Source organism: Vibrio sp. 10N.261.51.A4, assembly GCF_041471945.1.
GTDB lineage: Bacteria > Pseudomonadota > Gammaproteobacteria > Enterobacterales > Vibrionaceae > Vibrio > Vibrio crassostreae_C.
This window is the reverse complement of the sequence record NZ_JBFRPJ010000099.1, coordinates 1-94,241: the sequence shown is the minus strand read 5'-3', so window position 1 is coordinate 94,241 and position 94,241 is coordinate 1. Positions and strand designations below refer to the sequence as shown.

Annotated in this window: 81 protein-coding genes and 5 pseudogenes; 46 read left to right on the top strand and 40 right to left on the bottom strand. The window is 45.5% G+C overall.

Annotation, left to right across the window (positions count from 1 at the left end):
* Positions 1–62: 62 nt before the first annotated feature.
* Entirely contained in the window at positions 63–956 is an 894-nt protein-coding gene (locus AB4384_RS20840; protein WP_372105199.1) for a DMT family transporter, read from the bottom strand.
* A gap of 124 nt (positions 957–1,080) precedes the next feature.
* On the opposite strand from AB4384_RS20840, the gene AB4384_RS20835 reads away from it, so the two are divergent.
* The gene (locus AB4384_RS20835) at positions 1,081–1,563 is read left to right on the top strand and encodes a MarR family winged helix-turn-helix transcriptional regulator (RefSeq protein WP_010432677.1); all 483 of its coding nucleotides are present in this window, start codon (positions 1,081–1,083) and stop codon (positions 1,561–1,563) included.
* Positions 1,564–1,662: 99 nt separating this feature from the next.
* Here AB4384_RS20835 and AB4384_RS20830 read toward each other — a convergent pair whose 3' ends face one another.
* Entirely contained in the window at positions 1,663–2,103 is a 441-nt protein-coding gene (locus AB4384_RS20830; protein ID WP_004732837.1) for a heme-binding protein, read from the bottom strand.
* A 101-nt stretch (positions 2,104–2,204) separates the two neighbouring features.
* A complete protein-coding gene (aceB, locus tag AB4384_RS20825; RefSeq protein ID WP_372130059.1) occupies positions 2,205–3,830 on the bottom strand; it encodes a malate synthase A in 1,626 nt (541 codons plus the stop codon).
* Positions 3,831–4,143: 313 nt separating this feature from the next.
* Here aceB and gcl point away from each other — a divergent pair, with 313 nt between their 5' ends.
* The 5 genes from gcl to AB4384_RS20800 all read left to right on the top strand — a co-directional run bounded on the left by gcl (position 4,144) and on the right by AB4384_RS20800 (position 10,084).
* A complete protein-coding gene (gene gcl, locus AB4384_RS20820) occupies positions 4,144–5,916 on the top strand; it encodes a glyoxylate carboligase (protein ID WP_102320836.1) in 1,773 nt (590 codons plus the stop codon).
* Between the two features lie 116 nt (positions 5,917–6,032).
* Positions 6,033–6,809 carry a hydroxypyruvate isomerase gene (hyi, locus tag AB4384_RS20815; protein WP_102320837.1) on the top strand — a complete coding sequence of 259 codons (777 nt, stop codon included), beginning with the start codon at positions 6,033–6,035 and terminating at the stop codon, positions 6,807–6,809.
* A gap of 37 nt (positions 6,810–6,846) precedes the next feature.
* The gene (locus tag AB4384_RS20810; RefSeq protein WP_372130058.1) at positions 6,847–7,743 is read left to right on the top strand and encodes a 2-hydroxy-3-oxopropionate reductase; all 897 of its coding nucleotides are present in this window, start codon (positions 6,847–6,849) and stop codon (positions 7,741–7,743) included.
* 252 nt (positions 7,744–7,995) lie between these two features.
* Entirely contained in the window at positions 7,996–9,306 is a 1,311-nt protein-coding gene (locus AB4384_RS20805) for a glycerate kinase (RefSeq protein ID WP_372130057.1), read from the top strand.
* Between the two features lie 163 nt (positions 9,307–9,469).
* Positions 9,470–10,084 (top strand): TetR/AcrR family transcriptional regulator, encoded by a 615-nt coding sequence (locus AB4384_RS20800; RefSeq protein ID WP_372130056.1) that lies wholly within the window; start codon positions 9,470–9,472, stop codon positions 10,082–10,084.
* A gap of 109 nt (positions 10,085–10,193) precedes the next feature.
* On the opposite strand, the gene AB4384_RS20795 is transcribed toward AB4384_RS20800, so the two are convergent.
* Positions 10,194–11,669: a Na+/H+ antiporter NhaC family protein gene (locus tag AB4384_RS20795; protein ID WP_017067343.1), complete on the bottom strand. Its 1,476-nt coding sequence runs from the start codon at positions 11,667–11,669 to the stop codon at positions 10,194–10,196.
* A gap of 17 nt (positions 11,670–11,686) precedes the next feature.
* Complete coding sequence (locus tag AB4384_RS20790; RefSeq protein WP_102398172.1) at positions 11,687–13,030, bottom strand: glutamine synthetase family protein; 1,344 nt, start codon at positions 13,028–13,030, stop codon at positions 11,687–11,689.
* 342 nt (positions 13,031–13,372) lie between these two features.
* Between AB4384_RS20790 and AB4384_RS20785 the strand changes: the two genes are divergently transcribed.
* The 8 genes from AB4384_RS20785 to gabT all read left to right on the top strand — a co-directional run bounded on the left by AB4384_RS20785 (position 13,373) and on the right by gabT (position 22,312).
* Complete coding sequence (locus tag AB4384_RS20785) at positions 13,373–14,119, top strand: gamma-glutamyl-gamma-aminobutyrate hydrolase family protein (RefSeq protein WP_017065012.1); 747 nt, start codon at positions 13,373–13,375, stop codon at positions 14,117–14,119.
* Positions 14,120–14,135: 16 nt separating this feature from the next.
* The gene (gene puuR / locus AB4384_RS20780) at positions 14,136–14,693 is read left to right on the top strand and encodes an HTH-type transcriptional regulator PuuR (protein WP_017065011.1); all 558 of its coding nucleotides are present in this window, start codon (positions 14,136–14,138) and stop codon (positions 14,691–14,693) included.
* A 36-nt stretch (positions 14,694–14,729) separates the two neighbouring features.
* Entirely contained in the window at positions 14,730–16,214 is a 1,485-nt protein-coding gene (locus AB4384_RS20775) for an aldehyde dehydrogenase (protein WP_017065010.1), read from the top strand.
* A 30-nt stretch (positions 16,215–16,244) separates the two neighbouring features.
* Positions 16,245–17,522, top strand: coding sequence for an FAD-binding oxidoreductase (locus tag AB4384_RS20770; RefSeq protein ID WP_017065009.1), 1,278 nt, complete (start codon positions 16,245–16,247; stop codon positions 17,520–17,522).
* A 21-nt stretch (positions 17,523–17,543) separates the two neighbouring features.
* The gene (aguB, locus tag AB4384_RS20765; RefSeq protein ID WP_017067340.1) at positions 17,544–18,410 is read left to right on the top strand and encodes an N-carbamoylputrescine amidase; all 867 of its coding nucleotides are present in this window, start codon (positions 17,544–17,546) and stop codon (positions 18,408–18,410) included.
* 11 nt (positions 18,411–18,421) lie between these two features.
* Entirely contained in the window at positions 18,422–19,504 is a 1,083-nt protein-coding gene (aguA, locus tag AB4384_RS20760) for an agmatine deiminase (protein ID WP_017065007.1), read from the top strand.
* A 93-nt stretch (positions 19,505–19,597) separates the two neighbouring features.
* Positions 19,598–21,025: an NAD-dependent succinate-semialdehyde dehydrogenase gene (locus AB4384_RS20755; protein ID WP_198594326.1), complete on the top strand. Its 1,428-nt coding sequence runs from the start codon at positions 19,598–19,600 to the stop codon at positions 21,023–21,025.
* A gap of 15 nt (positions 21,026–21,040) precedes the next feature.
* Positions 21,041–22,312, top strand: a complete 1,272-nt coding sequence (gabT, locus tag AB4384_RS20750) for a 4-aminobutyrate--2-oxoglutarate transaminase (protein ID WP_102320842.1) — start codon at positions 21,041–21,043, stop codon at positions 22,310–22,312.
* 169 nt (positions 22,313–22,481) lie between these two features.
* Here gabT and AB4384_RS20745 read toward each other — a convergent pair whose 3' ends face one another.
* The 4 genes from AB4384_RS20745 to uraH form a co-directional block, all read right to left on the bottom strand.
* Complete coding sequence (locus tag AB4384_RS20745) at positions 22,482–23,843, bottom strand: 8-oxoguanine deaminase (protein ID WP_372130055.1); 1,362 nt, start codon at positions 23,841–23,843, stop codon at positions 22,482–22,484.
* A 157-nt stretch (positions 23,844–24,000) separates the two neighbouring features.
* The gene (locus AB4384_RS20740) at positions 24,001–25,452 is read right to left on the bottom strand and encodes a nucleobase:cation symporter-2 family protein (RefSeq protein ID WP_372130054.1); all 1,452 of its coding nucleotides are present in this window, start codon (positions 25,450–25,452) and stop codon (positions 24,001–24,003) included.
* Between the two features lie 224 nt (positions 25,453–25,676).
* Positions 25,677–27,020: an NCS2 family permease gene (locus tag AB4384_RS20735; RefSeq protein WP_017065002.1), complete on the bottom strand. Its 1,344-nt coding sequence runs from the start codon at positions 27,018–27,020 to the stop codon at positions 25,677–25,679.
* Between the two features lie 245 nt (positions 27,021–27,265).
* Entirely contained in the window at positions 27,266–27,619 is a 354-nt protein-coding gene (gene uraH / locus AB4384_RS20730) for a hydroxyisourate hydrolase (RefSeq protein ID WP_372130053.1), read from the bottom strand.
* A 411-nt stretch (positions 27,620–28,030) separates the two neighbouring features.
* On the opposite strand from uraH, the gene puuE reads away from it, so the two are divergent.
* From puuE to AB4384_RS20685, 9 genes and pseudogenes are all read left to right on the top strand, one after another.
* Positions 28,031–28,969 (top strand): allantoinase PuuE, encoded by a 939-nt coding sequence (gene puuE, locus AB4384_RS20725; RefSeq protein ID WP_372130052.1) that lies wholly within the window; start codon positions 28,031–28,033, stop codon positions 28,967–28,969.
* A 22-nt stretch (positions 28,970–28,991) separates the two neighbouring features.
* Entirely contained in the window at positions 28,992–29,507 is a 516-nt protein-coding gene (gene uraD, locus AB4384_RS20720; protein WP_017067791.1) for a 2-oxo-4-hydroxy-4-carboxy-5-ureidoimidazoline decarboxylase, read from the top strand.
* A 123-nt stretch (positions 29,508–29,630) separates the two neighbouring features.
* Positions 29,631–30,617, top strand: a complete 987-nt coding sequence (gene alc / locus AB4384_RS20715; RefSeq protein ID WP_372130051.1) for an allantoicase — start codon at positions 29,631–29,633, stop codon at positions 30,615–30,617.
* Positions 30,618–30,631: 14 nt separating this feature from the next.
* The gene (locus tag AB4384_RS20710) at positions 30,632–31,192 is read left to right on the top strand and encodes an ureidoglycolate lyase (protein WP_004732859.1); all 561 of its coding nucleotides are present in this window, start codon (positions 30,632–30,634) and stop codon (positions 31,190–31,192) included.
* Between the two features lie 14 nt (positions 31,193–31,206).
* A complete protein-coding gene (locus AB4384_RS20705) occupies positions 31,207–32,523 on the top strand; it encodes a urate hydroxylase PuuD (protein ID WP_102571825.1) in 1,317 nt (438 codons plus the stop codon).
* A 253-nt stretch (positions 32,524–32,776) separates the two neighbouring features.
* Positions 32,777–33,658 (top strand): hypothetical protein, encoded by an 882-nt coding sequence (locus AB4384_RS20700; protein ID WP_050647480.1) that lies wholly within the window; start codon positions 32,777–32,779, stop codon positions 33,656–33,658.
* Positions 33,659–33,741: 83 nt separating this feature from the next.
* On the top strand, positions 33,742–34,338 hold the full coding sequence (locus AB4384_RS20695; RefSeq protein WP_372112643.1) for a DJ-1/PfpI family protein: 597 nt from the start codon (positions 33,742–33,744) through the stop codon (positions 34,336–34,338).
* 96 nt (positions 34,339–34,434) lie between these two features.
* Entirely contained in the window at positions 34,435–34,674 is a 240-nt protein-coding gene (locus tag AB4384_RS20690; RefSeq protein WP_136982327.1) for a hypothetical protein, read from the top strand.
* Positions 34,675–34,690: 16 nt separating this feature from the next.
* A pseudogene (locus AB4384_RS20685) lies at positions 34,691–34,873 on the top strand (GrpB family protein); the annotation flags it as partial.
* Positions 34,874–34,982: 109 nt separating this feature from the next.
* Here the strand turns inward: AB4384_RS20685 and AB4384_RS20680 are convergent.
* On the bottom strand, positions 34,983–35,261 hold the full coding sequence (locus tag AB4384_RS20680; protein WP_372130050.1) for a hypothetical protein: 279 nt from the start codon (positions 35,259–35,261) through the stop codon (positions 34,983–34,985).
* Positions 35,262–35,699: 438 nt separating this feature from the next.
* Between AB4384_RS20680 and AB4384_RS20675 the strand changes: the two genes are divergently transcribed.
* The 3 genes from AB4384_RS20675 to AB4384_RS20665 are packed head-to-tail and all read left to right on the top strand — an operon-like array spanning position 35,700 to position 37,050.
* Positions 35,700–36,218, top strand: coding sequence for a hypothetical protein (locus AB4384_RS20675; RefSeq protein ID WP_104215198.1), 519 nt, complete (start codon positions 35,700–35,702; stop codon positions 36,216–36,218).
* Between the two features lie 36 nt (positions 36,219–36,254).
* Entirely contained in the window at positions 36,255–36,611 is a 357-nt protein-coding gene (locus AB4384_RS20670) for a MerR family transcriptional regulator (RefSeq protein ID WP_104215197.1), read from the top strand.
* Positions 36,612–36,669: 58 nt separating this feature from the next.
* Positions 36,670–37,050, top strand: coding sequence for a carboxymuconolactone decarboxylase family protein (locus AB4384_RS20665; protein ID WP_017083073.1), 381 nt, complete (start codon positions 36,670–36,672; stop codon positions 37,048–37,050).
* Between the two features lie 111 nt (positions 37,051–37,161).
* On the opposite strand, the gene AB4384_RS20660 is transcribed toward AB4384_RS20665, so the two are convergent.
* From AB4384_RS20660 to AB4384_RS20615, 10 genes are all read right to left on the bottom strand, one after another.
* Positions 37,162–38,043: an AEC family transporter gene (locus tag AB4384_RS20660; protein ID WP_054541472.1), complete on the bottom strand. Its 882-nt coding sequence runs from the start codon at positions 38,041–38,043 to the stop codon at positions 37,162–37,164.
* A 287-nt stretch (positions 38,044–38,330) separates the two neighbouring features.
* A complete protein-coding gene (gene guaD / locus AB4384_RS20655) occupies positions 38,331–39,665 on the bottom strand; it encodes a guanine deaminase (protein WP_372130049.1) in 1,335 nt (444 codons plus the stop codon).
* Between the two features lie 59 nt (positions 39,666–39,724).
* Positions 39,725–40,606 carry a xanthine dehydrogenase accessory protein XdhC gene (xdhC, locus tag AB4384_RS20650; RefSeq protein WP_136982330.1) on the bottom strand — a complete coding sequence of 294 codons (882 nt, stop codon included), beginning with the start codon at positions 40,604–40,606 and terminating at the stop codon, positions 39,725–39,727.
* A 48-nt stretch (positions 40,607–40,654) separates the two neighbouring features.
* A complete protein-coding gene (gene xdhB / locus AB4384_RS20645; RefSeq protein WP_372130048.1) occupies positions 40,655–43,045 on the bottom strand; it encodes a xanthine dehydrogenase molybdopterin binding subunit in 2,391 nt (796 codons plus the stop codon).
* Positions 43,038–44,483 (bottom strand): xanthine dehydrogenase small subunit, encoded by a 1,446-nt coding sequence (gene xdhA, locus AB4384_RS20640; RefSeq protein ID WP_032549154.1) that lies wholly within the window; start codon positions 44,481–44,483, stop codon positions 43,038–43,040. Before xdhA ends, xdhB begins: the two co-directional genes overlap by 8 nt.
* A gap of 495 nt (positions 44,484–44,978) precedes the next feature.
* Positions 44,979–45,713 (bottom strand): GntR family transcriptional regulator, encoded by a 735-nt coding sequence (locus AB4384_RS20635; RefSeq protein WP_372130047.1) that lies wholly within the window; start codon positions 45,711–45,713, stop codon positions 44,979–44,981.
* 194 nt (positions 45,714–45,907) lie between these two features.
* Positions 45,908–46,594 carry a DNA-3-methyladenine glycosylase I gene (locus tag AB4384_RS20630; RefSeq protein WP_108185318.1) on the bottom strand — a complete coding sequence of 229 codons (687 nt, stop codon included), beginning with the start codon at positions 46,592–46,594 and terminating at the stop codon, positions 45,908–45,910.
* A gap of 83 nt (positions 46,595–46,677) precedes the next feature.
* A complete protein-coding gene (locus tag AB4384_RS20625; RefSeq protein WP_372130046.1) occupies positions 46,678–47,175 on the bottom strand; it encodes a GNAT family N-acetyltransferase in 498 nt (165 codons plus the stop codon).
* Between the two features lie 56 nt (positions 47,176–47,231).
* Positions 47,232–47,858, bottom strand: a complete 627-nt coding sequence (locus AB4384_RS20620) for an HD domain-containing protein (protein ID WP_372130045.1) — start codon at positions 47,856–47,858, stop codon at positions 47,232–47,234.
* A 196-nt stretch (positions 47,859–48,054) separates the two neighbouring features.
* On the bottom strand, positions 48,055–48,714 hold the full coding sequence (locus AB4384_RS20615; protein WP_017069081.1) for an HAD family phosphatase: 660 nt from the start codon (positions 48,712–48,714) through the stop codon (positions 48,055–48,057).
* Positions 48,715–49,125: 411 nt separating this feature from the next.
* Between AB4384_RS20615 and AB4384_RS20610 the strand changes: the two genes are divergently transcribed.
* Positions 49,126–50,454, top strand: a complete 1,329-nt coding sequence (locus tag AB4384_RS20610; protein WP_010432780.1) for an anaerobic C4-dicarboxylate transporter — start codon at positions 49,126–49,128, stop codon at positions 50,452–50,454.
* 107 nt (positions 50,455–50,561) lie between these two features.
* On the opposite strand, the gene AB4384_RS20605 is transcribed toward AB4384_RS20610, so the two are convergent.
* The 5 genes from AB4384_RS20605 to AB4384_RS20585 form a co-directional block, all read right to left on the bottom strand.
* Positions 50,562–50,885: a DUF4144 domain-containing protein gene (locus AB4384_RS20605; protein WP_108194370.1), complete on the bottom strand. Its 324-nt coding sequence runs from the start codon at positions 50,883–50,885 to the stop codon at positions 50,562–50,564.
* A gap of 31 nt (positions 50,886–50,916) precedes the next feature.
* A complete protein-coding gene (locus AB4384_RS20600) occupies positions 50,917–51,183 on the bottom strand; it encodes a Txe/YoeB family addiction module toxin (protein ID WP_017061615.1) in 267 nt (88 codons plus the stop codon).
* Positions 51,173–51,430: a type II toxin-antitoxin system Phd/YefM family antitoxin gene (locus tag AB4384_RS20595; RefSeq protein WP_017061616.1), complete on the bottom strand. Its 258-nt coding sequence runs from the start codon at positions 51,428–51,430 to the stop codon at positions 51,173–51,175. Before AB4384_RS20595 ends, AB4384_RS20600 begins: the two co-directional genes overlap by 11 nt.
* Positions 51,431–51,616: 186 nt before the next feature.
* On the bottom strand, positions 51,617–52,408 hold the full coding sequence (locus tag AB4384_RS20590) for a CLCA_X family protein (protein WP_017061617.1): 792 nt from the start codon (positions 52,406–52,408) through the stop codon (positions 51,617–51,619).
* Between the two features lie 120 nt (positions 52,409–52,528).
* Positions 52,529–53,218 (bottom strand): flavin reductase family protein, encoded by a 690-nt coding sequence (locus AB4384_RS20585; protein WP_372130060.1) that lies wholly within the window; start codon positions 53,216–53,218, stop codon positions 52,529–52,531.
* 242 nt (positions 53,219–53,460) lie between these two features.
* Here AB4384_RS20585 and AB4384_RS20580 point away from each other — a divergent pair, with 242 nt between their 5' ends.
* The 6 genes and pseudogenes from AB4384_RS20580 to AB4384_RS20555 all read left to right on the top strand — a co-directional run bounded on the left by AB4384_RS20580 (position 53,461) and on the right by AB4384_RS20555 (position 61,466).
* Positions 53,461–54,792 carry a ferric reductase-like transmembrane domain-containing protein gene (locus tag AB4384_RS20580; protein WP_017064979.1) on the top strand — a complete coding sequence of 444 codons (1,332 nt, stop codon included), beginning with the start codon at positions 53,461–53,463 and terminating at the stop codon, positions 54,790–54,792.
* Positions 54,793–54,931: 139 nt separating this feature from the next.
* Positions 54,932–55,339 (top strand): hypothetical protein, encoded by a 408-nt coding sequence (locus tag AB4384_RS20575; protein WP_017061620.1) that lies wholly within the window; start codon positions 54,932–54,934, stop codon positions 55,337–55,339.
* Between the two features lie 168 nt (positions 55,340–55,507).
* Entirely contained in the window at positions 55,508–56,446 is a 939-nt protein-coding gene (locus AB4384_RS20570; RefSeq protein ID WP_017071654.1) for a LysR family transcriptional regulator, read from the top strand.
* A 298-nt stretch (positions 56,447–56,744) separates the two neighbouring features.
* Positions 56,745–58,624 (top strand): annotated as a pseudogene (locus tag AB4384_RS20565) (TonB-dependent receptor domain-containing protein).
* A gap of 14 nt (positions 58,625–58,638) precedes the next feature.
* The gene (locus AB4384_RS20560) at positions 58,639–59,541 is read left to right on the top strand and encodes an alpha/beta hydrolase fold domain-containing protein (RefSeq protein ID WP_372130044.1); all 903 of its coding nucleotides are present in this window, start codon (positions 58,639–58,641) and stop codon (positions 59,539–59,541) included.
* Positions 59,542–60,092: 551 nt separating this feature from the next.
* Positions 60,093–61,466, top strand: a complete 1,374-nt coding sequence (locus tag AB4384_RS20555; RefSeq protein WP_372130043.1) for a carbohydrate porin — start codon at positions 60,093–60,095, stop codon at positions 61,464–61,466.
* Positions 61,467–61,600: 134 nt separating this feature from the next.
* On the opposite strand, the gene AB4384_RS20550 is transcribed toward AB4384_RS20555, so the two are convergent.
* The gene (locus tag AB4384_RS20550; protein WP_017067468.1) at positions 61,601–62,587 is read right to left on the bottom strand and encodes a LacI family DNA-binding transcriptional regulator; all 987 of its coding nucleotides are present in this window, start codon (positions 62,585–62,587) and stop codon (positions 61,601–61,603) included.
* Positions 62,588–62,821: 234 nt separating this feature from the next.
* Here AB4384_RS20550 and AB4384_RS20545 point away from each other — a divergent pair, with 234 nt between their 5' ends.
* The 3 genes from AB4384_RS20545 to AB4384_RS20535 all read left to right on the top strand — a co-directional run bounded on the left by AB4384_RS20545 (position 62,822) and on the right by AB4384_RS20535 (position 66,858).
* A complete protein-coding gene (locus AB4384_RS20545) occupies positions 62,822–64,261 on the top strand; it encodes a sucrose-specific PTS transporter subunit IIBC (RefSeq protein WP_017064972.1) in 1,440 nt (479 codons plus the stop codon).
* A gap of 195 nt (positions 64,262–64,456) precedes the next feature.
* Positions 64,457–65,416 carry an aminoimidazole riboside kinase gene (locus tag AB4384_RS20540; RefSeq protein ID WP_104216020.1) on the top strand — a complete coding sequence of 320 codons (960 nt, stop codon included), beginning with the start codon at positions 64,457–64,459 and terminating at the stop codon, positions 65,414–65,416.
* Positions 65,413–66,858: a sucrose-6-phosphate hydrolase gene (locus AB4384_RS20535; RefSeq protein WP_017069759.1), complete on the top strand. Its 1,446-nt coding sequence runs from the start codon at positions 65,413–65,415 to the stop codon at positions 66,856–66,858. Before AB4384_RS20540 ends, AB4384_RS20535 begins: the two co-directional genes overlap by 4 nt.
* 142 nt (positions 66,859–67,000) lie before the next feature.
* On the opposite strand, the gene AB4384_RS20530 is transcribed toward AB4384_RS20535, so the two are convergent.
* Together AB4384_RS20530 and AB4384_RS20525 are read right to left on the bottom strand one after the other, a co-directional pair.
* On the bottom strand, positions 67,001–68,443 hold the full coding sequence (locus tag AB4384_RS20530) for an N-acylglucosamine 2-epimerase (protein ID WP_372130042.1): 1,443 nt from the start codon (positions 68,441–68,443) through the stop codon (positions 67,001–67,003).
* A 143-nt stretch (positions 68,444–68,586) separates the two neighbouring features.
* Entirely contained in the window at positions 68,587–69,234 is a 648-nt protein-coding gene (locus AB4384_RS20525; RefSeq protein WP_017069761.1) for a glutathione S-transferase family protein, read from the bottom strand.
* A gap of 98 nt (positions 69,235–69,332) precedes the next feature.
* Between AB4384_RS20525 and AB4384_RS20520 the strand changes: the two genes are divergently transcribed.
* A complete protein-coding gene (locus AB4384_RS20520) occupies positions 69,333–70,184 on the top strand; it encodes a LysR family transcriptional regulator (protein WP_102398054.1) in 852 nt (283 codons plus the stop codon).
* Between the two features lie 15 nt (positions 70,185–70,199).
* Here the strand turns inward: AB4384_RS20520 and AB4384_RS20515 are convergent, their stop codons facing one another.
* Positions 70,200–71,990: a sigma-54-dependent Fis family transcriptional regulator gene (locus AB4384_RS20515; protein WP_372112656.1), complete on the bottom strand. Its 1,791-nt coding sequence runs from the start codon at positions 71,988–71,990 to the stop codon at positions 70,200–70,202.
* A 320-nt stretch (positions 71,991–72,310) separates the two neighbouring features.
* Between AB4384_RS20515 and AB4384_RS20510 the strand changes: the two genes are divergently transcribed.
* A complete protein-coding gene (locus AB4384_RS20510; RefSeq protein WP_372130041.1) occupies positions 72,311–73,831 on the top strand; it encodes an aldehyde dehydrogenase family protein in 1,521 nt (506 codons plus the stop codon).
* 126 nt (positions 73,832–73,957) lie between these two features.
* Here AB4384_RS20510 and AB4384_RS20505 read toward each other — a convergent pair whose 3' ends face one another.
* Both AB4384_RS20505 and AB4384_RS20500 read right to left on the bottom strand, forming a co-directional pair.
* A complete protein-coding gene (locus tag AB4384_RS20505) occupies positions 73,958–74,695 on the bottom strand; it encodes an NUDIX domain-containing protein (protein ID WP_104216025.1) in 738 nt (245 codons plus the stop codon).
* Positions 74,696–74,919: 224 nt separating this feature from the next.
* A complete protein-coding gene (locus AB4384_RS20500; protein WP_017061631.1) occupies positions 74,920–75,321 on the bottom strand; it encodes a hypothetical protein in 402 nt (133 codons plus the stop codon).
* A gap of 306 nt (positions 75,322–75,627) precedes the next feature.
* Here AB4384_RS20500 and AB4384_RS20495 point away from each other — a divergent pair, with 306 nt between their 5' ends.
* Positions 75,628–76,710, top strand: coding sequence for a pyridoxal phosphate-dependent aminotransferase (locus AB4384_RS20495; protein ID WP_017061632.1), 1,083 nt, complete (start codon positions 75,628–75,630; stop codon positions 76,708–76,710).
* Between the two features lie 77 nt (positions 76,711–76,787).
* Here AB4384_RS20495 and fghA read toward each other — a convergent pair whose 3' ends face one another.
* Both fghA and AB4384_RS20485 read right to left on the bottom strand, forming a co-directional pair.
* The gene (fghA, locus tag AB4384_RS20490) at positions 76,788–77,627 is read right to left on the bottom strand and encodes an S-formylglutathione hydrolase (protein WP_017061633.1); all 840 of its coding nucleotides are present in this window, start codon (positions 77,625–77,627) and stop codon (positions 76,788–76,790) included.
* A gap of 154 nt (positions 77,628–77,781) precedes the next feature.
* Entirely contained in the window at positions 77,782–78,930 is a 1,149-nt protein-coding gene (locus AB4384_RS20485; protein ID WP_017061634.1) for an S-(hydroxymethyl)glutathione dehydrogenase/class III alcohol dehydrogenase, read from the bottom strand.
* Between the two features lie 322 nt (positions 78,931–79,252).
* Here AB4384_RS20485 and AB4384_RS20480 point away from each other — a divergent pair, with 322 nt between their 5' ends.
* Both AB4384_RS20480 and pflB read left to right on the top strand, forming a co-directional pair.
* Positions 79,253–79,597, top strand: a complete 345-nt coding sequence (locus tag AB4384_RS20480) for a multidrug efflux SMR transporter (protein WP_017069768.1) — start codon at positions 79,253–79,255, stop codon at positions 79,595–79,597.
* A gap of 232 nt (positions 79,598–79,829) precedes the next feature.
* Positions 79,830–82,127: a formate C-acetyltransferase gene (gene pflB / locus AB4384_RS20475; RefSeq protein WP_372130040.1), complete on the top strand. Its 2,298-nt coding sequence runs from the start codon at positions 79,830–79,832 to the stop codon at positions 82,125–82,127.
* A 789-nt stretch (positions 82,128–82,916) separates the two neighbouring features.
* Here the strand turns inward: pflB and AB4384_RS20470 are convergent.
* The 6 genes and pseudogenes from AB4384_RS20470 to AB4384_RS20445 all read right to left on the bottom strand — a co-directional run bounded on the left by AB4384_RS20470 (position 82,917) and on the right by AB4384_RS20445 (position 87,567).
* Positions 82,917–83,476, bottom strand: a pseudogene (locus AB4384_RS20470) (zinc-dependent alcohol dehydrogenase family protein).
* 72 nt (positions 83,477–83,548) lie between these two features.
* Positions 83,549–83,911, bottom strand: a pseudogene (locus AB4384_RS20465) (alcohol dehydrogenase catalytic domain-containing protein); the annotation flags it as partial.
* A gap of 328 nt (positions 83,912–84,239) precedes the next feature.
* Positions 84,240–84,641 (bottom strand): nuclear transport factor 2 family protein, encoded by a 402-nt coding sequence (locus tag AB4384_RS20460; RefSeq protein WP_372128219.1) that lies wholly within the window; start codon positions 84,639–84,641, stop codon positions 84,240–84,242.
* Entirely contained in the window at positions 84,641–85,486 is an 846-nt protein-coding gene (locus tag AB4384_RS20455; RefSeq protein WP_372128218.1) for an enoyl-CoA hydratase/isomerase family protein, read from the bottom strand. The genes AB4384_RS20460 and AB4384_RS20455 overlap by 1 nt, the downstream gene beginning before the upstream one ends.
* 218 nt (positions 85,487–85,704) lie before the next feature.
* Positions 85,705–86,580: a radical SAM protein gene (locus AB4384_RS20450; RefSeq protein ID WP_372130039.1), complete on the bottom strand. Its 876-nt coding sequence runs from the start codon at positions 86,578–86,580 to the stop codon at positions 85,705–85,707.
* 171 nt (positions 86,581–86,751) lie between these two features.
* Positions 86,752–87,567, bottom strand: coding sequence for an SDR family NAD(P)-dependent oxidoreductase (locus AB4384_RS20445; protein ID WP_372128216.1), 816 nt, complete (start codon positions 87,565–87,567; stop codon positions 86,752–86,754).
* 170 nt (positions 87,568–87,737) lie between these two features.
* Between AB4384_RS20445 and AB4384_RS20440 the strand changes: the two genes are divergently transcribed.
* From AB4384_RS20440 to AB4384_RS20420, 5 genes are read left to right on the top strand one after another with little or no spacing between them, the layout of a single operon-like run.
* Positions 87,738–88,724, top strand: a complete 987-nt coding sequence (locus AB4384_RS20440) for a zinc-dependent alcohol dehydrogenase family protein (protein ID WP_372128215.1) — start codon at positions 87,738–87,740, stop codon at positions 88,722–88,724.
* A 36-nt stretch (positions 88,725–88,760) separates the two neighbouring features.
* Complete coding sequence (locus tag AB4384_RS20435) at positions 88,761–90,173, top strand: MATE family efflux transporter (protein WP_372130038.1); 1,413 nt, start codon at positions 88,761–88,763, stop codon at positions 90,171–90,173.
* Positions 90,174–90,185: 12 nt separating this feature from the next.
* A complete protein-coding gene (locus AB4384_RS20430; RefSeq protein ID WP_372128213.1) occupies positions 90,186–91,085 on the top strand; it encodes a LysR family transcriptional regulator in 900 nt (299 codons plus the stop codon).
* Positions 91,086–91,118: 33 nt separating this feature from the next.
* Positions 91,119–91,664: a thioredoxin family protein gene (locus AB4384_RS20425; RefSeq protein WP_372130037.1), complete on the top strand. Its 546-nt coding sequence runs from the start codon at positions 91,119–91,121 to the stop codon at positions 91,662–91,664.
* A 21-nt stretch (positions 91,665–91,685) separates the two neighbouring features.
* On the top strand, positions 91,686–92,990 hold the full coding sequence (locus AB4384_RS20420; protein WP_372128211.1) for a replication-associated recombination protein A: 1,305 nt from the start codon (positions 91,686–91,688) through the stop codon (positions 92,988–92,990).
* Positions 92,991–93,606: 616 nt separating this feature from the next.
* Here AB4384_RS20420 and AB4384_RS20415 read toward each other — a convergent pair.
* Positions 93,607–94,131 (bottom strand): annotated as a pseudogene (locus tag AB4384_RS20415) (IS110 family transposase); the annotation flags it as partial.
* Positions 94,132–94,241 lie beyond the last annotated feature (110 nt).

Below are 94,241 nucleotides of genomic sequence, written 5' to 3'. Positions count from 1 at the left end.
TTAAGTGAACGGCATTACCGCACTTGGCGGGTTTTTGTGTAGGTCGTTACTATATGTAAATTCTACTGCGTAACAGGCTTAACTTGTTTGGACTGTCTTACTGCCAGAATAAGTTGCGGTAGTAGTGACATCACGATCATGCCGGTCATTAGTGAGTATTGTACTGCAGTGAATGATTCACCCATCAACACCATACCGGTCACGATGCCAGCTACTGGGTTTGCGATGCCACCGAAGGTGAAATCAACCACCGACATACGCTGTAGCAACCACACATACATGCCGTAACCCAGCGCTGTGTTTAGCCCAATAACCCATACGAGTCCCATAGCATTACGAGTATCGAAATGAGTCACGGCATTAACATAAGGCTGCGGATCGATGAATGCATGAACGCCAGACGCGACAGACAAAATCGTACCGCCCAGAATCAGTTGCCATGTTAATACCTTCCACCAGTGCATGCGGTTACCCAGTGACTTGGTAATGCTGCTGCCGATGACAATACACATGATTGCGGCGAACATGGCACCTAAACCGATTGGATTCAAAGCGATTTGGCTTGGGTTAAACAATATCCACGCTAAGGTGATCAAGCCAATACCAGACAGGGCTTGAATCAAATGCGGGCGCTGCTTTTTCACTACCCAATGGAAGATCATCGCGAACACAGGCACAGAGATCATACCCACGCCAGAAATCGCTGAAGGCAGCGTTAGTGCCATCACGAAGATCAGGCCAAAGAAGGTCGCAATATTGATAAGACCCAATGTGAAAATGATCTGCCACTCGCCGTTTTTAGGCAGTGTCGGCTTTACTGCTAGCAATAACAAACCAGCAGGTAACGCACGCAAAGCACCTAATAATAATGGTGGCCACTCCTGTAGCGTAAATTGCGTCACTGCATAGGTTGTTCCCCAAAAGAACGCGGGGATCATTGCTAATAATATGTTCATTTAAAATATCTTTACGTTAAGATAACTATTGTGTGAACTGTATACTGAGAACTAGTGGTTGTAAAGTATCTTTATGTTAAACTAGTTTGAAGTAAACAAGACTAATCACGGAGCTAGATTGCAAATGGATGCTATCGACCGCGTTGTAGAGCAATGGGCAAAGGAAAAGCCCGAATTAGAAACTGAGCCTATGGCAATGATGGGCCGGATTATGCGTATTGCCAAGTATATGGAGACGCAAGTTGCCGAGCTTCATAAAAAATACGACATGAAGCTGGGTGAGTTTGATGTGCTGGCGACGTTGCGACGTTCTGGAAAGCCTTACCGACTGACTCCGTCAGAATTGATCGGCTCGATGATGCTGACATCAGGCGCGATGACCAATCGCCTTGATAAGCTAGAAGCGAAAGGGCTGATCAGTCGTGAGCACAGTAAAGAAGACAGACGCAGCGTGAGTGTTCAGTTAACAAAAGATGGTCTTATTCTTATTGACCAAATGATGACTGAGCATGTTGAAACGCAGAAGAAGCTTGTGAAATCTCTGTCTGCGAGCCAGAAGAAAAACACTAACCAGCTGCTGAAAACATGGTTGAGTGCGTACGAGTAGTTTTTCTGATCTTCCTTTAGATTCAATAAAAAACCGAAGCTTAATCGCTTCGGTTTTTTTGTGCTTGTTTAAGAACTTCAAGTACAGCGAATTCGCGAGTTAAGCTTGCAGCATCTCGTCACTGAACAGTTCTGCACAACCAATGCCGTTGATGGCGCAACTTTCGTCGATGTCTGAGATGTCACCGCTGACCCCAATCGCACCAAGTACCGTTTTATCCTTATCTCGAATCAGTAGGCCCCCTGGCACTGGCACCATGTTTCCGTGTGCGAGTACGTTTACGGCGGAGATAAATGCTGGTCGATTATCAGCATCTTGGGCGAGTTTTCTAGAGGAACAACCCAGTGCGAGTGCTCCCCACGCTTTAGCAATCGCGATGTCTGGTCGCATCATGCTAGAGCCGTCTTGACGTTGCAGAGAAATCAGCTTGCCACCGCTGTCTAAGACGGCGACCGTCAAAGGTTCTGTGTGGATCTTGTTTCCTGCTTGTAAGGTGCCATCAATGATGGTTAACGCTTGTTGTAGAGTCAAACTTCCCATGTTATCTCCTAGTTTTTCAAGGGGCTGTGTACCAAGCTAAGTCAGCCAATCATTACTCTTGTTGTGAATATCATCGACTGATTCATCTCGGTACAAGAGTCCTAACTGGACTCTTGTAACAGCCCATAGCTGGGTAAAGTTAGGAAGGCGGCGAACTCTTCGGCTGTAGAAAGTTGATAGAAAAGATCAGCTGTCTCTTCAAATCGACCTGCTGAATAGCGCGAGTCTCCGACTTCATGTTTTATCGTGTCTAACTCCTGGTAAAGCCAAGAGTGGAACAGTTGTTTGGTAAAGGTTTGGCCGTCATCAAGCGTGACGCCGTGGTGGATCCATTGCCAAATATTGGCTCTCGAGATCTCAGCGGTCGCCGCATCTTCCATAAGGCCGTAGATAGGTACACAGCCGTAGCCTTGAATCCAAGCTTCGATGTAATAAAGCGCGATGCGTATATTCTTACGCACACCCGCTTCGTCGCGGCTGCCTTCGCAAGGTTTTAGTAACGAATCTGCATTGATCACATGCTCTGGGCTTTGGAAATCCATTTGGTTTACTTTGCCATCAAGGTGCTTATCGAATATCGACATCGCTAAATCAACCAGTGCAGGGTGCGCGACCCAAGTGCCATCGTGTCCGTTCTGAGATTCTCTCTGTTTGTCTTCAATTACTTTGGCAGTCACACGCGCCATTTCTTGCGGATCTTTTGCTGGAATAAAGGCAGACATCCCACCCATTGCCAGTGCACCGCGAGCATGACAAGTGCGCACCAACAATTGGCTATAGGCGTTGAGGAATTCTTGATCCATGCCGATCCCGTGACGATCTGGCAGGATGCGGTCTTTATGGTTCTTCAGCGTTTTGATGTAGCTGAAGATGTAATCCCAGCGACCGCAGTTCATCGCTACGATATGATCGCGCATTGCATACAAGATCTCTTCCATCTGGAACACGGCTGGTAGCGTTTCGATCAAAACCGTCGCACGAATGGTGCCTTTGGGTACGTGGAAATAGTTTTCGGTGAAGCTGAAAATATCGTCCCACCATTGTGCTTCTTCCATGCTCTCAAGCTTGGGAATGTAGTAGTAAACCCCTAAGCCTTGTTTTGCACGTGACTGATAGTTATGGAAAAAGTACAAAGCGAAGTCCATCAAGCAACCGCCGATAGGCTGATTGTTGAATTGAATGGACTGCTCTGGCAAGTGAATGCCTCGTGGGCGTGCGATCAGCAGTGCAGGATCGTCGTTTAATTGGTAACGCTTCTGCTTCTTCTCATCGAAGTAACTAATGGTGCCAAGGTTGGCGTCTCTTAGGTTGATTTGCCCTTCGACCATATTGGCCCAAGTCGGGGAAGACGCATCCTCAAAGCAACACATGAAGACTTTTGCGCCTGAATTTAGCGCGTTGATCACCATCTTTCTTTCGATAGGTCCGGTGATCTCTACGCGGCGATCCAGTAACTCTGGCGGCGGTGTAGCCACTTTCCACTCTTTATTCTGGCGAATGGAAATGGTGTCCTTTCTGAAATTGGGTAACTTACCGTTGTCATATTGAGTTTGTTTTATTTCGCGGTCACTTAGCAGGGTATGACGGCGATCTCCAAACTTATTGACGAGAGCTTCTAAGAATTTTAATGCATCTTTAGACAAGATCTCTTTGTACTCGGAGTTGTCCATCTTCCCAAGTACCTGCATACATTGTACTTCTTCTCTCTCTTTTACGTCATTCACCATTGTTGTCTCCTTTAAACAATACGATGTCATTTTGTATACAAAATGCTCTTTTTAAGGATATTTATATTGTAGAAATTGTAAACAAGCAAACGGTATTTAACATTTATTTATCATTTAATCTTTTTGTAATTTATTTTTACGTAAAGATATTTTATGTAAAGCAATGAATTATAAGCTTTTCAGGATGAGTGCGTACTTAATGTGATGGGTTGATGTAACAAAATTGTTTCATTCTGGGGTTGATAAATAGCTAGGATGGTTCATAGTACACAAAAGTTAGTTTAATTGTATACAATCTGAACTGGAGGTTCGAATGGCAATTATGAAAGCGATTGAAGCAGCGGTAGAAGTGCTTAAACGTGAAGGTGTAGACATCGCATTTGGTGTTCCCGGCGCAGCAATAAACCCTATGTATGCGGCTATGAAAAAGCTCGGAGGAATCGACCACGTCTTAGCTCGTCACGTAGAGGGTGCATCCCATATGGCCGAAGGGTACACGCGTACTAATCAAGGCAATATAGGTGTGTGTATTGGTACCTCTGGCCCTGCGGGAACGGACATGATCACGGGTCTTTATTCTGCGTCTGCAGATTCGATCCCAATTATATGTATCACAGGCCAAGCGCCACGAGCACGTCTTCATAAAGAAGATTTCCAAGCGGTCGACATTGAATCGATCGCTAAACCAGTCACTAAATGGGCAACCACGGTGCTGGAACCTGCACAAGTGCCACGGGCATTCCAAAAAGCCTTTCATTTGATGCGTTCGGGTCGTCCGGGGCCAATCCTGATAGATCTACCGATTGATGTTCAGTTGGCTGAGATTGAGTTTGATATCGATACCTATGAACCGCTAGAACCTTACAAACCGCAAGCAACTCGCGCGCAGGTTGAGAAAGCATTAACCATGATGTCTCAATCAGAAAAACCGCTGATTGTATCGGGTGGTGGCGTGATTAACGCTGGCGCGTCCGAATTGCTACAACAGTTCGCCGAAATCACCGGTGTGCCAGTGATCCCAACCTTGATGGGCTGGGGCTCTATCCCAGATGACCATGACTTAATGGCGGGTATGGTGGGGCTACAGACTTCTCACCGTTACGGTAACGAAACCATGCTCAACTCTGATTTCGTGTTTGGTGTCGGTAACCGTTGGGCCAACCGTCATACCGGCTCTGTCGATGTTTACACCGAAGGTCGTAAGTTTGTTCACGTTGATATTGAACCAACCCAAATCGGCCGCGTGTTCTGTCCGGATTTAGGCATAGTCTCTGATGCGAAAGCTGCGCTAGAGCTAATGGTTGAAGTGGCGCAAGAGTGGCGTGACGCTGGCAAGCTGCCGAACCGAAATGCTTGGGCAAGTGAGTGTCAGGAACGCAAATCGACCATGCTGCGTAAAACCAATTTCGATGAAGCGCCAATGAAGCCTATGCGTGTTTATGAAGAGATGAACAAGGCATTTGGTCGTGACACTTGTTATGTGAGCACCATTGGTTTGTCGCAAATCGCTGCCGCTCAGTTCCTGCATGTTTATAAGCCGCGTAACTGGATCAACTGTGGTCAAGCTGGACCATTGGGTTGGACAACACCAGCCGCATTGGGTGTACGAGCGGCCGATCCAGATCGCGATATTGTTGCTATCTCTGGTGATTATGATTTCCAATTTATGATCGAAGAACTGGCAGTAGGTGCTCAATTCAACCTGCCATACATTCATGTGTTGGTGAACAACTCGTATCTAGGTTTGATTCGCCAAGCACAGCGTCAATTTGATATCGATTATTGTGTACAACTGGCGTTTGATAACCAGAATGCGCCAGAGCTTGAAGGCTACGGTGTTGACCATGTCGCGGTTGTTGAAGGTTTAGGCTGTAAGGCGATTCGAGCTCGTGAACCAGAGCAAATTGCCGCTGCGTTTGAACAAGCCAAAGAGTTGATGAATAAGCATAAAGTACCGGTTGTTGTTGAGCTGATTCTTGAGCGAGTGACCAATATTGCGATGGGCGTAGAGATCAACGCGATCAACGAATTTGAGCCACTTGCCGAAAGCCGCGGCGATGCTCCAACGGCGCTGGCGTACAAGTAATCATTAAGTAATGTGTATCCGTAGAGTTGAGGTTTAGCTCTACGGAAAGTCTCCAATAGAGCGAGGCTTTACTACAAGTAACCAGATTTTTACAGATAAAGAATAAGGACAGAGTCATGGCAAAATTTGCAGCAAACTTGTCAATGTTATTCACGGAAGTTGATTTTATGGATCGCTTTGAAGCTGCCGCAGAAGCGGGCTTTCAAGGTGTGGAATATCTTTTCCCTTACGCCTTTGATGCTCAGGCACTCAAAGCAAAGCTCGACGCTAATAACCTAGAGCAAGTGCTATTCAATTTGCCCGCGGGTGATTGGGACGCTGGCGACCGTGGTATCGCGGTCGACCCAGCACGAGTTGAAGAGTTTCAAGCGGGTGTACCTAAAGCCATCGCTTACGCAAAAGCGCTCGGTTGTACTCAAGTGAATTGCTTAGCCGGGATTGTCCCGCAAGGTGTGACCCAACAAGACGCGCAATCGGCTTTTGTGATTAACCTGCATTACGCGGCGAACGCGCTAGCAGCAGAAGGCATTAGCTTAGTGATTGAAGCGATCAATACCCGTGATATTCCGGGCTTCTTCTTGAACACGACTGAGCAAGCCAAAGCGATCATCAAAGAGGTAGGGAGCGATAACCTTTCTATCCAATACGATATTTATCACATGCAAATTATGGAAGGCGATCTTACGCCGACCATGCAACAAAACATTGGCCAAATCGCACACGTGCAACTGGCGGATAATCCAGGCCGACACGAACCGGGTACCGGAGAAATCAATTACCCATTCGTGCTCAATTATCTTGATGAGCTTGGCTATCAAGGCTGGGTTGGCTGCGAATACAAACCTAAAACGACAACGACAGAAGGCCTTGGTTGGTTGCACCAGTACCGTTAATTACGTCTGGTAACCCTCAAACGTTAAGGAGAACAACATGTCTAAAATTGCATTTATCGGAACTGGCATCATGGGTAAACCTATGGCGAGTAACCTTCAAAAAGCAGGTCACGATTTGATTCTGTCGGATCACTTTAATGCAGCACCTGCCGATCTTGTGGCAGCGGGCGCAGCGGTCTGTCATTCACCAGCGGAAGCGGCTGAAGCAGCAGATATCATTATCTTAATGGTGCCGAATACACCTCAAGTAGAAGACGTCCTGTTTGGGGACAGTGGCGTCGAGCAAGGCCTCACCGCAGGTGGCGCTGCTGGAAAACTGGTTATCGATATGAGTTCAATCTCGCCAATCGCGACCAAAGCAATTGCAGCGCGAATCAATGAAGGTGGTGCTTCATACCTTGATGCACCGGTATCAGGTGGCGAAGTAGGCGCTATTAATGCAGCGCTGACTATCATGGTTGGTGGTGAGCAAGACGCCTTTGACAAAGCACGTCCGCTATTTGAAATCATGGGTAAGAATATTACGCTGGTGGGCGACAACGGTGCGGGTCAAACCTGTAAGGTGGCGAACCAGATCATTGTTGCTCTGAATATCGAAGCCGTGTCTGAGGCGTTAGTCTTTGCTTCGAAAGCAGGCGCTGATCCAGCGCGAGTACGTCAGGCTTTATTAGGTGGCTTTGCTAACTCTAAGATATTGGAAGTGCACGGTGAGCGTATGGTTGAAGGCACATTCGACCCTGGCTTTAGAATCTCACTTCACCAAAAAGACTTAAATCTTGCGCTAACGGGCGCACAGGAGCTAGGGGTTGCGCTACCGAACACGGCAAATGCACAAGAGCTGTTTGGCGAGTGTGCCGAAATGGGCGGTGAAGGTTGGGACCACTCTGCGCTTATTCAAGCGATTGAGAAACGTTCTGATCACTCGATTCGTTAATCTAGTTAACGGTTTGTTCGTTTAGTGGTTAGTCAATCAACCGATTATCCGTTAATTAATTAGGGCTGCTATCGATTCGTAGCCCAACAGTTTCAAACAGTTTGTTTATAAATCGCGTAGTTTCGTCTCCTTTTATACGCGTTCCTGATACGAGGCAGAGGTTGAAGTTGTTCCTTTCCAACTTGATCTTAGCAGGCACCCTTTGGCCTTGTATCGGGGTTCTTTTTTTCTCCGTCAACTAAGGAGTGGCTGATGGACATTGATGCTAAGCAGTTTCTACAAACCCTTTTCTCAAGTGCTGTTAATCAGGCGCTAGCTAAAAATCACATCGAACCTTTTCTTCCTCAAGACATTTTTTATCGCTCTGCTAATCAAGCCGGGCGTACTGTCGTTATAGGAGCAGGTAAAGCAGCCGCGTCGATGGCCGCCGAGCTGGAAGCGGTTTGGCAGGCAAAGAAACAACAAGACCTTGCACTGCGTGACCTTGAAGGCTTGGTGGTGACTCGTTATGAGCACACCGCCCCTTGCGAACATATCGAAGTGATTGAAGCTGCGCACCCCGTGCCAGATGCGATGGGCTTAGAAGTGAGCCAACGTATGCTGCAATTGGTGAGTGGCTTGAGCGCTGACGACACGGTTATTTGCCTACTGTCAGGCGGTGGTTCTGCTTTGCTAAGTCTGCCCGGTGGCGACATCAGCTTGGCAGAGAAGCAACAAATCAATAAAGCGTTGCTCAAATCGGGCGCCGCCATTGATGAGATGAACTGTGTGCGCAAGCATTTATCGTCAATCAAAGGTGGGCGACTAGCAAAGGCTGCTTACCCAGCAAGAGTGGTCTCTTTGGCGATTTCAGATGTGCCGGGCGATGACATCAGTGTGATTGCATCGGGCCCGACCGTGCCAGACACCACCACCCGTTTTGATGCGATGGCGATACTGGAACGCTATCGAATTGAAACACCACCTTCGGCATTCGAATGGTTGAACAACCCAGAGTCAGAAACGGTAAAGCCGGATGATGAGTGCTGGAAAAACGCTGAGCACCATATTATCGCGACTCCGATGTCAGCATTGGAATCTGCTGCTGCGGAGGCAGAAGGCTTGGGCATTCCTGCTTATGTGTTGAGTGATTGCATAGAGGGAGAAGCGCGAGATGTCGCGAAAGTTCACGCTGCGCTGGCTAAGCAAGTGGCCAATCATAAGCACCCATTTGAGACGCCTTGCGTGATACTTTCCGGTGGCGAAACCACAGTAACCGTTAAAGGCAAGGGTCGCGGTGGGCGTAATTGTGAGTTCTTGTTGAGTCTATATAACGAGCTCAAAGGCCAAGACAACATATTTGCATTGGCTGCTGATACCGACGGGATTGATGGCGTGGAAGACAATGCTGGCGCATGGATCACACCTCAAACATGGCAACAAGGTTCGAGCCTGTCGCTTAAAGCGCAAGATTACCTCGATGCGAATAACAGTTACGATTTCTTCGAACAAGTCGATGTGCTTCTTACCACGGGACCGACGCTGACCAATGTGAATGACTTCCGCGCGATATTGATTCTTTAATTTGAACAGTTCAAAAACACAGTATGGAATGGTCGCTTCTTAACAAATAGAGCGGCCATTTTATTGTTATCAATGCGGTGACCTTGAGTTCTGAAATTATCTTCTGGACTAATGAAGCACGTTGATTACTATGATTTCAGTAACGAGCTGTAAAGGATGCAATATGTCTAGGATCAGACAAAAGAATCAAGATTTAATCATCGAAGTCGCGTGTGAACAATTCGCCACTCATGGTTATGCTGCAACAAAAATGGCCGATATTGCGAAAGCGGCCGACATTCCCAAACCTAACGTATTCTACTATTTCAGCTCTAAAGATAAGCTCTACAACGCTGTGCTTGAAACCGTCACTCAGCCCTTACTTGAAGCGTCTCGTCCGATTGAAGAGCTCAGCGATCCTGTTGAAGCCTTGTCTCAATATATTCAAACCAAGCTGATCATTTCTCGCGATCATCCACATGCCTCTAAGGTATTTGCCAATGAAGTGATGTCTGGCGCTAAAGTATTGCCGAACGAGATTGGTGACGAGCTGTATAAGCAATCCCAGATGATTCTTGATAAGTTCTCGACATGGTCGGCGCAGGGCCTAATGGACGATGTTCCCGCTCATTACCTGATGTTTACCATCTGGGCGGCAACTCAAACCTACGCCGATTTTGGCTGGCAGATTTGCAGCGTGATGCAGAAAGAACAGCTCGATGATAAAGACTATGCCGATGCCGCTGAGTTCATCACTCAGCTAGTGATTAAAGGCTGTGGTGTGAAAGGGAGCACTTGAAAGCTGGAGAGTCTTGCTGAGAGTTGCTTTAAGCTTGCTCTTCAGGAAATTGAAATGCCTTATCGTAGAATAAGGCATTTTTTACGCTTGTATTTTAGCTGTATGAGGCTTAGCCAACTAACAAGAAGAAGAGAGCTGTTGCGACAATACCTATCAATGCGTAGGGGAATTGAGTGGTTGCGTGTTGCATTGAGGTACACCCGGAACCTTGAGCTGACAATACCGTTGAGTCACTAAAGAAACATGAGTGACTGCCCGCTGCTGATGCCGAAAGCAGAGCCGCAATAGTTAAATGTAGAGGTACGCCAAGTTGTTCGCCTAGAGGCAATACGATTGGCATAGCAACTGCAAAAGTTCCCCAAGAAGATGCGGTAGCAAACACCAATGCACCGGTGATCATAAAGATAATTGCTGGGAAGTAAGACGCCGATAGATAAGGGCTTACTGTCTCGATGACATATTGTGTCACTCCTAGAGAATCATTCACAGACTTCAGCATGAATCCACCAATCACCGTTGCCAATGGCAGCAGCATAACTTTGATTCCGTCGTAGACAGCTTCAAACATATCATTCATTGAGATTAGACGTTGAACACCATAGAAGCAGATAGTAAAGATAATTGCGACAAATACGCCTGCTAATAGATCAATACCGAAGTACCAGCTTGCACCAACTAACACCACCATAGGCAATAGGAAGTTGATTAATCCCATCGTTGGGTTGGTGTGCGCTGTAATATCTGCGCCAAAGTCGATGTCTGTTGCACCGTCAGGACGTACTTGACCTTTCTTCGCTCGTTCCTCAGCCTGCTTCATTGCGCCTAAATCCGGCATCTTTTCTAACGCAACGAGAAGGACGATTATCAGCGTAACCCAGCCATAAGCCATGTATGGAATCGCTTCAATATATGCTTTGATACCCTCACCAGCTTCAGCCACTCCATTCGCTTCAAGCAGTGAGCTAAAGAAAATAGCCCATGTTGATATTGGCACCAGAATACAAATCGGCGCAGCGGTGGAATCGACTAGATAAGATAGTTTTTCACGGGAGATGTTGTATCCGTCAGTAATCTTCTTCATCGATGATGAGATAGCGATCGCGTTCAGATAGTCATCAATAAAGATCATGATGCCGAGGAAAAAGGTCATCAGCATAGATTGTTTACGGCTCTTAACCTTTGTGACCAACATATCTGAAAAGCTTAAAATACTGCCGCCTTTTTCGAGAATTGCGATTAATCCCCCCATCAGTCCGCAAACTAGAACGATCCATGCAATGGTTTCGTTCATCATTACATCCATCGATATGCCGACAATTTGCTCAACGGCTTGCGCAGGATTGAGTAGTAGTACACCAGCGATGGTACCACTAAAAAGCGCCTCTACGGTGCGGTGTGTAGTTAGGGCGAATACCAAAACAAGTGCGGTAGGGAGAAGGCTCATCCATCCATAGGCCTCTCCTTCTTGGTGGTTCAATCCAATTGATGTGAAGAAAATGAAAGTCGCGACAACCAATAGAGATACCATGATGTGTTGACTGTTGATCTTCAGCGGCGCGTCCAACGCCTTAGTTTGCGTAGTCATACGTGTAGTTCCTTTGTTTATGCTGAGTGCAACATCCAGTCGATTTCTAATGGAGTGATGGCGCGTTCAAACTCCGCCAGTTCACTTCGTTTACAAGCTAAATATAGATCGACAAACTCTTTGGAGATGCACGGGGTCAGCTCACTGCGTTCTAGCTGATCGAGAGCTTCAGACATACGCAGAGGTAAGTCTATTGCATCATCACTGAGGGAGTTAGGACATTGGTCTTTGGTATAGTTTTCACTCGCTAATACTGCGGATAGTACTACTGCAGCGAGAATGTAAGGGTTAACGTCAGCTCCCGCAATGCGGTGTTCAATTCGGCGATTGTTGCTGTCGCTGATAGGAACACGCAGTGCGACACCACGATGGTTCTCGCCCCAGTCTGCTTTCGTTGGCACGTAAGCTCCTGGAACAAAGCGGCGGTAAGAGTTAACGTTAGGGCAAATCAAGGCCATGGAATCGGATGTTTGAGCAAGCATCGCGGCCATGGTTTGATAAAAGAGATTACTGGGTTCACCATCTTGTTGGCTGAAGTGATTATTGTCGTTGGAATCCACCAAGCTAAGGTGGATGTGCATACCGTTACCAGCTTGCTCACTAAATGGCTTAGCCATGAAGGTAGCATCGAAATCATGTTGATTAGCAATTTGACGAATTAGGCGTTTGACGATGATGATTTCATCACACACTCGTAGTACATCTTTAGAGTGGTTGAAGTTAATTTCGAATTGTCCTGGGGCGGATTCAGATAGTGCCCCCGAAGTATTTAACCCTTGTTCTTGAGCGACTTTGTTAAGATCGGCCAAAAAGTCTGCGTAATCATCCAAACCATCTAAGTCATAGACTTCGGTATCTTTTTCTCGTGATTTTTTGTTTGGGTTGATGGCTGTTTGTAGTGCTCCCATCTCACCCCGCTTCCTGTCTATTAAGTAAAACTCTAGCTCTAAGGCAACACATGGATGTTGATCTTTGGTGTGTAACTTTTCGAGAATTTCACTGACGATATTACGAATAAAGAGCGGGTTTGGGGTGTGGGCTGACTCATCCATCATACTCAACATTATTTGGCCCACTTGCTCTTTAGCGGTAGGCATCAATGTATCCGCAATTGGGAAACACATGTTGTCTGGTTCTCCCAATTCTTCACCTAACCCTGCTGTTTCAACCACATTACCTTTGGTATCTAAAGTAATTGTCGAGAGGGGAAGAGCTACTCCTTTATGCAGCTTGTGTAGTGCACTTACTGGGATGCGCTTGCCTCTTGGTGTGGCATTGATGTCGGTAAAAATCAGATCAACAAACTCGATGTTGGGCCATTTTTGTCGAAAATTTTTAACTTCCTGTAGATACGATTCCATTGTGTTCTCCAACTAGCCTCTATTTGGTAAATTAAAAGTAATAAAAAAGAAACAAGTCAATTGTACTAATTAGACTAAAGTCTAGTTTTAAAGGTTATTTCCTTTTAATACATAAGCTTGCGTTGATTACTTTGAAATTTACAATTTTATTGAAAGATGTTTCTGTTAACTATTTTGTAACAGTTGATTGTGTTTTGCTCAATATAATGTCCAAAATTAGTCGTTTTTTTGACCAAAAAGGTGGGTTTGGTCACGCTTTGGTCATAATATCGAACATCGGTGTTGATAATTTTGTACATGATTTGTAGTGTAAGTGTTAAATAAATCGAGCACGGAAGTAACATGTCTAGAACAAGCAAACCCATTATTGGAATTGTTAGTTGCGCTAAAGAATTGGGTGGCTATCAAATACAGGCAGTGAATAATTTTTACCTCACGGCTGTGAAAGACTTTGGTGGATTGCCACTGATATTGGCTCCGGATATGGCAAGTGAAGACGTTGAGCGTCTTCTTAACATCTGCGACGGTTTTTTATTTCCGGGGAGTCACTCAAATGTGGCACCACATCATTACAACGGCACTCATGAAGAGTCTAAGAAAGATGAAGCTCGAGATGAGCTTTCCTTTACTTTGATTCGTCAAGCGATAGACAAAGACATTCCGTGTTTTGGTGTTTGCCGTGGATTTCAAGAGATGAATGTTGCTCTGGGAGGCTCACTGAACCCAGCAGTTCATGATTCAGGTTTCAACGACCATAGAGAGAGTGAGGTCGAAGACTTTGAGGAAAAGTACGCTCCATCACACGCGGTGTTGGTGCAAAAACAAAGTTTGTTTGAGAAATGGCTGACTGAAAATCATTGGGAAAACACTATCTTTTTTGAGGTTAATACTCTTCATAACCAAGGGGTTGACCAATTAGCTCCCCAACTGACTGTGGAAGCTAAAGCACCGGATGGTTTAGTGGAAGCGTTTAGTCTTCCAGGGCAAAAATTCTTTGTTGGCGTGCAGTGGCACCCAGAATGGAAAGCAAAAACGAATCATTTCTCTCAAATTTTGTTTAAAGAATTTATGATGGCGGCCTCTCTATAAGTTAGGAGCCACCTACATGGACAACCAAGAGATTGGTAAAAATATTGTTCGATTAAGAAAAGAACATGGATTGTCACAACGAGAATTAGCCGAACGAGCAGGTATTACACATAGCGCGATCTCTTCGATTGAGAATGCGAAGGTAAGCCCTTCAGTAAGTTCGTTGCAAAAAATAGTGAATGTTTTTTCTTTATCTCTTTCGGAGTTTTTCACACTTGAACAACCCAAAAGCGATGAAGTGAAGGTTGTCGTTGCACCTGAAGAGTTGGTTGAAATGGGCAGTGAGTCGGTTTCAATGAAATTGGTAACCAACGGCAGCAAAGAACAGGTAATTGGATTTTTGATTGAAGAGTATGCCCCCCACGGCACAACGGGTGCGGCGGAAATTAAACATGAAGGCGAAGAGATCGGCACTATTTTAGAGGGCGAAATCACTCTGGAATACAAAGAGCAATCTTTTGTCCTTAAACAAGGTGAATCGTACATTATTGATACGACGCAGCCGCACAAGTTCACAAATCACACAGACAAGGCTTGTCGAATGATAAGCGCGCATACGCCAACCACATTCTAAGTGGGCCTTGCCTTGTTGTGATAACAAGGAGAGCGTATGAAAACCCAAGAACAATGGATTGAACTGAGAAACAATCTAAACATCGAAAATCGTGCCTTTATTAATGGCGAATATAGCGCAGCTATCAGTGGAGAAACTCTAGATGTTGTTAACCCGGCTACCGACGAGACACTGACCCAGATAGCTCGTTGCCAAGAAGAAGATGTTGAGCTTGCGGTAACATGTGCTCGTCAAGCTTTCCTTTCTGGTGAATGGAGCAACAGCGCTCCGTCATATCGCAAAGCGGTACTCAGCCAATTTGCAACGCTGATTGACCAACATCGTGAAGAACTTGCGTTGCTGGAAACCCTAGATACGGGTAAGCCAATCAGCCATAGCTTTTCAACCGATATCCCTGGTGCTGCAAGTGCACTGCGTTGGTATGCAGAAGCCATCGATAAAGTGTATGGGGAAGTCGCGCCAACGGAACAAGATGTACACGCCTTTGTTTCTCATCAAGCTATCGGTGTTGTTGCAGCGGTAGTTCCATGGAACTTTCCATTATGGTTAGCTTGCTGGAAACTTGGCCCTGCATTAGCAGCAGGTAATAGCGTTATTCTTAAACCCTCTGAAAAATCTTCTCTCACTGCTATTTATATTGGTCAACTCGCCAATCAAGCAGGCTTACCACGTGGCGTTTTTCAAGTCGTTACAGGCTTTGGCCATGAAGCCGGTGATGCTTTAGCGAAACACCATGACGTCGACTGTATTGCATTTACGGGTTCCACTCGTATTGCTGGTCAATTAATGGTTCGTTCTGGTGAAACCAATCTTAAGCGTGTGTTTGCTGAGGCTGGTGGTAAGAATGCCAATATCGTATTTGAAGACTGCGAAGACCTCGATCGTGCAGCCGCAGAAACCGCTGGTGGTTGCTTCTATAACCAAGGCGAAGTCTGTGTCGCTGCAACTCGTTTATTAGTGCACGAAAGCATCAAAGATCGCTTTGTTGATAAAGTCATTTCTGCGGCTCAATCCTTTATGCCGAAAGACCCAATGGACACCTCATCTTCGATGGGAGCGCTCATCGATCAAGGTCACAAATCAAAAGTGCTTGAATATATAGAGCTTGGCCAAGCGGAAGGTGCAGTTCTTCGTTGCGGGGGTGATGTTGAAGGCAAAGGTGCATTTGTTGAGCCGACCATTCTTGATAACGTTGACAATAAAATGCGTGTCGCCCAGGAAGAGATCTTTGGTCCTGTACTTTGTGTTATCTCATTTAAAGATGAAGCTGAAGCCGTCGCAATCGCCAATGACTCAAAATACGGTTTAGGTGCGGCGCTTTGGAGCAATAACATTAACCGCGTACACCGTGTAGCTAAACAGCTTCAGGCAGGTTCTGTTTGGGTGAACAACTACAACGAAGGTGATATGACCGTCCCTTTTGGTGGGTTCAAAATGAGTGGTAACGGCCGTGATAAATCACTGCACGCCATCGAAAAATTCACAGAAACCAAAACCACTTGGATTCGCCTTCACCCTTAGCCTGCTGATGATTAATAAAGGAATATCACTATGAATAAGCATACGGATTCGTTTTACGCCCACTCTATCCCGAACATGCCAGAGTTCCCACAACTGCAAGACAACATTGAGTGTGATGTGTGTGTGGTTGGGGCTGGGTTTTCAGGTTTATCTTCGGCTCTTCATTTAGCCGAGAAAGGTTTTAAGGTAGTGGTACTAGAGAGTGCCAAAGTTGGTTTTGGAGCAACTGGTCGTAATGGTGGACAGATCGTCAATAGCTACAGCCGAGATGTTGATGTAATAGAAAGCCGTTACGACCAACCCCAGGCTAAAGCCCTGTGTGACATGATTTTCGAAGGCGGAGATGTCATTCGTGGCCTAATCGAAAAATACGATATTGAGTGTGACCACAAACGCGGTGGCCTATTTACCGCGCTAAACAAAAAGCAGTTAATAGGTTTAGAGCATCATAAGAAAAACTGGGAGCGATATGGTAATGACCAGCTCACCATGTTGGATGCTAGCCAAGTAGAAGAGGCGGTTGGTACTCAAGCTTACACCGGTGGCTTGCTTGATATGCGAGGTGGGCACATTCATCCGCTTAAACTCGCATTGGGGGAAGCCGCAGCATTTGTTTCTCTTGGTGGCCAAATTTTTGAACAATCAGCGGTAACGTCCATTGAAAAAGGTGCGAATCCTGTTGCAAGAACAGCGAGCGGTAGCGTGAAGAGTAAATACTTGGTGTTAGCTGGCAACGCCTACTTAGGTGGGTTGGCTCCGAATATCAGTAACAAAGCCATCCCATGTGGAACTCAAGTCGTGGCGACAGAGCCGCTTACCGATGAGCAACTAAAACAGGTTTTACCAAGTGACTACTGCGTTGAAGACTGTAATTACTTACTGGACTATTTCCGATTGAGTGCCGACAAACGCTTGTTGTTTGGGGGCGGGGTGGTTTATGGCGCTCGTGACCCTCAAGACATTGAGTCTCTGATTCGTCCTAAGTTAGAAGGTATTTTCCCTCAACTTAAAGGTATCAAGATTGATTACACATGGACTGGTAACTTCTTACTTACCTACTCACGTATGCCGCAGTTCGGCGCATTCGACGACAATATTTATTATTTGCAAGGCTACAGTGGTCATGGAGTTACCTGTACTCACTTGGCTGGCAAGTTATTGGCAGAAGCCTTAACAGGGCATGCCGAACGATTTGATGCCTTCGCACAACTCAAGCACTACGCCTTCCCTGGTGGACGTCACTTCCAAATACCATTCACAGCAGTTGGCGCAGCGTATTACAACCTAAGAGATAAACTGGCTATCTAACCGGACGATAAGGAACATCCAATGAGTAGAGTAGTAAAATTCGCGGCCCTGCAACTGACCAAAAGCTGGGATCTGGAAGATAACCTAAATAAAGCTAAGCAAGCGATTCGTGAAGCTGCGAGTAACGGTGCCAATGTGGTTTTGCCGCAGGAATTGTTCGCTGCTCCTTATTTTTGTAAGAAGCAAGAAGCTAAGTATTTTGAGTTGGCTGAGGAAGTAGACAATTGTCTGTTGATAACAGAGATGAGTGCATTGGCAAAAGAACTCGGGGTCGTGATTCCAGTTAGTTATTTTGAAAAAGCGGGCAATACCTTCTTTAACTCATTAGTGATGATTGATGCCGATGGCACTGTGCTAGATAACTACCGCAAATCACACATCCCGGATGGTCCGGGTTATAGCGAAAAATACTATTTTAGTCCTGGAGATACTGGTTTCAAAGTATGGCAAACCCAGTTTGGTAAGTTCGGCGCTGGTATTTGCTGGGATCAATGGTTTCCCGAGCTTGCTCGTAGCTTAGCGTTACATGGTGCAGAAGCCATTTTTTACCCAACCGCTATTGGCAGCGAACCACAAGATCCAACTTTAGATTCTCGTGATCACTGGCAACGCACTATGCAAGGCCATTCCGCTGCAAACTTGGTTCCTGTGATTGCGTCTAATCGCGTAGGCACAGAATGTGATGATGGCATTGAAACCACATTCTACGGTTCTTCTTTTATTACCGATCATACTGGTGGCAAGTTGGCAGAAGCGCCACGTGATGAGGAAGCTATCATTTACGCGGAGATTGATTTAGCCGCAACGGCTCAAGCGCGTCACTCGTGGGGGCTGTTCCGTGACCGCCGCCCAGATCTATATGGCTCTGTGGGCAAACTAGCAGTTTAAAGGGGCAGACTATGCAGTTATCGACAACACCACTGCAAGATGGGTTCTACTTTCCAGCTGAGTTTCATCCTATTGAAGAAGTTTGGTTGGCTTGGCCAGAAAGACGAGACAATTGGCGTGATAACGCCCTTCCTGCCCAGCAAACATTCGCTAGCATTGCGAATGCAATAGCAGAAGTGACTAAGGTTTGTGTCGCCGTGAGTGCGAAGCAATTTGATAAGGCGAGAACATTGCTTCATTCAGATATTCGGCTTGTTGAAATCCCATTCAATGATGCGTGGATGCGTGATATTGGGCCCACAGTGTTGGTGAATCAAGACGGCGAGCGTCGTGGAATCAACTGGCAGTTTAACGCTTGGGGTGGTGACTATAATGGCCTCTATGAAAACTGGCAGCAGGACGACCTAGTGGCTAGCTCAGTATGTGACATTATCGGAATTGATCACTACAACGCCCCATTCGTTTTAGAGGGGGGCTCAATTCATACTGATGGCGAAGGTACGCTCTATACAACAGAAGAGTGTTTGCTTAGTCCGGGACGCAACCCTGAGTTGAATCAACAACAGATAGAAACACATCTCAAAGAATATCTAGGTATTGAAAAGGTCATTTGGCTGCCTAAAGGACTATTCGATGATGAAACTGACGGACATGTTGATAATTTGATGCATGTAATTGCCCCGGGGAAAGTGGTATTGAGTTGGACAGATGATCCATCAGACCCACAATTCGCATTATCTCGTCAGGCGGAACAAGTGTTAAAAGATCAATCTGATGCTAAAGGTCGAGAGATTGAAATCATCCGTTTACCGTTGCCAGGGCCTTTGCACTATAGCGAAGCAGAAGCAAGCGGAATTGATAAAAGTGATGGAATGACACGTGATGCAGGGGAAAGGTTAAGTGCTTCTTATGCCAACTTTCTTATCGCGAATGGTTATGTGTTTTTGCCATTGCTCGATGATAGAACTGACGAGCAGGCAATAAAAATATTGCGGCAAGCGATGCCTGAACATCAAGTCGTTGGTATACCAACGCGTGAGGTTTTGCTGGGTGGAGGTAACATCCACTGCATTACTCAGCAGATCCCTGCTTAGGAAAACCATTATTAAAACAATGAACTATTGGTTTTCTGCTTGGTAGGGTAACTATCAGTAGACGCCAAGGTAAAGCTGTCAAAAGGAATCCCCATGCAACAAATTACAAATCAATCATTGCTGTCGTTTATGGTGCTAAATCAAGACCAAGGTATTGCTGTAAGTAACCCCGCGACGGGTGAAATACTTGGTTATGCACCAGTGTCGTCTGAACATGACATTTTAGATGGGGTCGACCGTGCAAGCGTCGCGCAAAAAGAGTGGGCTTTGCTGCCAGCCAAAACCCGTTCTGGTTTGCTACAAAAATGGTATCAGTTATTACTTGAAAACAAGGAAGATCTAGGTCGCCTGATGACGTTAGAGCAAGGAAAACCATGGGCAGAAGCACAAGGTGAGGTGTTGTACGGCGCAAGCTTTATCGAGTGGTTTGCTGAAGAAGCGAAGCGTACCTATGGTGAGACAATCCCAGCGCCAAGTAGCGACAAACGCCTTGTTACTATTAAACAACCTATTGGAGTAGCTTGTGCGATTACTCCGTGGAATTTTCCAATTGCAATGATAACTCGTAAGGCAGGTCCAGCACTTGCGGCTGGCTGTAGTTTTATTGTGAAGCCGTCTGAATCCACACCGTTATCTGCTTTTGCTGTAGCAGAGCTAGCATATCAAGCGGGCATTCCTCGTGATGTACTGCAAGTGGTATTGGGAGCGAATTCTCGTCAAGTTGGCGGTATTTTCACCTCACATCCTCTGATTCGTAAGCTCTCTTTCACGGGCTCTACGCAAGTTGGAAGAGTGCTGATGCAGCAAAGTGCAAACGACATCAAGCGAACGTCAATGGAGCTTGGTGGAAATGCACCATTTATCGTATTTGATGATGCAGATATTGATGCGGCTGTGCTTGGTGCAATGGCGTCTAAGTTTCGTAATGCCGGTCAAACCTGCGTCTGCGCTAACCGTTTTTATGTACATAACAAGGTGTACGATGAGTTTGTTGAAAAATTCAATGCGGCAGTGCAGCAGCTTAAAGTAGGCAATGGTCTAGAAGAGGGTGTAAATGTTGGTCCGGTAATCAGCGAATCAGCAAAACAAGGTATTCAGTCCCTCATTGACGGTGCAATCGAACAGGGCGCGAAACCAGTTACTGAGCCGAAAACTCTTGATGGTTTATTCATGCAACCTGTCGTTCTCAAAAACGTTACGCATGATATGGATATTGTCTCGCAAGAGATCTTTGGCCCAGTCGCTCCGGTGATCAAATTTGATGATGACCAACAGCTTATCGAAATGGCTAACGACACTATCTATGGCTTAGCGTCTTACTTCTATAGCCAAAATATCCACCGTGTATGGAAGATAGCAGAAGCGCTGGAATACGGCATGGTAGGAATTAACGAAGGCATGATCTCTACCGAGGTAGCCCCTTTCGGTGGAGTTAAGCAGTCCGGTATAGGGCGTGAAGGGGCAAAACAAGGTATCGATGAATACATGAGCATCAAATATCTCTGCTTTGGCGGCAACTAATCAAAGGACATGACAATGACAAATCAACAACTACATCAAAGAAGAAGCCAAGTTATCGCTCAAGGCATGGGCGCACTGTACCCACTTTATGTTGAAAAAGCAGAGAATGCTCACGTGTGGGATGTGGATGGAAATAAATATATCGACTTTGCTGCTGGTATCGCGGTGACGAATACAGGGCATGCAAATAAGCGTATCAACGAAGCGGTAAAGGCTCAACTGGATAACTTTTCACACACTTGTGCGATGGTAACGCCGTATGCCTCCTTTGTTGAACTGGCAGAAAAGCTCACAGAACTCGCCCCCGGTGACAGTGATAAAAAAGCGATTTTCCTGACAACAGGAGCTGAAGCGGTTGAGAATGCTGTGAAAGTAGCGAGAGCTCATACTGGCCGCAGTGGTGTGATTGCTTTTAAAGGTGGCTTCCACGGCCGCACTAATATGACCATGGGGCTAACGGGTAAAGTCGCGCCTTACAAAGCGGGCTTTGGCCCATTTCCAAATGAAATATTTCATGCACCTTACCCAAATGCTTTTCATGGCGTAAGCACAGAACAAAGCCTGCAAGCGCTCGATGATTTGTTTGCGTGTGATATTGAGCCATCACGCGTGGCGGCGATAATCTTTGAGCCTGTGCAAGGTGAAGGCGGTTTCTATCAAGCCCCCGCGGAGTTTGCTCAAGGCCTGCGTGAGTTGTGTGACAAATACGGCATTATGCTTATCGCGGATGAAATTCAAACGGGCTTTGCGCGCACGGGTAAAATGTTTGCCACTGAATATCTGGGCATTGAACCCGACATGATAACAATGGCAAAAGGTATTGCGGGTGGTTTCCCTATCTCAGCAGTAGTGGGAAAAGCCGGTGTTATGGATTCGGCACTACCAGGTGGCTTAGGTGGTACTTACGCTGGCTCTCCGTTGGGGTGTGTGGCTGGTTTAGAAGTCCTAAAAATTATCGAAGAAGAGCAATTGTGTGCTAAAGCAATGGGCATTGGTGAGGTTGTGAATGCCCGTATGAGCAAGCTACAGGAATCGGTTCCAGCTATTGGTGAAATACGTACCACTGGAGCGATGATGGCTATTGAGTTTACTGATCCAGAGTCAGGCAAGCCATTGCAGGACTTAACTAAAGCGGTGATAACGAAAGCACAAGAAAATGGTCTTATTCTGCTTTCGTGTGGTGTAAAAGCGAATGTAATTCGTCTGCTTCCACCATTAACTATTGAATCTGAAGTACTCAGCGAAGGCTTAGATAAGCTTGAGAAAATTATTCTGGAAGTTGTTTAGGATTTGAGTTAAGACATTGTATTTTAATATAAAGGTCATTGTAGATATTCTTTTCGTGCTTATAATGTCCCTTCCTGAAATGTATTTACACATTGAGGACGGGGCTGTGAATGAATAAGTAAGGCCGACATCACGTCGGCCTTTTTTCGCTTTTCTAGTTAGAGAGTATTTAATTATTCATCGCCAGTTTACCTAGCTTCATTGCAGCTGCATGGTGGCGGTGCATTAGTTGTTCCATGTCTACGCCAATCACAGCGCCATCGTTCACTCGCCACTTACCTGCAACCATCACTTTATCCGCTTGTTGAGCACCACAAAGTAGTAATGCGGCCAGTGGGTCGTGGCTGCCAGAAAAACGAATATCATCGAGCTTGAACATCGCGATATCGGCTTGTTTGCCAACCTCTAGTGTACCAATGTCGGTTCTGCCCATTGCCGCGGCAGAACCGGATGTCGCCCAGCGCAATGCATCAAAGTGTGAAACGTTGGCGGAACCATATTGCAGGCGTTGTAGATACATCGCCATGCGCACTTCGGCAATCATATTAGAGCCGTCGTTTGAGGCCGAACCATCCACACCTAGCCCGACTTTTACGCCTGCTGCTTCTAGATCGTTGTTTTTACAAATACCGGAAGCCAACATCATATTGGAAGTTGGGCAGTGACTGATACCAATGCCTGCTTTACCCAAACGTTTGATCTCTTCTGGATTGAAGTGAATACCATGAGCGAGCCAAGTGCGCTCGTTCAGCCAACCCACATCTTCTAGGTAATCAACTGGGCGCAAGCCAAACTTCTCTATACAGAAGTCTTCTTCATCGAGCGTTTCGCATAGGTGCGTGTGCATCATGACGTTTTCACGCTCACTGATCTTGGCGGTCTCTTTCATCAGGTCGGTAGTGACTGAGAACGGCGAACAAGGCGCGAGCGCGATTTGAATCATCGCCCCTTCATCACGCTGGTGGTAATCACGAATCAAGCGCTGGCTGTCATCAATGATGGTTTGTTCGGTTTGAATGGTGTGTCTTGGTGGCAATCCACCCTCATCTTCCCCTAGGCTCATGGAACCTCGGGTAAATATCGCTCTAACGCCCAGTTTCTCTGCGGCCTCGACTTGCAAATCAATAGCGTGCTCAAGCCCGTCTGGTAGCAAGTAATGGTGATCGGAAGCAGTGGTACAGCCCGACATCATCAGCTCAACCAGAGCAAGCTCTGTTGCGAGGCTCATCATCTCCGAATCGAGGTTGGCCCAAACTGGGTAGAGGCTTTGTAGCCAATGGAAGAGTTCTTTATTGAGTGCGCCGGGGTAGGCTCGCGTTAGGGTTTGATAGAAGTGGTGGTGCGCATTGATAAGCCCAGGAGTCACAACATGACGAGAGGCGTCGGCGCTGTAATCTACGGGTAAGGTCGGCTCTTTGTGTTTGCCAACCAGTTCAATGATTTTATTACCTTTTATGACGATTCCGCCTTCTGCATCAGCCTGCGAGCCAGTGTAGATTGCGAGAGGATTCTTAATCCAGATGGTTTCCATTCATAGTAGTCCTTAGCCATCTCAGCCTTTTCAGGGAAGAGGGTCTTTGTTGGTATTTGCTGTTGAAAGATAAATTCGAATCAGGGCGTTAAAACGTTCAATGCTCTAATCAGCCCTGATCCTACGGAAATCGGTTTTACGTTAGTCAGTGAACCAGCTAGTTCGTTTTTGGCTCAGGGTCATCTGATGCTGCTTGAACGTCTGCTTCTGTACTTGCTTGATGAATCTCTAATTGCTCGTCTGAGTGTCGTTCTTCTTCAGCTTGTTCTTTCATTTCTAGCTCAACTTGCGCTTGGCTTTCGGCCAGTGCTTCTTGCTCTTCTGCTCGTGAAGACTTTGGTAAAACAAGGTTCAATAGCACCGTCATGATAGTACCGGTAGTGATGCCTGAGTGAAGAAAGTTCGCTAGATCATGCGGCAAGTGTTGCAGCAATCTTGGTTCGAAGGTGACGGCTAAGCCAGACGCTAAACCTACACAGATTACTAAGGCATTTCGCTTGGTGTCTGCGGCCTTGATCAACATGCGGATACCCGCGTAAGCAATCATCCCGAACATCACAAAGCCCACACCACCCAAAACAGGTTTCGGAATCGTGACGGCAATAGCGGCTAATTTCGGGAATAAACCACCTAAAATTAACAAACCACCGGTTGCAGCTACTACATAGCGACTTGCTACACCTGTGATACCCACAATACCGACGTTTTGGCTGAATGACGCCAGTGGCATCGCTGTTAAAATCGAAGACAAGGTACTACCAAGACCATCGCCTAGCAGTCCACGTTTTAGATCTTTACCGCTGACTTGGGTTTGGCAGTTGTTGCCAAGCGCCATGAAGTCACCGGTTGCTTCAGCGATAACCACGATGTACACCAAGCTCATGCTGATGATGGCACTAGCAGAAAACGTAAAGCCATACTTAAATGGTTCTGGGCCACCGACCCAAGCAGCAGAGCTGATCTGCTCAAGATCGACCATGCCGAGTGACAGCGCCACAATGTAACCACCTGCTAGGCCAATCACGATAGCGGAGGCCGCAACCGCGCCTTTACAGTAAACCGATACGCCAATCACTATCCCCAAAGAGACCAGTGCGAGAAACAGTTTTGGTAGCGTGGCGAATTGTTCCGTGTTGGCAGGAGAATCGCCAACCCAGTTCATGGCAACCGGTAAAATGGTTAAGCCGATTAAGGTAACCACTACACCACTTACCACGGTTGGGAACAGCTTTCGAACCTTGTCCATATAGAAGCTGGCACCAATTACCACGAATGAGCCGATAAGTGCTGAGCCCATGATAGCGGCGACACCACCTTCGTTACCGATGGAAATAGCCACACCTAAAAAGGCAAAGCTTGAGCCCATTACAACAGGCAGTCGAATACCAACAGGGCCAAAACCGAGACATTGCGCGACAGTCACAATACCAGAAGCCAATAGCGCCGCATTGATCAGTGAAACGATCTCTGTGTTAGGTAGGCCGATAGAAGCACCGACAATAAGCGGGACAGCGACGATGCCACCAATCGAGGCGAGCATGTGTTGTAAAGCAAGTAGAAGGGTTAGCCCATGGGGCGGTCTTTCATTAAGGGTGTACAGAAGTTTCATTTGATATTCCTCTGCCTGCGTTTCCGTTTACAGGCGATTGGCGGTCAAATAATGACTTCTACAAACTGCGTAGGGTCATAAAAAAGTGCACTGAATCGGTAGGGTTTCTGCTCTCTCGTCATCAATGCAATTAGCTTTCTTAAAAATCATGTTGTTGCTTGGCTTGCGAACCAGCCAAGCAACGTTGTGAGCAATCAAGAAATGACTGCTCAGGAGCTTTAGGGTTAACCGATGAACACTAGCTTGGCGATGAAGATAGCCGCTAGGAAGTACATCGAGATAGACACATCTTTGGTTTTACCTGTCGCCAACTTAAGCACTGTGTAGGTAATGAAACCCAATGCGATACCGTTCGCGATAGAGAAGGTCAGTGGCATCATTAGTGCGGTAATCGCGGCTGGAGCACCGTTAGTGAAGTCTTTCCAATCGACGTGCTGCATGCTGCTCATCATCACGAATGCGACGTAAATAAGAGCACCAGACGTTGCGTAAGCGGGGATCATGCCTGCAAGCGGTGATAGGAAAATTGCCGCTAAGAACAACACACCAACCACGATTGCTGAAAGACCTGTACGTGCGCCTGCTGCAACACCGGCTGCACTCTCTACATAACTGGTTACTGGCGGACAGCCTACACACGCACCTGCCACGCTTGAAATACTGTCGGCTTTCAGTGCTTTGCTTAGGCCTTCAATCTTGCCCGTTTCAGGGTTGGTCAGGTTTGCACGCTCAGCTACGCCCATCAAGGTACCAGCTGTATCAAACATGTTTACAAAAAGGAAAGCCAAGATAACGCTGATCATCGATACGTTTAGTGCACCGGCGATATCCATTGCCATAAAGGTAGGCGCTAAGCTTGGTGGTGCAGCGAAGAAGCCATCGTAGTGAACTAGGCCAAGCATCATGCCGACTAGCGTTACACTCAAAATACCGATAAGCACCGCGCCAAACACTTTACGCTCACTCAGAACCGCAATGATCAAGAATGCAATCGCAGCAAGCAGAGCTTCTGGTTTCGTGAAGTCACCCAATGAAACCAAAGTTGCTGGGTTTTCGACGACGATCCCCGCTGTTTTTAAGCCAATTAGACCTAAGAACAAACCAACACCTGCAGTCATTGAATAGCGCAAGCTCTCTGGAATACTCTCGATGATCCATTGGCGGACTTTGTAAAAACTCATCCCGACAAACAAGATACCGGAGATAAACACCGCACCCAGTGCCACCTCCCAGCTGTAACCCATTTCGCTCACAACCGTGAAAGAGAAGAAGGCGTTCAAGCCCATGCCCGGTGCAAGGCCGACAGGCCAGTTCGCGAATAAGCCCATTAACAAACAACCAATCGCGGCACCAATACAGGTAGCGACAAATACAGCCCCTGCATCCATACCTGAAGCGGCCATGATTTGTGGGTTAACGAAGATGATATAAGCCATGGTTGCGAAGGTGGTGACACCGCCGACTAACTCATTTTTTACGCTGCTTCCGTGTGCCTTAATCTTAAAGAGTTTCTCTAAAATTCCGTTGTTCGCATCTTGGTTGAGTATTTCTGTTTTACTCTCACTCATGTCAGCAAGTCCTTTTATGTTGTGATCCATTTATTGAATACAGCGAGATTTCAATATTAAGTTTTAAGGTTTTTCCTAGCCGCTATTTCTTTAGCTATCAGTTGATTAGTCATCAACTCTCTAACTAATAACGTTATTAGTATTTTTATATGAGCGTGTTTAATGAGCGCGCATCATTTTAGATGCACACACTAATCTGCTTAATATTTGTCGGTGAGCCTAGTTAGAAGTTCTAGGTCATGAGACTAACTGCCCCGGTAGGTTGAGAAACTGTAAGGGGAGACTAAAAGTGGAACGTGGTAGTGCGCATCGGGATCATCCAAGCCGAAGCGAATCACTACGTCGTCTAAGAAAGGCACACCATCGAGTTCCACACCTTTGCTTTTGTAGTAATCGGCTACGTAGAAGATCAATTGATATCTCCCCGGTCGAAATTCATTCCCAGCCAGAATTGGTGCATCGGTACGACCATCTGAATTAGTAAGCACGGTCGCCAGCTTTTCAGTGGAATCCTCATTGACCTTATAAAGCTCTACCTTGATCTCTGCACCCGGTAAGCCGTGAGTTGTGTCTAATACGTGTGTTGTTAATCTTCCCATAGTCCTTTAATAGCGCTTTTGGCGCTCCTCTGTTCCGTGGTTTATCTGTCTGTTTCGACCTTGCAAAGAATGCAACTGGTCACTTTGTTATCACTAACTATGTACGAACTGTACACAATTAGTAAAGCGAATTGTTGGAAAAATGTTAACTATTGTGTCGTTTTTTCTGACTTTATAGATCTTGATTATCGTTTTTTGGTGACTTTTGGTTTTATTAAGTTGTTGTTTTTAATTGGTAATAATGCGTAAATTTAACTTGAATAACAAAATCTTTACATTGAGATAAATAATTGTATACAATAAATGTACAGGGGTAAGGTTGCTCTGTTTATCGAGAATCCATTTGGTTGAATCATTTGGTGACTTACTTAAAGAGCGGCTAAGCCAACCACTTATGTTAGGAGTACTTGGATGAATAAGGATTATTCAAGAAATTTGATCGGTTACGGAGCTAACCCTCCAAACCCTCAATGGCCAGGTAATGCGCGCGTCGCGGTTTCTTTTGTATTGAACTATGAAGAGGGCGGTGAGCGTTGTTTGTTACATGGAGACGACGAGTCTGAAGCTTTTCTTTCAGAGATCCCGTCAGCACAGCCGATCAAAGGCGAACGTCACATGAGCATGGAGTCCATCTATGAATATGGTAGCCGTGCGGGTGTATGGCGTGTTCTTCGCTTGTTCGATGAATATGAAATCCCACTGACCGTATTTACGGTTGCAATGGCGATTGAGCGTCACCCAGACGTAGCCAAAGCCATAGTCGAAGCGGGGCACGAAATCTGTAGTCACGGTTATCGCTGGATAGACTATCAATACATTGATGAGTCAGAAGAGCGCGACCACATGACCAAAGCGATCGAGATCATCCAACAAGTGACGGGTCAACGCCCACAAGGTTGGTACACAGGTCGAACAGGTCCAAATACGCGTCGCTTAGTCGCAGAAGAAGGCGGCTTTCTTTACGACTCCGATGCCTATGATGATGACCTACCTTATTGGCACACCGAGACTGGTCATCCGCAATTGGTGATCCCATACACACTTGATGTGAACGACATGCGCTTTTCAACCGCGCAAGGCTTCAATTCGGGTGAGCAGTTTTTCCAATACCTAAAAGACACGTTTGACACCCTTTATATGGAAGGCGAAACAGCACCGAAAATGATGTCGGTTGGGCTGCATTGTCGTCTGATTGGTCGCCCCGGTCGTATTGCTGCATTGAGACGTTTCTTAGATTACGTAAAACAGCACGACAGCGTGTGGTTATGTCGTCGAATCGATATCGCCAACCACTGGCACCAACATCATCCATATCAACCAAATAACGCTAATCACCAACAGCAAAAGTAGCAGTGAAGCAAGGAGGCTTAACGTGACTGAATTTCGATCATGCCAACCAACAACCATGGACCGCGATACCTTTGTCGCTCACTTTGCTGATGTCTACGAACACAGCCCGTGGGTTGCAGAAGTGGTGTATGACCAAGGTTTGAATGCCGAAGACGACCATATCGAGAATCTTCATCTGAAAATGGCATCGACCTTGTTAAGTGCAGACCAAGGCAAACAGTTGGCTTTGATCAATGCTCACCCGGATTTAGCCGGTCGAGCAGCAGTAAACGGCGAGCTCACCGAGTCGTCGACCAAGGAACAAGCGGGGGCGGGCATCGACCAGTGCAACGCCGAAGAATTTGAAAAATTCACTTCTTACAACAACAGCTACAAAAGTCGCTTCAATTTCCCTTTTATCATGGCGGTGAAGGGAGCCAATCGTTACCAAATTCTTGAGTCGTTCGAGATGCGATTAGGAAATGATAGTGAAACTGAGTTTGCTACGGCGATTCAAGAGATCAACAAGATCGCGATGTTTCGTCTCTGGGATATGTAAGTTAACGGAGTTAACAGCTATCTCAGCCCAGTCTTAGTGCGCTAAGAGCACGCTTTATAAGCGAATAAGCCACTAAGTTCTCATTTTATTATTACTTGATTAATTGGATAGGATTACACGGACATGACCCAAACATTTGAACAATACATAAACCTTGCAGACGAAAAACTCGGCGCAGAAGCTACCTTCGCAACAGACGATTTTTTTGCAGATAAAAGCCGTCTTCTCAGCCACGCAGCGCCAGAGTGGAAAGACGACTTATACGACGATAACGGCAAGTGGATGGACGGTTGGGAAAGCAGACGTAAACGTGGTGAAGGTTACGACTACTGTGTCGTTCGCCTTGGCCTAGCTGGCACCATTGCTGGCGTTGATATTGATACCTCATTCTTCACAGGTAACTTCCCACCTTCGGCATCAATTGACGCGTGTTATTCACCACAAGGTGAGCCAACAGACGCAACAGAGTGGCAAGAAATTCTGCCTTCAATGGCATTGCAGGGTGATCATCATCATCTTGAAGCAATCGAAAGTGACCAAGTATTTACGCACCTACGTTTGAACATCTACCCAGATGGCGGTGTCGCACGCTTACGTGTTTATGGCCGACCAAGCGTGGATTGGGACGCAATAGACTCTCAGCAACAAGTTGACCTAGCAGCCGTTGAGCACGGTGGCCGAGCACTCGCATGTAGCGATGAACATTATGGAAACAAAGCCAACATCTTAGGCCCAGGCCGCGGTGAAAACATGGGTGACGGTTGGGAAACAGCGCGTCGTCGTACACCGGGTAACGACTGGGTTATCGTGGCACTAGGCCACCCAGGTAACATCGAACGCATCGTTGTTGATACGGCTCATTTCAAAGGTAACTACCCTGACAGCTGCTCAATTCAAGCGGCTTACGTGAAAGGCGGTACCGACGACCAAGTAGAAACACAAAGCCTATTCTGGCGTGAACTCTTGCCTGCACAAAAGCTGCAAGCGCACGAGATTCACGAATTCATTTCTGAGGTAAACGACCTTGGTGCGATTACCTACGTACGTGCAAACATATTCCCAGATGGTGGTATCAGCCGTTTGCGTCTGTTTGGTACGAAAGCGAAATAGGTAAGGAAATGAGTATGAGTAATGGAATACGTCGTTTATCCATCGAACCGTTAACCAAGCAGGCTTTTGCAGAGTTTGGCGATGTTATCGAGTCCGATAATAGTGATTTCTTCATGATCAACAGTGGATCAACACGTCGCTACCACAAGCTAGCGACAACGGATGTGCAAGACCAAGACGGAGAAGCCATCATCAGCATCTTCCAAGCCACACCGCTGAGCTACCCACTGACCATCAAAATGTTAGAGCGTCATCCACTTGGCTCTCAGGCATTCATTCCATTACTTGGTCAACCCTATTTAATTGTTGTTGCGCCAAAAGGCGACGATCCAACATTAGCCAATAGCCGAGCTTTCTTGAGCAACGGCCGTCAAGGAGTGAACTATCACAAAGGGGTGTGGCATCACCCAGTTCTCGCCCTCACCGATCAAGACCAGTTCTTGATCGTCGATAGAGGCGGCGAAGGGCATAACTGTGACGAAGTTTATTTCGACAGCGACCGAGTGGCATTGCATTTGGACGACTTGCCAACGGACGACAATAAGGAAGAGCAACGCTTAGCTAAAGCGTTGTGATACAGGAGTTTATTATGGATCCGCATATTACAGAATGGTTGAATTTAGCAATACGCTGGGCTCACATGATTGTTGGTGTTGCGTGGATAGGCGCATCATTTTACTTTGTTTGGTTAGAGAATAACCTTAACCGAGTAAACCCAAAAACAGGCCTTTCAGGCGACTTATGGGCAATTCACGGTGGTGGTATTTATCACCTAGAGAAGTACAAACTTGCGCCACCAGAAATGCCAGAGCACCTGCACTGGTTCAAATGGGAAGCTTACTTCACGTGGATCACCGGTGTGTGTCTACTGGGTGTGGTTTACTACCTCAACGCTGAGATTTACCTGATTGCACCGGGCTCTGGTCTTGATTCAACAACGGCAATCGCGATTGGTATTGGTTCATTCGTTGCCGGTTGGTTTATCTACGACTTACTGTGTGACTCACCATTAGGTAAAACACCCGTACTGCTTGGCGTTGTGCTGTTTGTATTGCTCGTTGCTGCGACCTATGGTCTAACCCAAGTGTTCAGTGGTCGTGGTGCTTACATCCACGTTGGTGCGATCATTGGTACCATCATGGTGGGTAACGTATTCCGCGTTATCATGCCTGCACAGCGTAACTTGGTGAAAGCGATTGAAGAGAAGCGCGAACCGGATCCGGCACTGCCAGCGAAAGGTCTACTGCGTTCTCGTCACAACAACTACATGACACTGCCAGTACTGTTCATCATGATCAGTAACCACTTCCCAAGCACTTACGGCTCGGAATACAACTGGTTGATCCTTGCTGGGCTAGCGATTTTCAGTATCTTGGTGCGCCACTACTTCAACACCCGTCATGGTAGCCAAAAGTTTGCATGGACAGTGCCAGTCGCGGCATTGGGTATGATCACGCTTGCGTTTGTTACCTCGCCTTACGCGAAAAAGCAGATGACTCCGGTTGTGCAAGCGCCAGTGGTTCAAGAAGTGCAAGTTAGCGCGACTGAATCAGCGACAGAAGAACTTGCTGCAAACGACACCGCTTCAACGACTAGTTCTCAGGCCGCACCAGCAGACCACGCAATGCAAACTGCTAGCGCAGGCGTCAGCTTTGAAACTATCAACAAAGTCATTCAAGAGCGCTGTTCTGTGTGTCACTCATCAACCCCGAGCCACGCCGCTTTTGCTGCTGCGCCAGGTGGTGTGATGTTTGATACCCCTGAAGAGATTAAAGCCAACGTACCAAGGATTGTTGCTCAAACAGTAACAACTAAGGTGATGCCGCTTGGTAACATGACTCAAATGACCGACGCAGAGCGCGCACTCATCGGCACTTGGGTAGAGCAAGGCGCTACGCTTCAATAATGATGTGAATCCTTTACCTAAGAGCATGAGTCTTAGGTGAGGCTTGGGGAGAGTTTGGTTTCGGGCACGCACCAAACTCATCCCACCCTGTTTCCCCGGTTCCTATAACCGGGGCTTTTTGTTTTTGGACAAAAGAAATGCAGAATTATCATTCAGTTGGTGACTCTAGGTGCATATGTGAATTAAAGTGTGCTGTTGGTTGTTCCTGTCTAGTCGGGCAGAGTGTTGATGTTCAAGATCAGTTGAGAGAGTTATGAAAAATATCGTTGTATTTAATACTGAAACAGCAGAGCACCGAGTTTTTGACGTATCAGATTCTGATGCGGAGAATTATCAAGAGATACGTTCTTTGCTAGTCAAAGCTTTAGATCTAGAAATTATTTATGACCAAATAATTGAAGCATATTGGGACTTCAAAAATAAAGTTAATTATTGGAATTTAAGGTCTATTTCAACCCCGTTTGCTGACTATGTACTAAACCATGAAATTCGTAGCTCTTTGAATAGTTTGGCTTTTAACTTGTTCAACTTAAGTAAGTTATATCTTGATTGGCATTTTAATGAACGGAAGAAGCGATGTTTTGCATTTGAGATTACGAATGACGAAGCTGCTAGAGTTGCTGTCGAATCACAACGTCAGGATATTTACGACTCAAATATTCATTACGTAGTTGGCTGCGACTTGAGAGGACATAGCCAACATAGCGCTTTACCTGTAAGAACTTTTACTACTGGTGTTCGCTACGATCACGAAACATCAAGTCGCACTGCTCATTTCAGTATTTTTTACGATTACGATGACCTAGTTAAAGCTGGTGTCCCAAAGAAAAAATTATCACATGATATTAAGCTAGAACTCTCAGAAATTATCGACGGTTTCGTATACGCGATTTCTCAAAAGCACATGTTGAATCGTGAGTTATCCGATTCAATTGTTCGTGATGGCCGTGAAAGATATTTGACTAAGTGGCAAAGTTTGGTCAATGACACGAATTTTGAACGGTATCGTTGCGAACTACATTTGGAAGGTGGTGAAAAGCATGTGTTATCTCTTGAGTGGTTTGAGGTGTACGGTCATCTCCAATTAAAGCATCGTAGGTCAATAGATTACTCAGCGATTCGGTTCGAAAAGTGAGTTAGATATAATCAAAAATGAGTTGTATGTAGTTTTAATCACAGTGTCTGAGCTATTAAATAGGGTTTAAGGAAAAGACAAATATGGATATTGCCGTACTAACATTTGATGGATTTAACGAGCTAGATTCTTTCATCGCATCGGGTATTTTGAATCGAATGAAAGAGTTTGGTTGGAATGTGCAGATTACTAGCCCTACAGAATCAGTGACTTCAATGAATGGAGTCACAATTAAATCTCAACAGCCTTTAGAGTTCGCGAATACAGCTGATGCGGTGTTGTTTGGTAGTGGCATGTTGACCCGCGATGTCGCCCAAGATGATAAATTACTCTCAAGGTTAAACCTTAATCCACAAACACAATTGATTGGTGGTCAATGCTCAGGGACTTTATTGATGTCGGTATTGGGGTTACTGAATCAAGTTCCAGCCTGTACTGATTTAATAACGAAGCCATGGGTAATTGAATCCGGTGTGACCATATTGGACCAGCCGTTTTATGCGGAAGGAAACATTGCTACAGCAGGCGGCTGCTTGTCATCCAAATATCTAGCAGCATGGGTTATCAGTAAACTCGCAGACCAAGCACATGCCGAAGCTGCAATTCACTATGTTGCGCCTGTTGGTGAGAAAGAAGACTCTGTGAATCATTGCATGTCGATAGTAAGTACTTACGTTTAAACTGATTCATTGCGTGCGCAGTCCTGTATAAGGTCCTTGATATGAATCTCTACCCATGGCATTTTTAGTCCAAATTGACTTTAGTTAGGACAAAAAATGGAAGACTTGATAGTCGCGTATTTTAGGGCATTGAGCTCATTCTTTAGGTATCTGTTTCAGTCGATATTGATTGAGTTCATTGGTTACGGATCTGGCTGGATAGTCTGTAAAGCATTCACACTAGGGCGCTTCCCCCCATTGAATCCAACTGAAAAAGAGCGAACCAGAATCTCTTATATCGGAGCTATTAGCATCGTGTTGCTTCTGTTAGCAATTGGTGTGTTCAATAGTTTGTGATTCGGAGTGAGGATATATGAAATTTTACCCCGCGGAACAATACCAAGCGGCTTGCAACGAGCTGTTTATCCGATACGAACGTGACATCAAAAAGCTAATCCCTAACGCGAGAGTTGAGCACGTAGGCGCATCTTCTATTCCTTTTGCCGTGTCTAAGGGCGATCTAGATATTTTCGTAGGTATTGAACTTGGTATGTTGTAATCCACATCTGCTGCTGATGTGGCCTTGCAAGTGGTCAGTGTTATTGACTATGAGTGGAACTTAAATGTTGATAGCCTAGTGAAGTTAGACTATCAACATTTATTGATTATGATTCTGCAGATTCTGCTTTATCAAGAACTGAATCGTTATAAGCTTTGGTGCCCTTGTAACCTAGGAAAAGCGAAACTATCCATAAAATAAATGATACTGGAGAAGCAATAACGGTGATCGCGCAAACTACGATGAGAATTAAGTTAACAATTCCCCACATGACGCTCCCTGCATACATCTGAGCGCCTCCTGGTATTACAAAACCTAACAGTAGCGCTATCATAGGGTTTTTCATTTTGTTTTGTATGCGAGCTTGTTGAATTGCGTCACTCATAACGATGCTTCCTTATGCATTTAGTTGTTATTTGCGCACTCTATCTTTATCTTATTTTTAGTCAAGGATTTAGTTAAATATTTGATTTGATTGATTGTTTTATGATCTGATATTTGTCGTATTAATGGGTTTGGTGGTTTTGTTGTGTTTGGCTTATGGTTTAATCTGAGAGGTGTAGGGAGGAATATCGCTCTATTGTTTATTACACTACTTTTTGGTCAGTTTTTACTTTCCTCTTACACTCTTTTCAAATATCGAACCTAGTATCAATTTTCTCTTTGTTACACAGGCAAGTCTCTCATTATGAAGAACTTCTTTGATAGCGAACTCATGCTCTCTAGCTCCTTGAATTTCGTTTTGCTATCGCTTGGGCTAACGCTCCTTTTTCATCTTCCGATTTGGTGTGGGTTCAACTTGAGCCGACGAAAGTGGAAGCTCATGGATTATTTATGGCCGTTTCTAGCGGGTATCGGGATGCTGGGCGCTGTGTCTGAGATTCGTGCGAAAGTAGCGGGTGATTGGGTTGAAACAGAACAAACCAGAGCGGTGGCGATTTTAGAGTCGGTTCAGCAGTTTTCTTTGGATAAGCTGAGAAGTGATACCTGCACAGGTCAACCATCTTTGGATAATCACGCTCAGCACCATGAAGCGTGTTTGTGGTATTTGAATACGGCGATCACGTTCAAAGATATCGATTTCACCTTGTTACCCAACGCATCGGATTTTACGGTTCCTGCGCCTAGCGTATCGCTGGTGGAAAGTGATGCCGTGTGGGTGGATGGTATGCTGAGTCAATATGAGATGCAGAAAAACCAATACATAAAAACCAGAGAAGCGCAGGTGAAGCAGCCACTAGAAAGTATCTTTTGGTATGTGAGTCCTTACTTAGTGTGTTTCGCGATTGCGTTGCGTTTGACGAAAGTCACCGCAGAGCTCAAATTAGATAAGTGCGCATAGTTTGAGTACTTATACCCAGATAGAAAAGGTGAAGTAATGAATGTGAGTGAGTTTTCTCGGTTGGTGGGTTTGTCGGCTCACACGCTTCGCTACTATGAAAAAATCGGCTTGTTGAAAAATGTTCATCGGAACAGTAGCGGTCATCGAGTCTATACATCGAAGGACGTTACCTGGATTGAGTTCGTGAAGCGCTTAAAAGACACCGCAATGCCACTGGACGAAATTCTGGAATACGCAAAGCTAAGGGAGTTAGGGCCAGAATCGACTTCGCAGCGCCAAGTGTTGCTCGAACAACATCAACAGAATTTGCGTTCCCATATCGAAGAACAGCAAAAGCATCTGACTGCGCTAGAGCAAAAAATTAGTTTGTATCGAGATGGAAAAGTCCGTTGACTTAGAGTCGACTCTAACTTGTAAGGTGTTCCTGTAAATCATAAAAAGGAACAAACCTATGAATCAATCACGTTTCGACATCGGCTTAGAAAGACTTAATCATATCGACGGAGAAGCAGGGCAACAGGTTATTGAAAGCCTGCAAGACATCTGTCCTGATCTTGCAAAATATACTATCGAGTATCCTTTTGGTGATATCTATTCACGCCCCGGTTTGGATTTGAAATCACGAGAGATCGCGACCGTCGCTGCCCTTACCGCACTCGGTAATTGTGCCCCTCAGCTTAAGGTGCATTTGAATGCGGCACTCAATGTTGGATGTAGCGAGGAAGAGATTAAAGAAGTGATACTGCAGATGTCGGTGTATGCGGGATTCCCAGCTGCGTTAAATGGCATGTTCGCATTTAAAGAAGTGCTTGCGGAGAGAGGCACAGCTTGAGATAAATAGAAAATATAGTCTGAAAAGGGAGCGTCAACTTTGCTAAGTTGCGCTCCCTTTTCATTGATGGGCTAAGTTTTAAAGGTCGTAAAACTGAAGGTTCGCGGTTCTTTAAGACGACATAGACAGCGCGAATGACAGCAAGATAGGCAAGGTGACCACGCTTAGGAAGTTGCCGAACAACACCATAGACGCGACCTTGGGTGGCTCGACATTGAACCTTTCTGCGAACAGGTAGTTCATCACGGCGGGTGGCAGCATGGTGAACAGAACCATCATCTGTAGGTGCAACGTAGGCAGCGGGATAAAGAAGTAGATGATGGCGAAGGCGATGGCACCAGTAAACAGCGATTGAGCCGTGCACAGCAAGCCAACTTTGAGTCCGCTGAGCTTCAAGTTGACCATTTGCGAACCTAGCGACAACAGCATAATAGGCACGGCTGCTTGGCCGAGTAGTGAGGTGGCTTCGTAGATTGGATTCCACACTGCAATGCCAGATAAGTTGAGCGTCATCGCTAACGCTGCGGCTAAGAATATCGGCATCTTGAGGATTTGTTTGATCGGGTTACCATCGCTTAATAGTGCCAAGCCAACACTAATGTGCACGCATGCCGATACCACAAACAGCAATACCGCAGGGGCTAATGCACTCTCACCAAAGGTATAGGTGAACAGGGGAATGGCCAGGTTGCCACTGTTGCGGAACATATGTGGCGGCGCCCAAGCTTTGAAGTTGAGCTTAAAGATCTTACAGATTGGTATCATCAATAAAGCGGGCACCAACACCGCGACCAAAGAGGCGGTGATGAGTGGCAGTTGTTCGGTGTCGAGAGGCATGGTGGTCAGCGAGGCAAACACTAGCGCAGGAATACACACATCCATGTTGATGCGATTGATCGGTTTGAAATCGGGCTTGAGCCAACGACCCACCGCAAAGCCAGCACTGGCTAAAGCAAAAACGGGAAACAGAATGCTGACGACCTGTTCGAACATAGAATTCCTTTCTAGATTGAGTGCTTCCATTTAGCTGAGAAACGAATGTTTTAGAGAGACGCTAAAGTGAAGTATGAAGTCGATATGTATAAACATTAACCTATCAATATAATGACTTGGCGTCACCGAAGATCGTTGTTTGTGAACGGTTAATTTATATTTCTTTGAATGAAGCACAAAAAAGACCAGTGGCATCAGCAACTGGTCTTTCAAGGCTAGATAAATCTGGACGGATTTTTAATTAACGACGGCTGTCGCTGTCTAGCGATTGTTACTCGGTTTTCAGTCTAGCTAACGAGCTTTTGATAATCTTTGAAATTCACATCGTAGGCTTTCTCGCCGTAGATGTAAGTCTCGCTGACGGTTCTGTCGTCACCCAGGCTCATCAATACAAATAGCTTCTCTTCAAGCTTGGTCGCTTGTTCCATTCTAAAGCGCATCAATTGTGTGGCGTGTAAGTCCAACACCACGAAATCGGCTTCTTTTCCTACTTCCAAGTTGCCAATCTTGTCTTCTAAATGCAGTGAACGTGCACCACCTAATGTGGCTAAGAATAGCGACTTAGCTGGGTGCAATTTCTTATGTTGAAGCTGCATGATCTTATAGGCTTCACTCATGGTTTGTAGGATTGAGAAGCTAGTGCCTGCGCCGACATCAGTCCCCATACCAACACGAATGCCGTGCTCTTCCATTTCTGGTAATCGGAATAAACCTGAGCCTAAGAACAAGTTCGAAGTTGGGCAAAAGGCGATGGCAGATTCAGTATCAGCAAGGCGCTTACATTCGCAGTCAGACAAGTGAATACCATGGGCGAATACCGAACGCTTGTGAAGGAGCCCGTAATGGTCATAGACATCTAGGTAACTGTCGCGCTCTGGGAACAGCGATTTCACCCACTCGATCTCTTTCTCGTTTTCAGAAAGGTGAGTGTGCATGTACACGTCTGGATATTCTTCTAGCAGTTTACCGACAGTGGCAAGTTGCTCTGGTGTGCTGGTTGGCGCAAAACGAGGTGTCACCGCGTAAAGTAAACGGCCGCGGTTATGCCATTTCTCAATCAGTTCCTTGGAGTCTGCGTAGCCAGATTCTGGCGTGTCGGTGAGGTAATCAGGCGCATTGCGATCCATCAAAACCTTACCCGCAATCATACGTAGGTTGCGCTTCTCAGCTTCTTCAAAGAAAACGTTAACCGACTCTTTGTGTACCGTGCCGAACACGAGTGCCGTGGTTGTGCCGTTGCTTGCTAGTTCGTCTAGGAATAGCTTCGCCACTTTGTGTGCGTAGACTGGGTTTTTGAAGCGCTTTTCTTCTGGGAAGGTGTAGTTCTCTAACCAATCAAGAAGTTGCTCACCGTAAGACGCGATCATCCCTGTTTGAGGGTAGTGGATGTGCGTATCAATAAAGCCAGAGGTGATCAGCTTGTCTTTGTATTTTTTGACTTCGAGTGTTTTAGGTTGGCGAGCCAATACCTCGTCGACATGGCCCAAGTCGACGACATGGCCGTTCTCAACCACTAAAACACCGTCTTCAAAATAGTCGTAAGACTCATCGATGCCGACGTCTTTTGGGTCGGCGACGCTGTGTAAAATACTGGCGCGATAAGCTTTGCGTTGCGTTGTCATGTTTACTTCCTTTTAATGACTTCAGCGACGTTATGGCCACTGAAGCTTTGCGACTTGTGTTAGGCGATCTTCTCTTCCAATGGTGGTTCGCCTACGTCGCTTGGTTGACTGTGTTGATCGGTCAAACCCTGATTTCGATATTGTTTGGTTGGGCGCTTTTGTTCAAGCGCTTGGCCTTGATAGTGTGCGATCAGTTCACCCGCAACCGATACCGCAATTTCGGCAGGATGTTTGCCATTCACGGCGCTAATGCCAATCGGGCAAAGCATGGTTTCGATTTGTTCTTGGCTGTAGCCGCGCTGCTCTAAGCGGAAGTCGAACTTCTTACGCTTGGTAAGCGAGCCGATCATGCCAAAGTAACGGCTGTCTTCACGGTCAATAATGGCTTTGGTTAGGTCAAAATCGAGCTGGTGGTTGTGGGTCATCACAAGGTAATAACTGTTTGGTTGCATGTGTTTCACTTCACCGACTGGGTCGTCTGAGACAAGCTTTTTAACACCGTGTGGCAGCGTTTCAGGGAACACTTCTTCACGTTCATCAATCCAGGTCACACGGAAGGGTAGGGTTGCGACAATGTGCAGCAGCGCTTTGGCAACGTGGCCTGCGCCAAACAGCACAAGGTGGTTCTGCTGAGTGCCAATCGGTTCAAAGCTTAACGTTGCCATTCCGCCACAACATTGGCCTAAACGAGCACCTAGGTTGAAGCGTTCCACTTTGAGCGATTTTTCACTGGCAATCAGCATCTCTCGAGCCATTTTAGTGGCCACATGTTCAAGGTGACCACCACCAATCGTAGCGATGATTCGGTCACGAGTGACAAGCATTTTGGTGCCCGCATCGCGTGGAACGGAACCTCTGTCTTCAAGAACCGTCACCATCACACACGGTTCGTAGTTCTCTTCCAGTTTTGCCAGTTCGTGAATCCAATTATCCTTAAACATACGTCCTCCTAAATCCCTTCTATACTTCCCAAGCTATCATGAGCCTTATTAAGCCGTTTCTGATTGAACATCGACCGAAGTCGGAGCCGTTTCAGTGACTTCCTGAATCGCCATCAGAATACGCTCTGGTGTCGCAGGTGTGTTGAGCTTAGGAATCGCGCCATCGACGGCGACATAGCTAATGGCATCTTTCAGTGCGCTCCATACCGACATACCCAACATGAAAGGTGGCTCACCCACGGCTTTCGAGTTGAATACGGTGTCTTCTGGGTTGTTACGGTTTTCTAAAAGGTGCGTTCTGAAATCAATTGGCATATCAGCAATTGCAGGGATCTTGTAGCTCGCTGGGCCATTGGTCATCAAGCGGCCTTGCTGGTTCCAAACCAACTCTTCCGTCGTTAACCAACCAACACCTTGCACAAAGCCACCTTCGACTTGGCCGATATCAATCGCAGGGTTCAATGAAGCGCCCACATCATGCAGAATATCGACACGCAGAATCTTGTTCTCGCCGGTTAGGGTATCGACGATAACCTCTGAACAAGATGCTCCGTATGCGTAGTAGTAGAAAGGGCGACCGCGCGCTTTCTCGTGATCGTAATAGATCTTCGGAGTGCGGTAGAAACCAGTGCTCGAAAGCGAGATTTGGTTAAACCAAGCCAGTTCAACAAATGAGTTGAAGGTCATGATCTCATCGCGGATCTGCACCATGCCGTTCTTAAATACCACCTCTTCAGGCCACACTTTGAAGTGCGAAGAAGCGAAGTCGATCAGGCGCTGCTTAATGGTCATTGCGGCGTTTTGCGCGGCCTTACCGTTGAGGTCGGTGCCCGATGAGGCTGCGGTTGGTGATGTGTTCGGAACTTTGTCTGTGTTTGTAGCGGTGATCTGGATACGTTCGACATCGACTTGGAACTCCTGTGCAACGATTTGTGCCACTTTGATGTTCAAGCCTTGGCCCATTTCCGTACCACCGTGATTCAAATGAATACTGCCATCGGTGTAGATATGGATGAGCGCACCTGCTTGGTTCAAGAAAGTCGCAGTAAACGAGATGCCGAATTTCACTGGTGTGATCGCAAGGCCTTTCTTCAAGATAGGGCTCTGCTTGTTGAACTCGGCAATGTCTTTACGACGTGCGTGATAGTCACTGCTGCGTTCAAGCTGTTCGGTTATCTCAGGTAAAAAGTTGTCTTCAACGGTTTGGTAGTAATGGGTCACGTTACGGCCTTCTTCGCCGTAGTAGTTCGCCTTACGTACTTCCAAAGGATCTTTTTTCAGGTAACGCGCAATCTCGTCCATGATGTGTTCAATGGTCATCATGCCTTGCGGGCCACCAAAGCCACGGTAAGCGGTGTTCGATGCTGTGTTGGTTTTGCATCGATGACCGACCACTGTCGCATCGCCTAGGTAATAAGCGTTGTCTGAGTGGAACATCGCACGGTCGACAATAGAGCTTGATAAGTCTGGTGAGTAACCACAGTTACCTGCAACGGTAATGTCGGCACCTTGAATTACACCATTGTCGTCAAAACCGACCGTATATTGGTTGTAGAACGGGTGGCGTTTACCGGTTTGCTGCATGTCTTCACTGCGCAGCAAACGCATTTTTGTAGGTCGGCCTGTAAGGTGGGCAATAACCGCAGCCATACACGCTGGAGAGGCCGCTTGGGTCTCTTTACCACCGAAACCACCGCCCATGCGACGCATATCAATCACGACTTTGTGCATCGGCACGCCAATCACTTCCGCAACCAGTTTTTGAACTTCGGTCGGGTTTTGAGTCGAGGTGTAAACGATCATGCCGCCGTCTTCGGTTGGCATTACGCTACTGATTTGAGTCTCTAGATAGAAGTGCTCTTGGCCACCGATCTCTAGGTCACCAGAGATCACGTGTTTTGCTTTTGCCAGTGCTGCTTTTGAGTCACCACGTTGTTGAGTGTGGCTTTCTGTTACGAAGTGCTCTTTCTCTAGCGCTTCTTTTACATCAAGAATCGCAGGGAGTTCTTCGTATTCAATGATTGCAGCGTGTGCGGCTTTACGCGCGGTTTCTAAATCATTGGCAGCCACGGCAATCACAGGTTGGCCGTAGTATTCTACTTTGCCGTCTGCAAGCAGTGGGTCACCCGGTAGGATGGCGCCGATATCTAGCTCACCCGGTACGTCTTTCGCTTGAATGGCAATCGCCACGCCTTCGAATTCGTAACACGGTGACAGGTCTATTTTGGTGATATTCGCGTGTGCTTGAGTGCTCAGGCGTGCGTAGACGTGCAGCTGATTTGGGAACTCTAGGCGGTCATCAATGTACACCGCTTCGCCCGTGACTTGCTTGGCTGCACTATCGTGTTTAACGCTTTTACCTACGCCAGTTTTTAGGTCTTGTTTTGCAATGGTAACCATCTCTTCGTGGGTCATCGCATGCTCGTGTGATTTACACATAAGACGTTACCCTTGTTTCGATTTGGTTGTTTTTGTTCTGCTGTTCAATGAAGTAACGACGCAACATATTGGCTGCCGACAATGAACGGTATTCTTGGCTGGCACGGAAATCAGATAGCGGCTCAAAGTCGTTATACAGTTCCTGCATCGCTAACTTAATATTAGCGTCTGTCCATGGTTTGCCTAATAACGTATTTTCACAACGCGCCGCGCGCTTAGGTGTTGCAGCCATACCGCCGAAAGCGATACGAGCGTAAGAAACCTTGCCGTCTTCGATTTGAATATCAAACGCACCACACACCGCAGAGATGTCGTCGTCTAAACGTTTAGACAGTTTGTAAGCTCGGAAGCTGTCGTTAGTTGGCTTAGGAATGATGATCTGTTCAATGAACTCACTCTCTTTTTGCGCCGTCACTTTGTAGCTGATGAAGTAATCTTCAATCGGCATGGTGCGTGACTCGTCACCGCAACGAAGTTTGATCTTTGCGTTAAGGGCAATCAGCAGAGGAGGGGTGTCACCGATAGGCGAAGCATTCGCTACATTACCGCCGATGGTGCCTTGGTTACGCACTTGCAGTGAAGCAAAGCGATGCAGCAGTTCACCAAAATCTGGGTAGTGTTTTTTCAATAGTGAGTAAGAATCACTGATAGGCAGGTTGGCACCAATGATTAGATCGGTGTCGGTCTCTTCACATACCTTCATGTCTTCAACAAGGTTCACGCTGATCAGTGTTTCAATCTCACGATGGAATTGCGTCACTTCCAGCGCTAAATCCGTACCGCCAGCAACCAGCTTAGCGTTCGGGTGGGCTTGAAAAAGCTTGGCCAACTCATCGGTGCTTTTTGGGGAAAAAGCGGTGAGGTGACCAAGGCGTAAGTTGGCCTCAGTGTCTTGAATGCTTTCTAGCTTCTTGATGGTGTTGCGTTCAAGTTCAGCAAATTGGTCGATCAAAGGTTGGTCTGTTGAAAGTGACATCGCAGCATCAACAATTGGTCGGTAGCCTGTACAACGACATAGGTTACCCGCCAGTGATTCCATGACGTCTTCTTTGCTCGCATCGGGTTTGTTTTTGCCTAGCGCAAACATCGACATGATGAAGCCCGGCGTGCAGTAACCACACTGTGAACCGTGAAAATCAACCACCGCTTTTTGCACTGGGTGCAATGAGCGATCTCGATTTTGCAGATCTTCTACTGTGATCAGTTGCTTGCCATGCAGCGCTGAAACGAACGTAAGGCAAGAGTTCACCGAGCGGTATTGCAGTTGTCCATCAACCACTTCACCCAGAACTACCGTACATGCGCCACAGTCGCCCGACCCACAACCTTCTTTTGTACCCGTCTTATTTATCTTGGTACGAAGGTAGTTGAGCACTGTCATATTTGGCGACAGATTATCTTCGCGTCTTATTTCCTGATTGAGCAAAAAAGTAATCAAGAGACCTCCTTGTAAATCGACATATTTCCATGTGTATTCTTTTTGACTTCTAGGTCAATAATTATCCATCCTGACCCTGCGGTCAACTATTTATTTACAAAAATGTAACAAAGATGGCTTGTCGTGAATTGTATACAATTTAATTTTGGTCATAGTCGTCTGTTTTATAAGGGTTTGGATTGAGATTGAACAGTTTTATGGTGTGAATGAATGGATAGCTATGTATACAAGATAAAGACAAGATTTATGGCACTGTTGGGAGTGATTCTGTAGAGGCTAAGATCGTTGTTGAGGCTAGAATAGACAGTGTTTTAGATGGATGTGAGCCGATCGTCGTCTTTATTTTTAGGGGAGAGGGCACAAAAAAGAGAAGTAAACACTAAGGCTTACTTCTCTCCTGTATTGTTAATAAAAAGCTGTTAACAAAAAGCTGTTAACAAAAAGCTGTTAACAAAAAGTTGTTAACGGATGGTTATTAAGCGCTTGTTGAATCTTCTATGACTTGCTCTTAAGCAGATCTGAGAACACGACATGCAGATCACTAGAAGCTGTGCTGCTGTCTAGGTTGAGCTTCGAACGAATATGGCTTAGGTGTTCTTGCATCAACTCTACGGCTTGTTGTTGATTGCCTGACTCTATCGCATCCAGTAAGCCTGAGTGTTCGTCTAGAGAACAGTTCGAGTGGTTGCCCGTTTCGTACTGAGCGATCAGCAGTGAAGTTTGCGATACCAAGCTGCGTTGGAAAGCCAGCAGTGGCGCGTTCTCTGCCATTTCAGCCAATTTGATGTGGAACTCACCAGACAAACGTAGGCCAGAGCCGTAATCGCCTTGGTCGAAAGCACAGTTCTCTTTCGCGACTAATTTTCTGCATTCTTCTATTTGAGCTTTGGTTGCGTTTTTCACCGCCAGCTCAGTGATAGCGATTTCCATCACTTCACGTGCTTTAAAGATTTGTTTGGCTTCGTCAACCGTTGGCGCAGCAATCACGGCTCCTCGGTTAGGACGGATCACCACAACTTGTTCTAAAGAAAGACGCAGTAAGGCACGGCGGATAATGGTGCGGCTAACGCTAAAGATTTCTGCTAACGCTTCTTCGCTTAATTTGGTGGCTGGTGGCAGCCTTTGTTCTAGTATCGCGTCGAAGATATGGCAGTAAACAACATCGTCTTGAGTCTGGCCTGTTACTTTCGTTTTTACACCTTTGGAGACAGAGTTTTTGAGAACTGTCATAGAGATAAGGACCCTTGTTTAGTCGAGTTGGGTTGGTCGAGAATAATTCATGAGTATTACTCTATATTGTATACATTTATCTATACAATGCCACTGGATGAAAGTGCGATGCACGCTTATTTGTTAATGACTTATAACATTTAGTTTGCAGGGAACTGTGTGCAATCTTGAGCTTTAAGCCATTTCTAATCCAACTAAACTCGATTATCGCCGCAGCTGTACGCCACGATCTGGCTGATTTCGCTCAGGCTACGACCTGACTGTTGCTGCCATTCGTTGAAGGCTTTACCCGCTGCCAGTTGTGCTCGCTTGGTGTTACGACCGCTATCAACCACGTCTGTGCTGCGTAGGTGTGCTTCAACATCTGATGACAAGATGAAGGTATCTTTACCCATTTGGCGCAGAGTGTAGGCACCAGTGTTACCGCCTAATCGCTTGCCGTGTTTCTTCAGATAATCCCAAAGTTCAGTGATACGTTCTGATGGCCAGTCGGCAACCATTTGTGAGAAGGAATCCGCCTCACGCTTAGCATTGTGGATCATGGTGGCATTGGCAGGGATGGTCATCACCTTAGTGAGGTGGCGAATAATGCGCGGGTCTTGCGCTTTTTGTTCCCACATTTCATTCGGCAGCATCAGCATTTTTTCGATATTGAATTCAAAGAACACTTCTTCAAATTGCGGCCATTTCTTCCTCACTACATTCCATGAAATACCACACTGGAATACTTTTTCAGTAAAGGCGGCTAGCCAACGATCGTCGGTGATTTGTGATAGCTCGGCTTGTGAAAGGGGCGCACGAATAATTTTTTCGAGTTCGGCCGCTCCGCCTTTGCGGTGAGCTGCACGTTGGTAAATAGTATCGAATTTTTCTTGGGTCATGAAGGTTCCAAATTACATCTGTGTATCTTGAGTATGTAGCCAATGCTTAATGATATGGGGTCAAATCTAGTAATTAAAACGAACTAGCTAAGCTTTAATTCCATTTGATATAGAGGCCAGGTATTGTCATTGAATTCTTTGAATTTTGGTTCTTTGTCTACCACTTGAAAGCCCGCTTTGTCGTAGCAACGTTTCGCACCGTGATTCTGTTGGAATACCGCTAAGCTGATGGTGGTGACATCAGGGATCTGTTTTGCGGCTTCTAATGCACTTTCTATCATGGAGTGCCCAAACCCTTTACCACGCTGACTTGGGTGAATGGCCACTCGGCAGAATCGAAGTTCACTGTCTGACATACGTTGAAACTCCATAAAACCGAGCAAGTCATTAGCATTCGAGTTAGTGCTAGATGTGGAGAATGTGTAAAGCTCGACATGGGGCTCTTGAGAACGTTCAATGATGGAGGCGGCTTCTAACGGCCAACCAAAGGTTCGTCCGCCCCACAGTACATAGTCTTCGAGTGATGTGAACCAAGTGACGATCTCATTGGCATCGGAGGCTTTAAAGCGGTTTATTTCCATATCCTTGTCTCTTCCTTATCGCGAGTCTCTTTTTCTAAGCTGCTAACTCTAAACCGCTAAACTTCCGCGCCCAACTGCTCAAGAAAGCCACGCATGTAGTCGGTGCGCTTGTTGGCTTCTAACTTAGCGGATTCTGTATTTATGGTTTCAGCGAGCTTAAACAGCTTCACGTAGAAGTGGTCGACGCTGTAATGCTTGTCATCTAAGTCACGATGTTCAGCGAACGGGTCTTCGTGGTTATAGAGCTCTGCGTTAAAACTCTGACCGACGTACAGGCAGCGTGCAATACCAATCGCACCGAGAGAATCTAGGCGGTCAGCATCTTGGACTATCTGAGCTTCTAACGTTTCAGGTGTGATGTTGGCGCTGTAGCTGTGCGTGACAATGGCATGATGGATCTCATCAAGATGGGACGCGGGATAGTCGATAGATTTGAGGAAAGAGATCGCCTTGTCTGCTGCCATTTGCGAGCTTTTGGCTCTGTCTGGATGGTTCTTAGGAAAGGTGAAACAATCATGAAGGTAAGCGGCGGGTAAAACGACTTCAAGCTTAGCCTGTTCTTGAGCACACAAAGCCTTAGCGGTTTTGACTACGCGCTTAATGTGGCTAATGTCGTGTGCTGCATCTTGTGTCATTTCTCGTTGTGCAAACTCAAGCAGTTGGTCTTCAAACTTTTCCTTCACGCGTCTCTTTCTCCCTATGTAGACGTTAGCAATCTTGTTGATCACCTAGCATTTATTTCACATCGACTTTAACAGTTTCAAGCGCGAGTTTTTATCTTTTATAAAAGGAATACCAACAAAAAAACCGACTCTGTGAGTCGGCTTAATAGAGGGGCTTGTCTACGTTGATAAAAGCATTATCAACGGCAGTCAGAGCTTAAGCTGCAGCTTGTTGAAGCTGTGCTAGCACATCATGCAGAGAAGGGCTGATGGTGTGTCCAAGCGCTTTCACTTCGTCACATGGCTCTACTAAATCAGGGATCTGGAAGCTGATCATGTTGGCTGCCATAGAAGCGCGAATTCCGTTGTTCGAATCTTCGAACGCTAGGCAGGTTTCAGGCGCAACACCTAGGCGTTCAGCCGCCAGCAAGTAAATCTCTGGGTGAGGCTTGCCGTGAGTCACTTCGCAGCCTGTGCTTAATGAAGTGAAGTACGAATCTAGGCCAGCCAGCTCAAGCTTCTTCTTTGCGATATCAAGCTGAGTGGAGGTCGCCACCGCGATTGGAATGTCATTCGATTTTAGCCATTCAAGCAGCTCAATCACGCCATCTTTTACTGGGATTGCTTGGTTTTTAACAATTGCACTGTAGCGCGTGCGCCATTCATTATTCAGCGCTGGGTAATCTAACCCTTCACCGTAACCATTTCGAAAAATCTGTTCGATGGTTTTTGCGTTACAACCAATGATGCCTAGGTAGACATCTTGCAAAAACGGAACACCTTGCGCGTGACATGCTTCTTCAAAAACCTGCATACAAAGTCGCTCGGTGTCGAGCAGCAGCCCATCCATATCAAAAATAGCAGCTTGAAAATTCATATCCGTGGTTCTTAATGTGTTGTCATCGTGAGGGCGGGTATTTTGACATAGTGTCTAGTGATAGGCGAGTCAACGTTCAGTAAGAATATATCCAATCGGCTCGGCAATATGCTTCTGCATGACTTTAAATGTGATTGATTGTGGTTGAAATAATATCGTTCAGTTATGAGCCTTGTGTTTTATAGGCCATCCAGATCTAACAGAAACAATTATGATTATTCCACATAACAAATCTAGCTTGTGAGTCTGGCTTCTTATTACATTTCATAAACTTACGGGCGTGTTAGCGTGACCATAATCTTATAAAAAACAATTACCGGGAGCCTGCAATCATAGTGTGACCAAGCAATAAGTAAATGGCTGAGCTTAGGGAGAAAATAACATTAGTCCACATTTTTAGCAGGGTTGCTTATGTTGTATTTTGAGTTTCTATTTTTATTAGTCGTCCTTTATATCGGATCTCGGTATGGCGGTATTGGCTTAGGTGTTGTTTCGGGTATTGGTTTGGTTATCGAGGTGTTTGTCTTCAAGATGCCACCAACCTCTCCACCTGTCACCGTAATGCTGATCATTCTCGCGGTGGTAACCTGTGCTTCGATCCTCGAAGCGGCCGGTGGCTTAAAATACATGCTCCAAGTGGCGGAAAGGGTACTAAGAAAGAACCCGAAACGCGTTACCCTGATAGCTCCGTTCGTGACTTACTCGATGACTTTCTTATTGGGTACTGGCCACGCGGTTTACTCCATCATGCCGATCATTGGCGATGTTGCACTGAAGAACGGTATTCGTCCTGAGCGTCCAATGGCGGCAGCGTCAGTTGCGTCTCAACTAGCTATTACCGCATCTCCAATTTCAGCCGCTGTGGTGTACTACCTCGCGCAGCTTTCTGATATTCAACATTCTATTACTCTGCTTTCCATTTTGATGGTGACGGTACCTGCAACCTTATTTGGTACGTTTTTGCTTTCTTTGTACAGCTTGAAACGCGGCAAAGAACTGAATGACGATCCTGAATATCAAGCGCGCCTAAAAGATCCTGAGTGGAAAAAGCGTATCGAAAGCACCACGGCGACGTCTTTGGATGAAGTGCTTCCAACTTCGGCTCGTAATGCGGTATTGATTTTCCTACTTTCAATTGTCGTGATTGTTATCGTGGCGATGGTGCCTGAAATCAGAACCATCGTTGACGGAGACAAGCCAATCAAGATGTCGGTGATCATCCAAATGATGATGCTCTGCTTCGGCGGTATCATCTTGCTGGCGACTAAAACTGACCCGCGAGATGTGCCAAACGGTGTGGTATTCAAATCGGGAATGGTGGCGGCGATTGCGATCTTCGGTATCGCTTGGATGTCGGATACCTACTTCCAATACGCAATGCCTCAGTTCAAGTCTGGCATCGTGGAAATGGTGACTAACTACCCATGGACGTTCGCACTAGCGCTATTCATCGTATCGGTTGTGGTGAACTCTCAAGCAGCAACTGCACGTATGATGCTACCGGTTGGCCTTGGCTTAGGATTAGATCCAGCACTGCTTATCGGCTTGATGCCAGCGGTTTACGGCTACTTCTTCATCCCGAACTACCCATCAGATATCGCTACGGTGAACTTCGATGTGTCTGGTACCACTAAGATTGGTAAGTGGTACTTCAACCACTCATTCATGTCGGTTGGTTTAATTGGTGTGGTCGGCGCATGTTGCTTAGGTTATGCACTGGCTCAGATTTTTATCGCTTAATGTATTAACTCTTTTTTTGAAATAGCCAAGACAACAACGAAAAACAGCGCCTAAATTGGCGCTGTTTTGTTTTAACAGGTTTCGTTTATTAGCTTTCAGGAGAGCTATTAACGTGGCTCAAAAGCCAGCGACTGAATTGCTTCTTCAATCGTTAGGAAGTGGATCTTCATCAGGCACACTTCAGCTTTTTGAAACTCGTGGTTTCGAATCAGTTTAGTCACGCTTTCAACCGAATACTGCTCAGCTCGTTTAGCTAAACCCAGTTGGTTTGAGTTTGATTGTAGCGAGTAGCTGTCGCCAACTGAATCGATGAGGTAATCATCTTCGCCCAAGATCATATCTGAGCATTCCACCTGGAAATCTTGTTCTGACGCGACGTAAATAAGCTCATCATCACCGTCGAGTTTTACCAAAGATGGCCAACTGATCATTACTGCCCTTTCTATGTGCTGCTTACTGCTTTTAATAGTGGTGACGACAAGCAATTATATAAAAGTTATCGTCATCTGCTTTATACACTAATCGATTCTTGTCATCGATTCGTCTTGACCAAAAGCTAGACAGGTTGCCGACTAGTGGCTCCGGCTTTCCAATCCCTTCAAAGGGCGTTCTTTTGGCGGCTTCAATCAACTTATTTAGTTTCTTGAGCGTTTTCTTGTCTTGGGTTTGCCAGTATAGGTAATCTTCCCAAGCATTATCTGTAAATACAATCTTTCGATCATTCGTCATTATTCAATTCTCGAACGGTTGTATTTCCGGCTTCGAGTTGAGCAATAGATTCAGCCAATCTTTCAGCGTTTTTAGGCGAGCTCATAAGGTACAAGGTTTCTTGCATTGAATTAAAATGATCAAGAGACATGACCACTGCATCTTCTGAATCTCGTCTGGTTATTACCGTAACATCAGAATCGTCTACCACTCTATCGAGCACAGACTTAAGGCTATTTCTGGCCTCAGTAAAAGAAACAATATTCATCACTTATTTACCCTGTTGTTTTTGGATATGTTTAATCTTTCTATATACACAGAATAGTTAATCATTCATGAATTAACTATTCTACATGTTCCGCTTGTTGTACATGTTATATCAGAGCTTACACATGATCAACTTATGGTACATGTCATTCATTGTAAATATGCAGAGAGTTACTGACTCAAAATGCTATTTACTCAAAGATCGGCCTAATGGTGCGAAGTAACCTTGCAGGGCTTGGTATATCTGTTCTCGGTGCGCCATATCAGGATACACGGGGTACATATCAGGCTTGGTTGTGCCATCCACTAGATAAGCGTTCTTGATATCGGAACACGATTCAATCACGGATTCAAAAGCGCGCGCCATCATCTCTGTGGGTAGTGAGAAGTAACGGGCAGACATCGCTTTGTCGGCAATCACACTGCGAGCCACATAATCGTGTTTGTCCAAGTTATTGTCGCTAAGCAGTGTGGCATCAAACAGAGACATCAAACTTTCGTTTAATGGATGAGGTCGCACCGTTCTATCGTGCAACCAACAGTCGCTGGCGAACAGGATCTGCTTGCGAGGGCCAGAGGTATCGCCGATTTCAAACGCTTTCTCAGCGATATAGTGGTCAAATGCATGCCAAAACTCGTGAGCGAGCGCGCCAGCTCCGGCATTCTTCGCGAGGGCTAATTCTCGTTGGTTCGGGGCATAGTGTGCTTGTACGCCTTTTCTGCCGCCACTGCCGAACGCTAAGCCTAATGTGCCGCGAAGGCCAATCGCTTCTGGTGGCAAAGCCAAGATGTAAGCCAAGTCGGCTAGCGAATCGAATATCAGATTTGCGGCCAACTCTTTTTCTTCTTTCGTCACCCAAGCACCCACACGAATGCTGCCCATACCGAAGGTTTGTTTGATGTCCATGAATGACACCTGATCGCCATGTCGGTAGTCTGGGCCTTCGCGCGTTTTGTATTTAAAGTGAGTTAACTTCAAAAGGGTCCTTGGAAACAGACGTAAGAATCAATAGTGTGCTCAGTGAGATGCGCCTGTGTGAGATGCATCTCTTGGAATTAAAGGACGTTTGCACTTTTGATAGCAAATTGCCGAACAAAATTAGTTTAGATTGAGTTCGAAAGCTTCCCATGAAGTTGGGTTACCTTCACGAGTGAGTGGAAAGAGTGGCTGTTGTGGTTTTGCATAGCTTAATCGGTGCAGTCTTTGAGTTACGTGGTAGCTATCAAGCCCTGATACCGTGACCAAATCCAACGCTTCTAAATCAAGGTAGCCATCCGGCATCACGGCGCGTTTGGGTGCGTGAATCGTTATAACTTCACCGATCAACATTTGCGTTTGATTGCTTTCGATTGTTATCTGTTCTTTGAACGCTAACCCTATCTTTAAACTGCTCTCCAAGACGAAGGGAGCGGGGAATGTGTCGTCATAATAGGCCGTTAAGCCGACCGCGTTGAATTCTGAGACTGGTTTAGGGTAGCGAGCCGAGGTTTGATGGGCCTTTTTAACAAAGTCAGCACCAATGCTGTTAACGGTGAAGTGCTTTGTTTCTAGAATGTTTTCTAGCGTATGACGGCGGCTTTTATCTGGGCGAACAATAAAACCAAGCAGCGCCGGATCAGACCCTAGGTTAATGACAGAGCTTACTATCGCAAGGTTTTCAAACCCCTGTTTATCACAAGTGCCAATTAGGTTGGCGCTTTTAAATCCAGACAAGGAATTAACTAAACGAATGCGGTGGCGCGGGTCCATTGTTTGGATATCTTGTTTAGAAAGGGTCATATCCTTCATATCCTTCATATCTTCTCTTCTTCTCATTTATTGTTATCTTCGAGCATGCTCACTAACGGACTTATATGTACGAAGAATCCGCTTTTATCGATCAAAGAGCGCTTATTGGCCGTGGGCAGTTTGTCTCTTTTATCTCTGCTACAGCACAATGAACGAGATCCTTTGCATAGATTTACGTACGTTGACGTCCCTTTACATCACAGGAGCTAAAGTAATGATGTCGTCTTTATGAGTGTTAACAAATGAAAACAGTCCGCAATATCATTTGGGCAATGATTGCCACAATGTCAGCCTTTTGGTTTGCGATGGAACCGCAATTATTCGCTTCAAGCGATGTCTTTGAATGGCGCTCAGCCATGATTCAGTACTCAGGTATTTTGTCTCTGGTGTTAATGTCCATCACAATGATCTTGGCGATGCGTTTGCCTATGGTTGAGAATTGGCTGAAAGGTATGGATAAAGCATATCGAGTCCATAAATGGCTCGGTATCGGTGGTGTTGCACTGGGTGTGACACACTGGTTGTGGTACCAAATACCTAAGTCATTGGTGGTGTCTGGTGTGTTAGATAAGCCTGTTCGACACGATGGTTCAGGGCCGCAAGCTGTTTTGACTGGATGGGAGTTATGGGTCAATGAATTACGCGGTATTGCTCAGAGTATTGGCGAGTGGGGCTTCTACTTGTTGCTCATTTTACTGGTGGCGTCACTATGGGCGGCAGTGAAGTACAAACCGTTTAAATTGTCGCACCGTCTGATGTCGGTTGCGTACCTGTTTATCGCTTTCCACTCAGTAATCCTGCTTAAACGAGCGTATTGGGGAGAACCTATTTATTATCTAACTGTGGCATTTGCTTTGGCTGGGTCTATCGCAGCGATTTACAGTTTGTTGGGCTTGGTTGGGCGTCGTAATCGTCACTCAGCGACGATTATCTCGACTCGCTATTTTCCACAAGCTGAAGTGATGGAGCTGGTGTTAAAACCGGAGGCATCTTGGCAAGGTCACAAAGCTGGGCAGTTTGCGTACTTGCGTTTCGGTAATGAAGACCCGCATCCGTTTACCATTGTTTCTGGCAGTGATGATCCAGAGTTGCGCTTTTTGATCAAAGAGCTGGGTGATTTTACTAATGGCCTATATGAACGAGTGAAAGCGGGCGATGCGGTTACGGTTGAAGGACCCTATGGTCGACTTTATTTTGACCTAAGCAAGCCACAAATTTGGATTGCTGGTGGTGTCGGGATAGCGTCGTTTTTTGCAACACTTGAAGCGCTCAAAACAGAACGAGATCATCCTCGTATTCAACTGTTTTATTGTACTCGCGGTGTTGATAAGCAATTAATCGATGAGTTGTGGCACCTAGCACACGCGGTTGGTGTGAAGTTGACCGTGATAGATACCTTGCACTCACCGCGGCTAAACGCCGGAAGAATTGTCAATCAATGTGGCGACCTCAACGAGTACGAGATGTATTTCTGCGGGCCGGAGTTGTTCTCTACATCACTGAAAAAAGAATTAGACACCTATCAATTTGATATTGAAAAGCACTACCACGAAGAGCTGTTTGTGATGCGTTAAAGCCAACTATTGGAGCTGTGATTGTTAAATTAGTCAATCGGCACAGTGTAAAAAGGCGTAAAGTCACTCAATTTGTTATTGCAGCGGTTTGCTATTGAGCGATACCATATAGGGCTGTTTCTTTGGTAAAGATGTAATTATGTCAGATGAAAAACTCGCACTCGAATGGATGCGCCAACAAGCTCATAAAGTTGACCCATACGTTATCGATCCATCGTTTGATGAATGCGTTGAGTTGCTTGATCCTGCCTTCAAGAAAGGCAAGAGTGTTGCTCAACTCAAGTATCTGTTATCAGAAGCAGATCGCCGAGCGGGCGCGGCAGAACGTAAGCATGCGGCTTTAAAATACGCCAAAGAGAAAAGCCCAAATGCTGGTCAAATCTTGCGACTGCAAAGCAAGCTTCAACAAGTTCAGTTGGCTCTCAAGCTTGCCACTGGCGATAACAATATGACCATATCTCAGTTCTGTTCAGAGTATGACGTGACTAAGCGTGACGGCAATACGGCATGGAATGAAAAGTTGGTGGAGCAGGGGAAGAGAAAGTAGCGATCTCTATTTCTATTTTTTGATTTAGTCGTTTTTCTATTGAACTTTAAATCATGCTCGCAGAGCCGTTAACTCGGTATCTTGAACCCCAATCATTGATATGCATTGCCGTGGTTTGAGCGCGGCGTATTGTCTCAACGATGCCCTCATTATTTTGGTGACGCACTCATGAACCTCTCCCAGATTGACCTGAATCTTCTTTTCGTTCTTAAGCATTTACTCGAAGAAAAACACGTCTCTAATACCGCAATGTCTCTGAACATGAGCCAGTCTTCGGTAAGTCGTACGCTACAAAAAATGCGTACCTTCTTTGATGATGAGCTGCTGGTACGAAAGAAGTATGGCTATGAGCTGACCCCAAAAGCAGAGTCGATTAAAAACGATATCAACACCGTTATTACTAACCTGGAAAAGTTGGTTCATAAGCAGTCGTTTGACCCAAGCAAGGTTGATAGTACTGTGAAATTTTATGGCTTACTGCCTCAAATTAATACCTTAATGCCCAAGGTGATCGCTAAGATCCGCAAAGAAGCGCCGAACATGATCGTGAGTTTAGATTCTGCGCCCAAGCGTCATTTCGAATCCTTGGTCGCAGGTGATGTGCACTTTGCCTTATCTTCGCATCAGCCGCCTTCTGCTGAGCAAAATATCTATCGTATGACAGTGGCGAAGCGCACGTTCCGTTTGTTGATGAGCCGAGAGCACCCATTGGCGAATGAAACTCTGACCCCACAAAAGCTGGCGGAATATGATTTTGGCCAAGTCTCTCTACAAGGTGAGAAAAGGCTCTCTTTCGAACACAAATACCAAGAACTCGGTTTAGCCAATAAAAAGCAGCGCCTGTCTGCACCTGTGCAGTTGAGTAACTTCAGCTCGGCGCCAAGTATTGCTGCTGAAACCGACATCATCTTTCACCTTCCAACACCTTTTGCAGAAGCAGCGTGTCATGATCCCCGCCTGATCACCAGAGAAGTCCCAGAAGAACTCCACTTGAGCTTTCAAGAAGTTTATTTGTACTGGCACAAGCGATTTCATGATGACCCGATGTGTGAATGGGTACGTGAAATATTCAAAGACCTCTATGTAGGCAAAGATACGTACTCTTAAAAGAGAGTGACTTCTAGTTAAGTAAGCAGCGAAGTCTGAGTGATTTGAGAGCCGTTATTCGCAACATCATCAGTTTCATATCAAGCATAAGATGAAGGTAACTATCCGTCTGGCGGATAGCGATATTCTATTTTGGCGATAGCATTATGCTTGAAGCGAATGATTTACGCCGCTCTAATTGAGAATGATTATTAAATGCAATCTCAATTTAAGTAGAGCCAAGATGAACACTATTCAAACGTTTACTCGTTCCCCCCTTTCTAAGTCTATAGCTGCTGCGTGTTTTGTATTCCCTGTAATGGGCTTTGCTAACGAACAAGTAAATCAAGTTGATACCGAAGCTTTGACCATTGAAGCGACGACTATGGAAACCATGGTTGTGACAGCAGCTGGTTATGAGCAGGTTGTCACTGAAGCGCCAGCGTCGATCAGCGTGATTACTCGTGAGCAGCTGGAAAACCGATCGTATAAAGATCTGACAGACGCGCTGCGTGATGTACCTGGTGTGATAGTGACAGGTGGTGGTTCGAGCCAAGACATTTCAATACGTGGTATGCCTGCAGAATACACGGCGATTTTGGTCGATGGACGCAAGCAGTCTGGCCGTGAAACACAACAAAACAGCAGTGGTGGCTTTGAGCAAGATTGGCTACCACCTCTAAGCGCGATTGAGCGAGTTGAAGTCGTGCGTGGCCCAATGTCGACGCTTTACGGTTCAGACGCGATTGGCGGTGTGATCAACATTATCACTCGTAAAGATTATCAAGAGTGGTATGGCAGCGTACGTGGTGAAACAACACTGCAAGAGAACTCAGACTCGGGCAATTCATATCAAAGCCAAGTGCATCTAGCGGGCCCTCTTATTGATGGCTTGTTGAGTGCTTCTTTCTCTGGTTTATATCAAGAGCGTAAGGAAGATGAGATTCTTTACGGATACGGAGGCAAAACATTAGAGAGTTACCGTGGCGCACTACACTTGACGCCTACGGATGACGATACTTTCTCGTTTGATTACACCTATCACGATCAAGAACGAGTGACGACGGATGGAAAATCGAAAACCACAGATTCTGAGCGTGTGAACAATCGTCAATCATTGGGCCTATCTCACTCAGGCAACTACGACTGGGGCTCGGGCACTTCATACATCAACAATGAAACGGTTGAGAATGAAGGCGGAGAAATGGAAGTGGAAAACCTGACTCTGAACTCACAATGGTCTATGCCTGTGCTTGAGGCGCACTACCTAACTATCGGCTTCAACTATACACGTCAGGAGCTGACAGATTCTGCAGAAGATCATGTCTTCAAAAATAACCAATGGTCACTGTTTGCGGAAGATGAATGGTACATCACCGATTCTTTTGCTCTAACAACTGGCCTCAGATTTGATCAAAATGACGTGTTCGAGTCTCATCTGAGCCCTCGCGTTTATGGTGTGTGGAGTGTCGACTCATATTGGACAGTGAAAGGCGGTGTTTCAACGGGATATCGAGCACCAGGCTTAACTGAGATGGAAGCGGGTTGGGCGCAAGACAGTTGTGGTGGCGACTGCTCGGTTTACGGTAATCCTGATCTAAAAGCCGAGACGTCAGTGAACAGTGAAATGGGCGTGTACTTTGTTGGCGATGCCGATTTAAGCTCGAACTTCACCGTGTTCTACAGTGACTTTAAAGACAAGATCGACAAGAAAGAGCTGAGCACTAACTGTGGCCGACGTGGTTGTGATTCTACCTACGTGAACATTGAAGACGCGATTACTTACGGTGCTGAATACACGATAAATAAAAGCATTACCGAGGCGATTTCTGTCGGTTCGACGTATACCTATACACATACTGAGAAGCAGTCCGGTGAAGATGAGGGTAAGCCACTAACGCAAATTCCTGAGCATTTAGCTACCGTAAATGCAGATTGGCAAGTACGTGATGATGTCCAATCTTGGATACGAGTGAATACCGTGGCAAAGAGTCAGAACCGACAACGAGTAGTTCAAAAACACAATTCGAAGCGCCATCAATTACTTATGTTGACTTAGGTACCAACTGGTATGTGCAAAAGAACCTTAAGGTGATGGCTGGTATCTACAACCTATTTGATGAACAAACCGATTACGAAGAGTTTGGCTACGTTGAAGATGGTCGTCGTTACTGGTTAGCAGCAGAAGCGTCATTCTAGATAAGAGGTTCATAATGAAAAAGATAACAAAATTACTGATGCTTTCATTTGTTGGATTATCGGCTGCTAATGCTAATGCTAATGCTAATGCTAATGCGGTATACACAGTAGAAAAGGACATCTTGTTTAAGACGGTAGAAGCACGAGAGATCAAGCTTGATCTCTACCTTCCCAAAACAGAAGCAAAGGTTGATGGAAAATATCCGTTGCTCGTTTGGGTACATGGCGGTGCGTGGAAGCGTGGCACTAAAGACGATATTCCGACTAAAAACCCGTTGTTGCTTAATTCTGTTTTGGATGAAGGTTATGCGTTGGCTGCGGTCGATTATCGTTTAAGTGGCGAAGCAACTTTTCCAAAACCAGTCGCGGATATTAATGATGCTATTAACTATCTTCATGACCATGCTAACAAGTACAATCTTGCCGCCGATAACGTGGTTATGATGGGGCGTTCAGCTGGTGGTCATTTAGCGGGATTGGTCGGCGCAAGTAATACGTACGGTGACATTAGCTTTTACTCAGAACCTAAGTATCGAGTGGCTGGAGTTGTAAGCTTTTTTGGCCCGACGGACCTGCTGGAACTAGGTAATAAAGGGAACAGACCAACCAGTAAAAAGTCGTCGGTGTCACGATTTTTAGGTGATATCCCGAGTGAAGTACCAGAGCTAGCGGCACAAGCTTCAACGACCAGTTATATAAACAGTGATGCTCCGCCTTACATTCAGTTCCATGGAACACTGGATAAGCGAGTGCCTTTAGCGCAAAGCCAGATCCTCAAACATGCTTTGGACAAGTACGGCATTGAGAATCAGCTGTTTATCGAGGAGGGTGTTGGTCATAGTGCTCCAATTTTTGATACCGATAAGTATGTACCGCATGTGATTGCGTTTTTAAAGCGACATTATCCAATTAAATAATCTCTACTTTTGTGACGTTACAACGCGCTAGAAAGCATTCATTGAGCCATTTAAAGCCAAGTTGATCACTAAGGTTCAACTTGGCTTTTTTATTGGAAGCTTTCATAAGTATCTGGATTCATTTCTAACTTCCCTTTTATGATTCGATCGTCATTTATTAGATCGAACAAAACCGTGTTCACCCTCGATAATTGAGTTATTTATCAGTTAAAGATGGTGGTTATTGTGTGTTTCATCACGATTTGTTCATAACTGACTCTAGCTTATCGACGACCTTGATAAAGGCTTCAATGTGCGCGATACACTATTTTTCGCCCATTAATCAATTTCACTTGTGACAAAGTTATCAGAATTATGCATTTTCGGTAACGTTCCCGAAATTATCGATCTATCATCCACTCAGATACAAAAGTGAAGTAATCAACACGACTGATTTCTATTTCTTCTTCGATATAGAGCTTATACATCAAAAGTATAAGCCGAAATGTGCTTACGAATTGTTTTGGGAACGTTTGCAAATAATCCAAAACAATTAACGTGAGAACATCAGAATGAAACGACACATTTTAGCGGTTGCTGTAACAATGGGGCTAATGACTACATCGGTATTAGCAAGTGAAGACGTTGCAGCATTAGAGCAACGTATTAATGAATTAGAACAAAGGGTTGCACAAACAGAGCAGGTCTCTACCGAGGCCAATGAAAAGGCTTCTTCGTTTGAGTTTCACGGCTATGCTCGCGCTGGGTTATTGATCAACGACGACCTAAACGGCGCGACAGGTACTGGTCCTTACATGACAGCGGCGGGTGCCATTGGAGCTCCAATTGGACGTCTTGGTGTTGAAGATGATCATTACGTTGAAGCGAACTTGATTCATAAGCGATTTGCAGACGATGGCTCTAGTGCTTTGTTTCGCATCATGTTGGCCGACAGTACTGAGACAAATAACGAGTGGACTGCCAGCGAAAGCCAGTTGAATGTGCGACAAGTGTATTCAGAACTGAACCGTCTGAGCATGTTCTCTGAATCTGAAGCGTTTTCTGAAGCAACGTTTTGGGCGGGTAAACGATTCGATCGCGACAACTTTGATATTCACTTTTTCGATTCGGATATTGTCTTCTTATCAGGTACTGGTGCGGGCGTTTATGACGTTCAGATGAGCGACAACTGGAAAGCGAATTTCTCTATTTATGGCCGAGATTTTGGTGAGATTGATAGCTCGTCAACAGATGTAGAAAACTACATTGCAACCATGAATAACCGTATTGGCCAATGGCAAGTGATGTTGAGCGGTATGACCTCAGCAGACAACGATAGCCGCCTAAATGGCGCAGCTGAAAGCGGTGTACACGCAATGTTTGCGTACCATGGAGACAACTTCTTTGGTCTGAGCGAAGGCTTCTCTAAAACGGGTATGTTAGTGGGTAGTGGCCTAGGTGCAGAGCTAAAAGGCATCGGTTCAAATGGTGATCTACTGGATGACGCGAAAGCCGTTCGCCTGTTTAGCTACGGTGTCACTCGCATTGGCGACAACTGGCGCTTAGCACCTGCATTAATGGCAGAGCATAGCCAAGACCGTTTGAAGAAGAATGACGAGTTCACATGGGCTTCTTTAAACGTTCGATTAGCTCAAGAGTTCACAGAGAACTTTGAGATGGTTTACGAAGGTTCATTGCAATACATGGATTTAGACAACTCGACAGAGCAAGCGAGCGGCGGTTTCTACAAAGCGACAGTTGCACCAACACTCAAGCTTTCAACTAGCACTGGTTTCTTTGACCGACCAGAACTGCGTTTCGCTGTGAGCTATGTGGATTGGAGTGAAGACCTAAATGGTTACTCGATCAGCACTGAAGCAGATGCTGCAACGATGGGAGAGGGCGGCGAGGTTCTGTTTGCACTGCAGATGGAAACTTGGTTCTAATTGCTTGATATATCGTTTAGATAGAGAGTGTTACTCATGATGTGATAGTCGCATCACCAAATGCCAACCTTATCGTTTCAACTCGAAGGTTGGCATTTTTTATCTTGGGATAACCTGATCTCTGAAATAAATCGCTAGCAAGACTCTCGGTCAATAGTGGTGAAGGTCAACACCATCTTGCTCATTTCAAAGCCTTTTTTCTCAATACGGTCGAGTAGCAGCTTGGCTCCATTTTCTCCCGCTTTATCAAACGCATAGTTAAACGTAGACAGCGTTGGTGTGCATACTGAAGCAAGTTCATCATCACCCACGCCGAGTACCAAGACATCCTTTCCTGGAACGAGGCCCGCTTCTTGAATTGCTCTGATCGCACCGATTGCGATACGGTCAGTGGCGCAGAATAGGCCGTCGAGCTTGGTGTGCTCCTTGAGATACTGCTTCGCCAGTTGGTAACCTGATTCTATGGTGAAGTCGCCACGGGCGTGAAATTGCAGTGTGAGGTCGTTAAATTGAAGCGATTGAGCGAAGCCTTCCGATCTCATCTTATCAACCGCAATATCATCACCTTGCACACCGATGAATCCCATATGCTTACAAGCTTTCGCTATGAGGCGATTACCCGCTTCAAACCCTACGCGAGTGTCGTCGTGCACAATGCTTGGGATGTTAAACATTGACCCGTCTTGACCAACCAATACCACGGGTACGGCAGAGCTTTGAATCGCTTTGACTAATTGGTTGTCGAGGTGGGTCGCGTACAGGATGATTCCTTCAACACGCTTCTGGTTAAATATCTGAATATATTCAAGTTCTTTATGGTGTGTTTGGTGTGTGCTCGCTAATAATACATGCTTGCCCGCTTGCTCTAATACGGCGGTTAAACCATCGACACCCTGAGAGGTAGCATGGGAAGAAACCCTAGGAACAATCACGCCAACCAGGTTGGTTTTTTGGGACTTTAAGTCTTTAGCGACTTGGTTTGGGAGATAGCCACACTCTTCAACCGCTTTACGCACCTTCACCTTGGTCGCGTCTTTTACGCCATACTCATCATTGATTACTCTTGAAACCGTCGACTTGGAAACTCCAGCGAGACGAGCGACATCATGAAGACTAGCCATTATTCATTATCCAATTGTAATTTTAGTTTTGGGATTGTTTGCAAACAGAGCATCAAATTTACCTGTTATTAGGGGATTTTAACCCTGTCTTCTTATCCTAGGGAGATAATTTGAAGATCATTCTCACACTATTGAGCAGTTATCTTTGATCATTTGTTATTTCTAGGCAAAAATTTGTTTTGCAAACGTTCCCGAAAATTCAAAAGCTCAAATGATAATCCAATGGGGTATGTAATGAATTATCCAAAAATAGCAAAAGAGCTGCTTTCTCTATTAGGTGGTAAAAGTAATATCACCGCACTCGCACACTGCGCGACTCGTCTGCGTCTTGCGGTTGCAGACCAAGATAAAATTGATGAACAGGCGATTGATAACCTAGAAGGGGTTAAGGGCCAGTTTAAAGTGGCAGGTCAATATCAGATCATCTTTGGCTCAGGCATCGTAAACCAAGTTTATGCTGAGTTGGCTAAGCTGACTGAAATGACGGAAATGTCGACCAACGATGTGGCGTCTGCAGGTGCTGACAACCAAAATATCCTGCAACGCGCGGTGAAAGGCCTGTCTGATATTTTTGTACCAATCATTCCGGCGATTGTTGCTGGTGGTTTGTTGATGGGTATCTACAACCTATTGACGGCTCAAGGCTTATTCATTGATGGCAAATCTTTAATCGACGCTAATCCGGGTTTGACCGACTTAGCAAACATGATCAATACATTTGCTAATGCTCCTTTTGTGTACTTACCTATTTTATTAGCATTTTCAGCGAGTAAGAAGTTTGGTGGTAACCCATACCTTGGCGCGGCTTTAGGTATGTTGATGGTTCACCCAGACTTGCTTAACGGCTGGGGCTTCGGTGGCGCATCAGTGTCGGGCAGCATTCCGGTTTGGAACATTTTAGGTTTCGAAATCGAGAAAGTAGGCTATCAAGGTTCAGTACTACCCGTTCTTGTTTCTGCGTTTATTCTAGCGAAAGTTGAGCTTGGGCTGCGTAAAGTTATTCCTTCGGTTCTGGATAACTTGCTAACGCCGCTATTGGCGATTTTCATAACTGGTTTGTTAACATTCACGATTGTTGGTCCATTTACTCGTGATATCGGCTTCCTGCTTGGTGACGGCCTAAATTGGTTATACAACAGTGCTGGCTTCATTGGCGGTGCGGTGTTTGGTTTGATTTATGCGCCGTTTGTTATTACTGGTATGCACCATAGCTTTATTGCTATTGAAACTCAGTTGCTTGCGGATATTGCAACAACTGGTGGTACGTTTATCTTCCCTATCGCGGCGATGTCTAACGTGTCACAAGGTGCAGCGGCACTGGCGGTTGGTTTCATGAGTAAAGATAAGAAAATGAAAGGTATCGCGATTCCTTCTGGTGTGACTGGCTTGCTTGGTATTACTGAACCTGCAATGTTCGGTGTGAACTTGAAGCTTCGCTATCCATTCATTGCTGCGGTTTGTGCCGCTGCGATTTCAAGCGCGTTTATCACGATGTTCAATGTGAAAGCACAAGCACTGGGTGCGGCGGGTATTCCTGGCATCATCTCAATATCACCAGAAAAGATTGGCTACTACGTGGTAGGTATGATTATCGCGTTCGTGACTGCCTTTGCTCTGACCGTTGTTTTAGGTCTGCGCGAGCGCAGCAAGCAAAACATTAAAGCAACAGCTTAACGTTTCTCCCTAGAAGTGAAGCCCCCCTTTTCACTTCATTTCCTAAGCTTTGGGGTGCTAGCTAGGTGATTTGGCTTAGCTAGCCTTTTTATATTTTTACATGACAGCGTGAAGTGTCACCTTGCTTTTGGTTGCTACTGCTTTCGATTGCCATCGCTTTCGGTTGTCATGATTTTCAGTTTTAAGGTAAGAAAGATGAATCAAGTTTGGGTAACTGGAGACGCCGTCGTCGACCTCATTCCGGAGACTGACGCGACATTATTGAAATGTCCGGGCGGTGCGCCTGCTAATGTCGCGGTAGCGATTTCTCGCCTTTTAGGCAAAAGCGCATTTTTTGGCCGAGTGGGTAACGATCCGTTTGGCACTTTTATGGAAGTGACTCTGCAAAAGGAAGGTGTGAATACCGATCGCTTGGTGAAGGACCCTGAACAACGCACGTCAACCGTGGTGGTCGCTCTTGATGACCAAGGCGAGCGTAGCTTTACGTTTATGGTTAAGCCAAGTGCCGACCAGTTTATGTCTGTTGAAGACATTCCCGAATTTAAGAAAAACGAGTGGCTACACGTCTGCTCGATCTCTTTGGCTAATGAACCAAGCCGAAGCAGCACCTTCGAAGCCATCCGACGCATGAAAGCCGTGGGCGGTTACATCAGCTTCGATCCAAACCTTCGTGATGAAGTGTGGCAAAACCCATCTGAAATTAAGTCTGTGGTCATGAAAGCGGTTGAGTTGGCGGATGTGGTTAAATTCTCAGAAGAAGAACTGGACTTCTTAACCGATTCAACTTCGATGGAACAAGGCTTGGCTAACATTGCAGATCTTAACAACACGCTTGTTCTGGTTACGCAGGGCGCGAAAGGCGTTTGGCGAGTATTTGAAAACCAAGGTGTGTTGATTTCAGGTCGCTCAGTGACGCCAGTGGATACCACGGGTGCAGGCGATGCTTTTGTTGGCGGTTTGCTTGCAAAGCTTTCTCAAGATGATGAGTGGAACAATCAACAAGTCGTCGATTCTGCAATTCAGTGGGCGAATGGGTGTGGTGCACTGGCGACCACGCAAAAAGGCGCAATGACCGCACTTCCAACGCAAGAAGCTCTTACTCAGTTTATTCAAAAAGACTCTTCAAATACGAATGCCGTAGAGGAGAGTGTATGAGTTTGAACTCGAACTGGACAGTAGAGCAAAGATATCGCCGTATAGAAGATATTTCTCTAGAGAGTATTGATGCGATGGTAGAGCTTCGCAAACAAGACTCTGGCTATCCAAGCTACCATATTGCGCCTAAGTTTGGTCTGCTTAATGATCCGAATGGTCTGTGTTTCTTTAATGGTGAACACCACCTGTTTTACCAATGGACGCCAGTTGGCCCCGTCCATGGTATGAAGTACTGGTACCACCTTTCTACCAAAGACTTCGTTCATTTCGAAGACCACGGCATTGGCTTGCACCCAGACCAAGATTACGACTCTCACGGTGTTTACTCTGGTGGTGCATTGGTTGAAAACGACAATGCATTGTTGTTTTTTACAGGTAACAAGCGCGATGGAAATTGGTTGCGAGTGCCAACTCAATGTTTTGCCAAGATGTCTGCTGACGGCAAAATAGAAAAGCACGGCGTGGTTATCGAAAACGATCACTACACCGAACATTTCCGAGACCCAAAAGTGTGGAAACAGGGCGGCGATTATCTGATGGTTGTGGGTGCTCAAACGCCTCAAAATACTGGCTCTATGGCGCTATATTGCAGCCGAGACCTGATGAATTGGCAGCACAAAGGTCCAATTCAAACTCGTTACAACAACCTTGGCTATATGTGGGAATGCCCAGATTTCTTTGAAATAGAGAATCAGTCGGTGATGCTGTTTTCTCCACAAGGTGTGTCTAGCGAAAATCCATACGATTTCAAAAATATCTACTCGGTGGCTTATATCGTCGGTGACCGCCTAAATCTCGATTCGGTAGAACTGGAAAACCACCAAGATATTGCGCAACCAGATTATGGCTTCGATTTCTATGCACCACAGACTTATTTAGATGATACAGGCCGCCGTATTCTGATTGCTTGGATTGGTCTGCCTGAGATTAATACACCATCTAATGAGTATCAGTGGGCGGGCATGTTGTCGTTACCACGCGAACTTCAAATCCAAGATGGCTATCTTGTTCAGTCTGCTTTACCTGAATTGAAAGCGCTACAGGGTGAAGCTGTGGTGGTTGAAAATGCTCTTGAATTGGATACAACCAGCTTCATGGTTGAGCTCGAAACTGATACTGACGAGTTTGAGTTTACACTTGCTAACGTTGCGGGTGATAACATCGTGTTCAGTGCTACAGAAAAGGAGTTCATGCTTGATCGCAGTAAGATGTCTCAGCTCTACGCGGAAGAGTTTGGCTCAGTGAGAAAAGCACCGAGGTTGAGCACCAAGCAAACCATCGAGGTTTATGTTGATAAGTCAGTGATCGAAATCTTTATCAATGGCGGTAAGCACACAATGACCAGCCGTTTCTTCATTGATGACTTGAGTTCATTGTCGATGACTGGTGACGTGAACACCGTTTATCACTCGATGAACCCAATTAAAGGGTTGGACAACTAACCTCCGCTTATCTCCATCAAGAAAGCCGCTGATCAACAGCGGCTTTTGTTTGGTCTGCGACATCACTATTGTGCTAACTCTTTGACCTTGTCCATTCCCCGTAGCCCTGAATCTCAAGTCCATTTAGAACAAACAACCAACGCTAAGGTCGAATGTTATTGAAACTGACCTTCTGCGTTCCGTCATCTTTATTCAATAGCTCCACCACATCGCCTTGATAGTAATACGGTTCCATTGGCATCTCGCTGTTGGTCGGCCTTGCGTAATGCAATACTGCTGGCTTCGCGTCAACTTGCTGTGCGTATAGATAGCCAATCAGCGCATGTTCAAACTGGTGATAACCGTTGCCCCAATGGAAAGCTTTGGTGCGTTTTGGCTCAAGCCCGACACCGCCGTATTTATGGTCGACCCATACATCATGAAAAGTGGGTAGGGTGTATTGCAGGACGTCTTTCATTGAATCATCGACAAGCGAAACCGTCATGGCTGCTTGATCAAGCTCCGCCCATTCCCATGATGAAGCCCAATTTGTGTTTGGTCTGCTTTGCCAGCCAGTTATCTCTTGTCCTTTCCACGCTTTCTGAAGTTCTTCGCCATAATATTGGGATACACTCACGAAATTTTTCTGATATTGCGCATGAACGAGAGTGTGTTTCATCCCTTTGATGCCAAACTCTTTCCATTCAGAGTTATTCAATGTTTGGCCTGTAAGGTAAGTCATCCAATACGCTTTGATGGTGTGCCCAAAATCGTTGTGATTAGCATTCGGCATCTTGGCGGCTTTGCTGTGAATGGCCCCGTAGAAGCGTTGTTCATCTTCAGAGTGGTAGTGCTCGACCATGGTTTGTGTCAGCCAACTTAGATCATCAAGCCATCTTGTCTTGGTGGGCTCTTTTAGCAGGGGAGCGACTAACAGCATGTAACCGTTAATCTGATCAAGTTGCGCGACCAGTTCACGCTGTGTGGCTTTGCCATCTTCACCATCCGCAAGTACCCAAGCAAGACCGCTGTTGTCGCTAAGTCGATATTTATCAAAGATAAAAGCTTGTTGTGCGATGAGTGCTTCTTCTACCTTTTTGTCTTGAGTCAGGTAGTAGTACATGGCAAGGCCAACTAATGCATACGCTTGATCTTGAGAAGTACGCTGCTGCCAATTTTGGCCTACTTTTCCCTCTTTTGTGTAGCCGATAAAGCCGCCGTTTTGCTTATCTTCTAGCTTATCAATGATGTAGTAGGCTCCTTGCTTGGCAAGCGCTAAAGCCTGCTTATCGCCACTAAGGTGGTAGAGCACGCCATAGGCATAAGTTTGACGTGACTTCATCCGCGTAAACTCTTTGCCAAAGTGTGGCGTGATCCAGCCTTTGTTTAGTTCATGGCACACATCAGAAACATCGAGCAAGGTACCGTCATCACAGCGGAAAGTAGGGAAGTTTCCTACCGGTTCTCCTTGAGCGCTAGGCATTAACCAATAAGGTGCAAGCCCTTCAGTCGCATGGTTGAGCCACTCTTCTCCAGAAGGAAGATGGGCGTTGGCAGATACGGCGAAGCTAGTAATACTGAGTAATGCGATCGTTGCTCGTAACATGATGTTTATCTTAACTATTTGAATTTCTTTGAATATAAACAATCACATCTGCACATTGTGATTAGGCGATCACAATCGACCAAATTAATAAGGTTTAGATAAAAGCTCACAGACTAGTGAGCTTTGGAAGGGTGTCTTGTATTTTATACTGGCTTGCCCGCCTCATCTTCTTCAACCACATCGGTTTCTAAGCTTGCCTCTGCCAGCCATTTTTGTATTGATGGACTGTTAAGCACACGTTGTTGATACTGCGATGCCTTTTCGGAAAGTTGTATTCCATAGGTTTCTACGCGCAATGCGACGGGTGCAAACATCGCATCGGCAATCGACCATTCACCAAATAACCATCCCTCTGGGTATTGTTCCATTTGTGCAGACCATATTGCATCAATACGAGCGATGTCTTTCAGTGCGTCTTCACTCAGTGTGAGCTTTCGTTGTGCGCGGCAGTTCATCGGCATTTCATTTCTGACGGCAAAGAACCCAGAGTGCATCTCGGCGGAAATTGCTCGGGCATGGGCGCGTTCTTTCACTGAGCTAGGCCACGCTGCACCGTCCAAATAGGCATCGTTAACGTATTCGAGAATCGCCAATGAATCCCACACCGCAACATTACCATCAACTAGGGTTGGAACCTTGGCCGTTGGCGTCACTTTCGCCAGAGTGTCGTAAAAATCAGAGGTGAACAGCTTGAGCTTGATGACTTCTGCATTCAGGTTGTAGTTGTCGAATATTAGCCATGCGCGCAGTGACCAAGTTGAGTAGTTCTGGTTTCCAATATAAAGCTGCATCGTTGCTTCCTTGCGTTTGGTGGGCATGCATTTGAGATTAGGGGATTGTATTGCGGCGCACTAACGGATAATTTTGATGCAATACATTAACAAAAACGATGGGTGGTGATTTCAATATGGATATTGATGCTTTGCGAGGCTTTCTCGCGTTTGTAGAAACCAGTAGTTTCACTCGTGCAGCGAAACAGATAAATCGCACCCAATCGGCATTCAGTGCTCAGATGCGTAAGTTGGAAGAAGAACTCAACGTCACTCTTTTCCAGAAAGAGGGACGTAATTTAATACTGACTGAAGCTGGCTTAGCGCTGCGATCTCATGCCGAACAGTTGGTCGCCCTTCACAATACCGCACTTAAGCAAGTAAAGCGTTACGAAGACAAACAACCTCTGCGACTCGGCTGCCCTGAAGACTACAATGACACCATTCTGCCGAAAGTGATTCGCCTGTTGCAGAAAGCAGAACCCACCTGTTCAATCCAAATATTCAGCCTGCCCAGCATTACGCTGAGAGAGTGGTTGGATGACGGCAGGCTTGATGCGGCGATTGTCACCCGAGCGCCCGATAGTGAAGAGGGTTACTGGCTCACTCATGATATCGGAGTATGGATAAGCAGCCCTGATTATGTGTTCGATGAGTCTAAACCAGTGCCATTAGCCTTGTTTCAGACCGATTGTAAGTACCACGCCGCGGCAGTGAATGGCTTAACCAAGCAGGGCACGCCTTATCAGTTATTGGCGTGTAGCAATACCGCTTCAGCGCAGCGTGCAATCGTGAAAGCAGGATTAGCGATTGGTGCGATGGGTAAGCTAAGCGTGACTTCAGATTTGAAAATTCTTGATGATATGCCGCCGTTGCCTTCGGTCGATATTGTGCTGATCCTAGCGAGTAAGCATCACCCGGTATTGGATAAAGAAGTGCTCAATCAACTTGTGGAGCTGGGTTCTGAGTAGCTTAGGTTCATCTTCCTATTGGAGGATTCCCAAGCTTTTCAATTTTCGATAAATGGTGTTGCGGCTGATACCGAGTATTCTCGAAGTCTTACTTATGTTGCCTTGGTTGGCTTGATAAGTTTGCAACAAGGTTTCTTCAACGGTGCTTCTTAAATCGTTACTCGCTGTACCTTTTATGGCATTAGAAGTCATTAGCTGGTGCTGATTATCGTGTGCTAATGACGTGAGATGTTGAGCAAGATGGCTCGGTACATGTTCTAAGGTGAGCTGTGGTTCATCACTCGCCAGTAGAGCGGCGACCTTAAGTAAATTGTCTAACTCGCGAATATTGCCTGGCCAAGAATAGGCGCACAGTAAGCTCATTAAGTGCGGGCAGATTGTCTGTTCGTCTTCTGCGTATTTACCGTGAATGTGCTCGATTAAGGCGTGTTTGTCTTGTCGGTGTTGCAGGCTTGGCAAGGTAAAGGCCAAGCCATTCAGGCGGTAAAAGAGATCTTGTCGAAATTCCCCCGTAGCGACCAACTGTTCTAAGTTTTTATGCGTCGCGGCGATGATCTGACAATCGACTTGATAGCTTTGATTAGAACCAACTGGCACCACGGATTTGTCTTGCAGAACATGCAGCAAGCGACACTGAGCCTCTAACGGCATGTCGGCGATTTCATCCAAAAATAGAATGCCCTTGTCTGCTTGACGGATCTTACCTTGAAAACCCTTGTGGCTTGCGCCAGTAAACGCGCCCGGCGCGTAGCCAAACAGCTCAGATTCGATAAGATCTTTCGGCAGCGCACCGCAGTTCACCGCAACTAACGGTGACGATTTACGTTGGCTTTGCTTGTGTAACGCTTTAACAAACTCGCCTTTACCAACCCCTGTTTCGCCTAGGATTAATAGGCTGATCCCTCTGTCGATAACCTTATTGGCCTGTTGCCAAGCGTGTTCTATCTGTTGTTCACCATGGTGCAAATCGCACGATGCTGAAATGGAGCGCGTGCGTTTGGTGGTTGGTTGTTTGAGATGCTGTTTCTCAAAGACAAAGGGCGTGTCTAATGAGGTTCGGTTGAACAGGGTATCTATGCATTCGCCGACGATCGAGGTTTGATCCAACAATTGAGAGGCGACTTGATTGTGCGCGACTACCTCGCCTGCTTCATTGGCTATCACTATCCCTTGCCAACCACTGTGTAGTAAAGATTTCTCACATGCGAGGTCAATACGAGTGGTGCCTTGTGGGATATGACTTAATAGCTGATTTTCAACAAGCTGAACCATATTTTGAACCAGCAATTGGACAGAACTGTCGTGTTGTTGCTGCTCACTGGTAATGTCCAATACGCCAACCATCTGCCCTTGATGATCAAACACAGGGCTTGCTGAACAACTGATAAATCGATGCTGGTGGATGAAGTGTTGTTCGCCAATGATGGATACGGGTTTCGCTTCCACAATGGCGGTGCCAATCGCGTTGGTGCCTTTAAGTTGTTCCTGCCAACACGCTCCAGAGCTGAGTGCAATTGACGTCAGTTTCTCCTTAAACCGCTCCTGTCCCCAACTCGCCAGAATCACCCCTTCAATGTCCGTCAAAATCAAACGACTGTCAGTGCGCGCAAACATCTGATTAAACAGAGGGAGAGCATTACGTTCGACGATGTTGATTAAGTCAGAAGATTGATGTCGTCGCTGTTTAAGAATCGATTGTGGCAGGCGAATATCTTCGGGAAGTCGTCTTTGTTTTAGACCCGCTTCTGTGCTGCGGTGCCAAGAGGATGAAAGCCAATCTGAGGTGTTTGCTTGTTGAAGGTGCATGACTGTTCCATGTCGTAACAGTGAGGGTGTACCAATTTGGAACAGTTGAACACTGGTGTGGTTTCCAGACGTCCGTTCAATGCCAACTCACTTTGGGTTGTAAACGTTTGGTAATCATAGTTTTACAATTTATTAACAACAAGTTTTGAAGTTCTGGCGTGTGATTTGCGTTGTTACTGTTGTGAAGAAAACACGAAGTATCAGTGTTTTAAACAGAAAGTATAAACATGGGCGTCTTGTCATGAGTTCTTTTCTCAAGAGGAGCCGCCACAAAAATAAGACAGCTCTCGCTCAATAACAAATCTAAGAAGGATCTAACTATGATTTACGCACAGCCGGGTAGTGATAACGCAGTGGTGAACTTTAAAGCGCAATACGATAACTTTATCGGTGGCGAGTGGGTGAAGCCTGTCAGCGGCGAATATTTTGATAACACTTCCCCAGTGAATGGTCAGGTGTATTGCCAAGTGGCACGCTCAACCGAGGCGGATATCAGCTTGGCACTCGATGCCGCGCATGCAGCTCGTGCAAGTTGGGCTGCGACTAGTGTGACCGAACGTTCGAACATCCTGCTTAAAATTGCCGACCGCATTGAAGCGAACCTTGAAGAAATCGCGGTCGCTGAAACATGGGAAAACGGCAAGCCTGTGCGTGAAACTCTAGCGGCAGACATCCCGTTAGTTGTTGACCACTTCCGTTACTTTGCAGGCTGTATTCGGGCGCAAGAAGGCAGCGCAGCCGAGCTAGATTCAAACACCGCGAGCTACCACTTCCCAGAACCCATCGGTGTGGTGGGGCAGATCATTCCTTGGAACTTCCCGATTTTAATGGCGGCTTGGAAATTGGCGCCAGCACTGGCTGCGGGTTGCTGTGTTGTGATGAAGCCAGCGGAGCAAACACCGACATCGATCTTAGTGATGATGGAGAAGATCGCTGATCTTCTACCTGCAGGCGTAGTCAACATCGTCAATGGTTTTGGTAACGAAGCGGGTCAAGCGTTAGCAACCAGCGATCGTTTAGCGAAATTGGCCTTTACCGGTTCGACAGAAGTCGGTCACCACATCTTGAAATGTGCGGCTGAAAGCTTGATTCCATCAACGGTTGAGCTTGGCGGTAAGTCTCCAAATATCTATTTCCCAGACATCTTTAACCATGAAGACGAATACCTTGATAAGTGTGTCGAAGGCATGTTGCTGGCGTTCTTCAACCAAGGTGAAGTGTGTACCTGTCCATCACGTGTGCTGATCCATGAATCGGTGTACGACAAGTTCATCGCCAAGGTGGTCGAGCGTGCTCAAACTATTAAACAAGGTAACCCGCTAGATACTGATACTCAGGTTGGCGCACAAGCTTCAAAAGAGCAGTTCGATAAGATTCTGAGCTACCTTGAAATCGGTCGTCAAGAGGGTGCGAAAGTGCTGACAGGTGGCGAAGTTGCGCAGCAATCTGATGATCTCGGTAATGGTTATTACATCCAGCCAACAATGTTGGAAGGGCACAACAAGATGCGAGTATTCCAAGAGGAGATCTTCGGTCCTGTTATCGCGGTGACGACGTTTAAAGATGAAGCAGAAGCACTCGAGATAGCCAATGATACCGAATATGGCTTGGGTGCAGGCGTGTGGACGCGTGATGCAAACCTCGCGTATCGAATGGGTCGCAACATTGAAGCCGGCCGTATTTGGGTGAACTGCTACCACGCTTACCCAGCTCATGCCGCGTTTGGTGGTTACAAGAAGTCGGGTATCGGCCGTGAGACACATAAGATGATGCTCGATCACTACCAAAATACTAAGAACCTGTTGATCAGCTACGATACTAACCCACTAGGATTTTTCTAAAATAGATAGGTTCTAGAACAGTCTATTAGGAAGTCACTAGCAACGAGATGGCTTAAACAATACAAGTAAAATGAAAAGCAAAACGCCAAGTTCTTATGAGCTTGGCGTTTTTATGTTTGAATCGCTTTAGTTTTTCGAAAAGAAGATCTCTGGCTTATGGTTCGGGCCATAGTTGCCTTCTAGTTGGGTAAGTTCTAATCCTTGTTTGCCTATCAAAGAGCCGACTAACTGGCGGTTGAACGGGTAGCTGTCGGGGTTGTTAATATACTCTTCAACATCAATCCATTTAGCTTCTGCAATTTCATCTGTGTCTTGAATCGCAATTTCTTGAGTTTGAGCGATAAGGTGACAAATAAAGTAGAGGTTTGATTTACCGAATTGATACGGGTGTCTTGTCGCCATGCCAACCACAGAAACGAACGTTGCCTCGATACCGGTTTCTTCCAAGGTTTCACGAACCACCGATTCTTCAATGCCTTCACCCAACTCAATATGACCGCCCGGTAATTTGTAACCCGTCATGCCGTGCTCTTTGATCATCAGAACTTGATTGTGTTCGTTAGTGATTAACGCACCAGCACCCAAGGTGTGGGTCGGAATGAAAGGCACAAACTCTACAATCTCGGATTTGTGGATCAGCGTAATCTCGTCTTCTAAGCAGTTGTGAAACACAAAGCCAAGCTCAGTCGCCACCGGAATAAGGTGCGAGAGTGAAATAGGTAAGCTAATCCAAATAATGCCTTTGCTATTCTGCTTTGAAAATTCGGTGATCTCGCTGAGTTCGGCATTGAATGAGTCAACATCGTGAGGGGCTGTTGCTGGGTCAATGATGATGCCGTTAAATTTGTCGAGCGTAAATTCCACGGGTGATCCTTTATTATTTTGATTTATTGGGCGTCGAGCATGGTCTGAGCTTATCGTATCTAAAGAGCTTATAACACCTTGAGAGCAAGGGCAGCAGTGAATCAAAAGTAGGCAATGCAGTTTATGTCGAACGGGTCGGGATAAGTGGAGGGTGTTGCTAGAAACAAAAACTGCGCTTGGAAGCCAAAGCGCAGTTTTAAAATGAGGTTTATTGCAGTTCGATTTTAACGAATATAGTTCGCGTTAATACTCACGTACCAGTGTTGAAGCTTGCCATCAGATTTCTTGATCCACAAATCGTTGGTGTAGCTATCAATCTTGCCGTTAACCGTAAGGTTGAATGTGTTCTCGTCGAATTCGCCAAGCTTCACGAACTGGTCCGTGGTAATCAGGAATGGGTCCATGTCGTCTACACCAACCACATCTGAAATCACATAGTAGTGGTAAGTCAGCGGCTTGCTCGCATCATTCGGGTTGCTGCGATACGCAACAAGCTTGAATGGTTCCGTTAATGGAACGTCGAGCGTTTGCTTGTCCATGGTCGCTGGAATTGGAATAAACAGCCAAGCGGTAAACAGACCGCTCAATAAAACCATCAGGAAGAAAAGAGTCTTAATTGCTTTCATAGCAACCTTCAAAATATGGGGGATGTTAATGGGGCTATGGTAACTAGGGAGAGTAAAGATGCAAGCTCTGTTATTACCCTATCTTATCTCAGCTTAATCTAGCGCAAAGAAAGCGGTTCGGTTAACTCGAAATGTAAACACGAGTGCTTAACTCTTGATTATGGCTTAAGAGAATTCGTTATTTGAACCAATCTTGGTTTTTAACCAGTCTCTCGAAACAAGGCGAAGAACTGTCGCGAAATGACCTATATAGATAAAATTCAGTACGATAAGAATAGCGCATGAATATTTTTTGAGCGTTTTCTTATGCATTTAAATCCACGGTTAAGTGGCGAATACCATTCTTATGTCGATCACTCATTTCGTATCGATTGTTCACTTGGCTCCAATCCATTTGGCGCACCAGAAATTCCTGAACATGTGATCAAAGATATTATCTACGGTATTGATAAGTACTATTGCCACAGGGAGCTTTCGGAGCTGACTTATCTGACTCGCCAGTTTATTGGGATTGAAGATTGTCGTATTACGTACACCACGGGCTCTCTTGGGGCGCTAGAACTTATCTTCAATAAACTTATCGATCACAACAATCGCACCATGATAGGCATTGGCCCTCAGTTTGTTGAAGCAGTATCAGAGTTCACTTTGGTGGGCGGGAAGTACCAGTCCATCAACATGTTTGATTATCAAAACGAGTCGGATCTGTTCGGTGTGTTGGCATCAAAAATAAGCAGTCAAAATCCTGCCTTGGTGTATATCGATAATCCCAACAACCCAACGGGTCGAATCTACGACAGAGCTTATCTGGTCGAGATAGCGAGAGTATGTGAGCGTTCTGGCGCTATTTTGATTGTCGACGAGGCATATGGTGAATACCTGACCCCTGAGCAGTCTATGCTCGATCAGACCTTAGTCTTGGACAACTTAATAGTTTTACGAACCTTTTCTAAAGGTTTAGGGCTCGCTGGGATTCGACTCGGTTACTTAGCCAGCAGTGAAAACCTGACTTCTGCAATCGAAGCTGCGGTGAGTGTGTTTACGCCGACTTACCCCTCAATAAAAATCGCATCGGCGACCTTACCCAATGCAAAACACTTCTTAGAAATGAACCGCAGCAAAACTGAATACTTTAAGCAGCAAATGATCGGCTTGTTGTCTGAGAACAATATTGAGGTGGTTGGCACGTCAATATCGACGCCCATTATGTTGTTGAAAAAGAGAGGAACTCACCTTTCAAAGCTATTTGAGAGTATCGGTATTAAGACATGTTCGGGTGTCGATTTTGCTATTACGTGCGACGCGATGACTGAAGAGTATGTTCGATTACGAATTGTTGGCAATGATATAGATTTAGAAGCGTTAAAGCAGCGTATTAAGCAGTTATAAAAGCAACCGTTATAAAATCAGTAGGCATAAAAAAGCCCGCACCTTGCGTTTACAAAGTGCGGGCTAAATTCATCTGGCTACTTGTTTAAGTAAGCAGCGTGGAACTCAATGTGTTCATCAATAAAGCTAGAGATGAAGTAGTAGCTGTGGTCGTAACCAGGCTGCATACGTAGATCTAAATCGGCATTGGTTACCTTAGCGGCTTCGACTAATTGCTCAGGTTTAAGCTGTTCAATCAGGAAGTTATCGGCTTCACCTTGGTCGACCAACATTGGCAGTTTAGTGCCTTTGGTTTTTAGAAGCTCAGAGGCATCGTAGTGTTTCCACTCTTCAATATCCAAGCCTAGGTATTGGTTGAAGGCTTTTTGTCCCCAAGGGCATTGCATTGGGTTGGTGATTGGGCTGAATGCAGAGATAGAACGGTAGCTATCTTCGTTTTTAATGCCAATCGTTAGGGCACCATGTCCGCCCATGCTGTGACCAGAAATCGATTTTACGGATGTAACAGGGAAGAACGACTCAATTAATGCAGGGAGCTCTGTTACCACGTAATCGTACATGTGGTAATGGCTGTCCCATGGCGCTTGAGTGGCATTCACATAGAAGCCTGCACCTTGGCCGAGATCGTAATTTTCATCGTCGGCAACACCTTCGCCACGTGGGCTAGTGTCTGGTGCAACAATCGCGATGCCTTGCTCAGCCGCGGCTTTGAAAGCGCCGGCTTTTTGCATGAAGTTTTCATCGGTACAGGTTAAGCCTGACAACCAATACAAAACAGGAACTGGGTTTTCTTTGCTCGCGTTAGGTGGCAAGAAAATCGCAAAACGCATGTTGCAGTCAAGCGTTGCAGAAAAGTGGGTGTATTGTTTGTGCCAACCACCAGCAACCTTTGCTTGGCTAATGTTTTCGATTGTCATCTATTGTGCTCCGTTAGGTTGATGGTTTGGGAGTAAATTTGTCTATATTACATAAAGTTTCACCACCCACCGGGCAGGAGGTGGTGAAGACAGTTTGTTGCTATTCATTTGTAGCTGTGGCCTCGATGCTCGAAAGAATCGAGGCCAAGATGTGTTACTTATCCATGTGTAGAACAGTACGGATAGATTCACCTTTATGCATTAGGTCGAATGCTTCGTTTACGTCTTGCAGACCCATTGTATGAGTGATGAACTCTTGAAGACCAAACTCACCCGCCATGTAACGGTTTACGATTTCTGGAAGCTCAGAGCGGCCTTTAACACCACCGAAAGCAGAACCACGCCATACACGACCTGTTACTAGTTGGAATGGACGAGTTGAGATCTCTTGACCTGCGCCTGCAACACCGATGATTACAGATTCGCCCCAACCTTTGTGACAACATTCAAGCGCTTGACGCATCACGTTTACGTTACCAATACATTCGAAAGAGTACTCAACACCACCGTCTGTCATCTCAACGATAACGTCTTGGATTGGCTTGTCGTAGTTCATTGGGTTGATGCAGTCAGTCGCGCCAAGTTGTTTCGCTAGCTCGAATTTGCTCTCGTTGATGTCAACACCGATGATGCGGTTAGCACCAGCCATGCGAGCACCAATGATTGCAGAAAGACCGATACCGCCAAGGCCGAATACAGCAACGTTGTCGCCTTTTTCAACTTTAGCTGTGTTAAGTACCGCGCCCATACCTGTTGTTACACCACAACCTAGAAGACAAACTTCTTCAAGTGGTGCTTCTTTGCTTACTTTCGCTAGAGAGATTTCTGGAAGTACAGTGTACTCAGAGAAAGTAGAGCAACCCATGTAATGGAAAATTGTTTCGCCATTGATAGAGAAGCGGCTTGTACCGTCTGGCATTAGGCCTTTACCTTGCGTTTCACGAACGGCTTGGCATAGGTTAGTTTTACCAGATTTACAGAACTTACATTCGCCACATTCAGCTGTGTAAAGTGGGATAACGTGGTCGCCAATCTCAACACTTGTAACGCCTTCGCCGATCATCTCAACGATACCGCCACCTTCGTGACCAAGAATTGAAGGGAAGATACCTTCTGGATCGTCACCTGATAATGTGAATGCGTCAGTGTGACAAACACCAGTAGCAACGATGCGAACTAGAACCTCACCAGCTTTAGGAAGTTGTACATCAACTTCTTCCATTTTTAGTGGCTCGCCAGCTGCCCATGCAACCATTGCTTTTGATTTGATATGCGTTTGACCAGGTTTAATTTCGATTGTCATTGGATGTTTCCTATATATGTCAGTACAGCGGATAACTGTGCAATTAAATTCAACCCGTTAAGTGTAGTTGAGCTTAATTGTTTCCGCTCTCTCGTTTTGTTGGAGCTAGTATAGGTGTGAGTGCATGTTTTGATAATCCCCTTAAATAGAAAATTATTATTACGTATTTGTAATAATAGAGCATTTAGGTTCCTCGTGTTAACCGAAAGTCACACTTAAGAATTTTTAAGGTACGTCATAATAATTGCTTACTGAAAATCACATGAATTGGAAATAAAACTACAATATTCTGAGCGCCGTATTTAATGTTGTGGACTCATACATGCTTTTATCTCTTCCGCCTCCAGTGATGCTGTCACTTGCCATCGTGCTTGAAGTTGTCGCGACTTCTTTATTGCCTAAAACGCAGCAATTTACTTCCCTTCCTGCTACCGCCGCAGTACTCGTCGGTTATGGCTTTGCTTTTTATCTGTTGTCTCTCACGGTTCAAACTATGTCTCTGGGTGTCGCCTATGCGATTTGGTGTGGGGCAGGGATTGTGTTAGTCGCGGCGTTATCTTGGTTGGTCTACGGGCAAAAGCTAGACATCTACGCGATCATTGGCATCGCTTTGATTCTGTCTGGTGTGGTGATCATTAACCTGTTTTCAACGTCGGTGAGTCACTAAGAGTCTATTTCCTACTTCTGAAGGAACAAACTAATTGGAATCTAGAGTAGTTAGCCTTCAACTTAAGGTATTGAATATAATATAGTAATTCCAATAAATGCATTTTGTGCATGTATTTTATGAAAACAGCTCACTTTACTCATAGATTGGTCGGTTTAGTATAGCCAGCAGAAACCAATGATTATAAATAATCATAGATATTATCTGTTTATCAATAACTTAGGGGGTCATTATGACTATTCCGACAACCGATATGATGGAAGCTTGGGCGGGATTTCAAGCTGGCGAGTGGCAAACATCCGTTAATGCACGTGATTTTATTCAGCGAAACTACACCCCTTATGAAGGTGATGAATCTTTTCTTGCGGACGTGTCGGACTCGACGACACAGCTATGGGAATCGGTGCTAGAGGGTATTAAAGAAGAAAGCCGCACTCATGCCCCTGTCGATTTTGATACTGATATCGTTTCCACTATCACCTCACACGATGCAGGTTACATTGCAAAAAACCTCGAAAAAATCGTGGGTCTACAAACCGATAAACCACTGAAACGCGGCATCATCGCTAATGGTGGTATTCGAATGGTGAAAACGTCGTGCGAAGTGTACGGTCGTGAATTAGAGCCACAAATCGAAAAGATCTTCACTGAGTACCGCAAAACGCATAACCAAGTAGCGTTCGATCTTTATACTGACGAAATTAAAGCATGTCGCCGTTCTGGTATTATTACTGGTCTGCCAGATGCTTATGGTCGTGGACGCATTATTGGCGACTACCGTCGTCTTGCTTTGTACGGTATCGACTTCCTAAAATCAGACAAAAATGAGCAGTTCAAATCAACTCAGAAGATGCTTGAAACGGGTGGTGATTTAGATAAGACATTGCGTCTACGTGAAGAGCTTACTGATCAAATTCGTGCCCTTGATGAAATGCGAGAAATGGGTTTGAAGTACGGCATTGATATGTCTTCTCCTGCTCGTACTGCGCAAGAGGCAATCCAGTTTACCTATTTTGGCTACTTAGCTGCGGTTAAGTCTCAAAATGGTGCTGCGATGTCGCTAGGCCGCACATCAACCTTCCTAGATGTTTACATCGAACGTGACCTTAAACTTGGTCTGATTGATGAAAAACAAGCGCAAGAGTTGATTGACCATTTCATCATGAAGCTTCGTATGGTTCGTTTCCTTCGCACTCCTGAATACGATTCATTGTTCTCTGGCGACCCAATTTGGGCAACAGAAGCAATGGCTGGTATGGGCGTTGATGGTCGTACTCTTGTTAGCAAAACGACTTTCCGCTACTTGCACACATTGCACACGATGGGCCCAGCACCAGAGCCGAACATGACGGTTCTATGGTCTGAACAACTGCCTATCGCGTTTAAACAATACGCGGCTAAAGTGTCTATCGAAACCTCATCACTTCAGTATGAGAACGATGATCTAATGCGTGCGGATTTTGATAACGATGATTACGCGATTGCGTGTTGTGTAAGCCCGCAGGTGGTTGGCCAACATATGCAGTTCTTTGGTGCTCGTGCAAACCTTGCTAAAGCGTTGCTTTACACCATTAACGGTGGTGTTGATGAAAAATCTAACATGCAGGTTGGCCCCCAAGTTGCTCGTATCGAAGATGAAGTTCTCGATTTTGACCGCTTAATGCCTCGCTTTGATGACATGATGGATTGGCTTGCAACGCAATACGTCACTGCGCTGAACGTGATCCATTACTCGCATGACCGTTACAGCTATGAAGCATCGTTAATGGCATTAATGGACCGCGATGTTCATCGCACAATGGCTTGTGGTATTGCAGGGCTGTCGGTTGTTGCTGACTCGTTAGCGGCTATCAAATACGCGAAGGTAACACCAGTACGTAACGAAGATGGCATCGCTGTCGACTTTGAGATTGAAGGTGAATATCCAAAATTCGGCAACAACGATTCACGTGTTGATGATATTGCTTGTGATTTGGTTGAACGTTTTATGAAAAAAATTCAGAAAATGAACACCTACCGTGAAGCGGTTCCAACTCAATCTATCCTTACGATTACTTCAAACGTTGTATATGGTAAAAAAACCGGTAACACACCAGATGGTCGCCGCGCAGGTATGCCATTTGGCCCGGGCGCAAACCCAATGCACGGTCGTGATGAGAAAGGGGCGGTTGCTTCACTTTCTTCAGTTGCCAAACTGCCGTTTGAATTCGCTAAAGATGGTATTTCTTACACCTTCTCAATCGTACCAAATGCACTAGGTAAAGATGACCTAAGCCAAAAAGTGAACCTAGCAGCACTAATGGATGGTTACTTCCACCATGAGGAAAATGGAGGATCGATTCGTGTTGAGGGTGGGCAGCATCTCAACGTTAACGTGCTTAACCGTGACATGTTGTTGGATGCCGTCGAACATCCAGAAAAATACCCACAGTTAACCATCCGAGTGTCGGGTTACGCTGTGCGATTCAACTCGTTAACACGTGAGCAGCAACAAGATGTAATTAGCCGTACGTTTACTGCTAAGATTTAACCGTAAACTTCAAGATATACGGTTCTAAAAAAGCGCGAGAATGACATCCGTTTCTCGCGCTTTTTTGTGCGTGGAGTATGGCGCTAATGATGTCGTTGGGCGTCGCGTTGTCTTGGCTAGTATATGGGCAAAACCGATATTTACGCGGTGATTGGAATTACTTTGATGCTTTTTTTGGGGGGATTCGCTTGTTTTTTATGTCAGAGATCACTAGGAGCTCTAACTTATCTTTGCCCCTTTCCTTGTTGTTTAAGCCTGTGAATGGCTAACTTCACCCAAGCGTTATTTGACTTACTTTCTCTCATGTCAGTGAAGTGATAATCAAGATGCAAGAGACTACTAATCTTTGGTTGGGTTAGAAAGCGGAGAGCAGGTCAGATCCTGTCTATGAGTAAAGTATACAGCGCAGAGAGAACTAAAATCACGATGCTATGATTTGATATGAAAAGCATTGGATTACCAATCGACTTTCTTCATGAGTTGCTCATATTCAAATTTCCTTAGTGGATTGGTATGTTCAAGAGTTTCCATACCGTAGCAGTTCAAATGAAAAAATGTGTTTAGTCGATAAGTTAAACGGAAGGTGCTTAGTTGATACTGATGATTCAAGCGAAAGCATTTTGGGTAAAATCGAGTTTGCTATTAGTGATCCACATTACCTCAACCAAGAGAGTGAATAGAGGTAATGTGTCAGACTTTATCGAAATCGATGAATCTCTATTGTCTTCCAGCAACAGATCCTGTAGTGAGCTAACTGCCAGATAAACGATGAGTAGAAGTTTCGGGCTACTAGTGCTTGATGATCACCTTGCCAAAGTGTTGCCCTGACTCAAGATAGTCATAGGCTTTTTTCGCCTCAGAGAAGTCAAATTCCTTGTCAATAATAGGCTTTATCTTGTGCTGAGAGAGTGCCTGATTAAATCTTGAGTACATAGCTTTGCTGCCTACATGGATGCCGAACATGGAGATCATCTTCACCGTAATCGGTACCGTGTTGACTTTTTCATCAAATCCCGTCAACACGCCAATCAAGCTGATCACGCCTCTAACTTTTACTGCGTTCATCGATTGATCTAGTGTTCCGGCTCCGCCCACCTCAAGCACCATGTCGACGCCTTACCACTGGTGATCTCTAAGGCTTTTTGCCCCCAATCTGGTGTTTCTCGATAGTTGATTGTGTGTGTAGCCCCCATAGATTTGGCCACTTCCAATTTCTCATTGGAACTTGAAGTGACAATTGAGTGGATACCAAAGGCATTGGCCAGTTGAAGGGCGAAGATAGACACGCCGCCCGTTCCTTCGATGAGGACGGTTTGACCCGCTTGTAAGGCACGTGGGTGCTCAAACATAGCGTGCCAAGCGGTCAGTCCAGCACAAGGTAGCGTGGCAGCCTCCTCGTAAGAGAGGTAGTCAGGAAACTTAATAAACCCCTTCGCATTGCCGACCACTTCGGTTGCTAGCATGCCATCGATATCACCCCCACCTCGTGCAGGCTCATTCGCTCCTAAGTGCTCGTCGCCGTCTAGCCATTCAGGGAAAAATAAACCAGTTACTCGGTCACCAACTTTTAATTCTTGTACCTTACTGCCGATCTCAATGACCTCTCCAGTGCCATCGGACAATGCTGTTACCTCCATCGCATTTACTTTCTTGTAGATAATATCACGGTAGTTTAATGACGTGGACATAACCTTAACGCGCACATCATACTCAGCAAGCTTTACAACCCCTTGCTCGGTAAGCTGTATTGTATTTTTCTCGGGTTGAATCAGATATTTCTTCATGGGATAGGTGCTCAGCTAGTAGGTGATATTCGATATCTTCCAATTTACAAGGTTCGTAGCATGACAACTATGCGCAAATTTTGAATTCAGTTATAACAAATAGTTAATAATGACTACGGTGTATGGGAGCTTTGTTGCTCGATTTCTCATCTATTCCTATAAGTATTGAGAGAGTTGATTTTATCAGCAGAGGATCATGGCGAATCCTTTGTACGTATTTGACTTTTTTTACTAGCTCAATAATTACTGAGCATATTTTTCAATAGCCTTCTTCGAGAAAGCCCAAAAAGCATAGAATAAGCCTCTATGCTTTTTAGCTAAGTGTTTATTAATCAATGAATACACGTCTAACTAGGTCAGTGTCAGCATACTCTTTTATTGTTGTAATCTTTCCTTTTGATAAAACGAATAGATAATGATAAAGGTTATTGTATTCTCTCTCATTATTTACAATGCCAAGAGATTCAACTTCAACGGCTATTCGATCACCATCGATAGTCCATGCCTTTGGCATCATTTTAAATGAACCAGAAAATAACTCGTAAGCACCTTTGGTGAAATCAGCAATACCGCTTTTATCCATCTCACCAGATAAAGGTAATCCACCTTGCTGGCCCATCATCTTCCAAATCACGTCGTCATTAAGCAGTGATAATAAACTGTCAACATCTGCCGCGACAAAATGTGTAAAAAAGTCAACAACAAGCTGTTTATTAGCATTAATACTCATTAGTTAATATCCTGAACGTTCATCACTAGGCCTTCCCAGTTACGCTGGTTTTCCATATCATGCTCTAGACCTTGATCATCGGCAATCTGGAAACGCTTAACTGCTGCAGTCTTGCTTGTTGCTTGGTATAGCCAGTATGCTTCTGCTTTTAGCGCCTCATCGATTGGCTTATCAATTGATTCGTAAACCATTTGCTTACACACATTAATCGATTCTGCAGGGAACTTTGAAATACGCTGCGCAAGTGCATCAACATATGGACCAATCTCATCCGGCTCTAACGCCTTGTTGATAGTGCCGTAAGCTTCTGCTTCGTCCGCATCAAAATCACGAGCACTTAGAACAATCTCTAGCGCACGGCCAAGACCAACTTGACGAGCCATACGTGATGCACCACCACCACATGGCAAGATACCCATGCCCACTTCCATCTGCATAAACTTAAATTTACCACGAGCAGCGAAACGCATATCTAATGCCAGTGCAAGTTCGTGGCCGCCCCCACGAGCGAAACCTTCAAGTTTAGCGATTGTTGCCTGCGGAACTTTACTGATTCGTTCACATACCGCTTGTAAGTCTAGAAGTTGTGCTTCTTCACGCGAAACCGCTTCTGTAGACATGTCTTTTAGCAATTCTGTATCATAGTGACAAACCCAAATTTCAGGGTTTGCTGATTGGAAGACAACGACTTTAGTATTACGGTCACGCTCTAATCTCATTGCCAAACTATTTAAGTCTGCGAGCATTTCTTGTCCTTGAACATTTACCGTGCCAAAATCAAAGGTAACTGTAAGGATTCCGTCTTTCTGCTCTGTTGTAAATGTCTGAAAACCTGCATATTTCATAATATACTCTCCATAGAATATCTTGATAATGAATTGTAAAGGGTGCGTTAACGCTATAACTATATGTCGCACCCCGATTACAAACAATTAACAAAAAAACAAAACTGAATTAGCAGTAATTGAATGGTTAATCTCCTATTTTGAACTATCAAAGGGGAAGCTCTTGTAAAAACTCACTCCATAGTCCCATCTCTTTGTGTTTGATTTTTGAGATAAACTTACCAAGCATAAGTCTCGATCACGTTTTTCTTCGCCATCGGGTTATGATTGATGTGTTTGTTAATATTTTCTAGAAATGGCTTACGCGATTCTGGCCAGATTCCTCGCATAGTCGCAATGTTGTTGCCATGATCTCCCCAGTAAAAGCACGGGAAATCATCCATATTTTCAAGAAGATATTTTTCTTCTTCGAGTATTTGTAGCGGAGTTGGCAAAACGAACTCACCGCTGGCAACCTCGCGCTCTAATTGACTACCAGGTTGAATCGCCAATGCCATTGGTGCAATCGCGTCAGGGCGCATGATATTAAGCAAACTGGTCGTATTCTCTGCGTGTTCTTTTGAGCGCTCACGACCACCTAAACCAAAGATGAATGAAGCAAGCACCTGAATATCTGCCTCACGTGCCATCTCCATACCTTGGATAGCATGTTCACGAGTCATCCCCTTTTTGATGCGCTCTAAGACAATAGGATCACCAGACTCTAGGCCAGAATATGCCGTGGTTAAACCAGCAGCGCGAATCTCTTTTAACTCTGAAATACTTTTTCGACGGAAATCATTAAAGCCTGAATATAAGGCCAAGTGCTTCAGCTCTGGGAATGTCACTTTGATTCGATCAAGAATGGCGAGCAGCTTCTCTGTGCGCATCGCCATGACGTTGCCGTCGATCAAAAAGATAGACTCGACCTTTGGGTAGGTTGAGCTTACCTCGGCGATGTCTTTAAAGATGTCTTCTATTTCAAGTACTTTGAATCGCTTATCATCGAACATGGTGCAAAAAGTACATTGGTTATTACTGCACCCTAATGTGGTCTGGATTAGTACGCTCTCAGCTTCCATCCAAGGGCGATAGATTTTACCTTCGTAATGCATATTAAGCTCCTCAGCCTTGCGAAATATCAACACCGACAGCTTAAACACAAAAGATTTTGTTTATAATACGCCGTAAAAAGAAATCAGATTTTACGTTTTGTTAATAATTCAAAGACAAAAAAAGAGCCTGGTAATTCCAAGCTCTTGTTGAGATTACGGGAGAAAGTCAGGTTAATTCGCCAGTTTTTCTGCTAGCAACGACTCAATGACTCCAACCAATTTGTCGTTCTTCGCTTTATTCATCGCATCTGCATGTGGGGCGGTAAATCGACCTGAATCATTATCAAAGTATTTACCTGTGGCGCCAGAAAACTCATCAGACAAAGCGGCGCGGTAAAGAATGTCGGCACCAATACCAAGGTCATTGCCCTCAACGCCATACGCTTCTTTTACTAATTTGCTACCAAGAAATGAGGCTGGGTTAACGGCAACAACCAACGGTCCCTTTCCTTTGAGTTTTTCAGCAAGATTCACCGACCACATAGTAATCGCTAATTTTGTTTGAGCGTATACAGAGCCATCATCCGCTTTCGCATCTGAGCTGATTAACGCAGCTAGACTAACGGGTGCTTGTGCCCTCGAAGACAAGTTAACAATACGACCAGAGGAATCAAACATCCCTAGTAGGCGCTGAGTCAAAAGATAAGGCGCAATGGTATTAACCACAAATCGAACATCTAGATTGTCTTTAGTTGTCACGCTTGGCACGTTATAAACGCCCGCATTATTGATCAAAACATCCAAGCGCTTGTGGTTTTTGCTAACAGCGGTAGCAAAGGCTTCGACATCCGCAAGGCTCGATAAGTCAGCAACATAGCCCTCAACAACAGCGTCAGAAGATAGCTCTGTGAGCGATGCGATTACTTTCTCAAGCTTTTGCGGGTTTCGGCCATGTACCAATACATGGTGTCCATCTAACACTAACTTTTTCGCAGTTTCGTAACCAATACCGTCGGTAGAGCCCGTCACTAAGATCGTCTTTTTCATTGGTTGTTCTCCTTTTGTTCTGTCTTCATTGGCTATTCATCAATGCTGAGCAATGTAGCCTATTTTTTATTAATAAAGTCTTAATACTTATTTAACGTCAGGCCGCCTTATCAAATCAGAGCCCCCACCTATAATAGGCGAAAAACAAAACGCATTAGAGGTTACAACCCATGAAAGCTACAGCAATCCGCGCATTTGGTGGCACAGACGTGTTCGAAACAATGGAACTTCCTAAGCCAGAAGTAAAACCGGGGCACGTTGTCGTTAAAGTTGCCGCAACAAGCATCAACACCATCGACATGATGATCCGTGATATGGGGGAAGCTCTGCCATTCCACCCACAACTACCGGGCGTCCTAGGTATGGACTTCGCAGGTACCGTTGAGGCTGTGGGTGAGGGTGTTACTGAATATGCAGTAGGCGATGAAGTGTACGGCTGTGCAGGCGGTCTTGGTGATCTTCAAGGTGCATTGGCAGAGTACATGCTGGCAGATGCCAATTTGATCGCGCAAAAACCCGCTAATATCTCTATGCGTGAAGCCGCAGCGTTACCGCTTGTCGGGATCACGGCATACGAAGGTCTAGTGCGCGCAGGTATTGCTGCGGGTCAAAAGGTGTTAGTTCATGGTGGTGCAGGCGGTGTAGGCCACATTGCTTTGCAGCTTGCTCGTCATTTTGGTGCAGACGTCTACGCAACGGGCGCCGCCGGTGAACAAACTGATCTAATCGACAAACTGGGCGCAACAGCGATCGATTTTCAGTCGGAATCAGTGGCTGACTATGTAGAGAAATACACCTCTGGGTCGGGGTTTGACCTGATTTTCGACTCTGTGGGTGGGGCAAACCTTAACAACTCAATTGAAGCGGCAAAGCTCAATGGGCACATCGCAACAACGTTGGCGATGCACCAACAAGATCTCACAATGGTACACATGAAAGGCTTATCACTTCACGTTGTTTTCATGCTACTTCCAATGATTTACAACGTTGACCGCGAGCAGCATGGAAAGATCCTAAAAGCAATGGCAAAAATTGTTGAAGCAGGTGAACTACAATCAGTACTTGATGCGCGCGAATTTAGCCTTGAACAAGCAGGTCAAGCACATGATCGTTTAGCAAGTGGTCAAGCAATGGGTAAAGTGGTTGTAAACATCTAATCACCACATTCACCCTTGGTAGGCCCGCATATTATTGTGGGCCTTTTTGTTGCCGCGGTCGATGAACTACGCCCTATATCAGACTTCCTTGAGGTTGCTATGTCTCTGCTATCCACCACATTAAAGATCATCATTGAACGAACGCTGCCACTGACGGTGGGTTTGTTTGCCATTATGCTTGTACAATTGGTGGATTCGGTGTTTATCGGTATGCTCGGGCTTGATGAGTTGGCTGTTCATGGCATTACTCTCCCATTTCAGGCTGCTATTATTGGTGTACAAGTCGGGATTGGTGTCGCTGCAACCTCTATTATCTCGCAAGCTTGCGGTGCAAATAATCGCGTACAGTCAACATCAACGGCGACCATCAGTGTGCTGGTTGGTACAGTATTTATTTCCTTGATTTGTTGTGTGCTGTGGTTACTTGAAAGCTCAATTCTAAAGGCGTTCATTGCCCCTGATATTACTGCACAACACTTAAACACGTTGGCTGAAATTTTCTCTTTTTACTGGCCATTTTGGCTATTGAGTGCCGTTTCAGTAGCCGCTCTATATTTGATGACCTGCGTTTACCGTGCCAATGACGATACCAAAACCACGGGTCGCATGTTTTTACTGGCAAGCATCATCAACTTGGTTCTTGATCCCATCCTTATTTTTGGACTGGACATGGGGATTATTGGCGCTGCGATTGCATCAACTATTGGCTACGCCTCATGTGCCCACTATATGTTGGTTAGAGCGAAAAAGAATGGTTGGTTAAACTCGGTGTCTGCCTGCTTTAAGACCCTGCAGTTTATGGTGGCGCTAGCGCGCATGAGCAGCGCAACTATCCTCAACCAGTTGCTTCCATCGGTGAGTGCTTTTATCTGTATGCTATTGATTTCTCGCATTAGTACTGATTCCATTGCGTTTTGGAGCCTACTCGCTCGCCTAGAGAGCTTTTTGCTCGTCTTTACACTTGGGTTAACCATGTCTGTACCGCCAATGATTGGTCGTTACCTCGGTGAGAAAAAACACCGTGAGATTGGACTGGCTCTTACCTCAGTAAGTCGCTTCCTTATCCTGTTTCATCTTGTATTGGCTTTGGCTCTTGCCCTCAACGCTTGGTGGATCATCCCACTGCTAAGCAATGAAGTCCTCATCCAGAGCTGGTTTTCACTTGCGGTGTGGGTTGTCCCATTTAGTTATGCTCCCCTTGGTTTATGCATGCTCGTAGTCTCTGTATTTAACGCATTAGGAGAGGCTAAATTGGCACTTAAGGTCTCTTTGGCAAGGCTGTTTATCTTTTATGTGCCAGCAATATGGCTTGGTGCATCGACTGGAGATATCATCAATGTGGTTTACTCAGCGTTCATTGCTAATACATTGGCAGGCGCTTATGCTTGGTACCAGCTAAATCGCTCCATGAGCCCATCTACACCACTAGTACAAGTTATTGAAATATAAGGATTATTTTTAATGAACATTGAGCACCTAAGGCTGTTTGTACGTATTGCCTCTACACACAATATTGGCCAAGCAGGTAAGGAGTTAGGTCTATCGGCACCAGTCGCCAGTATGCACATCAATAGGCTTGAAGAGAGTATTGGTGCTAGGCTTATTCATCGCACCACGCGTAAGGTATCTCTCACCGAAGAGGGGGAAACGCTTCTCCCCTATGCTGAAGAGATCATTAGCAGTGTTGATGTAGCTCTAGCAACTGTTGGTACTGGGAAAGACTGTCCGAAAGGAACATTAAGAATCACCGCGCCTGCCTCATTTGGTCGTATACACCTAATGCCAGCTTTGAAAGGTTTTTTAGAACAGTACCCAGATCTATCAGTCGATATTCGATTAACGGACTCTATGGTGGACTTGGTAGAGGGTGGCTTCGATGTGGCAATCCGTAATGCGAACTTAAAAGACTCAACCTTAATTGCAAAGAAACTTGCTACAGACAAACGTATTATGGTGGCATCGCCAGACTATATCGCCACACATGGTAAACCCAATCACCCTTCAGAGCTTAAGAATCACCTATGTATTAACCAAGCAGGTCTTGAGTCTTGGGTCTTCGATACACTTGAGGGCGTGCAACACGTCAAGGTGATAGGAAAGATCAAGGTTGATCATGGTGAAGCAGTACGTGATGCCGCTATGGATGGTATGGGCATCGCCATGTGTGCAACCTGGATTGCCTACCAACAGTTGCGAGATGGTCGCCTTGTCGAAGTACTTGAAGATTATACCTTGATTGATAACTCAGAGGTTTGGGCAGTTTATCCAAGCTCAAGATTGCTAGCACCTAAGGTTCGTGCCTTTCTTGACTATTTTTCTGAGTACTATGGCACCCCACCTTATTGGGATTCAGTAAGATAACTTAGCCTGAACCACTGCAATTAGGAGAACACAATGCTACTTGATACACCGATTTGTAATTTTGGCTGGAAAGCCCCTGAATTCACCTTGAAGGATTCTGATGGCAACGCTTATACCATGAGTGAGCACCTTGGTGATAAAGGGTTGCTGGTCATGTTTATTTGTAATCACTGTCCTTATGTTAAACGCATTGCAGAGCGCTTGGCAAAAGACACCGAAGCTCTAATGGATGAGGGCATCAACGTGCTTGCCGTCATGTCAAATGACTATCATCACTATGCTTCTGACTCCCCTGAGAATATGAAGCAGTTCGCCCAGCTGCACGGTTTTAAATTCCCTTATCTAGTTGATGAAACCCAAGAGGTTGGCCGTCAGTATGACGCGGTCTGCACGCCTGATTTCTTTGGCTTTAACCACAAGGGGGAGCAGCAATATCGTGGTCGTTTAGACGATGCTAAAATGAGCGACCCAACGAATCGAATACCAGAACTACTTAACGCAATGCGCCAAATTGCAAGCACTGGAGAAGGGCCAACCGAACAACAGCCAAGTATGGGTTGCTCTATTAAGTGGCGTTAAATACTCAGCTTATGGGGATGTATGGATCTATTTGATATCTCAACCGACAACAAGCCGCTAGCGGAGCGAATGCGCCCCCAGAAGCTTGAGGAGATCATTGGTCAGGAGCATGTTCTCGCCAAAGGAAAGCTACTCCATCGAGCAGTACAAGCCGACAAACTTGGCTCAACAATTCTATGGGGTCCACCAGGCACAGGCAAAACAACTATCGCTCAGGTTATCGCCAATCATACCCACGCGCACTTTGAAGAACTCAACGCAACCTATTCGGGAAAAGCTGAGATCGCAGAAGTTGTTCGCAGCGCGAAAGATCGACTGACAATGCAGGGTAAGAAAACCATCCTGTTTATTGATGAAATCCATCGCTTCAACAAGGCACAGCAAGACACCTTGCTACCGCATGTCGAACAAGGGATCATCGTGCTTATTGGGGCGACGACCGAGAACCCATATTATGACATCAATGATGCGTTAATATCTCGCTCACGGGTGTTTAGATTAAATGCTATCAATGACATTCATATTCAGCAGTTGCTAAAGCGAGCAATTAATCAAGATCAGGTATTGCAAGATGAGGTCATTGTCATCGAAGAAAACGCTCTTGCGCACATTGCTCACGCAGCAAATGGGGATGCTAGAAATGCACTCAATGCGCTTGAACTGGCTTGTTTAACTACCGAAAAAACCGATGGCACGATTCATATCACCCTTGAGGTAGCGGAAGAGTGCATCCAGCAAAAAGCTCTAAAATACGATAAAGATGGGGATAGTCATTACGATACCATTAGTGCGTATATCTTAAGTGTTAGGGGCAGTGATGTGGATGCGGCGCTTTTCTATATGATGCAAATGTTAGAAGCAGGAGAAGATCCGAAATACATCGCTCGCCGTTTGATCGTATGTGCTAGTGAAGAGGTCGGTATGGCTGATCCACAGGCGCTCGTAATTGCCTCACACGCCGCACAAGTGGTTGAATTCGTTGGCATGCCTGAATGTATTTACGCTTTAGCTGAGGCAACGATTTATGTCACCAGCGTCCCGAAAAGTGATTCAGTTTTTCAAGCGGTGCAACGAGTGAAAAAGGACATTCACAGCCACAACGTGAAAGAGATACCTTTGCACATTCGTGACTTTCTCAACAGCCATACAGAGCAAACTGGTAATGGTAAGGGGTACAAAAATGCCCACCACTACCATAATCATTTTGTTCAACAGCAATACCTACCCGATGAGTTGGTTGAGCGTAAATACTATCAGCCTAATCAATTAGGTAAAGAGAAGCACTTTGCTGAATGGCTCAAGTACATAAAGGAAAATAATCTCTAACTCGGCTTATGCACTGATTAAGTGTAAGCGCCCATTTCAGCCCACATATTCATAAATAACATCACATGATATTGGTATAGCTCCCTTCGACTACGGAGCTATATCATGACTCGTTACTTCCCTGGAACTTCTCATATTAAAGCGCGCCACGTGGGATCGTGGTGCGCTTACAATATATAACTCATACATTTATACTGCTTTTACCCGAGAGCTATATTGATAATGAGTCAACAAGTAAAGCTTGGTCAATTGCTGAAGACTTAAGTTTTAGTGAAAGTAACAAATACACACCCCATTTTTCATATGATATTTATGATATTAAAGAGTGTAGAATTGAACGTTGATATTGAGGCTCTAGCAGGCATTGGGGCAGGATGTATGGTACGCTCCGTTATTGCAAATAATAAAGCAAGATAACTGGAGTTGGTTTGCGCTAATGTATTCAGAGTCTATTGAGACCTTCATTAGTCCCAGCTCTACGATGAGATCCGCGCCAGATTGTCCTCAAAAACGTGAAAGCATATTAATTGCTGTTCTGCCCCTCAGGTCTTCAATCTGGTGGTCTAACCGTTTTGTCATCTATTTTTATCATCTGCAAACTCGGTAGTAACTCGATTTAAACTCTTAACTCAAACGCTTTCTGGCTTGTCATTACTGACCAAGCTATACGTGCTAATTTATTAGCTAATGCGACAACCGCAACATTGAACGGCTTTCTCATTTTTAACTCTATTAACCAATGACCAAAATACCGCTCTGATGTCTCATGCCTTGACACAATGACTCGTGCTGCATCAACAAACAATTCTCGCAGTACTTTATTACCCCATTTAGAAATGCCAACCATCTTTGTCTTTCCTCCTGTGGAGTATTGAAACGGAACCAGACCAATCCAAGCAGCAAAATTTCGGCCATTCTTAAAATCTGATGCGTTCCCTACATTTGATAGGCAACAAGCAGCTGTCATTGGCCCTACACCAGGTATTGACTGTAGTAACTGCATTAATGGGTTTTCATTAAGTAACAACTGCAATTTCTTATCTTGTTTTTTTATTAATTCGTTCAGATGTTTGTAGTATTCATGTAACTCCTGCAGCTCGACCATCAATGTTAAAGGGATCGGTTCACCTTTACGATTTGAACGAGCGGGACTGGACCGTCCAGTAAGCGACTTTAAGATACCTAAAGTTATCCGTATTTTCCTAATTTAAGTGATTACTCTAAGAAGGTTATGTCCAACTCCGTGCTGAC

Coding starts and splice junctions, on each gene's coding strand:
- AB4384_RS20570 (WP_017071654.1), top strand. CDS start 55,508: ATGAACCTCTCCCAGATTGACCTGAATCTTCTTTTCGTTCTTAAGCAT.
- AB4384_RS20830 (WP_004732837.1), bottom strand. CDS start 2,103: ATGGGAAGTTTGACTCTACAACAAGCGTTAACCATCATTGATGGCACC.
- AB4384_RS20485 (WP_017061634.1), bottom strand. CDS start 78,930: ATGACAATCGAAATTAAACCTGGTCAAACGCATATCAAATCAAAAGCA.
- AB4384_RS20580 (WP_017064979.1), top strand. CDS start 53,461: ATGAAAACAGTCCGCAATATCATTTGGGCAATGATTGCCACAATGTCA.
- AB4384_RS20535 (WP_017069759.1), top strand. CDS start 65,413: ATGAGTTTGAACTCGAACTGGACAGTAGAGCAAAGATATCGCCGTATA.
- AB4384_RS20795 (WP_017067343.1), bottom strand. CDS start 11,669: ATGACTACGCAAACTAAGGCGTTGGACGCGCCGCTGAAGATCAACAGT.
- AB4384_RS20695 (WP_372112643.1), top strand. CDS start 33,742: ATGGATATTGCCGTACTAACATTTGATGGATTTAACGAGCTAGATTCT.
- AB4384_RS20520 (WP_102398054.1), top strand. CDS start 69,333: ATGGGTGGTGATTTCAATATGGATATTGATGCTTTGCGAGGCTTTCTC.
- AB4384_RS20740 (WP_372130054.1), bottom strand. CDS start 25,452: ATGAAACTTCTGTACACCCTTAATGAAAGACCGCCCCATGGGCTAACC.
- alc (WP_372130051.1), top strand. CDS start 29,631: ATGACCCAAACATTTGAACAATACATAAACCTTGCAGACGAAAAACTC.
- AB4384_RS20600 (WP_017061615.1), bottom strand. CDS start 51,183: ATGACGAATGATCGAAAGATTGTATTTACAGATAATGCTTGGGAAGAT.
- AB4384_RS20755 (WP_198594326.1), top strand. CDS start 19,598: ATGCAACAAATTACAAATCAATCATTGCTGTCGTTTATGGTGCTAAAT.
- AB4384_RS20800 (WP_372130056.1), top strand. CDS start 9,470: ATGTCTAGGATCAGACAAAAGAATCAAGATTTAATCATCGAAGTCGCG.
- AB4384_RS20665 (WP_017083073.1), top strand. CDS start 36,670: ATGAATCAATCACGTTTCGACATCGGCTTAGAAAGACTTAATCATATC.
- AB4384_RS20540 (WP_104216020.1), top strand. CDS start 64,457: ATGAATCAAGTTTGGGTAACTGGAGACGCCGTCGTCGACCTCATTCCG.
- AB4384_RS20440 (WP_372128215.1), top strand. CDS start 87,738: ATGAAAGCTACAGCAATCCGCGCATTTGGTGGCACAGACGTGTTCGAA.
- AB4384_RS20670 (WP_104215197.1), top strand. CDS start 36,255: ATGAATGTGAGTGAGTTTTCTCGGTTGGTGGGTTTGTCGGCTCACACG.
- AB4384_RS20515 (WP_372112656.1), bottom strand. CDS start 71,990: ATGCACCTTCAACAAGCAAACACCTCAGATTGGCTTTCATCCTCTTGG.
- AB4384_RS20545 (WP_017064972.1), top strand. CDS start 62,822: ATGAATTATCCAAAAATAGCAAAAGAGCTGCTTTCTCTATTAGGTGGT.
- AB4384_RS20835 (WP_010432677.1), top strand. CDS start 1,081: ATGGATGCTATCGACCGCGTTGTAGAGCAATGGGCAAAGGAAAAGCCC.
- AB4384_RS20675 (WP_104215198.1), top strand. CDS start 35,700: ATGGATTATTTATGGCCGTTTCTAGCGGGTATCGGGATGCTGGGCGCT.
- AB4384_RS20660 (WP_054541472.1), bottom strand. CDS start 38,043: ATGTTCGAACAGGTCGTCAGCATTCTGTTTCCCGTTTTTGCTTTAGCC.
- AB4384_RS20785 (WP_017065012.1), top strand. CDS start 13,373: ATGTCTAGAACAAGCAAACCCATTATTGGAATTGTTAGTTGCGCTAAA.
- AB4384_RS20595 (WP_017061616.1), bottom strand. CDS start 51,430: ATGAATATTGTTTCTTTTACTGAGGCCAGAAATAGCCTTAAGTCTGTG.
- AB4384_RS20480 (WP_017069768.1), top strand. CDS start 79,253: ATGCTTTTATCTCTTCCGCCTCCAGTGATGCTGTCACTTGCCATCGTG.
- AB4384_RS20745 (WP_372130055.1), bottom strand. CDS start 23,843: ATGGAAACCATCTGGATTAAGAATCCTCTCGCAATCTACACTGGCTCG.
- puuE (WP_372130052.1), top strand. CDS start 28,031: ATGAATAAGGATTATTCAAGAAATTTGATCGGTTACGGAGCTAACCCT.
- pflB (WP_372130040.1), top strand. CDS start 79,830: ATGACTATTCCGACAACCGATATGATGGAAGCTTGGGCGGGATTTCAA.
- AB4384_RS20525 (WP_017069761.1), bottom strand. CDS start 69,234: ATGCAGCTTTATATTGGAAACCAGAACTACTCAACTTGGTCACTGCGC.
- aguA (WP_017065007.1), top strand. CDS start 18,422: ATGCAGTTATCGACAACACCACTGCAAGATGGGTTCTACTTTCCAGCT.
- guaD (WP_372130049.1), bottom strand. CDS start 39,665: ATGACAACGCAACGCAAAGCTTATCGCGCCAGTATTTTACACAGCGTC.
- AB4384_RS20510 (WP_372130041.1), top strand. CDS start 72,311: ATGATTTACGCACAGCCGGGTAGTGATAACGCAGTGGTGAACTTTAAA.
- AB4384_RS20500 (WP_017061631.1), bottom strand. CDS start 75,321: ATGAAAGCAATTAAGACTCTTTTCTTCCTGATGGTTTTATTGAGCGGT.
- AB4384_RS20425 (WP_372130037.1), top strand. CDS start 91,119: ATGCTACTTGATACACCGATTTGTAATTTTGGCTGGAAAGCCCCTGAA.
- AB4384_RS20840 (WP_372105199.1), bottom strand. CDS start 956: ATGAACATATTATTAGCAATGATCCCCGCGTTCTTTTGGGGAACAACC.
- AB4384_RS20555 (WP_372130043.1), top strand. CDS start 60,093: ATGAAACGACACATTTTAGCGGTTGCTGTAACAATGGGGCTAATGACT.
- AB4384_RS20550 (WP_017067468.1), bottom strand. CDS start 62,587: ATGGCTAGTCTTCATGATGTCGCTCGTCTCGCTGGAGTTTCCAAGTCG.
- AB4384_RS20810 (WP_372130058.1), top strand. CDS start 6,847: ATGTCTAAAATTGCATTTATCGGAACTGGCATCATGGGTAAACCTATG.
- AB4384_RS20615 (WP_017069081.1), bottom strand. CDS start 48,714: ATGAATTTTCAAGCTGCTATTTTTGATATGGATGGGCTGCTGCTCGAC.
- AB4384_RS20690 (WP_136982327.1), top strand. CDS start 34,435: ATGGAAGACTTGATAGTCGCGTATTTTAGGGCATTGAGCTCATTCTTT.
- AB4384_RS20445 (WP_372128216.1), bottom strand. CDS start 87,567: ATGAAAAAGACGATCTTAGTGACGGGCTCTACCGACGGTATTGGTTAC.
- AB4384_RS20560 (WP_372130044.1), top strand. CDS start 58,639: ATGAAAAAGATAACAAAATTACTGATGCTTTCATTTGTTGGATTATCG.
- AB4384_RS20680 (WP_372130050.1), bottom strand. CDS start 35,261: ATGAGTGACGCAATTCAACAAGCTCGCATACAAAACAAAATGAAAAAC.
- AB4384_RS20530 (WP_372130042.1), bottom strand. CDS start 68,443: ATGTTACGAGCAACGATCGCATTACTCAGTATTACTAGCTTCGCCGTA.
- AB4384_RS20770 (WP_017065009.1), top strand. CDS start 16,245: ATGAATAAGCATACGGATTCGTTTTACGCCCACTCTATCCCGAACATG.
- AB4384_RS20630 (WP_108185318.1), bottom strand. CDS start 46,594: ATGACCCAAGAAAAATTCGATACTATTTACCAACGTGCAGCTCACCGC.
- AB4384_RS20625 (WP_372130046.1), bottom strand. CDS start 47,175: ATGGAAATAAACCGCTTTAAAGCCTCCGATGCCAATGAGATCGTCACT.
- AB4384_RS20700 (WP_050647480.1), top strand. CDS start 32,777: ATGAAAAATATCGTTGTATTTAATACTGAAACAGCAGAGCACCGAGTT.
- hyi (WP_102320837.1), top strand. CDS start 6,033: ATGGCAAAATTTGCAGCAAACTTGTCAATGTTATTCACGGAAGTTGAT.
- uraH (WP_372130053.1), bottom strand. CDS start 27,619: ATGGGAAGATTAACAACACACGTATTAGACACAACTCACGGCTTACCG.
- xdhC (WP_136982330.1), bottom strand. CDS start 40,606: ATGTTTAAGGATAATTGGATTCACGAACTGGCAAAACTGGAAGAGAAC.
- AB4384_RS20635 (WP_372130047.1), bottom strand. CDS start 45,713: ATGACAGTTCTCAAAAACTCTGTCTCCAAAGGTGTAAAAACGAAAGTA.
- AB4384_RS20460 (WP_372128219.1), bottom strand. CDS start 84,641: ATGAGTATTAATGCTAATAAACAGCTTGTTGTTGACTTTTTTACACAT.
- AB4384_RS20710 (WP_004732859.1), top strand. CDS start 30,632: ATGAGTAATGGAATACGTCGTTTATCCATCGAACCGTTAACCAAGCAG.
- AB4384_RS20790 (WP_102398172.1), bottom strand. CDS start 13,030: ATGGAATCGTATCTACAGGAAGTTAAAAATTTTCGACAAAAATGGCCC.
- fghA (WP_017061633.1), bottom strand. CDS start 77,627: ATGACAATCGAAAACATTAGCCAAGCAAAGGTTGCTGGTGGTTGGCAC.
- AB4384_RS20585 (WP_372130060.1), bottom strand. CDS start 53,218: ATGAAGGATATGACCCTTTCTAAACAAGATATCCAAACAATGGACCCG.
- AB4384_RS20610 (WP_010432780.1), top strand. CDS start 49,126: ATGTTGTATTTTGAGTTTCTATTTTTATTAGTCGTCCTTTATATCGGA.
- AB4384_RS20450 (WP_372130039.1), bottom strand. CDS start 86,580: ATGCATTACGAAGGTAAAATCTATCGCCCTTGGATGGAAGCTGAGAGC.
- AB4384_RS20420 (WP_372128211.1), top strand. CDS start 91,686: ATGGATCTATTTGATATCTCAACCGACAACAAGCCGCTAGCGGAGCGA.
- AB4384_RS20575 (WP_017061620.1), top strand. CDS start 54,932: ATGTCAGATGAAAAACTCGCACTCGAATGGATGCGCCAACAAGCTCAT.
- AB4384_RS20805 (WP_372130057.1), top strand. CDS start 7,996: ATGGACATTGATGCTAAGCAGTTTCTACAAACCCTTTTCTCAAGTGCT.
- xdhB (WP_372130048.1), bottom strand. CDS start 43,045: ATGTGTAAATCACACGAGCATGCGATGACCCACGAAGAGATGGTTACC.
- AB4384_RS20735 (WP_017065002.1), bottom strand. CDS start 27,020: ATGAGTGAGAGTAAAACAGAAATACTCAACCAAGATGCGAACAACGGA.
- puuR (WP_017065011.1), top strand. CDS start 14,136: ATGGACAACCAAGAGATTGGTAAAAATATTGTTCGATTAAGAAAAGAA.
- AB4384_RS20455 (WP_372128218.1), bottom strand. CDS start 85,486: ATGAAATATGCAGGTTTTCAGACATTTACAACAGAGCAGAAAGACGGA.
- gabT (WP_102320842.1), top strand. CDS start 21,041: ATGACAAATCAACAACTACATCAAAGAAGAAGCCAAGTTATCGCTCAA.
- AB4384_RS20705 (WP_102571825.1), top strand. CDS start 31,207: ATGGATCCGCATATTACAGAATGGTTGAATTTAGCAATACGCTGGGCT.
- aceB (WP_372130059.1), bottom strand. CDS start 3,830: ATGGTGAATGACGTAAAAGAGAGAGAAGAAGTACAATGTATGCAGGTA.
- AB4384_RS20605 (WP_108194370.1), bottom strand. CDS start 50,885: ATGATCAGTTGGCCATCTTTGGTAAAACTCGACGGTGATGATGAGCTT.
- AB4384_RS20775 (WP_017065010.1), top strand. CDS start 14,730: ATGAAAACCCAAGAACAATGGATTGAACTGAGAAACAATCTAAACATC.
- AB4384_RS20430 (WP_372128213.1), top strand. CDS start 90,186: ATGAACATTGAGCACCTAAGGCTGTTTGTACGTATTGCCTCTACACAC.
- AB4384_RS20495 (WP_017061632.1), top strand. CDS start 75,628: ATGCATTTAAATCCACGGTTAAGTGGCGAATACCATTCTTATGTCGAT.
- gcl (WP_102320836.1), top strand. CDS start 4,144: ATGGCAATTATGAAAGCGATTGAAGCAGCGGTAGAAGTGCTTAAACGT.
- aguB (WP_017067340.1), top strand. CDS start 17,544: ATGAGTAGAGTAGTAAAATTCGCGGCCCTGCAACTGACCAAAAGCTGG.